Annotated in this window: 100 protein-coding genes (2 of these 100 running past the window's edge); 49 read left to right on the forward strand and 51 right to left on the reverse strand. The window is 48.9% G+C overall.

Annotated features, from left to right (window positions below; genetic code table 11):
- From ACINK7_RS21865 to ACINK7_RS21880, 4 genes are all read right to left on the reverse strand, one after another.
- Positions 1-66: the start of a hypothetical protein gene (locus tag ACINK7_RS21865; RefSeq protein WP_404358689.1), read on the reverse strand. It extends 318 nt beyond the left edge of the window; the window shows 66 of its 384 coding nt (coding positions 1-66); its start codon is at positions 64-66; its stop codon lies beyond the left edge, outside the window.
- A gap of 215 nt (positions 67-281) precedes the next feature.
- Positions 282-968: a response regulator gene (locus tag ACINK7_RS21870; protein ID WP_404358691.1), complete on the reverse strand. Its 687-nt coding sequence runs from the start codon at positions 966-968 to the stop codon at positions 282-284.
- Positions 969-1,034: 66 nt separating this feature from the next.
- The gene (locus tag ACINK7_RS21875; protein WP_404358692.1) at positions 1,035-2,483 is read right to left on the reverse strand and encodes an ATP-binding protein; all 1,449 of its coding nucleotides are present in this window, start codon (positions 2,481-2,483) and stop codon (positions 1,035-1,037) included.
- Between the two features lie 219 nt (positions 2,484-2,702).
- Positions 2,703-3,506, reverse strand: coding sequence for a response regulator (locus ACINK7_RS21880; protein ID WP_404358694.1), 804 nt, complete (start codon positions 3,504-3,506; stop codon positions 2,703-2,705).
- A 513-nt stretch (positions 3,507-4,019) separates the two neighbouring features.
- Between ACINK7_RS21880 and ACINK7_RS21885 the strand changes: the two genes are divergently transcribed.
- Positions 4,020-4,772: a DUF5765 domain-containing protein gene (locus tag ACINK7_RS21885; protein ID WP_014150254.1), complete on the forward strand. Its 753-nt coding sequence runs from the start codon at positions 4,020-4,022 to the stop codon at positions 4,770-4,772.
- A 215-nt stretch (positions 4,773-4,987) separates the two neighbouring features.
- Positions 4,988-5,827, forward strand: coding sequence for a 23S rRNA (adenine(2030)-N(6))-methyltransferase RlmJ (locus ACINK7_RS21890; protein ID WP_404358696.1), 840 nt, complete (start codon positions 4,988-4,990; stop codon positions 5,825-5,827).
- A 22-nt stretch (positions 5,828-5,849) separates the two neighbouring features.
- Here the strand turns inward: ACINK7_RS21890 and ACINK7_RS21895 are convergent, their stop codons facing one another.
- The 4 genes from ACINK7_RS21895 to ACINK7_RS21910 form a co-directional block, all read right to left on the reverse strand.
- A complete protein-coding gene (locus ACINK7_RS21895) occupies positions 5,850-6,518 on the reverse strand; it encodes an ABC transporter ATP-binding protein (protein ID WP_404358698.1) in 669 nt (222 codons plus the stop codon).
- Positions 6,515-7,651 (reverse strand): efflux RND transporter periplasmic adaptor subunit, encoded by a 1,137-nt coding sequence (locus tag ACINK7_RS21900; protein WP_404358699.1) that lies wholly within the window; start codon positions 7,649-7,651, stop codon positions 6,515-6,517. The genes ACINK7_RS21895 and ACINK7_RS21900 overlap by 4 nt, the downstream gene beginning before the upstream one ends.
- Positions 7,648-8,877: an NADP-dependent isocitrate dehydrogenase gene (locus ACINK7_RS21905; protein WP_404358701.1), complete on the reverse strand. Its 1,230-nt coding sequence runs from the start codon at positions 8,875-8,877 to the stop codon at positions 7,648-7,650. Before ACINK7_RS21905 ends, ACINK7_RS21900 begins: the two co-directional genes overlap by 4 nt.
- Before the next feature lie 68 nt (positions 8,878-8,945).
- The gene (locus ACINK7_RS21910) at positions 8,946-9,470 is read right to left on the reverse strand and encodes an ankyrin repeat domain-containing protein (protein WP_404358703.1); all 525 of its coding nucleotides are present in this window, start codon (positions 9,468-9,470) and stop codon (positions 8,946-8,948) included.
- An 80-nt stretch (positions 9,471-9,550) separates the two neighbouring features.
- Between ACINK7_RS21910 and apaG the strand changes: the two genes are divergently transcribed.
- The 4 genes from apaG to ACINK7_RS21930 all read left to right on the forward strand — a co-directional run bounded on the left by apaG (position 9,551) and on the right by ACINK7_RS21930 (position 11,955).
- The gene (apaG, locus tag ACINK7_RS21915) at positions 9,551-9,928 is read left to right on the forward strand and encodes a Co2+/Mg2+ efflux protein ApaG (protein WP_404358705.1); all 378 of its coding nucleotides are present in this window, start codon (positions 9,551-9,553) and stop codon (positions 9,926-9,928) included.
- Positions 9,929-9,930: 2 nt separating this feature from the next.
- Positions 9,931-10,764, forward strand: coding sequence for a symmetrical bis(5'-nucleosyl)-tetraphosphatase (locus ACINK7_RS21920; RefSeq protein ID WP_404358707.1), 834 nt, complete (start codon positions 9,931-9,933; stop codon positions 10,762-10,764).
- A 499-nt stretch (positions 10,765-11,263) separates the two neighbouring features.
- Positions 11,264-11,491, forward strand: a complete 228-nt coding sequence (locus ACINK7_RS21925; RefSeq protein WP_404358709.1) for a hypothetical protein — start codon at positions 11,264-11,266, stop codon at positions 11,489-11,491.
- 23 nt (positions 11,492-11,514) lie between these two features.
- Complete coding sequence (locus ACINK7_RS21930; protein ID WP_404358711.1) at positions 11,515-11,955, forward strand: hypothetical protein; 441 nt, start codon at positions 11,515-11,517, stop codon at positions 11,953-11,955.
- Positions 11,956-12,173: 218 nt separating this feature from the next.
- Here ACINK7_RS21930 and ACINK7_RS21935 read toward each other — a convergent pair whose 3' ends face one another.
- The 3 genes from ACINK7_RS21935 to ACINK7_RS21945 all read right to left on the reverse strand — a co-directional run bounded on the left by ACINK7_RS21935 (position 12,174) and on the right by ACINK7_RS21945 (position 15,792).
- Positions 12,174-12,995 carry a helix-turn-helix domain-containing protein gene (locus tag ACINK7_RS21935; RefSeq protein WP_404358713.1) on the reverse strand — a complete coding sequence of 274 codons (822 nt, stop codon included), beginning with the start codon at positions 12,993-12,995 and terminating at the stop codon, positions 12,174-12,176.
- A 179-nt stretch (positions 12,996-13,174) separates the two neighbouring features.
- A complete protein-coding gene (locus ACINK7_RS21940; RefSeq protein ID WP_404358716.1) occupies positions 13,175-15,166 on the reverse strand; it encodes a multicopper oxidase family protein in 1,992 nt (663 codons plus the stop codon).
- Positions 15,167-15,300: 134 nt separating this feature from the next.
- The gene (locus tag ACINK7_RS21945; protein ID WP_404358718.1) at positions 15,301-15,792 is read right to left on the reverse strand and encodes a dihydrofolate reductase; all 492 of its coding nucleotides are present in this window, start codon (positions 15,790-15,792) and stop codon (positions 15,301-15,303) included.
- 58 nt (positions 15,793-15,850) lie between these two features.
- Here ACINK7_RS21945 and ACINK7_RS21950 point away from each other — a divergent pair, with 58 nt between their 5' ends.
- The 12 genes from ACINK7_RS21950 (at position 15,851) to ACINK7_RS22005 (ending at position 31,795) form a co-directional block, all read left to right on the forward strand.
- The gene (locus ACINK7_RS21950) at positions 15,851-16,888 is read left to right on the forward strand and encodes an asparaginase (protein ID WP_404358720.1); all 1,038 of its coding nucleotides are present in this window, start codon (positions 15,851-15,853) and stop codon (positions 16,886-16,888) included.
- Positions 16,889-17,198: 310 nt separating this feature from the next.
- A complete protein-coding gene (locus ACINK7_RS21955; protein ID WP_404358721.1) occupies positions 17,199-20,474 on the forward strand; it encodes a chemotaxis protein CheB in 3,276 nt (1,091 codons plus the stop codon).
- Positions 20,458-22,746, forward strand: a complete 2,289-nt coding sequence (locus tag ACINK7_RS21960) for an EAL domain-containing protein (RefSeq protein ID WP_404358723.1) — start codon at positions 20,458-20,460, stop codon at positions 22,744-22,746. Before ACINK7_RS21955 ends, ACINK7_RS21960 begins: the two co-directional genes overlap by 17 nt.
- A 91-nt stretch (positions 22,747-22,837) precedes the next feature.
- Positions 22,838-24,052 (forward strand): cytochrome-c peroxidase, encoded by a 1,215-nt coding sequence (locus ACINK7_RS21965; RefSeq protein ID WP_404358725.1) that lies wholly within the window; start codon positions 22,838-22,840, stop codon positions 24,050-24,052.
- Between the two features lie 14 nt (positions 24,053-24,066).
- Positions 24,067-25,143 carry a metallophosphoesterase gene (locus ACINK7_RS21970; protein ID WP_404358727.1) on the forward strand — a complete coding sequence of 359 codons (1,077 nt, stop codon included), beginning with the start codon at positions 24,067-24,069 and terminating at the stop codon, positions 25,141-25,143.
- A gap of 21 nt (positions 25,144-25,164) precedes the next feature.
- Positions 25,165-25,575 carry a cytochrome C gene (locus ACINK7_RS21975; RefSeq protein ID WP_404358729.1) on the forward strand — a complete coding sequence of 137 codons (411 nt, stop codon included), beginning with the start codon at positions 25,165-25,167 and terminating at the stop codon, positions 25,573-25,575.
- A gap of 525 nt (positions 25,576-26,100) precedes the next feature.
- Positions 26,101-27,246: an MlaE family ABC transporter permease gene (locus ACINK7_RS21980; protein WP_404358731.1), complete on the forward strand. Its 1,146-nt coding sequence runs from the start codon at positions 26,101-26,103 to the stop codon at positions 27,244-27,246.
- 19 nt (positions 27,247-27,265) lie between these two features.
- Complete coding sequence (locus tag ACINK7_RS21985; protein ID WP_404358733.1) at positions 27,266-28,033, forward strand: ABC transporter ATP-binding protein; 768 nt, start codon at positions 27,266-27,268, stop codon at positions 28,031-28,033.
- An 18-nt stretch (positions 28,034-28,051) separates the two neighbouring features.
- Positions 28,052-29,065, forward strand: a complete 1,014-nt coding sequence (locus ACINK7_RS21990; RefSeq protein ID WP_404358734.1) for an MlaD family protein — start codon at positions 28,052-28,054, stop codon at positions 29,063-29,065.
- Between the two features lie 55 nt (positions 29,066-29,120).
- Positions 29,121-29,693, forward strand: coding sequence for a membrane integrity-associated transporter subunit PqiC (locus tag ACINK7_RS21995; protein WP_404358736.1), 573 nt, complete (start codon positions 29,121-29,123; stop codon positions 29,691-29,693).
- Positions 29,694-30,131: 438 nt separating this feature from the next.
- Positions 30,132-31,520, forward strand: a complete 1,389-nt coding sequence (locus ACINK7_RS22000; RefSeq protein WP_404358738.1) for a sodium:solute symporter family protein — start codon at positions 30,132-30,134, stop codon at positions 31,518-31,520.
- A 158-nt stretch (positions 31,521-31,678) separates the two neighbouring features.
- Positions 31,679-31,795, forward strand: a complete 117-nt coding sequence (locus ACINK7_RS22005) for a bacterioferritin-associated ferredoxin (RefSeq protein WP_404361494.1) — start codon at positions 31,679-31,681, stop codon at positions 31,793-31,795.
- Between the two features lie 692 nt (positions 31,796-32,487).
- Here the strand turns inward: ACINK7_RS22005 and ACINK7_RS22010 are convergent.
- On the reverse strand, positions 32,488-33,051 hold the full coding sequence (locus ACINK7_RS22010; protein WP_404358740.1) for a DUF2780 domain-containing protein: 564 nt from the start codon (positions 33,049-33,051) through the stop codon (positions 32,488-32,490).
- A 317-nt stretch (positions 33,052-33,368) separates the two neighbouring features.
- Here ACINK7_RS22010 and ACINK7_RS22015 point away from each other — a divergent pair, with 317 nt between their 5' ends.
- On the forward strand, positions 33,369-33,644 hold the full coding sequence (locus ACINK7_RS22015) for a cupin domain-containing protein (RefSeq protein WP_404358742.1): 276 nt from the start codon (positions 33,369-33,371) through the stop codon (positions 33,642-33,644).
- A gap of 45 nt (positions 33,645-33,689) precedes the next feature.
- On the opposite strand, the gene ACINK7_RS22020 is transcribed toward ACINK7_RS22015, so the two are convergent.
- The 12 genes from ACINK7_RS22020 to hxlA (ACINK7_RS22075) all read right to left on the reverse strand — a co-directional run bounded on the left by ACINK7_RS22020 (position 33,690) and on the right by hxlA (ACINK7_RS22075) (position 50,537).
- Positions 33,690-36,179 carry a heavy metal translocating P-type ATPase gene (locus tag ACINK7_RS22020; protein WP_404358744.1) on the reverse strand — a complete coding sequence of 830 codons (2,490 nt, stop codon included), beginning with the start codon at positions 36,177-36,179 and terminating at the stop codon, positions 33,690-33,692.
- A 121-nt stretch (positions 36,180-36,300) separates the two neighbouring features.
- Positions 36,301-38,043, reverse strand: coding sequence for an FAD-dependent oxidoreductase (locus ACINK7_RS22025; RefSeq protein WP_404358746.1), 1,743 nt, complete (start codon positions 38,041-38,043; stop codon positions 36,301-36,303).
- Positions 38,044-38,367: 324 nt separating this feature from the next.
- A complete protein-coding gene (fbaA, locus tag ACINK7_RS22030) occupies positions 38,368-39,447 on the reverse strand; it encodes a class II fructose-bisphosphate aldolase (protein ID WP_404358748.1) in 1,080 nt (359 codons plus the stop codon).
- A gap of 129 nt (positions 39,448-39,576) precedes the next feature.
- Entirely contained in the window at positions 39,577-40,563 is a 987-nt protein-coding gene (locus ACINK7_RS22035; RefSeq protein ID WP_404358750.1) for a transaldolase, read from the reverse strand.
- A 645-nt stretch (positions 40,564-41,208) separates the two neighbouring features.
- On the reverse strand, positions 41,209-41,883 hold the full coding sequence (locus tag ACINK7_RS22040) for a hypothetical protein (RefSeq protein WP_404358751.1): 675 nt from the start codon (positions 41,881-41,883) through the stop codon (positions 41,209-41,211).
- 101 nt (positions 41,884-41,984) lie between these two features.
- Entirely contained in the window at positions 41,985-43,997 is a 2,013-nt protein-coding gene (gene tkt, locus ACINK7_RS22045) for a transketolase (protein WP_404358752.1), read from the reverse strand.
- Between the two features lie 170 nt (positions 43,998-44,167).
- Positions 44,168-44,701: a 6-phospho-3-hexuloisomerase gene (gene hxlB, locus ACINK7_RS22050; RefSeq protein ID WP_404358754.1), complete on the reverse strand. Its 534-nt coding sequence runs from the start codon at positions 44,699-44,701 to the stop codon at positions 44,168-44,170.
- Positions 44,702-44,704: 3 nt separating this feature from the next.
- On the reverse strand, positions 44,705-45,352 hold the full coding sequence (hxlA, locus tag ACINK7_RS22055; protein WP_404358756.1) for a 3-hexulose-6-phosphate synthase: 648 nt from the start codon (positions 45,350-45,352) through the stop codon (positions 44,705-44,707).
- Positions 45,353-45,656: 304 nt separating this feature from the next.
- Positions 45,657-47,012: a hypothetical protein gene (locus tag ACINK7_RS22060; RefSeq protein WP_404358758.1), complete on the reverse strand. Its 1,356-nt coding sequence runs from the start codon at positions 47,010-47,012 to the stop codon at positions 45,657-45,659.
- A gap of 157 nt (positions 47,013-47,169) precedes the next feature.
- Entirely contained in the window at positions 47,170-49,182 is a 2,013-nt protein-coding gene (tkt, locus tag ACINK7_RS22065; protein ID WP_404358752.1) for a transketolase, read from the reverse strand.
- A gap of 170 nt (positions 49,183-49,352) precedes the next feature.
- Complete coding sequence (gene hxlB, locus ACINK7_RS22070; RefSeq protein WP_404358754.1) at positions 49,353-49,886, reverse strand: 6-phospho-3-hexuloisomerase; 534 nt, start codon at positions 49,884-49,886, stop codon at positions 49,353-49,355.
- A gap of 3 nt (positions 49,887-49,889) precedes the next feature.
- The gene (hxlA, locus tag ACINK7_RS22075) at positions 49,890-50,537 is read right to left on the reverse strand and encodes a 3-hexulose-6-phosphate synthase (RefSeq protein ID WP_404358756.1); all 648 of its coding nucleotides are present in this window, start codon (positions 50,535-50,537) and stop codon (positions 49,890-49,892) included.
- Between the two features lie 565 nt (positions 50,538-51,102).
- On the opposite strand from hxlA (ACINK7_RS22075), the gene ACINK7_RS22080 reads away from it, so the two are divergent.
- Together ACINK7_RS22080 and dhaK are read left to right on the forward strand one after the other, a co-directional pair.
- A complete protein-coding gene (locus ACINK7_RS22080) occupies positions 51,103-51,921 on the forward strand; it encodes an HAD-IIA family hydrolase (protein ID WP_404358760.1) in 819 nt (272 codons plus the stop codon).
- Between the two features lie 76 nt (positions 51,922-51,997).
- The gene (dhaK, locus tag ACINK7_RS22085) at positions 51,998-52,987 is read left to right on the forward strand and encodes a dihydroxyacetone kinase subunit DhaK (protein WP_404358762.1); all 990 of its coding nucleotides are present in this window, start codon (positions 51,998-52,000) and stop codon (positions 52,985-52,987) included.
- A 3-nt stretch (positions 52,988-52,990) separates the two neighbouring features.
- Here dhaK and dhaL read toward each other — a convergent pair whose 3' ends face one another.
- The 3 genes from dhaL to nudE all read right to left on the reverse strand — a co-directional run bounded on the left by dhaL (position 52,991) and on the right by nudE (position 54,871).
- Positions 52,991-53,620 carry a dihydroxyacetone kinase subunit DhaL gene (gene dhaL / locus ACINK7_RS22090; RefSeq protein WP_404358764.1) on the reverse strand — a complete coding sequence of 210 codons (630 nt, stop codon included), beginning with the start codon at positions 53,618-53,620 and terminating at the stop codon, positions 52,991-52,993.
- Between the two features lie 73 nt (positions 53,621-53,693).
- Positions 53,694-54,107 carry a hypothetical protein gene (locus tag ACINK7_RS22095; protein WP_404358765.1) on the reverse strand — a complete coding sequence of 138 codons (414 nt, stop codon included), beginning with the start codon at positions 54,105-54,107 and terminating at the stop codon, positions 53,694-53,696.
- Positions 54,108-54,322: 215 nt separating this feature from the next.
- Entirely contained in the window at positions 54,323-54,871 is a 549-nt protein-coding gene (gene nudE / locus ACINK7_RS22100; protein ID WP_404358767.1) for an ADP compounds hydrolase NudE, read from the reverse strand.
- Positions 54,872-55,038: 167 nt separating this feature from the next.
- Between nudE and yrfG the strand changes: the two genes are divergently transcribed.
- Complete coding sequence (gene yrfG, locus ACINK7_RS22105) at positions 55,039-55,695, forward strand: GMP/IMP nucleotidase (protein WP_404358769.1); 657 nt, start codon at positions 55,039-55,041, stop codon at positions 55,693-55,695.
- On the opposite strand, the gene ACINK7_RS22110 is transcribed toward yrfG, so the two are convergent.
- On the reverse strand, positions 55,658-56,974 hold the full coding sequence (locus tag ACINK7_RS22110) for a DEAD/DEAH box helicase (protein WP_404358770.1): 1,317 nt from the start codon (positions 56,972-56,974) through the stop codon (positions 55,658-55,660). The genes yrfG and ACINK7_RS22110 overlap by 38 nt on opposite strands.
- A gap of 93 nt (positions 56,975-57,067) precedes the next feature.
- Here ACINK7_RS22110 and trxA point away from each other — a divergent pair, with 93 nt between their 5' ends.
- The 3 genes from trxA to ACINK7_RS22125 all read left to right on the forward strand — a co-directional run bounded on the left by trxA (position 57,068) and on the right by ACINK7_RS22125 (position 59,804).
- A complete protein-coding gene (gene trxA / locus ACINK7_RS22115) occupies positions 57,068-57,394 on the forward strand; it encodes a thioredoxin TrxA (RefSeq protein WP_341326885.1) in 327 nt (108 codons plus the stop codon).
- A gap of 385 nt (positions 57,395-57,779) precedes the next feature.
- A complete protein-coding gene (gene rho, locus ACINK7_RS22120; protein ID WP_125217712.1) occupies positions 57,780-59,036 on the forward strand; it encodes a transcription termination factor Rho in 1,257 nt (418 codons plus the stop codon).
- 177 nt (positions 59,037-59,213) lie between these two features.
- Positions 59,214-59,804: an NAD(P)H-dependent oxidoreductase gene (locus ACINK7_RS22125; protein ID WP_404358773.1), complete on the forward strand. Its 591-nt coding sequence runs from the start codon at positions 59,214-59,216 to the stop codon at positions 59,802-59,804.
- 275 nt (positions 59,805-60,079) lie between these two features.
- On the opposite strand, the gene ACINK7_RS22130 is transcribed toward ACINK7_RS22125, so the two are convergent.
- The 4 genes from ACINK7_RS22130 to ACINK7_RS22145 all read right to left on the reverse strand — a co-directional run bounded on the left by ACINK7_RS22130 (position 60,080) and on the right by ACINK7_RS22145 (position 64,589).
- On the reverse strand, positions 60,080-60,352 hold the full coding sequence (locus tag ACINK7_RS22130) for an oxidative damage protection protein (protein ID WP_014150368.1): 273 nt from the start codon (positions 60,350-60,352) through the stop codon (positions 60,080-60,082).
- A gap of 2 nt (positions 60,353-60,354) precedes the next feature.
- Positions 60,355-61,398 (reverse strand): A/G-specific adenine glycosylase, encoded by a 1,044-nt coding sequence (gene mutY / locus ACINK7_RS22135; RefSeq protein ID WP_404358775.1) that lies wholly within the window; start codon positions 61,396-61,398, stop codon positions 60,355-60,357.
- A 545-nt stretch (positions 61,399-61,943) separates the two neighbouring features.
- Positions 61,944-62,114: a rubredoxin gene (locus ACINK7_RS22140; protein WP_404358777.1), complete on the reverse strand. Its 171-nt coding sequence runs from the start codon at positions 62,112-62,114 to the stop codon at positions 61,944-61,946.
- Between the two features lie 333 nt (positions 62,115-62,447).
- Positions 62,448-64,589, reverse strand: a complete 2,142-nt coding sequence (locus ACINK7_RS22145) for an AsmA family protein (RefSeq protein ID WP_404358779.1) — start codon at positions 64,587-64,589, stop codon at positions 62,448-62,450.
- Between the two features lie 267 nt (positions 64,590-64,856).
- On the opposite strand from ACINK7_RS22145, the gene ACINK7_RS22150 reads away from it, so the two are divergent.
- Positions 64,857-65,153, forward strand: coding sequence for a hypothetical protein (locus ACINK7_RS22150; RefSeq protein ID WP_404358781.1), 297 nt, complete (start codon positions 64,857-64,859; stop codon positions 65,151-65,153).
- A 79-nt stretch (positions 65,154-65,232) separates the two neighbouring features.
- Here the strand turns inward: ACINK7_RS22150 and ACINK7_RS22155 are convergent, their stop codons facing one another.
- Positions 65,233-65,838, reverse strand: a complete 606-nt coding sequence (locus ACINK7_RS22155; protein WP_014150373.1) for a peroxiredoxin — start codon at positions 65,836-65,838, stop codon at positions 65,233-65,235.
- A gap of 286 nt (positions 65,839-66,124) precedes the next feature.
- On the opposite strand from ACINK7_RS22155, the gene ACINK7_RS22160 reads away from it, so the two are divergent.
- On the forward strand, positions 66,125-66,634 hold the full coding sequence (locus ACINK7_RS22160; protein WP_017841557.1) for a hypothetical protein: 510 nt from the start codon (positions 66,125-66,127) through the stop codon (positions 66,632-66,634).
- A 63-nt stretch (positions 66,635-66,697) separates the two neighbouring features.
- On the opposite strand, the gene ACINK7_RS22165 is transcribed toward ACINK7_RS22160, so the two are convergent.
- From ACINK7_RS22165 to ACINK7_RS22195, 7 genes are all read right to left on the reverse strand, one after another.
- Entirely contained in the window at positions 66,698-67,912 is a 1,215-nt protein-coding gene (locus ACINK7_RS22165) for a tetratricopeptide repeat protein (protein ID WP_404358784.1), read from the reverse strand.
- Positions 67,909-68,583, reverse strand: a complete 675-nt coding sequence (locus tag ACINK7_RS22170) for an energy transducer TonB (RefSeq protein ID WP_404358786.1) — start codon at positions 68,581-68,583, stop codon at positions 67,909-67,911. Before ACINK7_RS22170 ends, ACINK7_RS22165 begins: the two co-directional genes overlap by 4 nt.
- Entirely contained in the window at positions 68,580-68,993 is a 414-nt protein-coding gene (locus ACINK7_RS22175) for an ExbD/TolR family protein (RefSeq protein WP_404358787.1), read from the reverse strand. The genes ACINK7_RS22170 and ACINK7_RS22175 overlap by 4 nt, the downstream gene beginning before the upstream one ends.
- A 13-nt stretch (positions 68,994-69,006) precedes the next feature.
- Positions 69,007-69,531, reverse strand: a complete 525-nt coding sequence (locus ACINK7_RS22180) for a MotA/TolQ/ExbB proton channel family protein (protein WP_404358789.1) — start codon at positions 69,529-69,531, stop codon at positions 69,007-69,009.
- Positions 69,531-70,859 carry a DUF3450 family protein gene (locus ACINK7_RS22185; RefSeq protein ID WP_404358790.1) on the reverse strand — a complete coding sequence of 443 codons (1,329 nt, stop codon included), beginning with the start codon at positions 70,857-70,859 and terminating at the stop codon, positions 69,531-69,533. The genes ACINK7_RS22180 and ACINK7_RS22185 overlap by 1 nt, the downstream gene beginning before the upstream one ends.
- Entirely contained in the window at positions 70,856-71,629 is a 774-nt protein-coding gene (locus ACINK7_RS22190; protein WP_404358791.1) for a DUF3450 domain-containing protein, read from the reverse strand. Before ACINK7_RS22190 ends, ACINK7_RS22185 begins: the two co-directional genes overlap by 4 nt.
- Positions 71,630-72,099: 470 nt before the next feature.
- On the reverse strand, positions 72,100-72,483 hold the full coding sequence (locus ACINK7_RS22195; protein ID WP_404358793.1) for a hypothetical protein: 384 nt from the start codon (positions 72,481-72,483) through the stop codon (positions 72,100-72,102).
- Positions 72,484-72,960: 477 nt separating this feature from the next.
- Here ACINK7_RS22195 and doeB2 point away from each other — a divergent pair, with 477 nt between their 5' ends.
- From doeB2 to ACINK7_RS22215, 4 genes are all read left to right on the forward strand, one after another.
- Complete coding sequence (doeB2, locus tag ACINK7_RS22200; RefSeq protein ID WP_404358795.1) at positions 72,961-74,208, forward strand: N(2)-acetyl-L-2,4-diaminobutanoate deacetylase DoeB2; 1,248 nt, start codon at positions 72,961-72,963, stop codon at positions 74,206-74,208.
- A gap of 327 nt (positions 74,209-74,535) precedes the next feature.
- Positions 74,536-75,813, forward strand: a complete 1,278-nt coding sequence (locus ACINK7_RS22205; RefSeq protein WP_404358797.1) for an aspartate aminotransferase family protein — start codon at positions 74,536-74,538, stop codon at positions 75,811-75,813.
- Complete coding sequence (doeA, locus tag ACINK7_RS22210; protein WP_404358799.1) at positions 75,810-76,985, forward strand: ectoine hydrolase; 1,176 nt, start codon at positions 75,810-75,812, stop codon at positions 76,983-76,985. The genes ACINK7_RS22205 and doeA overlap by 4 nt, the downstream gene beginning before the upstream one ends.
- A 682-nt stretch (positions 76,986-77,667) precedes the next feature.
- The gene (locus ACINK7_RS22215; protein WP_404358801.1) at positions 77,668-79,029 is read left to right on the forward strand and encodes an NAD-dependent succinate-semialdehyde dehydrogenase; all 1,362 of its coding nucleotides are present in this window, start codon (positions 77,668-77,670) and stop codon (positions 79,027-79,029) included.
- A 558-nt stretch (positions 79,030-79,587) separates the two neighbouring features.
- On the opposite strand, the gene ACINK7_RS22220 is transcribed toward ACINK7_RS22215, so the two are convergent.
- From ACINK7_RS22220 to ACINK7_RS22240, 5 genes are read right to left on the reverse strand one after another with little or no spacing between them, the layout of a single operon-like run.
- Entirely contained in the window at positions 79,588-80,484 is an 897-nt protein-coding gene (locus tag ACINK7_RS22220) for a hypothetical protein (RefSeq protein ID WP_404358803.1), read from the reverse strand.
- 4 nt (positions 80,485-80,488) lie between these two features.
- Positions 80,489-81,715, reverse strand: a complete 1,227-nt coding sequence (locus tag ACINK7_RS22225) for a hypothetical protein (RefSeq protein ID WP_404358805.1) — start codon at positions 81,713-81,715, stop codon at positions 80,489-80,491.
- Positions 81,712-82,344 carry a condensin complex protein MksE gene (locus tag ACINK7_RS22230; protein WP_404358807.1) on the reverse strand — a complete coding sequence of 211 codons (633 nt, stop codon included), beginning with the start codon at positions 82,342-82,344 and terminating at the stop codon, positions 81,712-81,714. The genes ACINK7_RS22225 and ACINK7_RS22230 overlap by 4 nt, the downstream gene beginning before the upstream one ends.
- A complete protein-coding gene (locus ACINK7_RS22235; RefSeq protein WP_404358808.1) occupies positions 82,337-86,011 on the reverse strand; it encodes an ATP-binding protein in 3,675 nt (1,224 codons plus the stop codon). The genes ACINK7_RS22230 and ACINK7_RS22235 overlap by 8 nt, the downstream gene beginning before the upstream one ends.
- 17 nt (positions 86,012-86,028) lie before the next feature.
- On the reverse strand, positions 86,029-86,733 hold the full coding sequence (locus tag ACINK7_RS22240) for a transposase (RefSeq protein WP_404358810.1): 705 nt from the start codon (positions 86,731-86,733) through the stop codon (positions 86,029-86,031).
- Positions 86,734-87,457: 724 nt separating this feature from the next.
- On the opposite strand from ACINK7_RS22240, the gene ACINK7_RS22245 reads away from it, so the two are divergent.
- From ACINK7_RS22245 to ACINK7_RS22300, 12 genes are all read left to right on the forward strand, one after another.
- Positions 87,458-88,915, forward strand: coding sequence for a mechanosensitive ion channel (locus ACINK7_RS22245; RefSeq protein WP_404358812.1), 1,458 nt, complete (start codon positions 87,458-87,460; stop codon positions 88,913-88,915).
- Between the two features lie 569 nt (positions 88,916-89,484).
- On the forward strand, positions 89,485-90,306 hold the full coding sequence (locus ACINK7_RS22250) for a DODA-type extradiol aromatic ring-opening family dioxygenase (RefSeq protein ID WP_404358814.1): 822 nt from the start codon (positions 89,485-89,487) through the stop codon (positions 90,304-90,306).
- A 294-nt stretch (positions 90,307-90,600) separates the two neighbouring features.
- On the forward strand, positions 90,601-92,592 hold the full coding sequence (locus tag ACINK7_RS22255) for an N-6 DNA methylase (protein WP_404358816.1): 1,992 nt from the start codon (positions 90,601-90,603) through the stop codon (positions 92,590-92,592).
- A complete protein-coding gene (locus ACINK7_RS22260) occupies positions 92,589-93,848 on the forward strand; it encodes a restriction endonuclease subunit S (protein ID WP_404358817.1) in 1,260 nt (419 codons plus the stop codon). The genes ACINK7_RS22255 and ACINK7_RS22260 overlap by 4 nt, the downstream gene beginning before the upstream one ends.
- Positions 93,849-93,883: 35 nt before the next feature.
- Positions 93,884-94,084: a hypothetical protein gene (locus ACINK7_RS22265; protein ID WP_404358818.1), complete on the forward strand. Its 201-nt coding sequence runs from the start codon at positions 93,884-93,886 to the stop codon at positions 94,082-94,084.
- Positions 94,081-94,332 carry a type II toxin-antitoxin system VapC family toxin gene (locus ACINK7_RS22270; RefSeq protein WP_404358820.1) on the forward strand — a complete coding sequence of 84 codons (252 nt, stop codon included), beginning with the start codon at positions 94,081-94,083 and terminating at the stop codon, positions 94,330-94,332. Before ACINK7_RS22265 ends, ACINK7_RS22270 begins: the two co-directional genes overlap by 4 nt.
- Complete coding sequence (locus tag ACINK7_RS22275; protein WP_404358822.1) at positions 94,290-94,475, forward strand: type II toxin-antitoxin system VapC family toxin; 186 nt, start codon at positions 94,290-94,292, stop codon at positions 94,473-94,475. Before ACINK7_RS22270 ends, ACINK7_RS22275 begins: the two co-directional genes overlap by 43 nt.
- Before the next feature lie 551 nt (positions 94,476-95,026).
- Complete coding sequence (locus tag ACINK7_RS22280; RefSeq protein ID WP_404358824.1) at positions 95,027-95,290, forward strand: type II toxin-antitoxin system HicA family toxin; 264 nt, start codon at positions 95,027-95,029, stop codon at positions 95,288-95,290.
- The gene (locus ACINK7_RS22285) at positions 95,287-95,754 is read left to right on the forward strand and encodes a type II toxin-antitoxin system HicB family antitoxin (protein WP_404358826.1); all 468 of its coding nucleotides are present in this window, start codon (positions 95,287-95,289) and stop codon (positions 95,752-95,754) included. Before ACINK7_RS22280 ends, ACINK7_RS22285 begins: the two co-directional genes overlap by 4 nt.
- Entirely contained in the window at positions 95,741-96,049 is a 309-nt protein-coding gene (locus tag ACINK7_RS22290; protein ID WP_404358828.1) for a hypothetical protein, read from the forward strand. The genes ACINK7_RS22285 and ACINK7_RS22290 overlap by 14 nt, the downstream gene beginning before the upstream one ends.
- Positions 96,050-96,542: 493 nt before the next feature.
- Positions 96,543-96,971 carry a type I restriction endonuclease gene (locus ACINK7_RS22295; RefSeq protein ID WP_404358830.1) on the forward strand — a complete coding sequence of 143 codons (429 nt, stop codon included), beginning with the start codon at positions 96,543-96,545 and terminating at the stop codon, positions 96,969-96,971.
- Between the two features lie 4 nt (positions 96,972-96,975).
- On the forward strand, positions 96,976-99,744 hold the full coding sequence (locus tag ACINK7_RS22300; RefSeq protein ID WP_404358832.1) for a type I restriction endonuclease subunit R: 2,769 nt from the start codon (positions 96,976-96,978) through the stop codon (positions 99,742-99,744).
- A gap of 45 nt (positions 99,745-99,789) precedes the next feature.
- On the opposite strand, the gene ACINK7_RS22305 is transcribed toward ACINK7_RS22300, so the two are convergent.
- Together ACINK7_RS22305 and ACINK7_RS22310 are read right to left on the reverse strand one after the other, a co-directional pair.
- Positions 99,790-100,410, reverse strand: coding sequence for a hypothetical protein (locus ACINK7_RS22305; protein WP_404358834.1), 621 nt, complete (start codon positions 100,408-100,410; stop codon positions 99,790-99,792).
- Between the two features lie 597 nt (positions 100,411-101,007).
- Complete coding sequence (locus ACINK7_RS22310) at positions 101,008-101,520, reverse strand: PepSY domain-containing protein (RefSeq protein ID WP_404358836.1); 513 nt, start codon at positions 101,518-101,520, stop codon at positions 101,008-101,010.
- Between the two features lie 217 nt (positions 101,521-101,737).
- Here ACINK7_RS22310 and rpe point away from each other — a divergent pair, with 217 nt between their 5' ends.
- A complete protein-coding gene (gene rpe / locus ACINK7_RS22315; protein WP_404358837.1) occupies positions 101,738-102,409 on the forward strand; it encodes a ribulose-phosphate 3-epimerase in 672 nt (223 codons plus the stop codon).
- A gap of 116 nt (positions 102,410-102,525) precedes the next feature.
- On the opposite strand, the gene glgP is transcribed toward rpe, so the two are convergent.
- The 3 genes from glgP to ACINK7_RS22330 all read right to left on the reverse strand — a co-directional run bounded on the left by glgP (position 102,526) and on the right by ACINK7_RS22330 (position 107,981).
- Entirely contained in the window at positions 102,526-105,057 is a 2,532-nt protein-coding gene (gene glgP, locus ACINK7_RS22320; RefSeq protein WP_404358839.1) for an alpha-glucan family phosphorylase, read from the reverse strand.
- Positions 105,058-105,258: 201 nt separating this feature from the next.
- Positions 105,259-106,596: a magnesium transporter gene (gene mgtE / locus ACINK7_RS22325; protein ID WP_404358841.1), complete on the reverse strand. Its 1,338-nt coding sequence runs from the start codon at positions 106,594-106,596 to the stop codon at positions 105,259-105,261.
- A 470-nt stretch (positions 106,597-107,066) separates the two neighbouring features.
- Positions 107,067-107,981, reverse strand: coding sequence for a MerR family transcriptional regulator (locus tag ACINK7_RS22330; RefSeq protein WP_404358843.1), 915 nt, complete (start codon positions 107,979-107,981; stop codon positions 107,067-107,069).
- Positions 107,982-108,118: 137 nt separating this feature from the next.
- Here ACINK7_RS22330 and ACINK7_RS22335 point away from each other — a divergent pair, with 137 nt between their 5' ends.
- The 5 genes from ACINK7_RS22335 to ACINK7_RS22355 all read left to right on the forward strand — a co-directional run bounded on the left by ACINK7_RS22335 (position 108,119) and on the right by ACINK7_RS22355 (position 114,001).
- On the forward strand, positions 108,119-109,564 hold the full coding sequence (locus ACINK7_RS22335; protein WP_404358844.1) for an RNA polymerase sigma factor RpoD/SigA: 1,446 nt from the start codon (positions 108,119-108,121) through the stop codon (positions 109,562-109,564).
- Positions 109,565-109,815: 251 nt separating this feature from the next.
- Complete coding sequence (locus ACINK7_RS22340) at positions 109,816-110,028, forward strand: hypothetical protein (RefSeq protein ID WP_404358846.1); 213 nt, start codon at positions 109,816-109,818, stop codon at positions 110,026-110,028.
- 35 nt (positions 110,029-110,063) lie between these two features.
- A complete protein-coding gene (gene ftsH, locus ACINK7_RS22345; protein ID WP_404358848.1) occupies positions 110,064-111,962 on the forward strand; it encodes an ATP-dependent zinc metalloprotease FtsH in 1,899 nt (632 codons plus the stop codon).
- Positions 111,963-112,435: 473 nt separating this feature from the next.
- Positions 112,436-112,879, forward strand: a complete 444-nt coding sequence (locus ACINK7_RS22350) for a hypothetical protein (protein ID WP_404358850.1) — start codon at positions 112,436-112,438, stop codon at positions 112,877-112,879.
- Positions 112,880-113,080: 201 nt separating this feature from the next.
- Positions 113,081-114,001 carry a TIGR01777 family oxidoreductase gene (locus ACINK7_RS22355; protein ID WP_404358852.1) on the forward strand — a complete coding sequence of 307 codons (921 nt, stop codon included), beginning with the start codon at positions 113,081-113,083 and terminating at the stop codon, positions 113,999-114,001.
- Positions 114,002-114,484: 483 nt separating this feature from the next.
- Here the strand turns inward: ACINK7_RS22355 and metG are convergent, their stop codons facing one another.
- Positions 114,485-115,343, reverse strand: partial view of a methionine--tRNA ligase gene (gene metG, locus ACINK7_RS22360; protein ID WP_404358854.1) — the 3' portion only. It continues 1,160 nt past the right edge of the window; only the last 859 of its 2,019 coding nucleotides appear in the window; its start codon lies off the right edge, out of view — the gene reads right to left on this strand; it ends in the stop codon at positions 114,485-114,487.

The raw sequence follows: 115,343 nt of genomic DNA on the forward strand, positions 1-115,343 counted from the left end.
AGGAAATGCGGCTGCAGTCAACGGAAGTGCCAATGCGATTGCGATTGCGATGATTTTTTTGTTCATGATCTTATCCTCTTGGGGTTAGTAATAAAAGAACGGTTTATCTCCGTTCTTGATGATTAATATAAACGCCAAATGCGTAAACAATTTGCAGCAATTATGGAAACATTGTGAAAGTGCATGACAACGGCAAAAACTCAAAACTCTCTTTTGCCGGTAACGCCGAGATAAAAATAGAGATTTACCCTATACCCTTTATTGCTATTACTACTAACCGCTTACTGCTCACCGTTAACTTGTGGTTCGTAACGGTAGCCGGCGCCATAAACCGAGTGGACTAACTCCTGTCCCGGTAACAAGTCCGATAATTTCTTACGCAACTTTTTAATATGACTATCGATCGTGCGATCGGAAACGATTCGCTGATCTTGATAAATCAAGTCCATTAATTTCGACCGCGAAAAAATCCGTCCGGGCTGATCGTATAAGGCCTGCAACAATTGAAATTCCACCGCAGTCAATTCGGTTTCCTTATGCCCCGCCCGGACCCGAAAACTTTCCGGAACGAGCGATATCGGACCTTCGGTGCCGCTTACCTCTTGCGGCTTCAACCTGCGTAAGACCGCCTTGACGCGCGCGACCATTTCGCGCGGACTAAATGGTTTACAAATATAATCATCCGCGCCTAATTCTAAGCCCAACAACCTGTCGACTTCTTCGATACGTGCGGTCACGATGATAATCGGCACGGTACTGAAAGCCCGTATTTCTCGGCAAATCTCCAGCCCATCCTTACCCGGCAGCATTAAATCCAATAAAATCAAATCGACCGGATTTTGCTTAAACCAGGGTACCACTTTAAGACCGTCATCGAGGCATTCGGTTGCATAACCGGCATTGTTTAAATAATCCGCCTCTAGCCGTGCCAGCTTGAGTTCGTCTTCTACGATCAAAATACGGCTCATAAAAATATTCCTCAGATCAAATGCCTCCCATTGTCAATCGCCATAGCTATCATGAATGCTGCTTTTCTAGGATATTGACGGTAACGCAATACGGATGTTAAGCCCGCCCAATTTTGATTTCCCGGCTGTAATCGTACCGTTGTGCGCATGGGCGATATTCGCGCAAATGGCAAGGCCTAGCCCAGCGCCGCCATGATGTCGGCTGCGAGAACTTTCGACTCGATAAAAGCGATCGAATAAATGCCTTATTTCCTGTTCGGGAACGCCGGGTGCGCTGTCGGCGAATTCGATAAGCAACAAACCGCTTTTTTGCATGACGACGATCTTTAAACAACCGCCGGCATCGGTGTATTTGGCGCTGTTGCTCAATAGATTGCGGAATAGTTGCGACAATCGGTCCGGGTCGGCATGAATGCGCACGGTTTTGGTCAGACGATTCAGCAACTGCAAGCGGATTTGCCGGTTATCGAATTCCGGCGATAAGGCGGCGATATCCTCCTGCAGCACTGGAATCGGGTCGAGCGTTTGCTTGCGATAGCTAAGCGCGCCTTGATCTGAAAGCGCCAATTGATAAAGATCCTCCGTCAAACGATTCAGTCTCATGACATCGCCAAGCAGCGAATCGACCGCTTCGGCTGTCAGCGGACGGATTCCGTCTTGCAAGGCCTCCAATTCTCCATGCAGCACCGCCAAAGGTGTACGCAATTCATGGGAAATATCGGCGACCCAGCGCCGTCTCGATTGTTCGGACCGTTCCAACGCCGTTGCCAATTCGTTAAAATCGCGCGCTAAATGCCCGAGTTCGTCGGACGATTCGACAGGAAGCCTTACATCGTATCGGCCGATGGCAAGCGCTTTCGCCGCCGTGGTTATCCGTTTTAGCGGCCTTCCCAGCATATAAGCCAATAGCCAGGCCAGAAAGGCGGAAAGCAATATCATCAATAAGGCAATCCAGACAAAGGCCTTAGCCTGACCCTCGATAAATCGCAATTCGCCGGGTTGGCTGGGCGTTTGACCCGGCAAAATTCCCAAATACCCGACAATACCGTTCTGGTAATGGATAGGCTCCAGTTCCTCTAACTGCTCGATGGCATCGACGCGTCCATATATGATCTTTCGATCGGCGCGCAACAGCATGACGCGCAGCTGCAAAGGTGTATAACGCCGGCTCATCGAATTTTCCGGCATAGCTGGAGGCCAATAACCGGACGGTTCGCTTTGCGCCTGCTCTATCAAAATAGGCGGCGGACGATGACGACGATGATCGGACTGCCATAACAAATCAATCCACAACTGTTTATTAGCCGCCAATTTTTCCCAATCGGGATCATGGCCATAATAATCGCTGAGCGTTTCGATAAGCGTCGACACGCGCTCCTGCTGTCTTGATTTGATGAATTCGTTAAACCCCCGATCCAAAGACCAGCGCATAAACGCATACATCCCCGAAACCAAAAGCAGCGTGGTGAGCAGGAAAGTCAGGAATAATTTGATACGTATACTTCGAGCGGTCATGTTTGCGGCTTTTATGGCAATGCTATTTTGTTCGAGAGCAAAGCGCGAAAACAGGTGCATAGCAAGCTATGTAACTGTTTTCGCAACGCCGCTATCGAACAAAATAGCGAGTTAGAAAACAGCAAATGTGGACGCGCGAAGTATATAGATTGGCGCACAAGCTTTACCCATTAAGCGATAGCTCATTGTTGCCGGTAATTGTGCAAAAATTAAGGAACGTTAGCCGTTCAACACCCGGAATAAAATTTCCTTAACGTTTTGCGGCTCGAACGGCTTGTCGCAAATCGCCGATACGCCGGCTTGCTGAACTTGATCCAAGCGGGTTTCGTTCGATTCGCTGGTGACCATGAGAATCGGTATGAAGGTATTTTGCCGGTCGTTTCGGATATGACTGACCAGTTCCCGTCCGTCCATTTCCGGCATGTTGTAATCGGTCACGATTAAATCGAAGGCTTCGCCAGTCTCTTGAAATAGCTCGGCCGCCGCCTTGCCGTCATTGGCCGTGGTAATCTGAGTGATGCCCATGTTATTCAACACCCGAACGATATGCTTACGCGCCATCGAACTGTCGTCGACCACCAAGACGCGCAAGGCTTCGATCGCATAATTATCCAGCGCGAGTTCTTCCGGTTCGATGAATTCGATCGTCGATCGTAAGGCTCTTCGCAAATTGTCATGATCGAAGGGCTTGGGTAATATAGCCACGACACCGGCCTGCCGGATCGGGTCCAAGGCTGAAATCCGCGTCTCGCTGGATATCAACATAAACGGAACGTCGCTCAGCTCGTCATTAGCTTTGATTTTAAAAATCATCTCGGCAGCCGTCATGTCCGGCAAATACATACTGCTGATGATTAAATCGGGCTTATAATCGGACAATATCGTCAAAGCCGAATCACCCGAGTCCGCCCCTTCAATATTGGCAATCCCTTCTTCTTTAAGATGTTTGATGATGACTTTAAGCTGCGTCGATGAAGGTTCGACCAGTAAAATCGATAGGTCTTCTATTTTTAAAGATCTCATAAGCGGTTGATTGATACGTTCCCGTTGCGGTTAGCGGTTAGCGGTTAGCGGTTAGCGGTTAGCGGTTAGCGGTTAGCGGTTAGCGGAATTTTGAAAGCCATTGTATCCTTAGTCAAATAAAGTCTACTCCCTGCTAACGGCTAACCGTTCACCACTGACTCAATATTTCTAAAGTTTAGACGTATTCCTTGCCTTTTGTAGTCTCGTGCCCGGTTTTAATCGCGATAATTTTTTTTCGAATGAAATCAATAAACCGGAACCTTTGTAATATAATCACGCGCACGGTTTTAGCTTCGTATTTATGAAGATTTGGCCAAAACAATGTCAAAAAGCAGCGGAAGAAGAAACAATTGCAGGAAAACTGGTCGTAGTTGAAAACCATTTGAGTTGTAATTCGTTAACTAACTCTAAAACAACTCCCTGCTTTTTCGTTGTCTTTATGATTAATTGTTCATAATAGAGAATGCCTCTAAACCGGGGCTCCGTATAACTATAACAAATGAGGATAGGAATATGTGTTGGAGTGGAGAAGCATCGACCGTTTTGGCGGCCGCAGGGCTGTCGACGGCGGTTTATGTCGCCAGGAAAGGCGAATCGAACGAATTGTGGATTCCATTGGTGTATTTTGCACTGATGGAACTCCTGCAAGCGGCAACCTACGTTTACATCAATCTATGCGACAATCCGAATAATCAGATATTGACGCTTTTCGGTTATGTTCACATCGCTTTTCAGCCATTTTTCGTCAATATGGTCGCGATGTATTTCATTCCGGAAAGCGTCAAATTAAAAATTCGTACGACTGTTTATACGATTTGCGCGATGGGATCGTTGGCGATGTTGGTTAAGATGTTTCCTTTCGATTGGGCCGGTTCGTGTCAAATCGGTGTCGAAGGTTTTTGCGGACCGGCAACCTGCTCGGTATCCGGCGATTGGCATATCGCTTGGCAAATGCCATTGAACGGCTTAATGTCCGAACCGCAAAGCTGGCTATTCGGTTTCGATTGGGGTTTGCATGCCTTTACTTACATATTGGTGTCTTTCTATCTGCCGCTACTTTACGGATCTTGGCGTTTTGTCGGATTCCATTATTTAATCGGTCCGTTCGTTTCCGATCTGACCACAACCGATCCGAACGAATATGCCGCTGTTTGGTGTCTGTTTTCGATCGCCTTATGCGTATCGGTTATCAAAACGCCAATCCGCAAGCATTTGCATGTCAAAACATGGCCTTATTATCATCGCCAAGTGTCGGACGCTTTATAAAGGCCTAAAACGGCGCGCTGTCCGGCTCATTGACGTAGCTGTCAACAGGGGGCGCGTCAGTCCGGTAAGGATCGCCGGAATCCGGCTGCCAGGGATGGCGCCGAATCTATTTTTCTGGCTCCCACGGTCCTCCGTGGGAACCCATACCTTGGCTGCCGAGGCAAGATCGGCATGCATTCCCGCCTCATTAAAACTTCTAGTGCGAAGCCAAAATCATGCTCAGCTACCGTCACGGATTTCATGCCGGCAATTTCGCCGATGTACTCAAACACAGCCTGCTTTGTTTGACGATCATCGAACTCAAGAAAAAAGACAAACCCTTCGTTTATATCGACACACATGCCGGCGCCGGGGCCTATTCTTTGCAGTCGCCCTTTGCCGAAAAAACCGGCGAATACCGTCAAGGCATCGGCTGCCTGTATTCCAGTCAAACCGCTCATCCTTTGCTCGATAGTTATTTTGCTGGAGTTCGCTCGCTAAACACCGATAATAAACTAAGCCATTATCCAGGTTCGCCGGAATTTGTCCGAGCGATGATGCGTTCTCAGGACAGGATGCAACTTAGCGAACTGCACGGTAGCGATTTTGCGGTCTTGCAAGAACGCTACCGTAACGACCGTCAAATAAGCGTGGCTCAAGAGGACGGCTTAAAAAATCTAATGAAAAAACTTCCGCCGGTACAGAAAAGAGGATTGATTTTTATCGACCCGAGTTATGAAGTGAAGGAGGATTACAGCCGTGTGGTTGAAACGCTCGCTAAAGCGTACCGGCGTTTCGCTACCGGCGTGTATTGTCTTTGGTATCCCGTGATTCGCCGGGAAACGGTCGATAATTTAATGGCGGAACTTGCCGAGACCGGCATTAGGAAACAATTGCGGATCGAACACTGTGTGCTTCCGGACAGCGAGGAATTGGGCATGACCGGATCGGGCTTGTTGTTCATTAATCCGCCTTGGCAATTGGAAAGCCAGGCCCATGAATTACTGCCTTGGTTGAACGATAGACTTACGGATGGAACGGGGACTTGGTCTGTCGATTGGCTGGTTCCGGAATGATATGACCCGATAATGTCACGATTCACGTTTCGGCTTCAATTTTGCCGTCCACGATACGAATCTTGCGCTTAGCCCGCTCACCGATCGCTTGATCGTGCGTGATCACCACCAAAGTCACGCCTTGTTCGTTAAGGCGCTCCAATAGATCGATGATTTCGGCGCCCGATTTACTGTCGAGATTGCCGGTCGGCTCGTCGGCCAGAAGAATACCGGGGTTCATGATCATCGCTCGGGCGATCGCGACGCGCTGCAACTGGCCGCCGGATAATTGATCGGGCCGATGGCCGGCTCGATCGGACAAACCGACTTGCTTCAAGGCTGTTTCGATTCGCTGTTGCCGTTCCTTTCGGTCGATTCCGGCCAGCATCATCGGCATTTCGACATTTTCGGCGGCGGTCAGGCGTGGGATCAAATGAAAAAATTGGAATACGAAGCCGATATTTTCGCGACGCACCTTGGCCAATTCGTCATCGCTATACTGTGTAATATCGCGGTCGTTTAAAAAATAGCGACCGGAACTAGGCTGATCCAGCAGCGCAATCACATTCAATAAGGTCGACTTCCCGGAACCCGACGGCCCCATCACCGATAGGTATTCGCCGTGCTCAATGGTCAAATCGATACCGTCGAGCGCATGCACCGTCTGTTCCCCGACTTGAAAGTACCGATGAATGTTTTCCAGGCGAATCATTGCTTTTCGCGTACTGCAACGCCTTGTTCGATGCCTTCCTGGCCTACCGAGTACACGACCCGATCGCCCTTGTCGAGCCCCGACACGACTTCGGTAAAATTCCAATTCGCCAAGCCCGGTTCGAAGCGGCGCTCTTCAAGAATGCCGTCGGCTCCTATCAGCAAAACCCGCTCGGTACCTAAAATCGCTTCGGCGGGTAGTCTCAAGGCATTGTCCTTACGCGCCAACAGCACTTCGACATCGGCGCTGTAACCGGGCATCAAACCTTCAAGATCCTTCGGGTCGGTTAATATGACTTCGATTTCGACAGTGCGCGCCTGCTTTTCCTTTTCCAAGACATAAGGCGCGATGCGCGATACCTTGCCGGAACAACGCTCGCCGCTAAAGGCATCGAGCGACACGCAAGCCTGCATTCCGGTTCTGATCTGTGCGGCATCGACTTCATCGATAGGCGCCGAGACGAATAAACAACTCAGATCCAGCAAATCGATCGGCGGCAACGTGAGAATACCGGGCGGCGACGGTGTGACGAATTCGCCTACTTCGGCGTTGACTTCGGCGACGACACCGTCGAACGGCGCGCGTATTATCGTGCGTTCGACGGCGGCCTTGGCGACATTCAAATTCGCAATACCGACCTCGACGTTAATGCGGGCAGACCGACAATTGGCTTGTTGCGCCTTGGCCTGAGTCACGGCCTTGTCGACCATGTCGACCGAAACGAATTGTTTGCTGCGTTGCAACTTAACCAGCCGATCGGCCTCGCGGCCCGCGCCGTCGGCTAGTTCGCAAATTTGTTCAGCATTGGCCCGATTGACTTTAATTTGTGCCGATTGAAGCTCGACTTGTGCCTTCAAATCGTCGTTCCAGATTTCGAGCAACAATTGATTTCGTTTAACGCCATCGCCTTCCGCGGCATGCAATACCGCCACCTGACCGCCGGTAGCAGGAGCCAAATAGGATCTACGGCAAGCCTTGACGGTGCCGACGCGGGTATTCGACACGGTCGCCTTGACCTCGCCTTCAGTCAAGACATAGACCTCGACTTCGACCGGTTTGGGCCGTTTCGCGTAATAATAAGCGCCGACGATGACTCCTATCACCGCAAGGCTAATCAGTGCAGACCGACTCATGTTGTCAGGCGCTGTTCCAGATTCGTTCGCAACACATTTAAAAAGTCTTCGGTAGTCAAATAATGCGAGTCATTCAGGTCGTCTCCGTGAATACACAGCGCCAGGTCTTTGGTCATTTGCCCGGCTTCGACGGTTTCGACGCAAACTTTCTCAAGCGTGTCGCAAAAATCGATCAAGGCCTGATTGCCGTCCAACTTGCCTCGAAATGCAAGGCCCCGCGTCCAGGCGAAAATCGATGCTATGGGGTTGGTTGAGGTCTTTTTGCCTTGTTGGTGCATGCGGTAATGCCGCGTTACTGTGCCGTGCGCGGCTTCGGCCTCCATGATTTGACCGTCCGGCGTTACTAGGGTCGAAGTCATTAGTCCCAACGAACCGAAACCTTGCGCGACTGTATCGGATTGCACGTCGCCGTCGTAATTCTTGCAGGCCCAAACGAATGCGCCGTTCCATTTCAATGCCGATGCGACCATGTCGTCGATCAGCTTATGTTCATAAGTTATGCCTATCTCGGCGAAACTATCCTTGTATTCGGCCTGATAGACCGCTTCGAAAATATCCTTGAAGCGCCCGTCGTATTTTTTCAGAATCGTGTTCTTGGTCGACAGGTACAACGGCCAGCCGCGATCCAATGCAACATTGAAGCAACTGCGTGCAAAACCTGATATCGATTCATCGGTGTTGTACATCGCCAAGGCCACGCCGTCGCCCTCGAAATGATAGACTTCGAAATCCTGAACTTCGCCGCCGTCATCCGGCGTAAAGCTGATACGCAGCGTGCCCTTGCCTTTCGTTATAAAATCAGTCGCGCGGTATTGATCGCCGAAAGCATGACGTCCGATGCAGATAGGTTGCGTCCAATTCGGCACCAACCGGGGAACATTTCGGCAAATGATCGGTTCTCGAAATACGGTGCCGTCGAGAATATTTCGTATCGTGCCGTTCGGCGATTTATACATTTTCTTCAGATTGAATTCTTCGACACGTCCTTCGTCCGGCGTAATCGTCGCGCATTTGATGCCGACGCCGTGTTTTTTGATCGCATGTGCAGCATCGATCGTAATTTGATCTTCGGTCGCATCGCGCTGTTGAATGCTCAAATCGTAATAGTCGATCGTCAGGTCCAGATAGGGCAGAATTAATTCCTGCTTGATGAAATGCCAAATGATTCGGGTCATTTCGTCGCCGTCCAGTTCGACAACCGGCGATTTAACGGGGATTTTGGTCATGCCGCGCTCCTTTAGATTTTGGGATAGATAAAGTATAGCTTTAAATACGAATATCTCGATTGCTCTCCCTATTCTTCAGGCTTTTCTTGTTCTTCTGCAGGGGTTTCGCCTTCTTCATCCGCAGGTTCCGTTTCTTCGACTTCTTCCGGCGCTTCCTGAGCGTCTGCTTGCTCGAGGATTTTGATGATGCGCTCATTACCGACTTTTTTCGCTCGGCCCAATACCGTTATATTTTGATTGTCTTTGGCATTGACATCGGCGCCTGCCGTTATCAACAAGTTAACGATATTTTCATGACTGAAAATCAATGCATCCATCAACGCTGTCGTTCCGGTATTATCGGCCATATTCACATCGGCACCGTAAGCCAAAAGAGTTTGCACAATCCGCGCATTACCGCCGAAACTCGCCCCCATCAATGCCGTGCGCCCGCCGGGAGCTGCGCTATTAACATCGAGACCTTGAGCCAGAAGCGCTTCGACTCGGGCTTGATTACCGCCGACCGCGGCGGAAAACAAATCAGTAGCGCTTGCCGCATAGGCATTCAAAGGCAACAAAAGCAATAGAATTGGAAACGCTCTGTTGATTCTCATTTTGAATAGTTGCTTGCGTTTAAAACCGAGTTAAGTTGAAATACTAATCAATTTAGCATTCATAATTTATACCATCGTCGATGAGCACAAAAAATAAAATCATTATCGAGGCTATCCCTCATTTCATCGAAACGCAATCATACCCGGAAGAAGGACGTTACGTCTTCGCCTATACGATTACGATCACCAATGCCGGCATGATTCCGGCGAAATTATTGACTCGGCATTGGTTGATTACCGATGCCAACGGCAAAGTACAAGAAGTTACGGGCGAAGGCGTCATCGGCGAACAACCCTATCTCAAACCCGGCGAATCATTTCGTTATACCAGCGGCGCAATGATCGAAACGCCGGTAGGCGTGATGCAAGGCAAATATTCGATGTGCTCCGATGACGGCGAGGATTTTGAAGCTTATATCCCTAAGTTCACGCTGTCGATTCCTAGAACCTTACATTAACCATGTCCATTTATGCGATTGGTGATATTCAAGGTTGCTACGACGATTTGCTCAGGCTATTGGATGCGCTTCGATTCAATGAAAACACCGATCAAATCTGGTTTGCGGGCGACTTGGTCAACCGCGGGCCTAAATCGCTGGAAACCCTACGTTTCGTAAGATCGCTTGGTTCCTCGGCCGTGACCGTACTGGGCAATCATGATTTACACTTGCTCGCCACGGCTTGTTCGATTAGATCCGAGCGCAAAAAAGACTCGCTGAGCGAAATCCTCGAGGCGTCGGACCGAGACGAACTGCTCGATTGGCTCAGACATCGGCCGCTGTTTCATTACAATGACGACTTTTGTCTCGTGCATGCCGGCCTGCCCCCGCAATGGGACTTCGACACGACCCGCGAAATGGCCGCTCTGGCGGAAAATGCGCTGCAAGATTCCAATTATGCCGATTTTCTCAAAGACATGTACGGCAACAAGCCGAACGTATGGTCGCCTCAATTGAAAGGCGTCGAGCGATTGCGTTTTATTATCAATTGTTTTACGCGCATGCGCTATTGCGATGATAACGGTAAGCTCGATTTTATTCATAACGGACCGCCAGGAACTCAGCCCAAGAGTTTAAAACCCTGGTTTGAAATACCCAACCGTAAAAACGCCGATTTGCGCATCGTATTCGGACATTGGTCCTCGCTCGGTTACTATCGGGGCAACAATTGTTATTGCATCGATACTGGCTGTCTCTGGGGTGGTGCTTTAACCGCGTTACATCTAGGAGAGAATGTGTTCCGGGTCAGTATCGATTGCGAAGGCGTTATGAAACCTAGGCAGAAAAAGAGCTGATTTATTGGTATTTCAATATTTGGATATTCGAAATCAGGTGTTGACAAGCAAAGTACCATCGCTGGTATTACATCCTTATTCGCGTGTCTTTTGACGCCATAGAGTGGAATATCGGGATAGATCTTGATCCTGAGTTTGTTTACAGCAAGCGCCAGCTTTCAACCGCACAACAAGGCGCTACAGACTGCGCTTGGCCGTGACTGTGAATTCGCCACTCTTGATAGCTGACGTTGTGTTTTTTACCAGGCCAAAGGCGCTAATTGGATAACCTTTCCAGATCAGTTTGACCGTTCAGCTATCGATAAGATAAGGAAGAAAGTTTAGCTCCGGTGATTTTAGGATTTCGTGATATACCCATCGGAGATCAAAATTCGGCACCGGGGTGCCCGTCAAAGGACGCCGTGAAACCATCCGTGTAGGCTTGACGGCGGCGACTGATTGCCATGGATGGCATGAATGCAGATTTTGCATTACGCCATGGATGGCGTGTATTAGGGCAATGCAGGGCAGAAAAATGCTCCTGCATTTTCTGCATTCATTACATCCATGTAACTCAGCAATTGCCGAGGAGCAAAAATCTGCAAACGCCAAGGATGGCGTGAATGCAGATTTTGCAGGAGCAAAAATCTGCCCTGCCGCCGACACCTGCCAATCGAGCAACCGAACCCTCCATAAAATAGGGAAGTTATTTTCGACCAAATCCTTAGCACTTACATTTCCGTTTTAAATTTACAAATTAGCAGATATTTTATGACCAAGCTTCCCGACGTCTCCATGCTATCCCTGCATGAAAAAATCCAACTTTTCGATTTGCTGAAAAATGAACTTCAAGAATATCTAAATGAAAGCGAAACAGCGCTGAGCTTTTATAATTTGAAAGTCACTTATGAAAATGTTCTTTGCCTAGCATTGGACAAGCATGAAGCGCTTGAAATTCTCGAGGAAAACATACAAAGCCTGTGCAAAGATTTCCAGGTTAATGAAGTAACTCTGATCGATTTAGTTAATTCCAGGTACAACGTGATAGCCGACGATAAAAGAGTCGCCGAGGAAATTAAGGACGATTTAAAAGCCTTGTGGGAATTAGATGCGGACGACCTGCGGGACAAGGAAAAGTTACTTACCTACTTTGACTTGATAAAGTCCGACCATGTAAAAAAACTGTTGCAACAGCATATAGACCAGTTTTGAAGTCGGCGAAAAAATTTCGTACAGCTAACCAATCCGAATACCCTATTTTTTAGGCGTGGATTCAACTAATAAGTGCAATTCATTTTGATTATAAAGGGATTAAGAGTCGAACACACCAAAGCCCGCACCTTCTGAAAAATCGTGAAAGCCCTTTTCCGCATAAGTCTTCGAGAGTAACGGTTATTGGAAAACGGGATTTTGGGAACCCGGTATAACGGCTATTTATGCCAGCGGGCCTTCATGTAGTCCATTGCTTCCTGCACATTGAGCTCTCGGGTACCGCCGCCGGTTCTTAAATAAAGCTTCGGGTTGTTTCCTTGTTGAATGAAAACCGGGCGTGTAGACGGCAGCACGATCAGGCGGCAAATATCCAAACCGTCGAGATCATGAAAAACGACCCGGACGAATTGACAGATATCGGCGCCCATATTTGTCGCGATCATGGTCATGATCAGTTGTTCATATCCGTCGCGTCCGGGTTTTTTCAACGTTTGATAATCCTTGTCTAAACCCAGAATTTCACCCTCGTCGGATAAACCGATCAATAATGTGCCGCCTTGTCCGTTCATAAAGCCGGCCAAGGTCTTGATCACGACGCCTTCGAGCGCGCGATTAACTCGATTTTCAACGATATCCCAGCGCAGTGACGACTTAAATTCCAAATACGGATTTTCTCCCTGCTTGATCAGCGCCTCTAAATCTTTGTCCAGCTCATGCGTTAGCTGTTGAATTTGCAGCCAGCGCCGATGCATGACATTGTAAAGCAACGCGGTAATGCAGCCTAAACTAGCGCCGACGAATGCATAAAACGTTGTTTTCATCGGTGTCTTGCCTCCCAGCGAATCCATCATTTCACCGGTCACATATCGAATCACGCTCGCTGCATCGGGTCGGTAGCGTTCGTGTTCGAAGTAATAAACGAATTCGTTGATCGGGTATAAAAAGAAAAAGCCGATCAAGGCACCGAGCAAGGCGGCCGTAAAATATAAAACAACCCAATGCCGGGTACGAAATAAAACTAAACTGGTCAAAAACTGCATAGTGGAATTAAATTAGCCTGATATGAATTCGTTAAACTCATCGAGTTAATACTCCATCTCGACTGCCAGTTCCCGACGCAGTCTAGTCTACCGCTTACATCCATATAAGCGTCTTCGAGAAGGGAAAAATGAATACCAAAAAATCATGCCGAATCTTAGTTAAACCCGGCATGACTCGTCTATTCAACCAAGAACTGCCGCATCATACCTAAGTTTTCATGCTCCAGATTATGACAGTGGTATAAGAACAGGCCTTTAAAATCCTGGAAGGGTTTGGCGATTTCGACTTCTTCTCCAGGCATCACCAACACCGTATCTTTCCAGCCGCTGTCGATAAAGCCATCCTTAACGGTTTCATAGCCTTTCGAGCCCATCGGGCCGATTTTTCGGGATAGAACTTGATATTGCTGACCGTGTAAATGAATCGGATGCGCCATCGATAGATTCATGCCCCCCATCATACCCATGCCTTCTCCCTCTTGCATATCACCGCCCATTTGCATGCCGGTATCGCCACCGTGACGCATGCCACGCATACCACTGCGATCGCGCATGCCGCGACCCATGCCCATTCCGCCTTCATCATCGGCTTGTTGCGCATCGCCGTCATGTTGCATACCGCTCATCATGTCCATGCCGCCGCCATGCCGCATGCCGCCCATTTTACCCATGCCGCCTCGGCCATGACCGTCTTGCATCGATTCATCGTCTTGTTTATCGGCGTCATGCTCCATCTGCATAGCCGAATCGTCTTTCGGTTTAGCGCCGTGATCCATTTTTGCGTCGCCGTGCTGACCTCCTCCGGGGCCATGATCATGAAAAATTTTGATTTTTTTGATTGACCCTAGTTTAACCTTTTCAAAATCGAACACATGATCCAACGTAAACGATTTACCGTTCAGTTGCGGTCGCATCGGTTTTTCGGAAATCCCGATCGGAATCGGTTTAGCGGCATTGTCGACGCTTGCCTCGGTCAGACGATCGAAGGCGACCAATTTCGCCGGTAGTTTGGGCGAGTCTTCGGCTGCTGCGGTAACATTGAAAGTAGCGACTGCAAATTTAGCGCCCTGCGCTAAGCCGCCCGACATCATTCCGCCGCCCATCATCCCCATACCCATGCCGCGGGTTTCATTTGCCGGGTCATCATCCATACCGTCATGATCGCTTTGCATGCCGCGCATGCGTTCGTACATCGGAGGCATCGCGCCAGTATAAGGCAAACTATACAAAACGAGCTTCGACCCGACTTCGCGTCCGCTAAAGTCGAGCCAAAGATCGATCCTCTCGCCGGGCGCCAGCATAATATAGGGGCGGGTTTCCGGCTTTTCCAGTAAATGGGCATCGGTGCCGATCGCGGTCAACGGCGTACCGTCATCCCAACCCAATTTATAGATTCTGGAATTGGAACCGTTCAAGGCCCTAAACCGGTAGGCGCGTGTCTTGACAGAGAATTCGGCATCCTCTTTGCCGTTGACGATGATTTTATCGCCGAGAAAGCCCATCATTTTGTCATGCATGCCGCGCACATAACGCAATTGGTTTTTAGCATCGAAGCGCCTGTCTTGCAGCACCAGAGGAACATCGTATTCGCCGCTCGGCAATCCCAAGGCTTTTTCGGCCTCGTCGGTGACTTGAATCAAACCCGCCAGACCGAAATACACTTGATCGCCGGTGACTTCATGTGCATGTGAATGATAAAAACTGGTGCCGGCCGGATTCATCACTTCAAATTCATATACATATTGCTCGCCGGGGCCTATCGTATACATCGGATGCCCGTCGCTCGCTTGCGGCACATGCAATCCGTGCCAGTGGATGATCGACGGTTCGTTTAACCGATTTTTATAATAAACCCTGACTTTTTGGCCTTTGACCAGATTCATAACCGGTCCCAAAAAATTATCGCCGAGGTCTTGCAGAGTATTCTCAGGTCCTTTCAATAGCTTGCCATAATACTTTTGTACTTTAGACTTCTCCCCATTGCTTAAAATCGGCATGAAAGCGTTACGCGAGGTAAATTCAATTTCGACATCGGGATGGAAGTCGGGGGAGGGTTCGCTCTTGATTTGTTTCATCGCCGCGGCGCTGATGCCGGGCAGGGATGCGGCGGCCACGCCGAAAAACGAATATTGTAAAAATTGACGCCGTTGTGGATTGATGATACTTGACATTATTCCTTCCTCATTTGTAATTATAATTTTCGAACGGATGCGCGATAACAACACCTCTTAACCGCGTGGTCTTGCTTCCACCGTTTTGTTCATCTTGGTTATTACGATGTACTAGGAAACTGGGATTAATCTACTTATTTTTTTATTCGTTCCAACTTTACAAAACTGTACCCGAAAGAAACGTCCGGGTCATCGTGAATATCTTCACGATGCGTCTCCAACCAATGATCAGCCTCGATTTCCGGAAAAAAAGTATCGCCTTCGAACGTCCGCCTAACCTCGGTTAGGTATAGGCTATCGGCAATCGGAAGCATCGCCTCGTAAAATGTCGCACCGCCGATCACGAAAATTTCGTTATGATTGCGGCAGCTTTCCATCGCGCTTTCAATATCGTTATACACCTCGCAGCCTGATGGCCGGTAATCGGGATTACGCGTAATAACGATATTGGTCCGTCCCGGCAACGGCCTGCCGATCGACTCGTACGTTTTACGGCCCATCAATATCGGCGATCCCATCGTGATGGACTTGAATTTTTTCAGGTCCGCAGATAAATGCCACGGCAAGCTGTTATCGATACCGATCACACGATTACTGGACATGGCGACGATTAGAGATATTTTCATTTTTTTAAAAAAGGGTCTTTGCTATTCTTGGACGATTTGTTTTGGAATTCATCATACTATGAAAAACGTTTTGCTTGTATTTACCGGCGGCACGATCGGCTCGGAGGCTTCCTGCGGCACGATCGCAACTTCCGCCAACGCGCCTTACCGTTTACTACAGCTATTTGAACGACAGTATCCGGAGCACTCACAAATCGACTTCACGACGATAAGACCGGTTCAAATTTTAAGCGAAAATATTACGCCGGGCTTTTGGGAAACATTGATCAAAGCTATCGAGGCAGAGCAACCGGAACGCTACGACGGCCTCATCGTCACGCACGGCACCGATACCTTAGCCTATACCGCCGCTGCGCTAAGCCTTTATTTCCATGCATTAAACAAACCAATGCTGCTGGTGTCGAGCGACCGTCCTCTTGATCACCCCGAGGCCAACGGCTTGAAAAATTTTATCGCCGCGGTCGAATTTATTAGGCAACGCCGCGAAACGGGCGTTTTCGTCCCTTATCAAAACCGGGGCGAATGCACGCAAATCCATTTGGGCAGCCGCCTGGCTTCTTCGCTGCAACTCAGCGGCGATTTTATCAGTGTGCAAAACAAATGTTATTGCCGTTTCGAAAACGGCGTTTTTTCCGAACCGCTCATCACGCTTAAAAACAAAGCCGACTTGGCTTTCGATTTAAAACCGGATTTCGCGAAACGCATCGCATTAATCAGGCCTTATCCAGGTTTAAATTACACGCTGTTTAATTTGGATGGCATCGATGCGGTATTGCACGATCTCTATCATTCCGGCACCGCCTGCGCCTCGATGCAGTGGGGTGCTGATTGGTCATTGCTGCCGTTCATCGAACGTTGCCGGAAACAGGGCATTCCGGTTTATCTAGCGCCGTCGATACACTCCGATAGCGCCTACGAAAGTACGCGCGAATTACTCGAACAAGGCGCCGAAATGCTCTGGAATCTGTCGCTCGAATGCGCCTATGTGAAACTGCTGCTGGCATACGGTAATTTTAGCGAAGGCGGAATTACGAGTTTTATCGAACGGAATATTGCCGGAGAGCACGTTGCCTGTGCAAAAAGCAATTCCATATGACCTTATTTATCAAATTAAAATTCAATGTCGTAAAACCTTAAACCTAAAAAGATATTTTGAACCCGAAGAAGGTAATTATTGACATCCCCCTATCGTTCTCAAGCTCCAGCGTGAGAATGTCGGGGTTGGATAATCACCCAAAAAACTGTGCCGTAATCGTTTTTTGGATTGCAAAGATTCCCATATAGATTCAAACATTATTTTTAGGCTGCTCTAAAGCAAGTAAAAATCCGTATTTTTATTTCCACATTTGTATGTTTAAAATGTTAGTCTTAGCCGACCGATTAACCCTAACAACAATAATACAATAATGGAAAACGGCACTTCCTTCGAATCTACGGCGCCTTATATCGTTGGCATCGGCGCTTCGGCCGGCGGCCTTGAGGCGATCGAGTCATTCTTCAAGAAAATGCCGATCAATTCCGGACTCGCATTTGTCGTCGTCCAACATCTCTCTCCCGATTATAAAAGCCTGATGGCTGAATTACTGTCCAAGCATACCGAAATGCCCGTACATCGGATCGAGGATGGCATGGCAGTCAATCAGAACCACATTTACCTGATACCCCCGCGTCAAAACCTAACCATTTTTCACGGCAAGCTGTTGCTCAAGGAACAAGTTCGAACAGAAGGACTCAATCTACCGGTCGATATCTTCTTGCGGTCTCTAGCCGAAGACGCGGGCAGCCAAGCGATTGCGATTATTTTGTCCGGAACAGGCAGCGACGGCACTCGCGGCATTCGTGCGATCAAGGAACACGGCGGCATGGTGATGGTGCAAGACGAAGAATCCGCCAAATTCACCGGCATGCCGAACAATGCAACCGGAACCGGACTCGCCGATTTTATTCTGGCGCCGGACGAAATGCCGACGCAATTATCATCCTTCATCAAACATCCTTATTCCGGCAGCTTGGAAACGGACATCATTCCACAAGGCGGAACCAGCATTACCCGCATCTTCGCGTTGCTTCGCGAAAAATGCAAAATCGATTTTACCTATTACAAACCCAGTACCGTAATGCGCCGTATCGAGAGGCGGGTCAGCATCAATCAACTTGCCGACTTGACCGACTATGTCCGGTTCATGGAAACGAACCAGCAAGAAATCAATACTCTTTATCAAGAGCTTTTGATCGGCGTGACCTGTTTTTTCCGAGACGAATTCGTTTTTCAAGAGTTCAATGAAAAATGGCTGCCTGAATCGATCGGGCGACTGCAAGGTGAAGACTTGCGTTTGTGGGTAACCGCTTGCTCGACTGGCGAAGAGGCTTATTCGCTAGCAATGTTACTCGCCGAATATCGAGAGCAATCCAATCATTATTTCCGCATCAAAATATTCGCGACCGATATCGATCACAGCGCTATCGAGAAAGCGAGCGCCGGTTTGTATCCTGAAAGCATTGCCGCCGATGTGCCGCCGGAACTGTTGAGCAAATACTTTTCACGCAAGGAAGACAATTTTCAAGTCACGCAAAAAATTAGGGAAATGGTGGTTTTCGCCCAACATAACCTGATCAAGGACCCACCATTCACCAATATCCATATGATCAGTTGTAGAAACGTACTGATTTATCTGCAACCGGTTCTACAAAAAAAAATCCTGGAGTTATTCAATTTTTCGCTGACCAAGGACGGTTTGCTACTACTCGGCACCAGCGAAACGATCGGCGATATGGTCGATTATTTCGACTTTGTCAGTCCCAAAACCAAACTATACCGCTCCAAAGGTAAATACAAAGCAACCGGGCTGACACCTTTGGAGCCACGCCCAATTTCAGGCTCTATCTTTCAGCCTTCTTTCACAACGACTTTCAACCGTCCATCCATCAATCGTTTTTCCGAAGATCGAACGTTGGAGCGTTTCGTCAACGGCATTGCAGGGGATATTTTGCCGTTCACTATGTTGGTCAACGAAAACATGGAAATCTCGCATACCTTCGGTGAAGCCAGAGACTATTTATCCTATCCTAGCGGTAAGATCAGCAGCGAAATCACTAAAATCGTCATAAAGGATCTGGCAATACCCATTGCAACCGGTATCAATAAAGCGTTAAAAGGCACTAATGAAATCGTCTTATCCAATATACGCATTCACGGCCATGATCAATTAAGAACGGTTACGCTGACCGTCAAAAACTTGCCCGGCAAGAAAAGCCAGGAAAAATTGCTCGCGGTCATGATCAGTGAAACAACCGAGCCCAATAAACCAAACTCGACCGAACTACTCACCTACGACGCCGACATGGATGCCCGGCAACGCATCAACGATTTAGAGCAGGAATTACAATTCACGAGAGAAAACCTGCAAACGACGGTAGAGGAACTGGAAACATCGAACGAAGAGCTGCAAGCAACCAATGAAGAATTACTAGCCAGCAACGAAGAACTGCAAAGTACCAACGAGGAACTGCAATCGGTCAATGAAGAGTTGTACACCGTCAACGCCGAGTATCAAGGCAAGATCACCGAATTAACGCTGCTCAATAACGATTTGGATAATTTGTTCAATAGCACCAATATCGCGACGCTTTTTCTCGACGAAAATCTCGAAGTCAGACGCTTTACCCACCGACTCGAATCGATATTCCATATCCGAGACAACGATCTCGGCCGGCCTTTTTTTCATTTGTCGCATTCGGTTCTCGACTTCAACCTCGATGCAATCGTCAACGAGGTGTCCGAAAATCAAACACCGTTCGAACAAGAATTGCAAACCGCCAACGGCGATTGGTATCTATTGCGCGTATTGCCCTATGCCATATCCGACAATGCCTATGCCGGCATCATTCTGACCTTCATCGATATCGACCGGCTAAAACGCACCGAAACCGAGCTTAAGATACGCGAAAAAATGGAACGCGAACGCTTGGCCAATTTCGCGCTTTATTCTGACGACGCGATCACGCTGCAAGACTTGGAAGGTAACATCGTCACCTGGAACCGCGGCGCCGAAAAACTGTACGGGTGGACTGAACGGGAAGCCCTGGGAATGAAGTTTCAATCGCTGATGCCGTCTGCCGACATCTCGATCGCAGCTAAGCTGCAACAAAAAAATCATCTAGGCGAAGCCGTGTCACAATTCGAAGCTCGGCGTATTACCAAAAGCGGCAAATTGATCGATGTTTCCGTCACGGCTTCGCTGCTCTATTCCGAAAGCCAAGGCAACGAATTGATCGCCTTGACCGAACGTGATATCAGCGCACATCTGACGGCGGTTAAAAACGATTGCGTCAGTTGCCTTCAACGCCTTGCTTCGCTCGTGATGGATACCGAAGAAGCATTGCTTCTACTGGACCCTCAAGGAAAAATAACCGCCTGGAACAATGGCGCCGAGAATTTATACGGTTGGCAAAAACAAGAAGCCATAGGCCGTAATATCGCAGACCTAACGCCCGAATCCGGCAGAACACAAGTACTGCACTTTATCGCCGGATTGACTCTGGGTTGCTCGGCCCCGCAGACCTTATTGACCCGAAGAGTCACGAAAGATCATCAAGAATTAGCCGTCAAAATAAGCGCATCGGTTCTCGGAGATCACGCCGGAGAGGCGCTTTTGATTGCATTCAGTGAACAACGACACTAAACCGGTACGCACGATGAAGAACAATTCAGGGGATATCGACGATCTAAGGCACGAAGCGGAATCCTTAATCAATTTAGAGTCGGTCAATATCGATGCGGTTTCGCCGCATGATCTACAGACGCTATTTCACGAACTGAATGTGCATCAAATCGAACTGCGCATGCAAAACGAACAGCTTGTAGAAGCGCAGCAACAACTCATTGCGTCGAGAAACGACTTCATTACACTTTTTGACCTAGCACCGGTAGGTTATTTAAGACTGGATGAAAAAGGACGCATTTTACAGTCGAATCGGACCGTGCAAGAAATGCTCGGCAAAAACCATAGCGAATTACGCGATAAATTTCTAGCGGCTTTTATTCATACCGACGACCTGAGTATTTTTAACGCACGTTACAGCGCGTTTTATAAAAAACCGGACGGAAAGCACATCGAGTTGAGATTGCTCGATAGACACAAGAAACCCATTTACATAGAACTCAGCGGACGCCTGATAAAAAATCAAGCAGGCGCGAGTGTCGATTTCAACCAAGATTGTTTACTAGTCAATATCATTGCTATCGGCGAACGCAAAAAAATGGAAGCGCAATTAGAACTTGCCGCGAAAGTGTTCGAGCATAGCCAGGAAGGCATCATGATTACCGCACCCGATACGACCATTCTCAAGATAAATCTCGCTTTTACCGCGGTAACGGGCTATAAACCGGCCGAAGTCATCGGCCGAACGCCCAAAACCCTCTCCTCGGGACGACAAGGCCCGGCGTTTTACCGCGATATGTGGCAAAAAATCAACAAGGAAGGCTGCTGGCAAGGCGAAATCTGGAACCGTAGAAAAAATGGGGATTTATACGCCGAATGGCTCAGCATTTGTCGTATCAACGATAAATTCGGTCGCGTCAGTCATTATATCGGTATCTTCTCCGACATCACGCTGCGCAAACTCAATGAAAAACAAATCGAACAATTAGCTTATTTCGATACGTTGACCGAACTGCCGAATCGCGCTTTATTAAACGACCGGCTCAAGCAAGGCATCGTTCAAGCGGTACGCCATAAATTATGGCTTTCGGTGTTTTTTCTCGACCTGGATCGTTTCAAAATACTCAACGATACCCTCGGTCATTTTGCCGGCGACTTATTACTGCAAAATGTGGCCAAACGCCTCAGGGGCTGCGTGCGAGAAAGCGACACGGTCGCACGTTTCGGCGGCGACGAATTCGTTATTTTATTGACCGATTTCGTCGACGAACAGAGTGCGGCACAGCACAGCGCCGAAATTGCCAAAAAAATACTCGACGTGTTATCGCAACCTTTCGATTTATCCGGCAACCAGTTTATTACATCTACTAGTATTGGTGTTACGCTGTTTCCGAAGGATGGCTCCTCGGTCGGTGAATTGATCAAGAATGCCGATGCTGCGATGTATTACGCAAAAGCTTCCGGACGAAATAATTACCAACTCTTCTCCGATAGCATGCGCTCCGAGGCCCTCACTCGCAGTACACTGGAAAATGATCTGCATCATGCCCTGCCTAACCAAGAATTGGTCGTATACTATCAACCTTTGATCGACTTACAAACAACACCGAATCAAATTATCGGTTTCGAAGCGTTATTACGCTGGAATCATCCGATAAAAGGACCAATTTCACCCGATGACTTCATTCCGATTGCCGAAGAAACCGGTATGATCGTTGCCATCGGCGAATGGGTTTTAAAGACCGCTTGTAAGCAATTCAAGATTTGGCGCGATCAAGATCAGCCGCAATTAACAAAAATTTGCGTCAATCTATCCGCCCGGCAATTTTTGCAAAATGATTTGGTCCATTCGATTAGGCAATGCCTGGAGAACGCGGAGCTTGACCCCGAGTTTTTGGAGATCGAAATCACTGAAACCGTCATGATGCAACATATGTCCGCCGTGATACATATTTTGCAACAATTGATGCAAATAGGCGTAACCGTATCGTTGGACGATTTCGGAACCGGTTACTCTTCGCTGACATATCTAAAAAAATTTCCTATCAATTCGATCAAGATCGACCGGTCCTTTGTCCGGGACATTTTGAACGACCCCGACGATAAAGTAATCGTCCATTCCATCATTTCGATTGCCCGTCACATGCGTTTGAATATTATTGCCGAAGGCATTGAAAATGCCGAACAAGCCGATTACTTAATGCAAGCGGGTTGCCGTCTCGGACAAGGCTTTTTGTATTCCAAAGCGCTTCCCGCCGAACAATTAGACGCCTTGTTTCCGCCAACTGATTAACCCTACCCTCTAAAATCAATTGTCTTGTGACAATAAGATTTCAGAACTACAATGCAAGCTAGCTCTTCTCTCTCTTTGTAGGAGGATCGTAATGCGCAATTCATTCGTATTAACGCTCGGCATTGCCGTTTTGTTCGGTTGCGAACAATCGACCGAGACACCAAAAACCGACCCGCTCGAGCCTTCTGCATCCCCCCCTCCGCAGACTCAAGTCGCACCGTCAAGCCCCTATTCCGAAGAAGACAAACTACTCGGTTTACCCCCGGTGCCCATCCCCGAAAACAATCCGCAAACGCCGGCCAAGATTGCGCTCGGCGATAAACTCTTTCACGACCAACGCTTTTCGATCGACGGTACGGTCAGTTGCGCAAATTGTCATGACGACGGCAAGGCCTTCACCGACAATCTACCCGTTTCGGTCGGTCACAGCGGCAAGACCGGCACACGCAATGCTCCGACAGTGCTGAACGCGGCGTTTTATCATTCCCAATTTTGGGACGGTCGCGAAACCGATCTTGAAAGTCAAGCGAAACAGCCGTTCATCAACCCGGTCGAACACGGCCTGCCCAACCACGACCCGATTCTCGACATCGTCCGTAGCGACCCGGATTATCAACAGTCTTTTCAAGAAGTCTTCGAAGTTTCAGACGATGCGCTAACGATCGACCATGTCGTACAAGCGATCGCCAGTTTCGAACGCACCCTTGTAACCGGCAACTCGCCGTTCGACCGTTTCTATTTCAAAGGCGAAACCGATGCGATGAACGATGCGCAAATTCGCGGCTTCAACTTATTCATTGGACAAGGCCGGTGCGTATCTTGTCATGTGATCGAACAGGATAATGCGACCTTCACCGACAGCCGATTTCATAATATCGGTATCGGCATCGATTCTATCGAATCTGACATTCCGGCCTTGACGCAAGCCTTCCTCGAAGCAAAAAATCAAGATAAGGACGTCGATATCATGGTGTTGACCGATCCGAAATCGTCGGAACTCGGCCGCTTCGCGGTCACCGACGAATTGAACAAGATCGGCGCATTCAAGACACCGACGCTACGCAATGTCGAATTGACCGCGCCTTACATGCATGACGGCAGTCTGAAAACCTTGCGCGAAGTCATCGTGCATTACAACAACGGCGGCGTCGCGGAGGCTAGCGCACACGTCAACGATTTCTTGAGCGGCGGCATACGCCCGCTCAACTTAACCGGCGCGCAAATCGACGATCTGGTCGAGTTTATGAAAGCATTGACCAGCCCTAAAAAACCGGCCGAAACCGAATCGGCTCAAGCGGTTAATTGAAGGAGACTTGAACGATGAATACGATCCATAAAAGCCGCCGGAATTTTTTGAAGACAGCGGGAGCAGCGGCCATCGGCAGCACGTTACCGATTAGCCTGGTTGAATTAGCCTTTGCCGACACGGCCGAAAATTTTACGTTCGCCTATATTTCCGACGCCCATATTCAACATATCGAAGGCACGCGCTTCGTCCGTAATTGGGATCGGGGACTGATTCGGGCGGTGGCCGAAACCAATCTACTGGTACCGAAGCCCGATTTCGTGTTTTTCGGAGGAGATTTGGCCCAACTCGGCACGAAAGCCGAATTGGATCACGGCGCCGAAATCATGTCGGCACTGCGCTATAAAGTCCATTATGTAATGGGCGAGCACGACTATTATCTCGATCTCGGCGACTATTGGGAGCAACTGTTCGGCGCGCAATATTACAGCTTCAATCATAAGGGCGTGCATTTCGTCGTTTTGAACAGCATCCGGACTTACGACGACTGGACTTTCAACCGCTGGCCGAGCAACGAACAGCGCATGCTGGAAATGGCCGGACTCGACAATCCGAACGGATCGCCGTTCATGGTCGGCGAGGAACAAAGAAACTGGCTCAAATCCGATTTGTCCAAAGTCGCCAAAACTACGCCGATCGTCGTGTTATCCCATTCGCCGCTGCAAAAAATCTTCAAAGGCTGGAATTTCTGGACCGAAGACGCCGAAGAAATCCAGGCTTTATTGAAACCTTTCGATAAGGTATCGGTGATTTACGGCCATGTGCATCAAATCCAATACAACCAGATCGGCAACATCACTTTCAACTCGGTTATGGCCACTGCATGGCCGTGGCCCTATCCGCAGTCTTATGCCCAGGCCGAGCAATATCTGCCGAAATTGACCGTGCCGATGAACCGCGCCGATCCTTTTTTCGAGCGCGACGCGACCGGCTGGCAGCTTATCAACACGAGCAACGGCAATATCGATATGCATTACACGCTGTATAACAATACCGCGCGCTCGGTGATCTATAACACTAAGACCAAGCAACCGGAAGACAGCGCTTATCAAAGCGAAGACGCACGCATTCCGCCGCAAACGCATTTCTAGGATTCCGACCCGGAGAACCGCATGAACCTCAAACTTATTAAAGCTATTCTATTGCTTCCGTCGGTGCTGGCATTCGCAATACCCACCGCTTCCGCCGACGAATTTACCGATGCCGATCTTGAGCGCTGGCAACAGCAATTCATGGACGTCGTCCAACAAGGCCGCGACCTATGGACTAGCCCGGAATTAGGCACCAACGGCGTCGCTTGCGCACAGTGTCATCCGAATGCCGCGAACACGCATCCCGAAACTTATCCGAAATTTCAAAAACAGCTAGGTAAAATCGTGCCGATGTGGGAAATGATCAATTGGTGTTTGAAAAACCCGCTCGAAGGCCAACCGCTTGCCGCCGACGATCCGAAAATGACCGCCATTCAGGCTTATGTAACGCACGAACGGCGCGGCGTGAAGCTGGAGCCGGGCAAGCATTGATCTTCTTTCACCTAGAAAAACATTTCGCCATGAAGAATATGAAGTTAATTCAATAACTTGCTATGAACTTGTATAGAATACTCGCTCACCCAAGAGGTTAACGAGAACGCTTAGGTATACCTATCGGAGATCAAAATTCGGCACCGGGGTGCCCGTCAAAGGACGCCGTGAACCCAGCACCTAAATTCCATAGGTCATTGGCAATAATTTAATATGATGGCTAATTTAGGTGCTGGGTGAATACGTCCATGTAGGCTCTATGCCAGCTCCATGCTGGCAAAGCCTTTGCCGAGCACCCCGGCGCCTCCTAAGACACTGCCGAAATTTGAAGTGCGAAAGGTATAACATCTTCTCTTCTCGCGGGCTGGGTTATTCAACCCGTCCTACATTTCGATTTGCTTTACCATGGCAGGAACGTTTAGGGTTTCACGATTAATAACTTCCGGGAGTTATTTGTCATGAAGTCCTTATATTTTTTCGGCCAAAAAATTTGTGGATACATTTTTGATGAAAGCAACTACCGGCATGACTGACATAAAAGATATCTCGGGCGATATCAAGCTTGAGCAAATCGATGCGGATACCTGGTCAATTCGCTTGGCCGGCAATTGGACTCAAGGCGCTAATATAAAACCTGTCGAACAAGTGTTGGCGCAACTTGCCGCCGCAACATCCTTTGCGCGATTAACGCTGCAAGCCGGCGATCTTGACCGTTGGGACAGCCGCTTGCCGACGTATCTGCTCGCAATCCTGGACTATTGCCATACCAAGCGCATTCAGCCCGATTTATCGGGCCTGCCGGAAGGCGTTCAAGGCCTACTCAAACTGGCTCGTGCAGTACCGGAACGAGCCGGCGATCGCCGTTCGGCGCAACAAACACCGGCCTTGGCTAAAATTGGCAAGATGGTGTTAAGCGGACTCGCCGACACCAAAGGGCTCGTTATATTTATCGGCGAAACGGTGCTGGCTGGCATTTCGCTGATGCGAGGAAAGGCCCGATTTCGCGCAGTCGATTTATTTTTGTGCATACAAGAAGCGGGACCCGGGGCGTTGGCGATTGTAACGCTGATCAGTTTATTGGTCGGCCTGATTCTGGCTTTCGTCGGCGCGGTGCAACTGGCGATGTTCGGCGCGCAAATTTTCATTGCCGACCTGGTTGGCTTGGGAACGGTACGCGAAATGGGCGCGTTGATGACGGCGGTCATTATGTCCGGTCGCACGGGAGCAGCCTATGCCGCGCAGCTGGGCACGATGAATGTCAACAGCGAAATAGACGCGCTCAAGACCATGGGCATCTCACCGATGGAGTTTCTGGTGTTGCCGAGAATGTTGGCGTTAATCTTAATGCTCCCGCTGTTGTGTATCTATGCCGACTTTATGGGTATACTCGGTGGAGGCATCGTTACCACCAGCGCCTTCGATGTCTCCTTGACCCAATATTTTAATCAACTCAGCAAGGCCGTCGATCTCACCGACTTCAGCATAGGTTTATTCAAAAGCTTGGTGTTTGCGGTACTGATCGCCACGGCCGGCTGCATGCGCGGCATGCAATGCGGACGCAGCGCGTCGGCGGTCGGCGATGCCGCGACGGCCGCAGTCGTCAACAGCATCGTCTATATCGTCGTGGCCGACTCGATCATCACATTGATCTGCAATCGGCTGGGCATTTGAAGACATCTCGAAAGTCAACATGAACAAACCTCATATCACGGTAAAGGATTTGACGATGGCTTACGGCGACTTCGTGATTCAGCGCGATTTGAATTTTACGATTAACCGCGGCGATGTTTTCGTTATCATGGGCGGCAGCGGTTGCGGCAAAAGCACACTGCTCAAACACTTAATCGGCCTACAGCGACCGGCACGAGGCGATATCATTTACGATCGGCAAAATTTTTGGCGCGCAAGCGATGCGGAACGCATTCGAATCCTGCGGCGCATAGGCGTGCTGTATCAAAGCGGTGCCCTATTCAGCTCGCTAACTTTGGCCGAAAATATTGCCTTGCCGCTCGGCGAATTTACCAATTTCAGCCGCATGGAACTCACCGATATCGTTTCTTACAAACTCGCATTGGTAGGCCTTGCAGGTTTCGAAGACTATTATCCTTCCGAAATCAGCGGCGGCATGCAAAAACGAGCGGGTCTGGCCAGAGCGATGGCGCTCGACCCGGAAATACTGTTTTTCGATGAACCATCGGCCGGGCTTGATCCTGTCAGCGCAAGGCTTTTGGACGATCTGATCATCAATTTGAGCAATGCCTTAGGCACGACGATTGTCGTTGTTACGCACGAACTAGCCAGTATCTTTGCCATTGGCACGAACGCGGTGTTTCTCGACCCCGAAACCAAAACCATGCTGGCCACCGGTTCACCCAAACGCTTGCTGGCCGAATCCAAAGATTCCAAAATCATTCAATTCTTGACTCGAGGCGAGGGCAATGTCGAGACAGCGCGTTAATAGGGGGCTAGCAGTCTTATGAGTAAACCGATAAACCCATTGGCGATAGGTAGTTTTACGGTCGGCGCAGTCGCACTGGTCATCGTAGCCTTGTTTATATTTGGCGGCGGCCAGTTTTTTAAATCGGATAAAGTTTACTTCGTGGTATTCTTCGACTCTTCTCTCAACGGGCTGAATGTTGGAGCCCCGGTAAAAATGCAGGGCGTGCAAATCGGCGAAGTCACCGATATCGCATTACAATTCGATAAAACCTCAATTAAGGTTTATAAACCCGTCGTGGTAGCGATCGATCGCCAAAAGATGATGGGCACGAGTGGTAAGACTTTCAATATAGCCATGACGAAAGAAGAGCGATTAGCTCTTCGGGACAGATTGGTTGATGCTGGATTTCGTGCTCGCTTGGAAACACAAAGCTTATTGACAGGCCTTCTCTATGTCGATGTAGATAAGCACCCCAATAAGCCTCCCGTGTTTGCTAAGCTGGATTATAAGGGGATTCCGGAGTTTCCGGGCATCCTAACAACCAGCGACGAAATCCTGCATTCGGCGGAAGAATTTGTCAATCAATTACGCGCATTGCCGCTGGAACAAATCGTCACTGACTTTGCCGACAGCTTAAGAGAAATGAAAGACCTGCTAGCATCCGATGAACTCAAGAAATCCCAAGTTTCTCTCGCTCAGGCCATGGAAGGAATGGAACAGGCGGTCGGCACGCTCAACCGCAATCTTGAACCGATGCTAAAAACTACGCATACGGCTATCGATAATGCCAATTTATTGGTCCTAGATTCCAGATCGATGGTTTCGGATATCAAGCCTATTTTAGCTTCCGCTAACAGCGCCTTGACTGCCGCGACCGCCGCCTTGAATAAGGCACAGGACTCTGTAGCCATGGTCGGCGATACCTTTGGCCCGGAATCGGTTTTAATCGAAACGCTGGAATCGGTTAACGATGCATCGCGGTCGCTCAAAGATCTGACCGATTATTTGGAACGGCATCCGGAATCGTTGATTTCCGGTAAACATAACTAGAGAATATTGAATTATGAATGCAGTCCGGCCTTTTTGTTTACCAGTCTTAACCTGTTTGTTCTTATCCTTAACAGGGTGCGTGGGCGGGACAACTTCGCCTTCGCAATTCTATCTTCTCGAACCGATCAACGAAAGCGAAACCAGCCCTACCGGAATGAGAGCAAAACCTGTCATTGCTCTTGGCCGAGTGCGCATTCCTCGTTATGTCGATAGGCCGCAAATTGTCGTCGGAACCGGAGGGAATACTTACCATTTGAACGAATTCAACCGTTGGGCAGAATCGCTCGATGCCAATATTAGCCGCGTACTGATGCAAAATCTTTCAATGCTCGTCCCGGCTGAGGTCGTAGAAGCTAGATCTTCAAGCTTAGCCAGGCAGGCTAAGCTCCGCGTCTCGTTGACTATTTTGGAGTTTCATGTCAATCAGCATGGACAAGCCGGTTTAACGGCGCAATGGTTTATCCGTCGCGGTCAGGATGTCATACAAAACCGTCAAGTCTCTTATCGTTTGCCGGGATCAACCGATGATTATTCGACCATCGTGGCAGCGCTCAATGAATGCCTGAATCGAATGAGCCGTGATTTGTCGGCATCGCTTCAACAAGTGCTTCAAGAAATGAGAAGCTAGCCAAATCAATCGATGTGTTTCCAAGCTCCTGCGTTGGCGGCTTAGAATTCCGGAGCTATGAGCATTATCCTAACGCTCATGAAGGCCAGGTAATCGCCCCAGCAAATGAAAGTTCGAAATAGAGCGGATTGCAGTCACTCGCCCGTCAGGACGCCATAAATCCAGTACCTAAATTCCATAACCCATTGGCCATGATTGATTACATAGTTAATTTAGGTGCTGGGTAAATACGCCCCCCGTAGGCTTGACGTCGACTCGCCCCCCAAGGATGGCGTGCCGCCGACATCCTCGCCAAGCATGCTCCACACCCTTTTATCCTCAAACTTGGAATTGCTGCATCTTTAAGCATCGCCGAAATTTGAAGTGCGAAAGTTATATAATATCCCGCAAATTTTTCACTTGGTATTTTTTCGACTCTACCGTCACCTCTTTGCGCCCATGAATACAGTCCTAACCGGCATTCTGGTTTATATATCGGCACAGCTTTTGATCGGCGTTTTCGTTTCGAAAAAAATCAAAACGGAAGACGATTATTTATTGGCCGGACGCAGTCTCGGCGTAGGCCTTGCAACGTTGAGCGTGTTCGCAACTTGGTTCGGTGCCGAAGCCTGTATCGGCGCGGCTGGTGCTGTTTATGAGGAAGGCCTGTCCGGCGCAACGCTCGATCCTTTCGGTTATTCGCTCTGTCTGGTTTTGATGGGCTTAGTGTTTTCGATTCCATTGTGGCGCCGGCAATTGACCACATTGGCTGATTTGTTCAGGCAACGCTATTCGCCGCAGGTTGAAAAACTTGCGGTATTGATCATGGTGCCCGGTACGATCATGTGGGCCGCCGCTCAAATTCGGGCATTCGGACAGGTGTTATCGGCTACGTCCGGCTTCGAAGTCGAACTGACGATCGCCTGCGCGGCGCTGGTTGTAATAGCCTATACGATGTACGGCGGTTTGATGGCCGATGTCATCACCGATGCGGTGCAAGGTGTCGCTCTGATCATAGGCCTTTCGATTTTATTGGCGATTGTGTTGACCGCCGGAGGAGGCTGGCAGCCTTCGGTTGCCTCGATAGAACCGGAGCGATTGGTTTTATTCAAAACCGCCGAGAACGAAAATTGGCTGGATATTCTGGAACAATGGATGATTCCAATCGGTGGATCGGTAATCGCTCAAGAACTGGTATCTCGGGTACTGGCTTGCCGTTCGCCGCAAATCGCGCGTCAAGCTTGTTTGGCCGGCGGTCTGTTATATCTTTCGATCGGCTTGATTCCGGTCTTGATCGGCTTACTCGGTTATCGCTTGTTACCGGGCCTAGCACAACCCGAACAAATCTTGCCGCAATTGGCACAGCATTATTTACCAACGTTTTTATATATCATTTTTGCCGGTGCGCTGATTTCGGCGATCTTGTCCACCGTCGACAGCGCACTTATGGCTGCCTCGGCGCTTCTGTCGCATAACCTAATCGTGCCGTTGCTGGATACGATCGACGAAAGCCGAAAAGTTTGTATTGCGCGGCTGACCGTTCTGTTCGGCGGCATGGTCGCTTACTGGCTTGCCTTGCAAACCGACCGCGTTCACAGCCTGGTCGAGCAAGCTTCAGCATTCGGCAGCGCTGGAATCGTGACCGTAGTCGTATTCGGCTTATTCACGCGCTTCGGCGGTGCTTACAGCGCTGCCGGGTCGCTTTTAGCCGGAACCGTCATTTGGAATGCCGGAAACTATGCATTCGATATGAAAACACCCTATCTAATCGCACTCTGCGGCGCAATTGCGGTTTATTCGGCGATTGCGATTTTAGAACACAAACTCCACAAAATTACCCATTTATGATTTCGATATCGTCTCGATTCGGAAATCATAGGCCAAACTCAAATTGATAAACGCGACTCAACATTCATGAATCAAGTAAGACCCGACAAAAAAATGACGTACTCTGCGTCTGCAGCGGCACAACCGACCGGCAAATTCGCCGACTCATCGATGAGGGCATTACGGACCCTGAAAAACTGTCGAGAATTACTGGCGCTTGCTCGGGTTGCGGTTCTTGTGAACCAACGCTTATGGCTTTGTTAAACATCGCTAGCTTGAAAGAACCGCTCGTTTGAGATCCTCTTTTCAGAGGCATTGGCTGGACCGAGTTTGCAACCGAGTCCTAAACATTTCAAGCGCAGCCAAAGCAAGCCGAAAACTTAAGGTATAACAAAATTTTGGGGATGAGTTAAATAAGGCTATGTTCGCGTTAGCAGTTGAAGCGGATCTCTTACCTGCTAAAAAGGCATTTAGGAAATAGGCAAAATGATTTCTTTCTACTCCCTTACTGTGAAAGTTCGCATTTTTGCATTCCTTATCTAATTTTTCGATATGAAAAAACAATGTCGTTTCCGAAGAGGGTGCGGTTGCTCGACCGACAGGCGTCGGCGGCAAGGACAGCCGCCGTCGAGCCTACAGGGACGTATTCACCCAGCACCTAAATTCCATAGCCCATTGGCTATAGTTAACTATCTTGGATAATTTAGGTGCTGGGTTCACGGCGTCCTGTCGGGCGAGTGACCGCACCCTCCACCACCAGAGAACTTTCATTTGCCGGGGCGATGGCCAAGCCTTCATGAACGTTACTGTGAAAGTATGCGAACCGAAGCGGGTGCGGCTGCTCGATCGACAGGCGTCGGCGGCAGGGATCGCTGCCGTCAAGCCCCCATAGATGGGTTCACGGCGGTCCTCGATAGAAACATCCCTTACCTTTTATTCTTAGACGGTTTTTCGATCAAAAGGGAGTAAATTTTTAGGTTTATCCGCCCTAAGGAATCAAAGCCGAACGAAGCAGATTCGATGTCGCCTGCCCGCTAGTGCTGCTGACATAGTCGACAACCACGGGAATAAACTGATTAACCATTCCCGGCGATAAATTCAGTTGCCTAAACGATGAATACAGTGACTGCATGGTACCGATAGTTCCACCAGCGCCTCCTAGCATTGCAGCACCACCGACCTGCGGTGCAGCAGCGAGCATTTCCGACATACCCGGAACGGATTGCGACATGCCGGCGAATGCTTGTTGCGTCATATTCGTTTTAGCGGCTTGAAATATTGCGCCGGCCCCGCCCAGTGCTTGCTGCTGAGTAACGCCCAATTGACCGACTAACGCTTCGGTTAAAGCGGTTTGTGTCGCGGGCACGTTACCGGCCATAGCCGTTCCGGCCTCGATCGTTTGCCGTCCTGTTTGTGCAGCCTGACCAATCGTCGCCAGACCGGTATCAACCTTACCGATAGCGCTCTGACCGTTCCCTGAAGTGCCGGCACAACCGGCGGTCAGAATTGAAATGAATAAGGGTGTGATATATTTGTAATTTTTTTTTCTCATAGTGTCCTCTCAACGGTAGAGTCGTGTCTTTCGGTATAGCCTGCCGATGTCTCAACTAATGTTCGGCCTTATTCATAACGGCCGGATTACAATTCTTACGAAAAGCGATGCTTATGCAAGATTTCTCTAGTTATGCCGTTCATGTTAAACGTACAAAATCCGAAAACCAAATTTAATTCCTAATTCGATGACATTTTATTTCGGTTGATATAACGCCAATTAGGAATCCCTATTTAAAAAAGCGCCTCGATAACATCAGTGCCTTTTCAACGGAAGGTGCTAAAATCACCGCTCCTTACTACTTATCAAGGTTTTTTATGACGCAAATCAAGATTGAACATCAACCGAGCGAAGCCCGTTTAGAAGAATTAGGCGTTTCGGACTGGGACATTTGGGAGAAAGAAGTTTCCAAGTTTTCGATCGACTTCGATGAAACCGAAACAGCCTATATTCTCGAAGGTGAAATCATTGTAACGCCCGAAGACGGTGAACCGTTACGAATCCTACCCGGCGACTTGGTCGTTTTCCCCGAAGGTTTAAACAGCGACTGGGAAATCGTTAAGCCATTGCGCAAACATTACAGCTACGATTAAACGTGCTTGCTATTTAGCAAGCCTCAAAATTAATGATCAATTGACTCATTTTTTCCGATTCAGGCGCAGCGAATTAACGATGACCGACACCGAACTGAGAGCCATCGCTGCCGAGGCGATGGCCGGATTGAGCTTACCGGCTACTGCAAACGGTATCGCAATCGCGTTATAACCAAATGCCCAAGTCAGATTTTGTTTGATAATACTTAGCGTATTCTCGCTCAATTCGATGGCATCGGCGATTTTGCCGATATCGCCGTCCAACAGCACCAAGTCGGCCGCTTCGATGGCGATATCGGTTCCTTTATCGATCACTAGGCTGACATTAGCGGCCGCTAACGCCGGCGCGTCGTTAATGCCGTCGCCGATCATCGCGACTTTGTGCCCGCTTTCGCGTAATTGACGAATTAACGCTAATTTTTTGGCGGGATCCGCCTCGGAATACACGGTAACGATTCCTACCTGCTCGGAAATATGTCGGGCCGCCAGTTCGGTATCGCCGGTCACCATCCAGGTATCGATCCCGGCTTGATGCAAATGTTCGACGACTTGACGGGCGTTCGGCCGTATCGTATCGGTAGCGGCAAACAACGCCGCCGCGCGCCGATCGATTGCAAGATAAACCAAGGTCTTGCCTTGCTGAGCCAGTTTTTTTGAGGTCGCTTTAAGCGGTGTTAGATCGATCTGGTGTTGTTTCATCCAGAGATCGCTGCCAAGCAATAATTGGCTGTCACCAATTTGAGCGCGAATGCCCCGATCCGGCGCATTATGAAATTGCGAGGATTCTTCTATTTCCATGCCACGCTCTTTGGCGTAGCGTACAATCGCTTGACCTAAAAAATGTTCCGAATTGAACTCCGCTGACGCGGCAAGCTGCAACAGACGCTCGTCGTCGAAATCCGATATATTGAACAAGTCGGTTATTTCGGCAATACCTTCAGTGATCGTCCCGGTTTTGTCGAATAAAACGGTATCGATGGATGCCGCCGTTTCCAGGACTTCGCCGTTCCTAATATAAATGCCGCGCCTGGCCGCCTGACCGGTTCCCACCATCGTTGCCGCCGGTGTTGCCAAACCGAGCGCGCAAGGGCATGAAATCAACAATACGGCAATCGCATTGGACAAAGCATGCGCTACCCGCTCACCAGCCAACAGCCAGCCTCCGAAAGTCGCACCCGACAATACGATCACCGACGGCACGAACACCGATGCAACACTATCGACAGTTTTTTGGATTTTCAATTTTGACGCCTGAGCCTGGTCGACCATATGGATCAAACCCGACAAAAAGGTATCCTTACCGGTTGCGGTGGCGCGCATTTGCAGTACGCCGCTACCGTTGATACTACCGTCGTAAAGTTTATGGCCGGGCTCCTTGATCGCTGGCATCGCCGAACCGGTTACCATTGCTTCGTTGACGCTGGATAACCCTTTGATTACTTCGCCGTCTGCCGGAATGCGCTCGCCCGGCCTGATCAGAAGGATATCGTCGATCTCGATTTGTTCGGCCATGATTTTTAATTCTTTGCCGTCTTTGAGCAATGTCGCTTGATGAGGCTGTAGATTCACCAATTTGCGTATATCCTGAACCGCCCGGTTTTTGGCTAGTTCTTCCAGATAGCGGCCTACCGTCACAAAATCGATAATCGCAGTCGCCGCATCGAAATAGACATGCCGGGAGGGACGAAATAATGCCGGAATGCTGTAGATATAAGCCGCACCAACCCCTAGCGCAACCAAACTATCCATCTCGGCAGCGCCTCGCTTGGCTTGATTAAACGCTTTTTTGAAAATGTCTCGGCCGCCGCCGATAATAGCGGCACCGGCTAAAACGGCTTGTATCAATAATAGGGTGCGCGATTTTGAGCCTATCGCACTCAGCAACCAAACCGGCACGCTCAATTTGCTTAACGTCAGTATTTGCCGTTTCGCTTTATGTAAATGTTTTCGCTCAAGATCGAATAATAATTTTCGTTCGGCCAAGGAATCGATCGAAAAGCCCTGATAGCCATTATCCGCGATAATTTTAAATAACTTATCTTTCGGCAAGTAAGTTTTGATCCGCGCGGTTTCGGAAATGTAATTGACACTGGCGTGAAGCACATCAGGCTGCCGCTGCAAGATCATTTCCAAATATAATGCGCAGGATGCGCAGCTCATATCACCGACACCGATGACAAAGTCTTGGGCAGATTTGTCGGAATAATTTTTATCGCGCTTAAGGCTTTTCAGCGCTTCGCGCGGTTGTACACCGATATTGGCGATTACGGCATCAAGAAGATGCAATAGATTTACGAACGGCAATTTTTCCGGATCGAATACTATTGTTAACGACCCAATCTGCGGCGTGATATTGACCGACTTAACGCCTTCGCGTTTTAACAATAGAATTTGCAAGATATAAGCACGCTCTCGATCTTTTCGCAAACTCGGAACGATGATGCGGAGCCGTTTGTTTAAGCGGTGTGCAATCGAAAAATGCTTGGTCGTTTGAATCGTATCCATATTGCCCATTTTTATGTTTCCGTCGGCCATTTAACTATCCGCTTCAGCATAACCGCTTATCAATAAATTACAAGCCCCTTCTATTAGTATGGTTTAAAGCCGGAGCCGACGCCCATTCACCATTCACCATTCACCTTTCACTGCTCACTGCTCACTGCTCACTGCCACCATTATAAGTCTCATAAGTTTGCATACCACCCGATAAATTTCTAACCCGAAATCCGTTTTGCTGCAGAATCCGGGTGGCATTGTATGCTCTTTGCCCAACGCCGCAAACGACCCAAATTTCCCGTTCGCGGGATAATTCATTTAACCGATCGCGTAAATTATCCAACGGAATGTTTATCGCATTCGGAATATGTTTCTGCAGAAATTCCGCTTCGGTTCGCACGTCGACAAGCTGAGCCTGTGTAAAAGGATCGTTCAATATAAACGCGAGTAATTGCGCCGCTTCGTCTTGATCTTCCGATACTTGTACATGCGTTTCGAGTAACTCCTCCCATTTCGCAAGCGGATGCATTCCGCGCAACTGATTGGCCGCGATCATGCCGGCTAAATTTACTGGATCCTTGGTGGCTCCGAATTGCGGGGCGTAACACAATTCAGCTTCCTCTAAATCGTAAACGCTACCGTCCATTTGTATGAATGCCGAAATGATATCGATACGCCGCGCTACACCGGACTCGCCGAGCGCTTGAGCGCCGAGAATTTTGCCGTTGCTAGTATCGTACAACAATTTCATGTGAATCGGCTTCGCTCCCGGGTAATAGCCGACATGATTACCCGGATGCAGATAAACCTTTTCATAATTTTCATAACCGATCTTCTTTAAGGTCTTTTCATTGACGCCCGTACTAGCGATTGTCAAATCGAAAAGCCCACACACCGATGTCCCTTGAACGCCTCGGTAGGTCGACGGAATATCTTGCTGATCTTCATTGCTTAATATTGCCGCGGCCGCCAATCGACCTTGCCGGTTCGCAGGACCGGCCAAGGGTAATAATTGCCATTCTCCGGTTATGACATTCCGTACTTCGACTACATCACCGACTGCCCAAATATAAGAGTCGCTGGTTTGCATGGTTTCATCGACTCGGATTCCGCCTAAATCTCCGATGGACAAACCGGCTTGTCGGGCTAATTGAGTTCTGGGTTTTACGCCAACGGAGACCATGACCGCATCGCTGACTATCGATTCGCCGTCTTGCCGATGCACGGTTAGCGTCTGATCTTGATTTAGCTCAAACCGGTTAACTTGGCAGTTAAGCTGCAAATCAATATCGTTTTTTTGCAAATACTGTGCGACAAATCTAGCCATTTCCTTATCTAATGACGGCATGACTTGATCGGTCGATTGCAACACGGTTACCGTTAAACCCCGTTTTTTAAGATTCTCCGCTAACTCTAAGCCTAAAAATCCCGCCCCCAAAACCACTGCGCTTTTCATATTCGCCAAATTGCCGCGTATTTTTCGGCTATCCGGAATCGTTCTTAACACATATATGCCGGGTAAATCGATGCCGTCGATATCCGGCCATAAGGCCTCTGACCCGGTCGAAAGCACTAAGGCATCGTACGACTCTATCCGCTTCCTGCCGGTTTTTAAATCGCACACTTCGATGCTTTTATTCGTTCTATCGATCGCCAGAACTTCGCTATCGGTACAAACACGAATATTGAATCTTTGTTCGAACAACTCCGGTGTCGCGACGAGCAATTTTTGTTCGTCGACAATCACGTCGCCAATAAAATAAGGTAATCCGCAATTGGCAAAGCTGACATAGGAGCCCATTTCGAAAATGACGATTTCACAATGTTCACATAATCGGCGAAGCCTTGCAGCGCAGCTTGCACCCCCTGCGACGCCGCCGATAATTAATATTCTTTTTTTCATTCCCAATTACTCCCTTTTGATCGAAAAACCGTCTAAGAATAAAAGGTATGGGATGTGTCTATCGAGGACCGCCGTGAAACCATCCATGGAGGCTTGACGCCAGCAATCCCTGCTGCCGACATCCTCGCTAGCCAAACCCTATACCTTCGTAAAGTTAACCATTTTTTGAGTATAAAGGGAGTAAGGTTCCTGCATGACTGCTTACGCCCATGTTAAGCCGACAACAATCCGAGTTTTTAGATTTTTTATGACTCGAAATACGACCTATTTCAGGCAAATAAAAAGCCGATAATGTCATTATCGGCTTTTTGGAATACGCGGTTATTACAACGTATTGTTTGCGTTTAAGTCTTGGAAGGCTTGCTGCAAACGATTGACCATTCCGGCTTGGCCGGCACGTTGCCACACGCGAGGATCATAATATTTTTTATTCGGCTTGTCTTCGCCGTCAGGGTTACCGATTTGGCCTTGTAAATAACCTTCGTTTTTCTTATAAAATTCCATTACGCCAGCCCAGGTGGCCCATTGAGTATCGGTGTCGATATTCATTTTAACGACGCCGTAGCTGATCGACTCTTTGATTTCCTCTGGAGAGGAACCCGATCCGCCATGGAAAACGAAAGTCAGGCTATTTTCCGGCAAGCTAAATTTGTCTGAAACATATTTTTGCGAGTCTCGCAAAATTGTCGGAGTCAATTTGACATTGCCCGGTTTGTACACGCCGTGCACGTTTCCGAATGATGCGGCAATCGTAAAACGGTGACTGATTTTATTTAAATGCTCATAAGCATAAGCGACGTCTTCCGGCTGAGTATATAGCAGTGAGTGATCCATATCCGTATTGTCAACGCCATCTTCTTCGCCACCGGTTACACCCAATTCTATTTCCAGAGTCATATCCATTTTGGACATGCGCTCCAAATATTTACCGCATATTTCAATGTTCTCTTCCAGACTTTCTTCGGAAAGATCTAACATGTGCGAGCTGAATAAAGGCTTGCCTGTTTTTTCGAAATGCTTTTCGCCTGCATCCAATAAGCCATCGATCCATGGTAAAAGCTTTTTCGCGGCATGGTCGGTATGCAGAATGACCGGTACACCATAATGTTCCGCCATCAGATGAACATGCTGGGCACCGGAAATAGCGCCTAAAATCGAAGGCATTTGACCTTCTAAGTTAACGCCTTTACCGGCGAAAAAAGCCGCACCGCCGTTGGAAAACTGAATGATAACGGGAGATTTCGCTTTAGCTGCGCCTTCAAGTACCGCGTTAATCGTATCGGTACTGATAACATTGACTGCGGGAAGCGCGAATTTCTGTTCCTTACAAAACGCAAAGACTTTTTGTACATCTTCACCGGTCACGACACCCGGTTTAACTATATCTAAAATTTTTTGTGCCATTTTGGGTTCCTATATTAAAAAACAAACCCGTTTTCGCGACAACTGCACAAAAACGGGAAAATGTATTTACGGATAAAATTATATCATTTCATGCGGTTCATCCCCTGTACCGCAGTGTCGAAACGTATCTTATCCTTCTAAGGATGCCAAACGCTCAGCCAACAGTTTTTCCAAGGTTTCGAGCGCTTTAGTGAATCCATCGATACCTTCGGATAATTTATCCGTCGCCATTCTGTTATCTGCATGCATACTTTCGAAAGTTGCTTTATCGATAGTGATTTTTTCAATCGATTGTTCCGCAGCTTTTGCAGGGTCGAGTTTGCGAGGCAAATCGCCTTCGGTTGATTGCAGTTCACCCAGCAGCGAAGGCGAGATGGTTAATAAATCGCAGCCCGCCAATTCGGTGATTTCCCCGATATTACGGAAACTCGCGCCCATAACTTCAGTTTTATAACCAAATTTTTTGTAGTAGTTGTAAACGTTCGTAACCGAAACAACACCCGGATCTTCTGCTGGCGGATAAGAGTCGCGTCCAGTATCTTTTTTATACCAGTCCAGAATACGTCCGACGAATGGAGAAATCAGTGTAATGCCCGCTTCAGCGCAAGCGATCGCTTGATGTAATCCAAATAATAAAGTCAGGTTACAATGAATTCCTTCTTTTTCGAGAACTTCCGCTGCTTTAATGCCTTCCCAAGTCGACGCGATTTTGATCAGGATTCGCTCTTTTGAAATGCCTTTGGCTTCGTATTGCGCAATGATTTCACGACCCTTGGCAATCGTTGCTTCGGTATCGTAAGACAGTCTGGCATCGACTTCTGTCGATACGCGGCCAGGGATGATATCGAGAATTTTCAACCCGAATGACACGGCCAATCGGTCGAACGCTAAAGTCACGACTTCGGCAGCGGAAGCGCCTGCTCCTAATGTGGCTCTTGCGCCTTTCAGCGTATCGTCGACAATGTCCTGATATTGAGGCATTTGCGATGCGGCCGTAATCAACGAAGGGTTGGTTGTCGCATCCCTTGGTTTGTAAGTTTCAATTGCTTGAAGGTCGCCGGTATCCGCGACAACGACGGTCATTTCCCGAAGTTGTTCAAGTAAATTTTTTGCCATTTTGTGCACCTTTATTTGCTGTTGTATTAATCTTTATGCTTCCAGGGTATCTTACCGTGTCGATTCATTTATCGGTAACTCATACCGGGAAGTGAAATGCCAATTAATGCGATATACCCATCGTAAGATCAAAATTCGGCTCTGAGACCCATTCAAAGGCCTAGCGCTAAAATTATCCAAAACGATTAACCAAGGCCAATGGCCTATGGCCTATGGAATTTAGGTAGCGGGTGAATGCGTCCCTGAAGGCCTTATGCCAAGCACCCCGCCGCCGCCTTAAGCATCACCGAAAATTGCAATGCTAAAGATATATGCGAACCGCTTTAATTGAGTTGTTTGGATTCGGTTCCTAACTCGTCAAACGATCGAGCAAGATTTTGATGTTTTATGTAATCATTCGATAGTATCTCATAATCACCCACATACCCATATTGGTTCTTCGTGATTCGAAATAGCAACCGATCAATCATACCGGCCTGCGTCAACATAAAGTTATCTAGCAAGCCGGTAATCTCTCTAGAGGTATTAAATGCCGGGTAATTATTTCATCCGTGTCGATGAAACAGTTGTCTCAAACATTCTGTATTTATCCGGCAGGCAAACATCGATTGTTTACTCTTTATCATCCGCTAGCGCTCTTCGATTTCAGCCCTTAGTACGAAGATATTTTGACACGCCGGTTTCCGATTCCAGTTCTTTCTTTTCCAAATATTTATCGACGCCAGTAGCCCCAACTTTTTCTTGAACCGAAGCCGCTTGTTTTTCCAAATATTTAGCGACGCCAGTTACAGCAGAACCTTCAAGTTTGCTCAGGTATCTTGCAACACCGGTTGTTCCACTGTTATCTTGATAATAAGCTGAAGAGCTAGCACTTGACTTGGCAACGCCCGAGCTTCTTCTAAATACAACAAAACCGATAGCCGCCAATACTGCGACTAAAATCACTAACGTATTATCGGATTTCGCTTCTTGAGTTGTCGATTCGGCGCTCGCGACTTCAGCACTTGAGCTCGCCGCAGAAGAGGAGCTTGATTTTGCAATTGGAGCCGCTACTTTTGGCGTTGTATGCTTATACTCACTATCTTGATAAACCACTTTCGGTTCGAAATTGGTTGCCGGATAACGTGGGTCGGACTCTGTCTTTTTGGCAACGGCTTCTGCCTTGGCAGGCTGTTTCGCAGTATTGGCGATATAGTCGGCATCCTGATATTGGACCTGTGGTTTAAAATCAGATGCCGGATATTTATCTTCAGCACCTGCTATCGGGCTGGATAATAGCAAGGATGCCAATGCACCCATGGTAATAGTATTCACTTTCACGTTGTTCCCCTTTCTGCTGTAGGAAGCGGAAAAGCCATTCGATATTAACGCATTTCCGAATGACTTTTCGCTCTGTGTATGTTAATTGTTAAAGTTAATAATTAAAGCAGAGCTTCGACGTGTTTGACGACATTGTCAACGGTGAAGCCGAACTCTTTGAACAGCGCGCCGGCCGGTGCCGATTCGCCGAAACGATCCATTCCGATGACGCAACCTTGTGTGCCCGCGTATTTCCACCAGCTGTCGGTCACGCCCGCTTCAATTACGACGCGTTTTGTCACCGATGACGGCAGCACCGATTCACGGTAGGCTTCGTCTTGCGCATCAAATACGTTGGTCGATGGCATCGAGACGACACGTACTTTTTTGCCTTTGCCGCTCAACTCGTCCGCCGCTTTCACCGCCAATTCAACTTCCGAGCCCGTCGCAATCAGGATCACGTCCGGCTGACCTTCGCTGTCTTTCAGGATGTAGCCGCCTTTACCGATGGCTTCGATTTGTGCCGACGTCCGCGCAATGTGCGCTAGATTTTGCCGTGAGAAAATCAGACAGCTCGGTCCATCGTTTCGTTCAATCGCCGCTTTCCACGACACCGCCGATTCCACGGCATCGCACGGACGCCAGACTTGCATGTTCGGAATCATCCGCAAGGTCGCGGTTTGTTCGATCGGTTGGTGGGTCGGGCCGTCTTCGCCGAGTCCGATCGAGTCGTGCGTGTATACGAAGATGGTCGGGATTTTCATCAACGACGCCATCCGCAAGGCATTCCGCGCATATTCGGAGAACATCAGGAAGGTCGCGCCGTACGGTTTGAGCCCACCATGCAGGGTGATGCCGTTCATGATCGCCGACATGCCGAATTCACGGACGCCGTAGTAGACGTAGTTGCCGTCATGTCCCGGGGCGTTGACGTCTTTGCAACCCGACCACAGGGTCAAGTTGGAGCCTGCCAAGTCCGCCGAGCCGCCCATCAGTTCGGGCAGTAACGGTCCAAATCCGTTCAGGGTGTTTTGCGAGGCTTTGCGGCTAGCGATGGTTTCGCCTTTCGCGTCGACCGCGGCAATGAAGGCGTTCGCTTTTTCCGACCAGTCGCTCGGTAGTTGTCCGTTCATGCGACGTTCGAATTCGGCCGCCAGTTCTGGATGCGCGGCTTGGTATTTCGCGAATTTGTCGTTCCAGTCCGCTTCTTGACGCGCGCCTTTGTCTTTCGCATCCCAACCCGCGTAAATGTCCGCCGGGATTTCGAAAGGTGCATGCGGCCAACCGATGCGTTCGCGAGTTGCCATGATTTCGGCTTCGCCTAATGCCGCTCCATGACATTCTTCTTTGCCTTCTTTGTTCGGCGAGCCCCAGCCAATGATGGTTTGGCAGCAGATCAATGTCGGCCGGTCGGTGACGCTACGCGCTTCTTCCAAGGCTTTTTTCACGGCTTCCGGATTATGACCGTCTACTTTCGGGATGACGTGCCAACCGTAAGCTTCGAAGCGTTTCGGCGTGTCGTCCAGGAACCAGCCCGGCGTGTCGCCGTGACCGCGGACTTCGCCGTCGATCGAGATGTTGTTGTCGTCGTAGACGGCAATCAGTTTGCCCAGTTTCATTGAGCCGGCCAATGAGCAGGCTTCATGCGAGATGCCTTCCATTAAACAGCCGTCGCCCAGGAAGGCGTAGGTGTAATGGTCGACGATTTCGTGCCCAGGACGGTTAAATTGACCCGCTAGTGCGCGTTCGGCTATCGCAAAGCCCACGGCATTGGTGACGCCTTGACCTAATGGTCCGGTCGTCGTTTCGACGCCCGGCGCATAGCCGTATTCCGGATGACCCGGGGTTTTTGAATGCAGTTGACGGAATTGTTTCAGTTCGTCGATCGGCAGCTGGTAACCGGTCAGATGCAGTAACGAGTACAGCAGCATCGAGCCGTGTCCGTTGGATAGTACAAAACGGTCTCGATTGGCCCAGTTCGGGTTAGTCGGGTTATGCTGCAGAAAGTCGTTCCATAACACCTCGGCGATATCCGCCATCCCCATCGGTGCGCCCGGGTGTCCGGAGTTGGCTTTTTGGACGGCATCCATGCTCAAAGCGCGTATGGCGTTCGCTAAGTCTCGGCGCGAAGGCATATTCTTCTCCTTTGTCAATTCGGTAAGTTACAACGGTGACTCGTTTCGGTAAAGCCTTGCGGCTCGGTCACTTCTTTTGTTGTGTTGGAATTCGGTTGGAACGAGTGACAGGTCGCCACTCGTTCGGTTCGGCTTTCGGTTTGTTCCGGCGCGGATCGCTCCGCCTCGGATCATTCCAGGTTCGCGTGCCGCGATCTCATTTCTTCTTCCGGAATGCCTTTCTCATGAATGATATGTGAGATGATCGCTTCCAGGAAGAACAGCGTTGATAGTTCGAACACGGTGCCCATCGGCATGCCTTTCACTTTGCCATACAGCTCCGATGTCCCAACTTGGAACACCGCATCCGCAAGGTCGCCTATCGTCGAATCGCTTTTCGCCGAGATCAACAGGATTTTAGCGCCGATTTCTTTCGCTTTCTTGGTGAACGCGATCAATTGTTCGGTTTCGCCAGAGCCTGAAATAATGACCAGCAGGTCCCCCGCCTTGATGCTCGGCGTGACGATTTCGCCAACCACGCTGACATCGTAGCCGCTATGCATCAAGCGCATCGCAAAAAACCGACCGATCAAGCCCGACCGACCCGCGCCCGATACGAACACGCGTTTCGCTTGGTCGAGTAGGGTGGTCAGTTTTTGATCATAGCTGTCGTCGGTCGCCGCCAGAATGCCGGATATTTTGTCAATGATCAGTTGCTGATGCATGACTTATGCACTCGCTGCATCAACCAGTTGGCGGATTTCGCGTGCCGCTTCCGCCGGGGATGGCGCGCCATAAATCGCCGCACCGACCACGATGATGCTCGCGCCGCTGGCAACCACTTGTTGTACAGTCGCTTGTTTGATACCGCCGGCTACCGATACGCGTACGTTCAGGCCCAGATCGGCAATCGCTTGCAGGTCGGCAAATGGCGTTTGGCCCGCTGCTTGTGCGTCCAAGCCCGTGTGTACACCGACGATTTGTGCGCCCAGTTTCGCAGATTCGCGTGCGCATTCAACTTTGTCAGGCACGTTGATCAGGTCGACTTGCACTTCGGCATTGTGCGCGCGTGCCGCTTTGATCACACCACCGATAGTGGCCAGACCCGATACGCCCAACACGGTGCAGATGTCCGCGCCCGCTGCGTAGAATGGCGCCGCTTCGTATTCGCCGGCATCCATCGTTTTCAGGTCAACCAACAACAGTTGGTCTGGGAAACGTTGTCTCAGTTCTTTCACTAAGCCAACCCCGTTGTATTTGATGCATGGGGTGCCAATCTCAAAAATATCTACGTACGGTGCCACTTGCTCGGCAAGCGCAACGGTTTGATCGAAATCCAATGAGTCCAACGCCATTTGTATTAATGGTCTTGCCATGTTTCTTCTCCGATAGGTTATTATTTTTTGTTACATATTCGTTATGCGGAGGTAACTGTAAAGTAGAAAGGACTGAAATGTCAATGCCCAATACCTTTTAGAGACTTTGGGCCGAAAAAGCGAGAAGCAGCGCTTAAATGCTTGGAACGAGCCAATTCTATTTAGCGCTGTTAGGGTTCGCAAGATTTGGCTTGCGGCTAGAGAAGAAGTTTAGCCGATTATTCGGCCTCGAGGGCCGGACTATGCTCTTTCGAACTAACCCGACCACCCGTATACGATTGATATCAATGCATTTTTAGAAATATTAACCGGCATTCCTTAAATATTTTTCGACACCGGTTAGCTCGATGGCGGGCTCGGCGACGGTTGGCGTTACGATTTGCTTGATCATATATCTTGCAACACCGGTTATGTTACGCACTTTATTATCAGTTAAGGCGTGTTTTTTCACATATTTGGACACACCGGAAACTTTTACCGTTTCTTTACGAGATAACAAAGATTTAGCAAGATATTTATCTACGCTGGTCGTCGCCGGCGCTTTCAATGCTGCCAACTCTCTTTTTGTTATATATTTTTCAACCTTGGTCACTTTAGGCGCATTCAACGAAGCCAAATATTGTTTTACGAGATATCTGGCAACACCGGTTTTAACCGGCTCACCATGTTCCTTGGCTAATTTTTTAGCGGCATATTTTGCCACGCCGGTAACCGGCGGTTGCAGGCTAATTAAAATACTCCGTCTAGCGACGTATTTATCTACACCAGTTCCGTCCATTTCTCTGATAGCCGCTAATTTACTTTCAATCGACTCCTCTGCCGTTTCAGTCGCAGTAGATTCAGCTGCTTTTTTTTCCGCTGCTAATCGAGCTTCTTCAATATATCTTGCGACAATTTTTTCCGCTTCCAGTTTTTTCTCTGCTTTGTTCTGTTCATCAATGAACTTTTCAACGCCGGTTAACTGCGCGGATTTTTTTGCCAACTCTACTTGCTTGGTGAGGTATTTTGCGACACTGGTCAGTGCCGGTATTTGACGAGCAGCTTGTTCTTGCTGCGTCATATATTTAGAAACTTTAGTTGTTTGCGGCAAGTGACTTGCTTCAACTTGCTGGCGCAATAAATATTTGGCGACTCCTGTTGCCGGCGCCTCTGCATTTTCCATAAAACCTTGCTTAGCGACATATTTTTCGACGCCGGTTCTAACCGGCACCTTTTTTTCTTCAAACCCTTGTTTAGTTAGGTATTTTGCCACCCCTGTTACAACTTCCCGGGGTTTATCCAGTATCTCATGCCTCATTTGGTACTTAGCCACGCCGGTAACTGCCGGCTCAACCTTGGCACGTTCGTTCATTTTCGTTAAATATCGAGATACTCCGGATTCGATTTCTTCAGGCAATGTCTCCGGCTCTAATTTCTCGACAACAATTTCTTGAGGTTCATCAGCTTCCGGTTTTACATCGTACTTTTCAAGATATTTTGCAACACCCGTTACAGAAACCGTTTTTTCCGGAGTAATTTTATTCAAATATCGCTCTACTCCAGTCGGCCCTTCGGAATTTCTGTCAGACACTACAACATCGCTACTCAGCTCGACCGAGTCGTCGGAAGAAGAGGTCGGCAGTATCCCTAATAAACTATTTAGCCAATTATTATTTTTCATTTGTGGACACCACATCAATACGTTGTTTTTAAGAAGCTGTACAGCAAAACCCGCCGACGAAACCTAATCGGTTCGCGGCTACCGAGAGATTAAATAAACTCATAGCGCCGCAAACCATTTTGTTATCCAGACTCTGCAGATACTAGCTAGGGATGGATCATAGCAGAGCTTCGACGTGTTTGACGACATTGTCAACGGTGAAGCCGAACTCTTTGAACAGCGCGCCGGCCGGTGCCGATTCGCCGAAACGATCCATTCCGATGACGCAACCTTGTGTGCCCGCGTATTTCCACCAGCTGTCGGTCACGCCCGCTTCAATTACGACGCGTTTTGTCACCGATGACGGCAGCACCGATTCACGGTAGGCTTCGTCTTGCGCATCAAATACGTTGGTCGATGGCATCGAGACGACACGTACTTTTTTGCCTTTGCCGCTCAACTCGTCCGCCGCTTTCACCGCCAATTCAACTTCCGAGCCCGTCGCAATCAGGATCACGTCCGGCTGACCTTCGCTGTCTTTCAGGATGTAGCCGCCTTTACCGATGGCTTCGATTTGTGCCGACGTCCGCGCAATGTGCGCTAGATTTTGCCGTGAGAAAATCAGACAGCTCGGTCCATCGTTTCGTTCAATCGCCGCTTTCCACGACACCGCCGATTCCACGGCATCGCACGGACGCCAGACTTGCATGTTCGGAATCATCCGCAAGGTCGCGGTTTGTTCGATCGGTTGGTGGGTCGGGCCGTCTTCGCCGAGTCCGATCGAGTCGTGCGTGTATACGAAGATGGTCGGGATTTTCATCAACGACGCCATCCGCAAGGCATTCCGCGCATATTCGGAGAACATCAGGAAGGTCGCGCCGTACGGTTTGAGCCCACCATGCAGGGTGATGCCGTTCATGATCGCCGACATGCCGAATTCACGGACGCCGTAGTAGACGTAGTTGCCGTCATGTCCCGGGGCGTTGACGTCTTTGCAACCCGACCACAGGGTCAAGTTGGAGCCTGCCAAGTCCGCCGAGCCGCCCATCAGTTCGGGCAGTAACGGTCCAAATCCGTTCAGGGTGTTTTGCGAGGCTTTGCGGCTAGCGATGGTTTCGCCTTTCGCGTCGACCGCGGCAATGAAGGCGTTCGCTTTTTCCGACCAGTCGCTCGGTAGTTGTCCGTTCATGCGACGTTCGAATTCGGCCGCCAGTTCTGGATGCGCGGCTTGGTATTTCGCGAATTTGTCGTTCCAGTCCGCTTCTTGACGCGCGCCTTTGTCTTTCGCATCCCAACCCGCGTAAATGTCCGCCGGGATTTCGAAAGGTGCATGCGGCCAACCGATGCGTTCGCGAGTTGCCATGATTTCGGCTTCGCCTAATGCCGCTCCATGACATTCTTCTTTGCCTTCTTTGTTCGGCGAGCCCCAGCCAATGATGGTTTGGCAGCAGATCAATGTCGGCCGGTCGGTGACGCTACGCGCTTCTTCCAAGGCTTTTTTCACGGCTTCCGGATTATGACCGTCTACTTTCGGGATGACGTGCCAACCGTAAGCTTCGAAGCGTTTCGGCGTGTCGTCCAGGAACCAGCCCGGCGTGTCGCCGTGACCGCGGACTTCGCCGTCGATCGAGATGTTGTTGTCGTCGTAGACGGCAATCAGTTTGCCCAGTTTCATTGAGCCGGCCAATGAGCAGGCTTCATGCGAGATGCCTTCCATTAAACAGCCGTCGCCCAGGAAGGCGTAGGTGTAATGGTCGACGATTTCGTGCCCAGGACGGTTAAATTGACCCGCTAGTGCGCGTTCGGCTATCGCAAAGCCCACGGCATTGGTGACGCCTTGACCTAATGGTCCGGTCGTCGTTTCGACGCCCGGCGCATAGCCGTATTCCGGATGACCCGGGGTTTTTGAATGCAGTTGACGGAATTGTTTCAGTTCGTCGATCGGCAGCTGGTAACCGGTCAGATGCAGTAACGAGTACAGCAGCATCGAGCCGTGTCCGTTGGATAGTACAAAACGGTCTCGATTGGCCCAGTTCGGGTTAGTCGGGTTATGCTGCAGAAAGTCGTTCCATAACACCTCGGCGATATCCGCCATCCCCATCGGTGCGCCCGGGTGTCCGGAGTTGGCTTTTTGGACGGCATCCATGCTCAAAGCGCGTATGGCGTTCGCTAAGTCTCGGCGCGAAGGCATATTCTTCTCCTTTGTCAATTCGGTAAGTTACAACGGTGACTCGTTTCGGTAAAGCCTTGCGGCTCGGTCACTTCTTTTGTTGTGTTGGAATTCGGTTGGAACGAGTGACAGGTCGCCACTCGTTCGGTTCGGCTTTCGGTTTGTTCCGGCGCGGATCGCTCCGCCTCGGATCATTCCAGGTTCGCGTGCCGCGATCTCATTTCTTCTTCCGGAATGCCTTTCTCATGAATGATATGTGAGATGATCGCTTCCAGGAAGAACAGCGTTGATAGTTCGAACACGGTGCCCATCGGCATGCCTTTCACTTTGCCATACAGCTCCGATGTCCCAACTTGGAACACCGCATCCGCAAGGTCGCCTATCGTCGAATCGCTTTTCGCCGAGATCAACAGGATTTTAGCGCCGATTTCTTTCGCTTTCTTGGTGAACGCGATCAATTGTTCGGTTTCGCCAGAGCCTGAAATAATGACCAGCAGGTCCCCCGCCTTGATGCTCGGCGTGACGATTTCGCCAACCACGCTGACATCGTAGCCGCTATGCATCAAGCGCATCGCAAAAAACCGACCGATCAAGCCCGACCGACCCGCGCCCGATACGAACACGCGTTTCGCTTGGTCGAGTAGGGTGGTCAGTTTTTGATCATAGCTGTCGTCGGTCGCCGCCAGAATGCCGGATATTTTGTCAATGATCAGTTGCTGATGCATGACTTATGCACTCGCTGCATCAACCAGTTGGCGGATTTCGCGTGCCGCTTCCGCCGGGGATGGCGCGCCATAAATCGCCGCACCGACCACGATGATGCTCGCGCCGCTGGCAACCACTTGTTGTACAGTCGCTTGTTTGATACCGCCGGCTACCGATACGCGTACGTTCAGGCCCAGATCGGCAATCGCTTGCAGGTCGGCAAATGGCGTTTGGCCCGCTGCTTGTGCGTCCAAGCCCGTGTGTACACCGACGATTTGTGCGCCCAGTTTCGCAGATTCGCGTGCGCATTCAACTTTGTCAGGCACGTTGATCAGGTCGACTTGCACTTCGGCATTGTGCGCGCGTGCCGCTTTGATCACACCACCGATAGTGGCCAGACCCGATACGCCCAACACGGTGCAGATGTCCGCGCCCGCTGCGTAGAATGGCGCCGCTTCGTATTCGCCGGCATCCATCGTTTTCAGGTCAACCAACAACAGTTGGTCTGGGAAACGTTGCCTCAGTTCTTTCACTAAGCCAACCCCGTTGTATTTGATGCATGGGGTGCCAATCTCAAAAATATCTACATACGGTGCCACTTGCTCGGCAAGCGCAACGGTTTGATCGAAATCCAATGAGTCCAACGCCATTTGTATTAATGGTCTTGCCATGTTTCTTCTCCGATAGTTACGGTTTATTGTTGTTTAATGAAAAAATCATAATTAACGATCAGGCCCTAAACCACCATAATTCCCTTTAATAAAGCGGAAAATTGGTGCCTAAATCGATTTTAATCGAGTCTATTTTTTACCCTGAACGGGGAACTCTAACCAGAATGCGAGCTGTTGTCAATTTCGCGAAGTCAAAGCAGCAATTCCCAGTTTGGAAATCAATAAAGGTGAGAAGTGTGCTTGGCGAGGATGTCGGCAGCAGGGAGCACTGCCGTCAAGCCCCCCATGGATGGGTACACGGCGTTTCTCGACAGGCATACTTCTCAACCTAAATCCGTCGATAAATGATCAAACTGGGAATTACTAGAGTCAAAGATCGCCTACTCAACACGACTAGCGGATGCTAAAAGTTATGCACGAAACAATTACTTGAATCAAACTTGCTCTTTGCTAATGCCTCAATGTACCTTACGATTTCGCGATAAATAACTTCCGTGAGTTATGAGCTTTGTCGAAGGATTGGCCTCCTTCTTTTCTATTCATCAACCCTAAAAACAACTAACTTATGACACCTTTTTCCGATATTCAGGCGCTGATCATCGATATGGATGGCGTTTTATGGCATGGCTCCCAACCGCTTCCGGGGCTTATTGATTTTTTTGAGACATTGCGCGCCAAACATTTACGCTTCATTTTAGCGACTAACAACGCAACACTCACTGCCGAACAATATGTCATTAAATTAGCCGGAATGGGGGTATTCATAAACGCCGATCAAATACTGACATCGGCAATGGCTACTGCCTCCTATTTATCGCGTGAGGTAGACCCGACTACCAGTCGCGTTTTCGTAATTGGGGAAGAAGGGGCGCGCGCACCGCTTCTCGAACAGGGATTCACTTTAACCGACACTTTCGATCCGGTTAATACTCAAACAAACGCCGACATCGTGGTCTGCGGACTGGATCGAACACTCACCTGGCAAAAATTGGCCACCGCTACTTACACACTCCATGCCGGCGCGAAATTCATCGGCACCAATGCCGATACTTCATTACCGACCGAACAGGGTATGACGATCGGCAATGGCGCCATTTTAGCGGCCTTACAAGCCGCCACCGGAGTTAAGCCGATTACTATCGGCAAACCCGAGCCGATCATGTACCGACAAGCCATGGCCTTGCTTGGCACCGATACAAACAAAACCATTGCAATAGGCGACCGGCTCGATACCGATATTCTCGGTGCCGTAAGAGCCGATATCCGCAGTTTAATGGTTTTGACCGGCGTGTCTTCCGAAAAAGATTTAAAAGTTTCCGATTTCCAGCCTACTTGGGTCATGCAGGATATTCGGGCGATTACCCAGGCCTTACAAATAACTTGATCATCCGATCGACAACCGATTTGCCAGGCAGCCTGCCAAGGTCTACCCTTAATATCATCACATAGGAGTTCCGAACATGAAAAAATTTATCAATAGCGTCGATACTCTGCTCGACGAAAGCTTGTCCGGCTTTGCCATGGCTCATGCTGATATCGTCCGTTTTAATAAAGAACCCCATTTCATCAGCCGATTGGCACCGACACAATCCGGTAAAGTCGCACTCATCTCCGGCGGCGGCTCCGGTCACGAACCTTTGCATTCGGGCTTTGTCGGTCACGGCATGCTCGATGCGGCTTGTCCCGGGCAAATATTCACTTCGCCGACACCGGATCAAATGATGGCAGCGGCGCAAGCGGTCGAAAACGGAGGCGGTGTATTATTCATTGTTAAAAACTATGCGGGTGATGTGATGAATTTCGAAATGGCCGCCGAAATGATCGATTGCTCGAATGCGACTGTCTTAGTGAATGATGACGTTTCCCTGCCGAAAAATCACAGCACCGGACGACGGGGCGTCGCCGGAACACTGATTGTCGAAAAAATTGTCGGCGCGGCTGCCGAAAACGGCAAAGACTTAGCCGCCTGCAAAGCCTTGGGTGAAAGAGTGAACGAAGCAACCGCGTCGATGGGTGTGGCAATGACGAGCTGCACCGTGCCGGCGCTTGGTAAACCGACTTTTACTATCAACGATGATGAAATTGAAATGGGCGTCGGTATTCACGGCGAAAGAGGGCACGAAACGATTCCGATCAAATCCGCCACGGAGATCGTCGAACAGCTCTCGACAGCGATTGAAGAGGAGCTGAAACCCAAAAAAAATCAACCGGTACTGTTGCATATCAACGGCTTTGGAGCCACGCCGCTGATCGAGCTACATTTAATTTACAACTCAGCGGCCCAGTTTTGGCAAAAACGCGGCGTGGATATCCGGCGCTCACTGGTCGGCAACTATACGACTTCACTTGATATGGCCGGCTGTTCCATCACCTTAACCTTGCTTGATGAGGAACTATTGAAGCTATGGGATGCGCCTATCCATACCGCGGCATTACGCTGGGCCATGTAAAGGTTACTTGGGTAACACGGAAGCAATCGCGCAAATCATGAGTTCCGCGGTTTTTGCACCGGCGTCGATATGCCCTCGCGAGCGCTCGCCTAAAAACGATGCTCGGCCCTTGGTCGCCACCATATCGCGAGTCGCCTCCATACCCTGATTAGCGGTAGCACAAACCTGTTCTAAAATTTCCGACCATGGGGTCGAATTGGCTTCCGCTTGTTTCAGGTAATCGGCCACCGGTATATAAACATCGAGCATCGTTTTCTCGCCGGCATCGGCCTTGCCTCTCCGTTTAACCGCATCGACACCTTGCGCGAAAGCTTCGGCGAAAGTCGATACGCTCAACTCTTGCCCCTTAGCCGCTTTACTCATTGCGATGAATAGCGTTCCATAAAGAGACCCCGACGCACCTCCGATCGCCGACATCGATACCATGCCTATGCTCTGCAAGGCATCGGCCCAATCGAGCGCCGATATTTCCTCTTCTTTTGCTTTTAAGGCCTTAATACCACGTTGTAAATTCGTGACATGATCGCCGTCGCCAATTGCTTGATCCAATTCGGTGACTGATTCTGAGTTTTGCTTGATGATGGCATCCACGGCATCGATCATTGCCGGGAATAATTTAGGAAATAAGGACATGGCAAACTCCTTGACACAGTGTTGAAGGCTCGAGCATAGCCTTCAACAAGCCGATCTGTCCAGTACCGTTTAATCAGCCCAATGTCAACATTACCGCAAATGAACCGCCCAAAGCGATACTGCATACCACTTTCGATTTTTTAATCATGGGTGATGTTTGCCAAGTATTTTGCAATTGAGCTTTTTGTTCGAAGCACCAAGTAGGAACGGTTTCTTTGGCCTGGCGCCACAAATCGACGATATAGCTAAAAATGACCACAGCCATGATTGCACCAATGCCCAACATCAAATAAAACACGATAATCTCGGTGGTTCTTGGATCGGTATCAAATGTCAATGAAATGATTTCATCCAACATAAATTCTATGAAAACATAGATGTGTTTAACGACCCATACGACCGCATGGATCAATTCCAACGGCATTTTAACGCTCAACAACATTATAGAAAAAAAGATCAACAAGTTGATTGTGCTGAATGCTTTCATATCGATTTTCTCCTGATTCAACGTAATAGACTTCGGCCAAAACCGTCTAAAAGCCTTGCGACCCGACAGAATAGGATGATTGATAAACTTGGGAAATTCCTTTTGTAATTGACTATATCAACAGTAGCTTTCAATAAGCTTGCATTGATAACTTTTGCTAATCTAAATTCGGCGCCGCGGTGTCATGCGCGTCAAAAAGCTTGGTTACTTGTCTATTACGAACCCTTAAGATGATTCAATGTCATAAACAACGCCGCAATCGACCGGGCTTCGGTACACTCGCCGGTTGCAATCAACCCTCCAATATCTTCAATTTTCCAGGGCACGACTTCGAGTTCCTCGGGTTCGTCGCCCTGCAATTTTTCCTCATAAAGATCCGTGGCAATAATAATCTCGGTCATGTGCTCGAGATAAGCGGGCGCGATTGAAAACGAACTCAAATGATAGAGGGTTCTAGCCCCAAAACCGACTTCCTCCTTGAGCTCACGGTTTGCGGCTTCGATAAAGGTTTCTCCGGCGTCGGTTTTACCTTTAGGCAAACCCAACTCGTAACGATGAACGCCGGCAGCATATTCCCGAACCAATAACACCGTTTCGTTATCCAAAAGCGGTACAATTAACACCGCACCTCCAGGCCTTCCTCGGGCCAAGCGTTCGAAATTACGTTGTTCGCCATTGCTAAACTCGATGTCGAGCGATTCGATACGGAATAACCGGCTTTCGGCGATCACGGTTTTATTGAGAAGTGTCGGTTTTTCGCGCATTATTGGCTATATTTTTAACTGATGATTATAGTGTTTGCACATCAAATTTCGGTTTTTTATCCCCTCATCCTCGCCGTCTCCCGGAGGGAGAAGGTATTGAAGCGCCGAAATTTGATGTGCGATAGGCATAATAAATATAACCCACTTCTTTTGATTAATTGAAAAAAATGATCGATTGGAAAAAAATTGATACTGTCTTACTGGACATGGACGGCACGTTGTTGGATTTGAATTTCGACAATCATTTCTGGCTGGAATTCGTGCCGTTGAAATTCGCCGAAAAAACCGGCATCTCGGTTGAAACGGCCAAATATCAATTGGAACCCCGCTTCAAAAGTATGGAAGGCAAGTTGGAATGGTATTGCCTGGATTATTGGAGCGAAGTCTTGGAATTGGATATTGCCGGCCTCAAAGCCGAAATAGCGGGATTGATCGCGGTCTTGCCGCATGTCACCGAATTTCTCGAAAAAGTTAGGCAATCATCGAAAAATCTTTTTTTGGTGACCAACGCGCACAGGAGCAGCTTGGACCTTAAAATGGAAAAAACCTGTTTGCAGCCGTTTTTCGACGCCATTATCTGCTCACATGATCTCGGCTTTCCGAAGGAACAGCCGGGATTCTGGCGTTTACTGGAAAACCATCAATCGTTCGACAAGCAACGCACGCTATTGGTCGATGACAGCCTGGCGGTCTTGAATTCGGCCAGGCAATACGGCATCAATTATTTGATATCGGTTAGTAAACCGGACAGCACTCGTTCGAAAAGACTGATATACGAGTTTCCGGCTATTGAGGACTTTCGGGAGCTGATGCAGGGTTTGTAGCGGCTTGAGCAGACTTACTTCGCCGCGCCGGCTTTTTTTTCGGTTTTTCCGAACGCTTGCCTTGGCCATGACGAGTGGCATTCTCCGCCCGAGGTTTACGCTCAGGCTTGACGACTTCAGGCAGCAAATCGGCCGTTATCGGTTGAATCGGCACTTTTTGACCGATATACGTTTCGATGTCCGGCATCGAATAGGCGTATTCCTCGCAAATAAAACTGATCGCTTCGCCGCTGGCACCGAAACGTGCGGTTCTGCCGATTCGATGGACATAATCCTCGACTTCCTGAGGCAGGTCGTAATTGATCACATGCGACACGTCGGCGATATGCAACCCGCGCGCCGCGACATCGGTCGCGATCATGAGCCTAATTTTGTTTTCCTGGAAATCGGTCAATAGCCGCTGACGTTTTTCCTGAGGGACATCGCCGCTCAAAACAGCGGTGACGAAACCATTGACATTCAGATAGTCGTTAAGCCGTTCGGCACAACGCTTGGTGTTGACGAAAATAATGCTGCGTTGCGGCTCATATTTTTTCAGTACACCCAACAATAGCGGAATTTTCTGTTCGTTGGACGGACAAAACGCACTTTGCCGAATGGCCTTGGAAGTGACTTCTTCCGTTTCGATTTTGATGAGTACCGGTTGATTCATATGCTCATAAGCCAACTCAGTTACTTTGTAAGATAAAGTTGCCGAAAACAGCATATTCAATCGCTTATCGGCCGGCGGCATCCTTCTTAACAGAAATCGAATATCCTTGATGAACCCTAAATCGAACATCCGATCGGCTTCATCGAGCACCATTACTTGCACGTTATCCAAGGTAAAAGTTCCTTGTCGATAAAAGTCGATAATACGACCCGGTGTGCCGATGACAATATCGACATTGGACTTGATCGTGTCCATTTGTTTTTTATAATCGGTGCCGCCGTATATCAGCGCTAGCTTAAGATTTAAATATTTGCCCAACAATAAGGCATCTTTATGAATCTGAATAGCAAGCTCCCGGGTTGGCGCTAAAATAACCGCCCTGGGATTTTTGATCTTTTCGCTTTCGTCGTTGATTAAGCGCTGAAAAGTAGCCAGTAAAAAGGTTGCTGTTTTGCCGGTCCCGGTTTGAGCTTGCCCGGCGATATCCTTGTCTCTTAACGACAAAGGCAACGAACGATCCTGAATTGGAGTACAATGCGTAAAGCCGGCCTCGGTCAGTCCGCGCAATATCGAATCGGATAGCTCCAAATTGCTGAATCGGGTTTGAGTAAGATGCGTTGTATTCATAGCCCTATAGCATAACTTAAAAAAGCTGAAAGTGATTGACAAAATAACGCCGGCACTCCTATAGTCACAATTTTAGCAATTTTGGAGAATAGCGTGAGTGAGTCAGTCCTTCATGTAACTGATGGTGAATTTAACGAAACCGTACTAAAAGCAGGCGGTCCTGTGCTAGTTGACTATTGGGCTGAATGGTGCGGACCTTGCCGGATGATCGCACCGGTTCTAGATGAAATCGCCAAGGAATATGCCGGTCGCTTGACTGTCGTCAAACTCAATATCGATGAAAACCCGCAAACGCCACAGCATTACGGCGTTCGCGGCATACCGACTCTAATGCTGTTTAAAGACGGCGAAGTGGAGGCGACTAAAGTTGGCGCCTTGACTAAATCGCAACTAGCCGATTTCATCGATAACAATATTTAGGAACGTGAATTTTATTAAGTAATTCAACCGACAGGTCTTTTTGTCCGTCTTCTGCGTCAGCTACATGGATGTAGGCAAAGAGCGTCAGCAGGAGCGGAAGCTTTGCGCAAACAGTTACATAGATTAACGCCTGTTTACGCGCCTTGAATACGAACAAAAATCCTGCGTCAGTTGTCTAATTTATTTTATACCCGTTCATTAATATTCCAGCGAACTCGGGGTTGTCGTAATTTATTTGGACGACCCCGACTATTTTGATATATAATCGCGCTGCTTTTTTCGGCATCTTCCTTACCCGTCTATGGGTAAAATCCAAAAATTTTACCATTCCTTTGTTTTACGGCCGTTCGCCGTGCTTATCATTCCTTCGAGTTCCCGTTAATCTATGAATCTAACCGAGTTAAAACTAAAACAAGTCAGCGAACTTATTGATATTGCGGAGTCATTGGGGCTCGAAAATGTCGCCAGAACACGCAAACAAGATCTCATCTTCGCCATTTTAAAAAAACAAGCCAAAAGCGGCGAGGACATTTACGGCGATGGTGTATTGGAAATTTTACAAGACGGTTTCGGCTTTCTTCGCACACCCGGCTGCTCTTATTTAGCCGGCCCCGACGATATTTACGTTTCACCCAGCCAAATAAGACGCTTTAACCTCCGCACCGGCGACACGGTCAGCGGCAAAATTCGTCCACCGAAGGAATCGGAACGTTACTTCGCGATGCTCAAAGTTCAAAACATTAACTTCGAAGCGCCCGAAAATACCAAAAACAAGATTCTCTTTACCAACCTCACCCCCCTGTTTCCGAACGTACGCTTCACATTAGAAAAGGGCAACGGCACCAGCGAGGACTTAACGGGCCGCATTATCGATCTAATAGCACCGATCGGCAAAGGACAACGCGGCTTGATCGTTTCACCGCCGAAAGCCGGTAAAACGATGATCATGCAAAGCTTGGCCCATTCCATCGCCGAAAAAAACCCCGAATGTTATTTGATCGTGTTATTGATCGACGAGCGCCCTGAAGAGGTAACCGAAATGGAACGTTGCGTACGCGGCGAGGTTATTTCCAGCACCTTCGACGAACCCGCAACGAGGCATGTGCAAGTGGCCGATATGGTAATCGAAAAAGCGCGAAGACTAGTCGAGCATAAACACGATGTAGTCATCCTGTTAGATTCGATTACTCGATTAGCCCGCGCATACAATACCGTAGTACCTTCTTCCGGTAAGGTATTAACCGGCGGTGTCGACGCAAATGCCTTGGAAAAACCCAAGCGCTTCTTTGGTGCCGCAAGAAATATCGAGGAAGGAGGGAGCCTCACGATCATTGCAACGGCATTGATCGATACCGGTTCGAGAATGGATGATGTAATTTACGAAGAATTCAAAGGCACCGGCAACATGGAATTGCACCTAGACCGCAAATTGGCTGAAAAACGGATTTATCCGGCGATCAATATCAATCGCTCCGGAACGCGTCGTGAAGAATACCTGGTCGACTCTGAAGAACTGCAAAAAACTTGGATATTGCGGAAAATTCTACAACCGATGGATGAAATGGCGGCTTCCGAGTTCTTATTGGGCAAGCTCAAGGACTTCAAAACTAATTCCGAATTTTTCGATTCGATGAAGCGTTAATTTTTAGCGCAATAGCACGCAAATAACACGTTTATGACGGATCGCGGCACCGCTTGATGGATTGGCTCCTAGTTAACCCCCACATTATCAATGTCGAACAGGCCCTTTGTTTTATCAAGCGACGAGACCCCATAGCTTAGAAGTGCGGTCGAAATCCGATTAATTTGGAAATACGTTATGACGGCAAAATGCATTGCGATCATTCAAGGACATCCCGATCCGGACGAGCAACGATTTTGCCGAGCCCTTGCTAACGCCTATGCCGACGGAGCCCGTTCGGAAGGGCATCAAATCAAAATGATCGACATTGCCCGAATCGAATTTCCGATTCTCCGTACACAACATGAATTCGAACATGGCACCATAAGCGAATCGATTCGACAAGCCCAGGACATCATTCAATGGGCGGATCATCTCGTCATCATCTACCCATTATGGCTCGGCAGCATGCCCGCCTATCTGAAAGCGTTTCTCGAACAAGTATTCAGACCCGGATTCGCCGCCGCCAAATCTGCAGAAGGTAAGCCATGGAAAAAATGTCTATCAGGAAGAAGCGCGCGAATAGTCGTTACCATGGGCATGCCGGCTTTCGTATACCGCTTCATTTATTTAGCTCATAGCTTGAAAAGTCTGGAGAGAAATATACTGGGTTTCTGCGGTATCGGTCCAACCAAAGACACGCTGATCGGCATGGTAGAAGCCATCGGTCACGATAAAAGGCGGAAGTGGCTGCGCCGACTCGAAAAGCTGGGACAGGAAGGAAGATAAAGGTGGAATCCGTTTAATCTCGCCGATTTAACGGACTTAGGAACGAGCATGAAATAAGTTAGACAACTGTTGAAAGGGGGGTTTAGTGGCTCCATTGACAGGTGTCGGCGGCAGGGATAGCAGCCGACAAGGACGTATTCACGGCCTCTTCTGGAAGAGATGCCTGATATTGGCTGTTTCCTAAACCGAACTCAGGTTTGGCAAAATGTGATGCAGCCCTTTTGACTTCAGCTTTGCGAGACACCAACGGACTACAACACATATACGCTTTCGATTTATTTTGTTGGAGGCACGTATCCTTCGGGCATTTCAGCCCCGCCACCGAATAAAAATTTATTCCGTTCTTCCTCAAGAAATTTTTTAGCTTTAGGATCGAAACTGGCCAAACGATGCTCATTGATCAGCATGGTTTGCAAACTAAGCCAATCCTGCCAAGCTTGTTTTGAAATCGTATCGAATATTTGCTGTCCTTTAGGCCCCGGAAACGGAGGCGCATCAAGGCCTTCGGCGTCGATACCTAATTTTGCACAGCGAATGATTCTGGTCATAGTCAGTCCTTATAAATTTGTTGCAACAGCCGCTTGATCGGCGCAGCCAAAGCAAGTGAAGAAAATTGCTCAGGTTTATACCAGAGCATACGGTTTGCTTCCATCACAAAATGATTAGGGTTATTGGTTTGGAAGTGCAGAGGCGTAAAATCCAAATGATAATGCGAAAAAGTATGACGCACTTCAGGTAGCGTGTATTCATTAATGATGTCGATATGACGAATCATACACCACGAGCGCGCCGATTCTACCGTATCGAATTCCGGGAGGCTCCATAACCCTCCCCAGATTCCGGCACTCGGTCTTTGCTCCAGCAAAATACTGTTCTCGTTTGCGATCAAACATAAAAAATAAACCTGCTTTACCGGTTGCTTACGCGCAGGTTTCGGAGCCGGTATAGTCCCCGTTTTATTTTCAATATGAGCCCTGCAAGCCGAAACGAGCGGACAAACAGTACAATTAGGCTTGCCACGGGTACAAATTGTAGCGCCTAGATCCATAATCGCCTGAGTATAGTCTTCGACACGAAGGACCGGCGTATACAACGCGCTCAGTTTCCAGAGCGACTTACTGGCTTCTGTCGAGCCGGCCCATTCGCTAATACCAGCGAAGCGGGTCAGCACTCTTTTGACATTCCCATCCAGAATCGGATGGCTTTTCTTGAAAGCGATGCTCAATATCGCGCCAGCAGTCGAGCGTCCTATTCCGGGCAAATCGAGCAGTTCGTCCAAGCTATCAGGAAACGAATCGCGCCCCGCAATGATTTGCGCGCATTTGTGCAAGTTGCGTCCCCTAGCATAATAACCAAGACCCGCCCAATACTGCAAAACCGTATCAACCGAAGCCTCTGCGAGAGATTGAATATCGGGAAAGCGAGTGATAAATGCATTGAAATAAGGAATTACGGTTGCCACTTGCGTTTGCTGCAACATGACTTCGGAAACCCAAACTTTGTAAGGTGACGCCGGATTTTGCCAAGGCAAGTCATGGCGTCCGTGCTTATCGAACCATGCCAATAGCCGGTCTTGAAATTCGCTCGGTGTCATTGGAATCAGAAAATAGTAAAATCGCGAAGTATAACCTAACGGAACTTGACAGCTATGTTCTCGTTAATAGTTAATACTTTTGAATTTAAAGCCAACATGAAACCCAAGGATACAATTCTGAATAGCTTTACTTTTTTCAATATCGCGCCAATGGTTGAAAGGAGGGTACGGTTGCTCGATTGACAGGTGTCGGCGGCAGGGCAGATTTTTGCTCCTCGGCAATTGCTCCTGCATTGCCCTAATACACGCCATCCATGGCGTAATGCAAAATCTGCATTCATGCCATCCATGGCAATCAGATTCCGCCGTCAAGCCTACATGGACGTATTCACCCAGCACCTAAATTCCATAATCGATTGGCTATGGTTAGTTCTCTTGGATAATTTAGGTGCTGGGTTCACGGCGTCCTGTCAGGCGAGCAACCGTACCCTCTATCGCACTCAGTGCATTGAATAGCAATCATTGACTCTTTCCTAAATGGCTTATTCAACAATAAAGGGAATTATTTCAACTGCTAACGCAAACATAGCCTAATTTAAGGACGTTTATTCCAACAACTTGAAAAAGCTTTTCGGTGCCCCACAAATAGGGCAAACCCAGTCGTCGGGAATATCTTCCCAGCGGGTACCGGGAGCGATGCCGCTGTCCGGATCGCCTTTTGCTTCGTCGTAAATGTGCTCGCATTCCATACAGTGGTATTTTCTATATTCGGACATCGTGACTGCCTCCTTTAGTAATGGTCGGGTTCAATGACCCTAATGATTATGGATTTAACGCATTATATACTCATCGTAGATGAAAATTCGGCTTCGGGGTGCCCGTCAAAGGACGCCGTGAACCCAGCACCTAAATTATCCAAGAGAACTAACCATAGCCAATCGATTATGGAATTTAGGTGCTGGGTGAATACGTCCATGTAGGCTCTATGCCAGCTCCATGCTGGCAAAGCCTTTACCGAGCACCCCGAGGCCTCCTCCGACACTGCCGAAATTTGAAGTGCGAAAGGTATACCTTTCACGGCTCAATCTTCGGCATTGCCCTACACGTCGTCAAAAAAACTTTTTCAATATATCAGAGACGCCGGGGCCGACTTTTTTGTCGAGCTTGTCCAGTAACTTGTCTTTTTTGCGCTCGAGCTTTTCAAGTTGCTGGTCTTTGAGCATGGATGCAATATCGAGTTTATATTGCGGATCTTTGAAATTACCGGTGATGTTAATGACGATTGGCAATTCCTTGATTTTGTCGAGCGTACTTTCAGCCGCTTTGCTACGTACCAGTTTCGCATTGACCTGATAATCGACCCGTTCGGATTTCAAATCAGCGGTACCTTTCCCGGTGGCTTCGATCTTGGAAGCCGTAGCAATAAGATCGTTATTGCTAATAACGCCATTGACGATTCGCGCACTACCCTTGATTTCGGAAAAAGCGGTTTGATCTTTGGGATTGTCTCGGAGAACCGGCGTGCCTTTTAACAACGATTTAGCATCGTCGATCATTTGTTGCAGATTAAAACCGCGAATAATGCTGTCCTTGAAAAAAAAATCAACCTGACCGTTCAACGAAGATTTAAGCGCTTTGCTATCATTGCCGCTTGCTTGTAATTTAGTCGATGCGGTTAATGTACCGGCAATTTTCGCACTGCCGGCATAATCGTTCAACAAGGGTTCAATTTGTATCCCGCTGAATTTTTCGTTGAGCCTCCATTGCGGCAACACGCCGGTCACATCCAGATTCATCGCGCCCTCATAAGAGCCTTGATACAATGCTTTTACACCTTGTTCAGTATTGACCTTACCGTCTTTGGCAGCCAACTTGAGATCGACTCCGTGCAGTAATAGATTACTAATCGTGAGCCGGCCGATCGATAACAAACCGTTGATATTCAAATCTCTCAAGGTTTCAACCGGAATCATCGAAGCGCCCGCAGCGGCGGCCGCCGCAGGTCCTGCAATCGGTTGCGCTGTCTTATCCGATTCGTCTTCAGGCGCTAAATATCGATCGGCATTCAAGCTATCGACGTTTAAGTTGAATGAGATTGCCGGATCGTCGAAATTATCGACGCGAACGTTACCTTTAATCGCGCTATCGTCGAGTTGAATGCTAATGCTTTGTATATCCGCCGCCTCGGAAGATAACTGTAATCTGAAATCCGCGCCAAATGACGTCAATGCTTGCGCATCACGCATAACAGGAGGGTCGATGCCGGCGTGCTTTAACCATGCCGATGGATTAAAGCGGGCAATACTCACCGGGCCCTCGAACACGGGTGCGTCGACGATATTCGTGCCGGTTAGCGTTGCGGTCGCATGCAATTGCCCGGATTCGGCATCGAGTTTGGTTAATTCCAGCGTTTGTGCATTTAAGTTCAGCTCGGCTAGAGCCGCCATTTTTGCCGACAGTGAGCCGCCCGGAATGTCTTTTCCTCGAATCTCGCTGGACAAATCGAATCGAGTTACATGAAAATGATCAAAATTTTCGTTAAGCGACACGGCAGAGGACAATTGGTAATGACTGGTTCTTTCTTGTTCAGGCTGATCCAATATAAATCGAAGTTTAAAATCGATGGGCTTGCCAAAAGCCAGGTCGCCCGAAGTAAGATTCAGCTCCTTGATCGAAAAGCGCTTATCGTTTTGCCTGTCGTGCCAATTCAACCGAGCGTTTTCAAGCGAAACGCCGGCAACCGCTAGGCCTGCAACCGTCTTAAACTCTTCGGCGTCTTTGTCTGTGTCGGCAGTATCGGCATCTTCCCACTCGGTCGATGTTGCTGCGGTATGCGCCTCGGGTTTTGTTCGCTTTAAGTCATCCCAATTGTTTACGCCAGCATCGTTTTTTTCTAGATTTAACATCAAGCCTTTCAAGACGACGCGATCCACTTCAAACTTTTTCGAAAATAAGGGCAGTAATTTGGCTCTGATTTGCGCGTTTTCGATTTCAGCGAACGGAATTTCTTGAAAACCCTCGGCATTGCTTAAAGACAGTTTTTCGGCAGTAACGCCAATCCATGGAAAGATCGATAATTCGATATCGCCCCCGATAGTCAAATCACGGCCGGTTTTGTCTTTAACCGCCGAAGCAATTTGCGGCTTGAAATCATTAGGACTGAACAATAACGGCAAAGCCGCTGCTGCAATCACAATGAGCAAAATAATAGCCGCAAAAACCGATAAAACTATTTTCAGGGTTTTTAACACAGCCAGTCTCCTTTGTGAATAAAGATGTGATTAGCGATTCAATTTGAATTATTATGATAGACCATTCGTTACGTTAAGCGCTTATGCGGCTTAAATCAATCGAAATATTGCGCAAGGCCGCCGGATGCCTAAGTTCCGAATGGGTTAACGAAATCAGATCGTGATGGATCGATTGCATTATTAAAATAAACGCCGTGTCATCATGAATCCCTCAAAGGGATTTCATTCAGGCACACGATTTAATAAAAAAAGAGGGAGGGTAACTCAATGTTGTTTGCTCAAATTGCCGGAATCGTTATGCTGGTATGGTTTTACCAAACTGCGAAAAAGTTAGGTGAAAACCCGATGAACTGGGCGGTAACCGGTTTAGTCGGCTACTGGTTGACTTGGTGGATCGCCAAATTAACGATTAAAAGTTTACATTTGGATACGCTTGCAGGAAATTCGGGTATCTTGAAGTTCGTGATCATTTTAACACCTGCATTACTTGCGATACTTGCCACACTGTTCATTCGAAAGAAATATCTGGTCGATGCGGCCGAATCGAAACAAAACAATCAGTAAATTGCGGATTATTAAAATAAAAAAAGGCGCATTGCCGTTTGGCAATGCGCCTTTTTTTTAAGCCTATCGAATCATTCGATTAGAGCTTGTCGGCATTTTTCTCCAGATAATCCGCAACGCCTTCAGGGCTTGCATTCATACCCGAATCGCCTTTGTTCCAGCCCGCTGGGCAGACTTCGCCATTTTCCTCAAAGAATTGCAGGGCGTCGATCATACGAATCAATTCATCCATGTTACGGCCCAGAGGCAGATCATTAACGACTTGATGACGAACCACGCCGTCCTTGTCGATCAAGAAAGTTCCGCGATAAGCAACGGCCGGTGCTGCAGCTTCAACATCGTAATCTTTACAGATACCGTGTGAAATATCAGCCGCCATTGTATAACGGACCGGGCCGATACCGCCTTTGTTGACCGGTGTATTACGCCATGCATTATGTGTAAAGTGGGAATCGATTGAAACGGCAATCACTTCGACGCCACGGCTTTTGAACTCGTCAATGCGATGATCGAGAGCGATCAATTCGCTAGGGCAAACAAAGGTAAAGTCCAGCGGGTAAAAGAAGACTACCGCATATTTTCCTTTTGTCGCTTCGGAAAAATTAAAAGCATCGACTATTTCGCCATTGCCCAATACGGCAGGAACAGTAAAGTCGGGGGCTTGTTTACCTACTAATACGCTCATCGAATGTCTCCAAGTGTTTAAAAATAGAAGGTTATGAGTTGAGGACAACCACCAAGAGGTGGCATAGCCGCATTCTACATCAAAATACTAGGGAATTGTCACAATTACCTAACTTTTAACTTGCTTTTATTTTGGGAATGAGGATAATTTGTAAGCATAGGCTTACATTAGTAGGCTTTCATAAATTTGTAATATTTTTCTGCTTCACGCGGAATAACCTCGATGTATTAGCGGCAAATATTCTCTGTTCAACAAATGGTGAAAACCGTTAGTAGGTTCAAATGCTATGGTAAAACATAAACAAATCACAGAACCCGATGTATTCGGGTATCAGGTCCGAATCGTTCGGCGAGGCAAGGAAACCAGTCGTTATTTTTCTCATAAGCTTTGGGGAAACAAAAATAAATCCTTAAAAGCCGCTATCGCTTGGCGCGATCAAATGTTGGTGGCTTTGAAAGGGAGTAAGACGCGCTTTCTCAAGCCCCCGAAAAATAAAACGACTACGGGACTGACCGGCGTTTCTAGGACAATCAAGTACGACCATCGCAAGGATAAGAGTTACTTATGCTATACGGTGTTTTGGGTCAAGGACGGGAAGTCCAGAAACAAAACCTTTCAAGTCGGCAATGTCGAAAAAGTCACTGCCGATGATGAATTGCACGCGTTTCGTACCGCGCGCTTATTCCGTAGTTGCTATGAATATGCGATAGACAATGACCTGGAATTCGACGATAGCCAATTTGCCGGCTGGAAAAAACGTCGATTGTACGACGACCCCAATCTCAGAGTTGTTTAAACCAATCTCCTTGTAGCAGAGCCCATAGTTTTTGTGCTCTGCTATCGAGTGGCTTTGCCGCTATCAAGAAGTCTCGTTGTTTTTACTTAGATAACTGAGCCATTGCTCTGCGTTTTTTCTATTTTTCGGAAAACTTTTCGCCTTGGCAAAAGATTGGCGGGCCTGTTTGGTGTTATTGCTTTCATAATAACTCATCCCAAGAATCATATAAGCTTGGCCGGGCTGTTTCAATCCTCCCTTCGCCAATGCCTTATTCATCGCGGCAATGGCTGCCTTCCAGTTCTCTTGTTCATAATAGATTTGTCCGAGCTGTTGATAAAGACTGCCTTTGTCATCGAGTTTAGAGGCCATCTCGAAAGCTTGAATTGCTTTTTCCAGCTCCCTTGCCTGCTTCCAGGCGTTAGCTAGTAATTCCCAATTTTTTACCGTACTCGTAACTTTTTTCGCATCAAGCTCGGACCGCAACACTGAGCCGGCTTTATATGGCAGCCCGGCATATAGAAATAAATTAACCAAATCCAAAATCTCCTTTTCCGAATTCAATAGGCCTTTTTTGTATGCCAGATGCTTGACCGTGGCCGCTTGCGTAAACTGGTTCAATTGCTGATAAACCGAAACTAACTGCGTCCAATAGTCTTTTTTTGCCGGATTAGCGGCCATCAGCTTGCGCAATAACGGTATCGCAGATTGATAGTCTTTCAATTCATAAAACAACGCAAGTTGCAGCTGATACCATGAATCCTCGGGCTTGGCCGTTAATTGAATGGCCTTAGAAATATGCGGCAAGGCATTGCGGTATTGTTTCAACTGAGTATAAGCATTCGCCAACAACACATGAGTTTGTGCATCCGGCACCGGATTTTTTGCCAGCCATGGCTTTAAAGTCTCAATCGCCTTGGCATATTGATTGGAAGCCAAATACAGCTGCCCCAGGTTTAAAAGCGCATCTTGCTGTTGTTTGTCAGGCAGGGCATTTAATGCAACGGCTTTTGACAGCCATTGGGCAGCCTTAGCATATTGTTCCTTGAGCGCATAAACCGAAGCCAGGCTCCGCAACGCGACGGCCTGATCCAAGCCGCCGACCTTGACTTCGCCAACCATCGCCAGCAACTGCTGTTCGGCTTTACCGTAAGCCTTATCGGCGATAAGTCGCTCTGTAGACTGAATTTTTTGATACAGCGCCGGAGAAATTGTCGCTTGCTTGGAATCAGCCAAGGAAGTAAGCGGCGCGTTCAATAATGAAACAAGCAGTAAGTTAAATAAGTGCGTTCGCTTCATTTGGACAGTTTAAACTCCAAGGTTTGTTGAGCCCTTTGTTCGTAAGCCTGGCCGTCAACCACTTTCGCTTTGAATTTCCAGCGCTTAACGGCGGCCAGCGCTTCGCGGTTAAAAATATTGCTGGGGTGCGATTCGACAACAACAGCATCGCTGACTTCACCGGTTTTCGTAATTGTGAATTCCACCTTTACCCAACCTTCGATACGCCGGCTCGCCGCACGCATCGGATAACGAGGCGGAATGCGTACCAAAGGCGTAACGTCTGTCGTGATCGTCCCGGTACCGACCGCTGCGCTCGGCGCGGCAGGCGAAGGCGCTGCCGCGCCCTGAGTCAAGCCCTCCAGAGCCGAACCACCGAAACGAGCGCTCGGTAACGGCACGCTAAGGTTCGGAATCGCTAAATTCGGCTGAGCGGCAGCCATCGGTTGAGTGTGCTGCGTTTGCATAGGCGGTGGCGGCGGGCGTTTTTCCGGAGGCGGCGGCGGTTTGACGGTCTTTTTTTCCTTGATCTGCGGTTTGCTCTCTCGTTTCAAGCGAACGAATTCGACCATTTGCAAGTTATCGGTTTTCTTAAAACCGCTCCCTCTATTCATCACCATCGCTTGCATGAGCCAAAACAAAGCCAGCGTAACGCCTAGCCCGGCCAATAAAGAAATCGCAAGACGCTTCACTTCGATTCCGTTTCCGTCGCAATCGCCGCATTGGTGATACCGGCCAATCGAATTTGATCCATAACTTGAACTAGAACGTGGGTCTTGGTGTCTCGGTCGGCGGCAATGATGACCGAACCGAGCGGATTTTCGGCCTGCAAGCGCGCGACATTGGCTCTAACCGCCCGAACATCGACCGCGCGTTTATCGATCCATATTTCACCGTTAGCCTTGATCGACACAATAATATGGGCCTGTTCTTTTTTCTCGGCAGTCTGTGCAGTAGGTCGATTAACATCGATACCGGATTCTTTGACGAAAGATGTCGTTACGATAAAAAAAATCAGCATAATGAACACGATGTCGAGCATCGGCGTCATATCGATATCGGAAATTTGATCGGATGTCGAACGGCTAGTAGTACGTCGCATAAAAACAATCTCGTTATTGGAATTTCAATAAATCGGCTAAATGATGGGTTTCGTCGCTGACGCGCTCTTCGATCGTTTTACTGAAATAGAGCCCGGCGATCGCAATCACCATACCCGACATGGTCGGAATCGTCGCCAGAGAAATACCGGAGGCCATGGCCCGCGCATTACCGGTACCGGTAACCGCCATTACATCGAAGACGTGGATCATGCCGGTCACGGTACCTAAAAGCCCGAGAAGCGGACATAAAGCGATCAGCATTTTGATGATAGTCAACGATTTACCCATCGTCAGCTTCGCTTCGGAAATAATAAAATTTCGAATGTTATGCGCATCGTAAGAACTTTTATCGACACGGCTTTCCCATTGTTCTCGCCAGGCTTGCCGGTCCTTTGGATAATTAAACCGAAAATACAACAAACGTTCGACTATCAGGCACCACAAGATGATAGAAACGAACAGAATAACCTTCAAAACGATGCCGCCGCTATCGAGAAAATGGCCGACCGAATCGAAAATAGAAAACACTCCGTTCATTACTTTCCGGCCCGGCGACTGATGATACCGGCACTTTGTTCATCGAGAATTTGAATCAGCGCACGGCTTCGGTAAGCCAACAAACTATGCAAAAACAATAACGGAACGGCTGCGCACAAACCCAGCATCGTCGTAACCAAGGCTTGCGAGATGCCGCTCGCCATCAATTTCGGATCGCCGGTACCGAAAAGACTGATCGACTGGAAGGTCGCGATCATACCGGTAACGGTACCGAGCAAGCCCAATAGCGGTGCGACTGCGGCCAGTAGTTTGATCATCGACAAGCCTTTTTCCAAGACCGGCACTTCGCGGGTAATCGCTTCGTCGAGAATCAATTCCAGCGTTTCGGTGTTTTGTGTATGATTTTCTTCAACCGCAGCAATGATACGGCCTAGAGGATTGGCTTCGGAAACTTCTGTCGAGGAAATTTGCTCGCTAACCCGCTTATGAGTTTGCGTCAACATCAACAAACGATACAGTCCGTAAATAAGACCGAAGCCGCCCAACAGCAAGATAATGTAGCCGATCCCTCCGCCTTGTTGAATTCGTTCAATAGAATCGGGCGCTTGGATGAGCATGCTTAAAATCACTCCGCGTGTCGGATCGACGCCTAAATCAACGGTCCCGGATGATGCCGAGGCAAATTTCTCGGCAAGACTGTTATAATTGCTGCCCGGTTGCCGCGCCAATTCGGCCAATTTTCCGGTTTCTGATAAATAGCGGAGATACTGCCCGTCGGCAATCGCATTGAAAGTGCCGATGCGCACGACTTCGGCCTGGCGCGGCTCGCCCGAAGCCGTCAAAATATCGCTATTAAATTTGACGACCTTGCCGGATTCGGTCATTTCCTGAAGCAGATAGAACCAAAGCGATTCAAGCTCCTCCAAGGTTGGCAATGCCTTGCTTTGAGTCATCGCGGCCAATTTTCCGGAACGTTCCGGAAACTGCGCTGAAACGATCGAGTTTTCCAGATCGGCTTTCAAATCGCCGGCGGCTTGTTTCGCGACGCCGGTCAATTCGCGCAGGATACCGCTACGGTTATCGAGCTCGGTTTGCAAACGATCGAGCTCTTGCTCGTTCGCCTCCATTTGATCCTTCAATTGCTTGCTCAAACGTTCTTGAGCCGCCAATTCGTTTTTAGCCGACTGCAGCAATTCCTGCTGCTTGGCATGATCGGCAACAAAGCGGGCCTCGCGCTCGCGATTGATTTTGCCTTCGATGCCTTGGGATTTTTGAATTTCCTTTAGCAATTGATCGAGCGAAAGTCGGTCGGCGATCGCATTGCCGGACAATAACAATCCGGCCAACAGTAAAATCATTAGTCTCATTGGCTTGCCTCCGGCGCCGGCAGCGGTAACGTCAATAAATCGGGCGCGGCTTCCTTACGGGCGATTCTTAGCCCGTCGCGTATCGCATTACGATAGCTCGAAGGTAAGGTTTCCCAAGATTGCGTCTCTTTATTCCAGTAACCGGTTTCACTACCATCGAGACGTTGAAAATACAACGCTACACGGCCCAAGCGCAAAAAATCGACCGAACTGACAGACCCGCCCAATTCGAGATCTGCCCGATAGGCTTCGATAGTATTGCCGTATTCATTTTCAACTTGAAACGCTTCGATGATGCGGCGAAATTTTTCGGCAGGGGTGACGTCGGCGCGGTTGATCATGTCTTTCAACTGACTCAAGCGCTCCTGACGCTCTTCAGGCAAAAACGGCACATCCAACGCGATGAATTGCTCGAGACTGTCGAGCATGCGCAGAATCAACGGCACGATTTCGCGTTGCGTGTCCTCAATCTGATCGAGCTGACGTTCGAGAGAGGTTTTCTCCTGATGCTGAGAAGCAAGCAAATCTTTTAGATGTTGGTTGTAAGTCTTCAAGGTATCCGCATGACGGCTTGCCGTGCGGTATTCCTCGAGCATTTTTTGAGTTTGATCGCTGAGCCGGTCGATGGTTTTTTGCGAATCGACGGCTGCTTTATTGGTCGACAGACCGGTGTCGATTGCTTGATTCAAAGGGTCCGAATAAGCGCCGGCTGACAAAAATAATAAGGTAACGCCGGCCAGAGCCTTGGGAAATCGGCGCGTTAAAAACATAAATTAAATCCGAATAACGTTAAAACGAAAGTAACTTTATCACAGTTGTAAATGCAAACAAGAGTCATTTAGCTATGTCATGAAGTAAATTACGGTTTCTCTCTATCTTCCCGAAGAATCAATTATACCTTTCGCACTTCAAATTTCGGCAGTGCCTTAGGAGGCACCGGGGTGTTCGGCAAAGGCTTTGCCAGCATGGAGCTGGCATAGAGCCTACATGGATGGATTCACGGCGTCCTTTGACGGGCACCCCGGTGCCGAATTTTGATCTCCGATGGGTATATCTATTGTTAGGCTATGCCACAAACACTATCGAGCAGGGTTAACAGAGTTAAATAATTTATTTGCAAATAGAAATCATTCTCATTACCATAATAACAAAAGCTCATTGCTTCCCGGAAACCACCACATAAAGCCATATATGAACGTTTTAAAATTAAATCCACTATCGCTATCTGTTGAATTAGCCATCAAACAATTGTTGGAATTATTTTATTCTCAAATCGCACAAGGCCGCTGGTTGTTTGCAAAAATGTCGGCAATTCGTTTCCGACGCCAGAAAGCTTCTTTCGCGGCAAACAACCTAATGCAAGAAAAGTCGGATTTCTATGAAAAACCATGCCCGATACGCATCGAGATCGATCCGGAGAAAATTCAGTTACTTCTAGCAAACCGACAACTCTGTGCGGCTGATTTTCATTGCCTGGACCAAGCATCGCATCGTTGTATTCGCGAACTGTGTTTAAAAACCTGCCTGCAGCCACTGGGTCATAGTTAAAGTTTTCGGCATCTTTTCGCCTAAACCTGATAAAAGTCATTAAGCTTTGACTTTTAAATCCGTAATTATTCAGCATAAGTCATGTACGAAAAGGTGTCGGGCACCAACCAACCTCCATGTACTGAATAGTTACTTAAAACCTTGCCTTTCTTTCCTTGTTTTATATTCCAAATAACTGCCTTTTTAGCAGCAATTCCCAATTTGAGCAGTTTCGCCGATCTTAGTATGTGGGATGTGCCTATCGAGGATCGCCGCAAACCCAGTAACTAAATTAACCATGATGTTAAATCATTACCAATGGCCTATGGAATTTAGGTGCTGGGCTTAACTACAGCTCGAACGCCAAGCACACCCACACCCTTTTTGACCCCCAAATTGGGAAATGCTGGTCTTTTATAGCCTTTCTTGTTCTGCTTAGCCAAAAAGGGTATGGTGTTACCTATAGTCCACTCAGGCTACCTATGATGAAAGTCTGCTGGTTTCTTGTTTAGGTAATAGCAATCTTTAACATCCTAGCAATCCGGAAGAAAAGCCCAAACGGGAGTATTGAAATATGGCCGTACAATGGGATCAGCTAATTCAAGATTCAGTGACATTTCGCCATACGCTACATCGGAAACCTGAACTAAGCTGGCAGGAGCAAGAAACCGCGAAGCGAATTCGCAATGAACTTTCCCGTTTAGGCATCGCTTGGCGCGTCTGCGCCGAAACCGGCACCGTGGCCCGATTGGCGCGTAATAAAAGCGGTCGTCACATCGCCTTGCGTGCCGACATCGACGCGCTTCCTATCCATGAAAACAGCGGCATGGCTTGGTCCTCGCAAACGGCAGGCTGCATGCACGCCTGCGGACATGACGGCCACACGGCCACGTTGATCGCGACCGCACACTGGCTCAAAATCCACGAAGACCGCTTGCCGGGCCCGGTAAGCCTGTTGTTTCAACCGGCCGAAGAAGGCGGTCATGGCGCCAAACGTATGATCGAAGACGGCGCGCTCGAAGGTGTCGACGTCATATTCGGATGGCACAATTGGCCGGCGATTCCATTCGGTCAGGCAGTCTGTCCCGACGGCACGGTCATGGCAGGTAACGGAACCTTTGAAATCGAAGTACACGGACAAGGCGGTCATGCGAGTCAACCGGAAGCTTGCCGTGACCCGGTACTTGCGGCGGCGGCTATCGTCATGGCCCTACAACAGGCGCTATCGCGTCGGCTGCCGCCTCAGGAAGCCGCCGTACTGAGTGTCACCTCGATCGAAGCCTCCAGCTCGCCCACCGTGATTCCCGACAAGGCTCTGATCGGCGGCAGCTTCCGCATTGCCCACGAATTCACACGCGACCGATTGACGCAATGCATTCAGGACATTTCAAAGGCTACCGCCGCCGCTTATGGGGTCGATTGCCACGTTACGATCTTCCCAAGATATGGAGCGACCATCAATCACTCCGAACCTGCGGCTTTTTATCGCCGGGCATTGCTGCAGGAATTAGGAGAGGGTGGACTGAGCCAAAATACGCCTGTTCCGATCATGGCCTCTGAGGATTTCCATTATTACCTGAACGCGATTCCGGGCGCTTTCGCGTTAATCGGCTCCGATGACGGCATAGCGACACATCAACGCTCCTGCCACAACCCCGAATACGATTTCAATGACAAATTGATCGATCGCGTCGCACGCATTTACGCCCGTTTGGCCGGCGCACCCTTGCCGGAAGAAATTATACCCATCGGAGATCAAAATTCGGCGCCGGGGTGCCCGTCAAAGGACGCCGTAAACCCAGCACCTAAATCCAGCACCTAAATACCATAGGTCATTAGCAATGATTCAAAACATGGCTTATTTAGATGCTGGATGAATTATCCAAGACAATTAACCATGGCCAATGGGTTATGGAATTTAGGTGCTGGGTAAATACGTCCATGTAGGCTCTATACCAGCTCCATGCTGGCAAAGCCTTTGTCGAGCACCCCGGCGCCTCCTAAGGCACTGCCGAAACTTGAAATGCGAAAGGTATAACTCGCTTCGCACTCGGACCTAACTCAAGAAAAAGCGTTATCCGGCAACGATATTGCAGGATAAGCATTAATCGGGCGATTTGTTGCCCTGTCAACCGTAAGGAGAGTATTCATGAAAGTCTTTGAACAATGGGAATCTGAAATTCGCGGCTACTGTCGTGTGTATCCGACCGTTTTCAAATCGGCCTCCAATGCCCGTCAAGTGGATGAGTCGGGAAAATCCTATATCGACTTCTTCGCAGGCGCCGGTGTACTCAATTTCGGCCACAACAACCCGTTGATGAAAAAAGCCTTGATCGATTTTATCGAGGCGGATGGCGTAGCACACAGCCTGGACACCTACACCACGGCGAAACGCGATTTTATCGAAGCCTTCGCCAATTCCGTGCTAAAACCGCGAAACATGAATTACAAAATGCAATTCATGGGACCGACCGGTACTAACGCGGTCGAAACCGCGCTTAAATTGGCGCGCAAGGTCACCGGACGCCGTACGATCATTGCGTTCAATCACGGTTTTCACGGCATGACGCTAGGCTCGTTGGCCTGCACGGCTAATCAATATTTCCGCAATGCCGCAGGCGTACCCTTGGAATATGTCCGTCATGAACCCTTCGGCTGCGAAAAGCCTTGTATCGGTTGTCAATTAGGCTGCGGCCTGGAATCGCTTGAGCAATTACGCGCGCAATTTTCCGATTCGTCGAGCGGCTTGGAACCGCCGGCGGCGTTTTTAGTCGAACCGATTCAAGCCGAAGGCGGTGTCAATGTGGCCAGTCGAGAATGGTTGCACGCCGTGCAAAAACTGGCGCACGATCTGGGCGCGCTATTGATTTTTGACGACATCCAGGCAGGTTGCGGGCGCACCGGTCAATATTTCAGTTTTGACGGCATGGATTTGGAACCGGACATTATCACGTTAGCCAAAGGCATCGGCGGCTACGGCACGCCGCTGGCGATGAATTTGGTCAAGCCGGAACACGACCAACATTGGCAACCTGGCGAACATACCGGCACGTTTCGAGGCCAAGGCTTCTCCTTCGTCGCGGGCAAAGTCGCGCTGTCCTATTTCGACAATGACGCATTGATGAACGATGTCACGCTCAAAGGCGCTAAGATGCAACAGCATCTCGAAGACTTGGCGGAGCGCTTCGGTCAAGGGCGGTTTCAAGTGCGCGGCAAAGGCATGCTGCAAGGACTCGACATCGCCGACGGCGCCTTGGCGAAAAACATCGTCAATCTTTGCTTCGAACGCGGACTGTTGCTCAGCGCCTGCGGAACTGGCGGCAAGGTCATCAAAATGATTCCGCCGCTAACGATTCCGGAAGCCGATCTAGTCGAAGGTTTAACGATTTTCTCGGGCGTCTTAGCGGATGCTTTGGAGGCCTTATGATTGAACGCGACGACATGACTTTTCCGTTCGCGGAATACCAACGCCGAATCGACGAACTGCGTGGGCGGATGCAAAAACGGCTGCTCGACGCTGTCGTAATTAGCGATCCGGAAAACCTGATGTATCTGACCGACTATCAAACGACAGGCTATTCGTTTTTTCAGGCCCTGGTCATCCCGCTCGACAACGAGCCGTTCATGATCACTCGAAAACTCGAAGAATCCAATGTTTATGCGCGGACCTGGGTGGAAATCACGCGGCCTTATCCCGATACCGGCGACGCGATTCAAATGCTCGTGGAATCGCTTCGAGAATTCGGCTTGAATGGCAAACATATCGGTTACGAACGCAACAGCTACTTCTTTCCGGCCTATCATCAAGACTCGATTCATACGACCTTTACCGACGGGCGTTTATTAGATTGTTTCGGCATCGTTGAACAAGGACGCATCACGAAATCTCCTGTAGAAATCGAAATTATGCGCAAGGCAGCCCATGCGACTGAAGCCGGTATGAAGGCCGGATTCGAGGCTTGCGTTGCCGGTGCGACCGAAAACGAAATCGGAGCCGCGATCAGTGCCGGTATGTTTCGGGCGGGCGGCGAGACTCCCGCAGTAATGCCTTATGTCACCAGCGGCCCACGCACGATGATCGGCCACGCAACTTGGGAAGGACGCGTCGTGCAACCGGGCGAGCACATCTTCCTAGAAGTCGGCGGCTGTTATCGACGCTACCATACCGCGATGATGCGCACCGTCGTTCTGGGCGATATGACGGATACCTTCTATAAGGCTCAGGAAAAAATGAAATTTGCGCTGCAACGGCTGAAAGAAATCATGCGTCCCGGCCTAACGGTCTCGGACGCCGATAATCTGGTGCGCGCGATCATCACCGACAACGACATCGGCGGCAGGCTGATCACGCGTTCGGGCTATTCGATCGGCATCGCGTTTCCGCCAAGCTGGGACGAAGGTTACATCATCAGCCTAAAGCAAGGCATTTCGACGGTGCTGGAAGAAGGCATGACATTTCACATCATCCCGTGGATGTGGGGCGTCGAAGGCGATAAAACCATGGGCATATCGGACACGCTTTATGTGACAGAAAATGGCTGCGAATCCTTTTTCACGCTGGATCAGGATTTTGTCGTAAAGCCCGAATACGGGGCTTAGGCAAGGCAGGTTATTCATGGCTCCCACGCTTCAGAAACGGTAAATGGATTCAAGATTATGAAATATACCTTTCGCACTTCAAATTTCAGCAGTGTCTTAGGAGGCGCCGGGGTGCTCGGCAAAGGCTTTGCCAGCATGGAGCTGGCATAGAGCCTACATGGACGTATTCACGGCGTCCTTTGACGGGCACCCCGGTGCCGAATTTTGATCTCCGATAGGTATAACCATGAAGTTACATGCAGAATTAGATTGTTGACTTTATAGACTTTTTCTTCATTTCCTTCATGCTCTTCATGGTAAGGAATATGCACAAAATAACTCTTACAATTTGTAGGCTTTATGGAGGTTCGGTGACTCGCTTGACAGGACGCCGTAAATACGTCCATGTAGGCTTGACGGCAGCTAAGCGCCAAGGATGGTGTGAATGCAGATTTTGCATTACGCCATGGATGGCGTGTATTAGGGCAATGCAGGAGCAATTGCCGAGGAGCAAAAATCTGCCCCTGCTGCCGACACCTGTCAATCGAGACACCGAACCCCCTTCCCTCGTTTGTCGACGTTATTTCATGCTCGTTCCTAAATAAATGTTTTATGATGAATTCACTAACTTAAGGCCTCAACAACGTGGGAGCGATGACTAATGCTGTTCCTAATTTAGCTTATTCAACGGAGAACGAAACTAATGAGCATACAAGTTATTAATCCATCCACCGGTGAATTATTGGGCGTAAGCCCGGAACTCGACACCCCCGATCGCGATGCTGCGCTCGATCGCGCGCAAACAGCCTATTCCGATTGGAAAAAACAATCCTTTGCGCAACGCGCGCAAGTGTTGCGTAACATAGCTCAGCACTTACGCGATGATGTAGAATCGTTGGCGCCGCTGATGACCCTGGAGATGGGCAAACCTATCAAGGAGGCCCGCGCCGAAGTGATAAAGGCAGCGCTCTGCGCCGAACATTACGCCGAACATGGCGAAGCATACCTTGCCCCGGATACATTGGCATCTGACGCCAGTCTTAGCTATGTGCAATATCTGCCTTTGGGCGTCGTACTGGGCATTTTGCCTTGGAACGCACCTTTTTGGCTGGCTTTTCGCTTTTGCGCCCCGGCATTGATGGCCGGAAACACCTGCCTGATGAAGCACGACTCGCATGTTCCGGCCTGCGCCGAAGCAATCGCGAGGCTATTTGAGCAGAGCGGAGTCCCGGCCGGTCTATTGCAAAATCTACCCTTGTCGAACACCGATGTAGAAGCGGTCATTCGCGATCCACGCGTACAAGCCGTCTCGTTGACCGGTTCGGATAGAGCCGGCACTGTCGTGGCCGCTATCGCCGGCGCTGAAATCAAACCGGTCGTCCTGGAATTGGGCGGTTCCGACCCCTGCATCGTACTGGCCGATGCCGATCTGGACAAAGCCGCCGATGTGATTACGCTGTCGCGCATCATCAATGCCGGCCAATCTTGTATCGCCGCCAAACGCATCATTGTCGAAGCCGGCATTCATGATGAACTCGTGACACGACTTGAAGAACGTCTAAGCAAGTTGAAACTGGGCGACCCGAATGAGGAAAGCACCGACATCGGCCCCTTGGCGCGAGAAGACCTGCGGCTAAACCTGCATCGCCAGGTTCAAGAAACGATTGCCGCCGGAGCGCAATGCCGACTCGGCGGTGAGATACCGGACGGGCCGGGCTATTTTTATCCGGTCACTTTACTGACCGACGTCACGAACGATATGACCGCCGCCCGAGAAGAAACTTTCGGCCCGGTCGCCGTCGTTATCAAGGCCGAAGATCAAGACGAAGCGATGCGTATAGCCAACGACAGTCGATATGGTCTGGCTGCAAGCATCTGGACGGAACGGTCGCGAGGCGAAGCGCTGGCTCGGCAATTGGAAACCGGCCAAGTCGCGGTCAACGGCATCGTTAAAACCGACCCCAGACTACCCAGCGGCGGCGTCAAGCGCTCAGGACTCGGCCGCGAACTGGGGCCGCACGGCATGCACGAATTTGTCAACGCGCAGCAAGTTTGGCTGGGTTAAGATTCTTGGAGTTTATCATTCGTACTTTTACAAATTCTGACCTAACCGCGGGCGCGTGGTGAAGGACGCGGCTTGCAAGCCCTGCGCGTCAAGCTAAAACGGCCACCCCACATCACGCTCTTTCCCAAGCTCCCCCTTCGACAAGGCTCTCCTGAGCGCAGCCGAAGGGCTCAGGGCAAGAGCTTCCTGAACGTAACTATTCAGTCCCCCGGCAATTATCGTTCCCACGCTCTGCGTGGGAACGCCTGAGTACCGCTCCAGCGGTACGAGACGCTAGAGCGTGGGAACGATAGGGGGGTGTGAATAATTACTCCTGAACAGGTTACCCAAGCAGGAGCTTGGGTAACAGCATAAGCCGGAAAGTCATAAGAGCCATTGCAACAAATCGCGGATTTGGCTAATGGCGGCGTTATCGCAACCGTACCTGCACTCAAACAAAGCGATGGGTTTCCACTTCGCTTCTACCCATCCTACGGTGCTATACAAACGCGCAACAAGTCATTGAATTAAATTCTTACTCGTCATGGTGAATTCTTTTTCTAGGATCAAGGCCTTCCTCTAGCGTATCGGCAATAAGCCCAACTCGATTTTGTGGCTGTACATGTGCTCTTGCCGGCAACTGCTGCGTTCGTTTTGCAGACATTCTATTAAGGCACTCATCGGCTTGGACAGTTTACCGTCTCTGGAAAGACGTTTCAGATAAGCCATCGACCTCGCCTGAGTATCGTAGCCTTCGTGATTTCCCACTTCTTGTTTTTTCAACCATGTTTGCCAAGATTCCGGCACCGGGCCGAGCCAGTAATTTGCATGCGGTATCGTCAACGCAATTTCCAAACCTTTCGGATCCATGTCACTGAACACGATGATCGTTTTGTTCGCACCGAAACGGTCAACGAAATCGCGGCTGACATTAGTTTTCGAGCCGGTCTTCGGATCGCCGCGATAAACCCATAATGCCCGCCGCGCTATAGACGGCAATTCGAACGAAGCGCATAAAGACATGATAGCCAGGTTCTCGACCACCACGAGCACATCGTGATCGACCTTTGCGATGCCAGAACTCGAACAAAACACGCCAGCAGCCATGATCGAAGCAGGCTGTAGCGTGATTTGCTCGCCGTTGATGCGGACAAAACCGTCGGGGCTGTTCAGCAGCAAATAATCTTCACTGACAGGCTTCCCGGCCAGTTTTTCGTTCGCGTGATGTTTAGCGACTGTCAGCCTGTCGTCCGGCAGCCGTTCGTTCAGGAACGGATCGAAGCCGGTTTCCTCGCGAACCCGCCGGCGCAGTTCGAGCTTGTCCTGCGCAGTGAAGACCAGCTTGCCTTTATTCAAATGACCGCACCCATAACGTTCGATCACTTCGCGGCCCAACGCACTGGCGTGACGAGTCGTGCTTCGGTCCGATAGGTTAGCGACGAGTTCGCTGATCCAGTTGAACAGTTTTCGGTTCATTGATTTACACCCGGCGCAGCGAAATCTCGTGAATCACTTGATTGCCGTTGAAATCGGACAGATTTTCACCCTGCATCTCCAGCGCGACGACGCTTCTCATGCGCTGCGGCAAGCAGCAATATTGCGCAAATACCATGTCCAGCCACAATTCGGCCTTGATTTCGAGCCCTTCGCCCTGCCAATACTGCAGCGCCGATGTCTTGCGGCCTTGCCGCTCGAGCGCCGACGCAAATAGGCTTTCGATATGGGCCTCGTAAAGGTCTCGATGATATTCGATGCGCTCCGGCATCTGCGTATCGAGCGGCGCCGAGGCATTGTCTCGGGGCGGCGGCGCGAGTGGTTTGGTTTGCCGCCTCAATTCCTGCACGATCTCGACAAGATCGGCTTGGAGAACTGGATTGGCCGTATCGATGCCGGGCGGCAAGTTCAGGCCGGAACCACGCCTAAGCAGTTCCGGAACGGGCTCCTCAATGCTCCAGTCCAACGGTTCCCATTCCGGGTGTTGCCTCAGAAATTGAGCCATTGCGCGGGTTCGGTTCGCGGTCTGTTCCTGCAGACGCAGCGTGAACAGCAAGGTCTTCATGCGAGCGACGATGCTAGTCAGCCGCTCGACGATGCTCTTGTATTGATCTATGAAACGGATGATCTTACGGCTCAGCTCGGGCGGAATCGCGACCCAGCTCAACCAGTCGTAGCAATCGTTCAAATCGACCTGGTTGAGTTCCTGCACCAGCCGCTGCGCATAGGCTAACGCGCGCCGGTTTTGACGTATCTTGCTGTTCAGCGACGAGACGAAACCGAACTGGCTCGTGATCGCCGCGAACATCACGGACAGGCTCGTTTCCAGCGATTCGATCGCCTCGTACAGCATGTCGTCGATCTGTTCCAGATGATAACGCGCCTCGTCCTGATCGTTTCGCTCGAGCGCGCGCCGGTAGTCCTCAATGTCTTCCTCGACGGTCAGTATCATCTTGCCCAGGTCGATCGCCTGTTGATAACGCTGATTGCGCAACAGCAAGCGATCGATCAGGCGTTTGACGTCGCCGGTCAAGCGGTATTCGTCGCTGACGTCTGCGGTGCGCAAGATACCGGCCTTTTTCAGACTGTCGATCGCGGTGCGGCTGTCGTCGTCGACGAAGACCGTTCCGTCGATATAGGTTTGCGCCAGTAACCGGTCGGCGCCGGCCAGCTTGCGGATCAAGCCGGCGATCTGTTCCCGGTCGAAACTCATAGAAACAATTCTTGCTGCTCGACGTCTTCGGCATTGGCCGCGTGCTTGTCGAGCTCCAAGGCTTCGGCGTCGTTCAGAAACGCGATGATGCGGTGCAGATAATCGATCTTGCCGGTTGCGAGATACAGCGATGCCTGCGGATTCGGCTTGACCAGATAGCCGCTCTGTTCCAGTTTTTGCAAGACCCACGACAATTGTTCGGAGATCGCGGTCTTGCTGGTCTTGAACAGCGTCAACTGGGTCAGCCGGTTCAATTGCTCGGACAGCGCCGGTTCATGCTCGATCGCGTTCAAGAGGTGCGTCATGCGAATTTCGTCGCGCGCCCGAATCGGCATGTCCTGTCCGAGCGCGGTCATGACCATGTCCATCCATTCGACGACCGGGCGCAATTGCGAGCGGACTTCTGCGAAGGCTTCGCGAATCGGGCCACGGTTGCTGTCGTCGACGACCGTGTAGGCGGCGTAATAGACCTCGCCGTCCAACGACAACAAGGTTCTGTCCAAGGGTTTCAGAAAGGCATCGATCTTGTCCGCATTGGCCTGCTGCGACAAATAATCGTAGGCATCGGGATAGGCGGTCGGGCAAATGAAATGACCACTCAACAGCGCCTCGGCGACCTGCTTAAACATCGGCGTTCTCCCGTTGCATTGCATTCAACAACTGATCGAGCTTACTGGCCGGCAGTTCGACCTCATGCAGTCTCTGTTTGTTCAGCAAATACCGCCGGCTAAACAGGGCGAGCACATGCCGGTCGGCGGTCGGCGTCGCCGACAAAATCTGTATGTTCTGTTTCGCGAGCAGATTCATCATCGCCTCGATGTTCTCGGGCGCCAAATCACCCAGCTCGTCGATCGGCCAGCAGACGACGGTCGGATTCTGCTTGCGCAGCATCGCCGTCACGCCGGTAAAGAACGTGATCAAGGCTAGATAGGACAGACCGGTGGAGCTGACGTCCTTCAGTTCCTTAGCATTTCGGGCGTGCTTGAGCTGACCGTTCTCGTAGATGCTGAATTCGATGTCGAACAGCGACACATGCTTGATCTTGAAACCCGACGAAGGCAGCAGCGCGGTCAGCTCGCTCATCGCCTGAATCAGCTCGTCGGGAATGTCCCGATGACCGATCAACTCGGCGTTGTCGCGGTATTGACCGTAATTGTCGCCGAATTTTTTCAGCGCCTGCCAATATTCCAAATCGTTCATCTTCGAGCGGACATTGACGGTGATCTCGCCCAGCGCGGCGAAATACCGTTCTTCGCTGATGTATTTGGACAGCTCCGAGCCGGTGTGCTTGATCGCGCGGTCGAAGTTGTAGAGATGCTGATAAAAGGCATTGACGCCGGTCGCATGCAGCTCGATCTGTTGCGCGGTGGCTTGCCTGACGTGTTCGACCATTTGCAGCACATCGATCAACGGCTGTTCGATCTCCAAGGCCTCGTTCTGAAAAAACGAACCGCCCTGCGCGGGTGCGGCCAGCGCCTGCTGCCAGGCTTCGGCCAACTGGCTACGGTGATGCTTGCCGAACAATTGCACGAGGATCTGCTTGCCGCTGTGGATCGCATGCTCCTGGCGCTTGCGCTCCTTGACCGTCTCCTGGGTCAGACGCGGCAGCGTGTCGGCAGCGAATGTATGCAGCTCTTCCGCATAAATCGGCGGACTGCTTCTCAACAGCTCCATGCATTGCTCCAGATGACTCAACAAACCGACACGCTTTTTCAGTTGGTCCTGCTGCGCGGCGATCTGTTGATTCAACTGCGTCCGCCGGCGCTTGAACTCCTGCTTGAGCTGCTCGATCGCATCGTTCAGCTGCCGGATTTTGCTCTCGCAATCGCCGCGCCGACGGCACAGCTCGGGATGCTCCTTCCAACGTTGCTGCAGCCAGTTTTGGTATTCATCGTGTTTACGCTGATAGTCTCTCGCTTCTTTTTCGAGACGCTTCGCCTCGTTGAGCTGTTCCGACAGTTTCACGATCGTGTCGTCGGCGCCGCTGTCCTTCAGCTCGCTTTTCAATTGCTGCTGTACGCGGCGTTTTTCCTGTTCGAAGTGTTCGGTATCGGCGGCGATTTGTTCTCTGATCGTCGTAATCAGGCGTTGACCGTCCGACTCGATGACGCCTTTTCGGCCCAGATGTTCCTCATGCAGTGCATGCATCGCCTGTTCGTGTTCCGCTTCGATCGCGGCGATGGTTTGATTACTGCCTTCGATGTCGGAAGACAAACGCTGCATGTTCAATTCGATGTCGCGGCGCGCTTTTTCCGTTTCGACCTTGATCCGATCCGCCAACGCATTCGCTTCGTCTTGCAGATGCGCTTCGTTTTTTTCGACGCGCTTGATCCGTTGCTGTACTTTGTCGAGCTCGGTCTTGGCATGCTCGCGCTGCCTGTTCGCGGCATTCAGACTCGCATCGAGATTTTCGATTTCTTCGCCGAGCGCGTTCAGTTTGTCGAACAGATTTTTTTCTTCCTGCTCCAGACGCAGTTTGTCGGCGGTCGGATAGCTTCGTTCGGCTAGCACATCGAGCGCGATCCGCAGTCCGTAGAAGTCGTCACTGCCGTTTTCGCTCCAGTGCGGATCGAGGCCGCTATGATCGAGAAGTTCCGGCGCGATCACGCGGCCGATGGTGTTTTGCCAACCTTCGACTTCATTGTCGAGATAATGTTGCAGCGTGCCGGGATCCGGTCTCAGGCGTTTCTGGCACTGCACACGGCGCTCGCGCAGATTTCTGCGTTCGGTATTTTTGTCCTTGAGCTTTTGTTCGAACTGCCGGAATTGATCGAGCTTGCTCTGGTAGTCATTTTGCGCGTCATGCCGGGCCTGATAGGCGAGCCGGTTTTCCTTGACGGCCGCTTCGAGCGCCTGCCGGTTATTGATTTGCTGTTCGGCCAAAGCTTCCGGTATCGACGGATTCCTCAAGCGGCTCTTTTCGACTTCAAATTCCGTCAGCCATTGCGTTTGCTGCCCCTTGACCGGGTGCAACCGGCTTTCCTTAGCCTGCCGCAATTCTTCCTTGCGTTGCTGAAACGCCTCATCGGTCTCGCGCAGACTCTTTTCTTGCGATAACTGCGCTTCTGCGCATTGCCGCTCGAAAGTCTGGGTCTGGCTGTCGTGAGTGTGCCGTAATTCGTCGAGTTGTTTCTCGTAGTAAGCCTTGATTTCCTGCGTCTTGCTTTCCAGCGCTTCGATCTCGCTCTTGATTTTCATCTGTCTTTCGACATGCTGTTCGAGTAGCGAAGCCTTGAACGCAAAGCTTTCGGCATCCTGCCTTTCATAATCGAGTTTCTGCGTTTCGAGCGCATCGATCTGATAATTCAGTTCTTTCAGCCGCTCGTTACATTCGATCAGCGCGTCGGTTTTCGGGTCCAACTGCTTATCGTGTTCTTGCTGTAATCGGTCGCGCTGTTCGTTCAGTTCGCTCAGGCTTTGTTCGAGCGCGTCTTTTTCCTTCAGGCAGGTTTTATGACTGTCGAGCGCGAGCGCATGAATATGCGACAGCGTCTTGAGCGTTTCCTTGTACTCGCCTATCGTCTGCAACAATTCGTCGAAATCGCCGCGCTTGGCCCCGATTTCCCGCGCTGCGGTCAAGTCGGACAGCCACGCGTCGATGTGTTGTTTGTTCAGTTGAAAGGGTTGCTGCTCGTCTTCGTTCTGCAGGAAGGTCTGGCTGAGCTTGTTGCGCGAGATATCGATCAACATTTGTTTGATCACGTCGAAATCGCCGATTTTTTCGATGACCGAACCGATGACCTTCTCGATATGCGTCATCGGTGCAAAACCCATCGCAAAGCGTTGTTGCAGCGGGCGCAACCAGCGCTTGCCGCTACTGACCTGATGGCACTGGATGATGCTGCAATAATCGTCGACCGCGACGAAGCGGGAAGCCTCGGCGTTCAGCGTCTTGTAGAAGCGCTCGATGCTGTGGCTGTCGCGCGGCAGGCCGTTTTCGCCGATATAATAATCCTGCCGATAAGGGGCGTCGATGAACTTGTATTTGGCGCCGCGCCCGTCGCTCTGCACCATGACATGACAAACTTGACCGTGCGGGCGTTGGTATTCATAGACCAGACAGCTGCTGCCGCGCGGCAGGTAATAATCCAGAAAACCTTTCTTGCTGCCGCTGCCGCCAACGATATTGCTCGGCCGCTCGCCCCAAAACAACTGCATCAAGCGTAGAAAAGTAGTCTTGCCGGCACCGTTCGTGCCGCTCAGATTGGTGTGACCGTCCAGCTTCAGCAAAACCGTTTTGCCGGGCCAAAAGCTGTCGATCAGGATGATTTTTTGCAGTCGAAAACTATCAGACATTTCTAAAAGGGGTCAGGTTACTTTTTATTGCCATCTCTGGCTTTTTTGGGGCGGCCTTGCGGCGCAATTTTGACGCGTCGACCTAAAACAGTCTCGATTTCATGCTGAAACTTGTCCGAGCCCAGCGCGCAGTCTTTGTTCAAGTGGGCGCGTATCGCTCGAATGTCATTGTCGGCCAAAGCTTGCTTGCAGAGTTCGCGGTAGGCCATTACTCGGGTCTCGGGATTCGCAGCCAGCAGACGATATTCCGGCGGCTCCTCCAACCATTCCATGCCGCTTCCGGTCACATGATGCCGGCAACTGGACCACCGGTAATCCCATGGATAGTCCACCATGCCGGCCCGTACCGGATTCAATTCAATATAACGCATGCACGTCAACAAGTAACGCTCGCTGTCGATCAAACTCGATTTGAAACGCCCTTCGAAGAGCGTTCCGGTGCGCTGGTAGGTCTTATTGATGTAACGGACATATCGCCGGCCGACCGATTGCATCAAAGCGGAAATCCCGCCCGGCGCCTCGCTCATTGCCAATAAATGAACATGATTCGTCATCTGCACGAATGCGTAAAGCTTGCAATGGTTCTTCACCAAGGCTTCACGCAGATATTCGAGATAGATCGTGTAATCATTTTCATCAAAGAAAATAGGCTGGCGATTATTGCCGCGTTGCACAATGTGCTGCGGAACATTCGGCAAGTCGAGGCGCGGGAGACGAGGCATGGCTTTGGTATGTTTAAAGGACTAACGAAATAATAGCACAAGAATGTAACCTGACCCCTTTTCTCATGTGGTATTCGAGTTGCCGGATAATTTATTGGAACACGCTCAGGCGCTCTTAGTTGATTATTTCAGAGCTCTGGAAAAGATGTAATTTGTGGGGATACCTCAGAACCCTACCCCTTTTCCACTTTTCCAGCCCCTTTTTTTCGGTTTTTGTGATGAGCTTAATAGTTTTGCTTGAAATCTAGCGCGGATGGTGCTGTTATAGCCGTGTAACCACATAATTTATCCAGGATATCCTACCTCTTGTGATGAGTGCGTGTGGTTACATTTTCGTCAATCAAGGGGCACGACTTTTTGCCACGTTAGTGGTTTCGTGCAACATTTCTCATACCCTCATTCCAACGATGTATTGACATAATCGGGCGTTGATTGGAAGCAAGGAGTGGCTAAACTTTAAAATGTGAAGAATATATCATTTACTATCAACGGGTTTGTTGAATCCGGTATTTTTCACGCCAATTAGGTTATTACCAATCTTCGAGCGATAGTTTTATTGCAACTTTTTATTTTAATATTATCGCTCAAACACTAACCATTATAGGTATTTAAATCTATAGCAATTTATCCTAAATCATTGGATGTATTGGGGTATTAGGTTATATGCCTTTATTATTTCAAATCATCGTATATTTTAACTGAATATGCTCGAAGGAGAATAATAATGGAAATAACAAATTTGATGAATTCACTCCAAGATACGCTGGGGCAGCATCTTCCTAAGGTCGCTGGCGCGCTCGCCATTCTTGTTATCGGTTGGCTAGTGGCTGTTTTGTTTAGAGCCGGTGTCCGCAAAGCTCTTTCACTGCTCAAGCTGAATCAAAAGATAGCTAAAGGCGGCGAGGTCACGATAAATCTTGAATCAGGAATTGCCAAGGGGGTTTACTGGACCATACTACTGATGGTTTTTATCGCCGTGTTCAATGTTCTTGACCTTGAATTGGTCTCGAAACCTTTGGATGCCTTGGTTACCCAAGTCTTTAAATATATTCCACGAATTGTGGCGGGTGGCGTTTTGTTGTTAGTCGCCTGGCTGTTGGCAACGATAGTTCGCATGATGGTTATCAAGGCTTTGGACGCCACTGATCTGGATGAGAGGCTGGGCGTGACCGAAGGCGGCGTTTCGACCAGTAAAAATATCGGTAACGTTGTCTACTGGTTTATTTTCTTACTTTTTCTTCCTGCGATTCTCGGCGCATTTCAACTCGAGGGGTTACTGATTCCCGTGGAAAACATGGTGAATTCGATTTTAGCCATGCTGCCGAATATTATTGCCGCGGGCGTTATCGGATTGATCGGCTGGTTTGTCGCTAAAATACTCCGTGACATCGTTACCAACCTTCTCTCCGCCGCCGGAGCGGACCGTATTGGGGTACGCGTGGGTTTGGAAGAAGGCAAGGGTATATCCCATCTCATAGGCACCGTAGTATTTTTCTTCGTGTTCGTGCCCGCCCTGGTAGCGGCGTTGGATGCCTTGCAAATGCAATCGATATCCGCGCCGGCGACGAATATGCTCAATGTTATCATGCAGGCGATACCGGACATTTTAGCGGCAGTGATGATTTTGGTCATTGCTTTCTATGTCGCGCGGTTTGTCGCGAACCTGGTGACAACGCTGTTGCAGGGGATGAATTTCGATAAGATTCCGTCGGCACTCGGTTTGGAAGAGATGTTTGCCCAAGGTGTCACGCCTTCGGTTCTGATCGGAAGATTGCTGATTTTCTTTACCATGTTGTTTGCGGCGATCGAGGCATCGGATCAACTGGGGATGACTCAAATCGGTGGCTTGATCACTACTTTCGTGGAGTTTGGCGGAAAAATTTTGTTGGGCTCGGTCATTTTGGCGGTAGGATTTTGGCTTGCCAATATCATTTACAAGGTCATCATCAGCGGCGGGCAAGGCAAATTAGCGGCGGGCATCGCAAGATTTGCGATTCTCGGTCTGGTCACGGCAATGGGATTGCATGCCATGGGATTGGCTGACGATATCGTCAACATGGCCTTCGGCTTAACCTTGGGTGCGATCGCCATTGCGGTGGCGCTGTCATTCGGATTGGGCGGCAGAGAAGCTGCAGGCAAGCAAATGGAATATTGGTTCAAACAAATGCGAGGAGAGCCATAGACATTGCTCAGTCCTATAGGTCGGGTTGCGATAGCGTACCCGACTTTTTTTACGCGGAGACAGACTCGATGATTATCAGATTCGTTGGATTACAATAGACGTTCTAAAGCTTAGCAGGTCGAGCAGCGCTTTTTATGCTCGACGTTTGGATGCTTCAATTGGGCGTCGCTCCATCGGAGCATAATCGTACAGGCTGTTCTGAAAATTGTATGATGCCCATGATAGCGGTAACTATCCGGACAATTCACCGCTGCTGGAATACTGCCGGAACTATCGGAAAAAAAGCATTGCCCGACCTGCAATTTCATTGGAAATTTAGGCATCGTTTGGCTTCGATCCTCTGAGCGGGCCGAGGGTTGCAATCCCTGCCAAAACGTTTCAAATTCAAGTGATGCATGACAAACGTTACGGACGGTTTTATAAAACCGTCCGGCGGCGTTCATGATATGAAATAGCTATGCTTTTCAAGATGGTTGCTTTCTTGGTGAATCAGGTATTTCACAAGTTACTGACTTCTTTCGTATATTTCCTGATTTTAGTGGATCATCAGCCGAATTGAGGATAATCACATGCCTATTCCTTCTGGAGAGCCGATGAAACAAACGCCTAAAGCTCTGTTTATTTCCCATGGCGGAGGCCCTCTGCCCTTGCTGGGAGATCCGGCGCATCAAGAAATGGTTTCATGTCTGACAAACATTGCGCTAAGCTTTCCAAAACCCGACGCCCTCGTAGTGGTCAGCGCACACTGGGAAGAAAAAATTCCCACAATCACTTCTGGGCAGAGCCCTTCGTTGATATATGACTACTATGGATTCCCGGTAGAGTCCTACGAAATCCAGTATCCCTGCCTCGGCAAACCCTCCTTGGCTGCCGAAATCCAGAGGTTGCTGGCCACTGCCGGGATTGATTCCAGACTGGATACATCGAGAGGGTTTGATCACGGTGTTTTTGTGCCGCTTAAAATCATGTATCCGGAGGCGAATATCCCGTGTGTTCAATTGTCTCTTGTTGACACACTCGATCCTTCTCTTCACATCGAGATAGGACGTGCGCTCAAGGAGTTGAGTCGGCAGAACGTCTTGGTCATCGGCTCAGGCTTTTCGTTCCATAACCTGAAGGCATTTTTTGCGCCTGACGATGAAGAATCCAAGCGGCTTAATCACTCGTTTGAGGGCTGGTTGGAGAAAGTATGTTCCGGTCGTGAATACCGGGAAGAAGATCGAGCCGAGATGTTGATTCGTTGGGACGTGGCGCCTGGCGCGCGCTTCTGTCATCCGAGGGAAGAGCATCTGTTACCGCTTCACGTTTGTTATGGAGTGGCTCAAAGTCCGAGTTCAGAACAGTTCCGGATCGACATCATGAACAAAGAATCGAGTTTTTATGTGTGGTGAGAGGAGTACCGGCAAGGCGTTACACGTTTTGTCAACGCCGAATCAGAAGAGGCCGAGTCAAATTATTACCGTTAAAAGGGGGCAGTTTCTTTATTATTACTGCTATCTCGCTTTTTTGGGACACCCTCGTACCTGTGATCCCTAAATTAGGAATTGCTGGGATACCTGCGGGGATTAAATAAATCGAAACGTCCATGATAGGATAATTCGTATCAATTAGATCCCGACCTAGGGTTAAGCGGCTCATGCCGCATTCCCGACGCCAAAAAATAATGGAAGCTCGTCAACAACTCGATGAATCAGCAACAAATCAAACAACTCGAAACCGAACTCTGGGCTAGCGCCGACAATCTGCGGGCCAATTCCAAACTGACGGCGGCGGAATACAAAGACCCTGTGCTGGGGCTGATCTTGCTGCGCTATGCGCAAAACCGCTACGAGCAAGCCAAGGTTGCCATTGAAGCCGCCATGCCGGAAACTCCGCGCGGCAAACTAAAGCCAACCAAAGAACACTTCTTGGCGGCGGGAGCCATGCTGGTGCCCGAGCAATCGCAATACGACTATCTGGCCAATCTGCCGGAAGGCGTCGGCATTTGCGAAGCCTTGAATACGGCGATGCGACTGATCGAGGAGGAATACCCCGATCTGGCCGGCATTTTGCCGAAAAATTATCAGGAGCTGGACCCGGATTTACTGCGCGAACTCATTCGGGTATTCAACAAGGATTCGGTCAAAAACCTTAGCGGGGACGTATTCGGCCGCATCTACGAATATTTTTTGATGAAGTTCTCGATGAGCGGGGCCGGCGCGCAGGAAGGCGGCGAATTCTTCACGCCGCCGTCGTTGGTGCAATTGATCGTCAACCTGATTCAACCCGACCACGGGATCATTCACGATCCGGCCTGCGGTTCCGGCGGCATGTTCGTGCAAACCGGCCATTTTATCGAAGAGCACGGCGGCAAAAGCGTCAACGAAACCATCAAATGCTACGGCACCGAGTTAAAGTCCAACAATGCCAAATTGGCGAAAATGAACTTGGCGATCCACGGCATCGAAGGCAAGGTCATCGAAAGCAACAGCTTTTACTCCGACCCGCACGACCTGATCGGCCAATGCGACTTCGTGATGGCCAATCCGCCGTTCAACGTCAACAAGGTCGACAAAGACAAGGACTACGTCAAGACCGACCCTCGCCTGTTTAAAGAGGTCGGTATTCCCAAGGCCGACAACGGCAACTACCTGTGGATACAGTATTTTTACCACTATCTCAACGCCACGGGCCGCGCCGGCTTTGTCATGGCCAGCTCGGCCACCGACGCCGGCAACACCGAAAAAGCCATCCGCCAAAGACTGATAGCAACCGGCGCGGTGGATTGCATCGTTTCGGTGGGCAATAATTTTTTCTATACCCGCTCGCTGCCTTGTCATGTCTGGTTTCTGGATCGCGGCAAACGCGAACAAAACCGCGACAAAATCCTGATGATCGATGCGCGCAACACCTTCCGCAAAGTCACGACCACGATCAACGACTATTCGCCCGGCCAGTTGCTGACCTTTGCCGCGATCATGAACGCCTATCGCGGCGATTCAGATGCAATAAGCAACGCGGTCATGCAACTGCAAGTCCAGGCGATTGCACAAGCCGCTAATCTGATAGAGGCCGTCAACGAGTTACGGCAACAGTGTGCCGGCACCATTTTTAATAATACCGCGCTGAACTTTAAGGCCGCACAGCTTGAATTAGCGCAATGCGTCATTCTGGCTAAGGATGCCGATTACCCCGCTTGCCATGCCCTATTGCAAACCTTTGAAAACCCTGTGCCACGGCTGGCGGCTTTGCTGGAAAACTATAAAACCCAACTGGATACGGCCAAAAAGGCGCTGGATAAAAAAGACAGCGCCGGTAAAAAGCAACTGGATGAGCAAGGCAAACTGCTGCGCGAATTGAACGCCGCGATCAACGCCTACCAAAATCAATATTGCAAAAGCCAGGTCGGCGAACCGTTGCACGATTACAAGCAAGCCTTGAAAGACTGGCATCATTTGACCCAATATTTTCCCGACGGCCGTTATGCCGATGTCGAAGGCTTGTGCAAGATCGTCGATTTGGCGGAGGTTGAGGAAAACGATTACAGCCTGACGCCGGGGCGTTATGTGGGGTATAACATAGAAGTGGATGAGGATTTTGATTATCAAAGCAGATTGAGTAAGATTCGGTCGGAATTAGCTGTGTTGAATCAAGAGGCTAGTGGGTTGATGTCACTCATTCAGGCGACCAATCTATGAAAGCCAAACCCTTGAAGCAAAAGCTTGAAGCATATTGTGAGTTCATTAATGGTGGAGCGTGGAATGAACATGAATATACAGACTCCGGCATTCCAGTACTAAAGGTTTCAAATATTAAAAATCAAGCATTTTCACTTGAAGATATTGATTATTTGTCTATCGAAGGAGCTAAGAAATATGCCAAAAACCTTTTAAACGAATATGATCTTATTGTTGCTACAGTTGGTTCTCATCCTAATTTAATAAATTCTGCTGCCGGCCGAACAATAGCTGTGTCCAAAGCATTGCAAGGATATTTGCTAAACCAGAATGCTGTCTGTATTCGAACCAAGGATAATAAGGTTCTTTATCAACCCTATTTGCGTTATATCGGAGAAACCGGTTTTTTTAGAGCCTACATCCAAGCCAGAGGAAAAGGTGCTGCCAATCAAATGCGGATTGCTATTGGTGAAATAAAAAATTTTCCTATCAGTATGCCGAAGTTGGCTATTCAGAAAAAAATCGCAGCCATCCTGTCCGCCTACGACGACCTGATTGAAAACAACTTAAAACGCATCAAGCTGCTGGAAGAAATGGCGCAAATCACCTACGAAGAATGGTTTGTGCGCCTGAAATTCCCCGGCCACGAAACCACACCGGTGGATTCGGAAACGGGGTTGCCGGAGGGGTGGTTGATGAATAAAGTTGGTAATCTTTTAGCAAAAATAGCAACTACCACAAAAATAAAATCTTCTGAATATTGCACCGAAGGCAAATTTCCCATTATTGATCAGAGCCGAGAATACATTGCTGGTTATACCAACGATGAAGACTCGATAATTGATATAAGGAAGCCAATAATTGTTTTCGGCGACCATACACGAATTTTGAAACTTGTTAATTTCCCTTTTGCAAGAGGTGCAGATGGTACCCAGATTTTGCTGTCGAAAGATGAACGTATGCCACAATACTTGTTCTATTTTTCTTTGTTAGCTATCGACTTGTCTAATTATCATTATGCAAGGCATTTTAAATTTCTAAAAGACTGCGAACTCATACTTCCCGATTTAAATACGGCATTGGCATTTGAAAACTTGGCCGCTAAAAACTTTAGGCTTATTAAAAATCTCAGAAATCAAAACCAACTCCTCAAAGAAGCCCGCAACATCTTGTTACCTCGTCTTATGACCGGCATGATCGATGTCGAGCAGTTGGTTTTACCTGAGTCTTTAGGCGAGTTATCATCAAATCTGACACAAGAGTCACAAGCCGCATGAGCATTTTATTTATCACTTAGTACGGAGATACAGCCATGCTACAAGAACAAATCATGCAGGAATTGCAGGATATTCCTGAGGATAAATTAGCGGAGATTTATGACTTGATTCATTACTTCAGGTTGGGTTTGAAGAAAGAGCCCCCGCAAAGACGCCAACCGGGATTATTGCCCGGAAAACTAGGCGATGCCTTTTTTGAGCCGCTACCTTATGCCGAATTGGACGCATGGGAATGAGCTATCTGATCGATACCCATGTATTGCTGTGGTGGGTATTTAACGATCTCAAGCTTTATGCCGTGAGCCGCGATATTATCAGCGACCCCGCGCATAGAATTTTGGTAAGCAGCGCATCGGCCTGGGAAATTGCGACGAAATATCGTATAGGCATTTACCCGAAGCCGAATCGTTATTGTCTGATTATCAGGGTTTTCTTCGGAAAATGGGCTTTGCGGAATTGGCTATTACGTCGCGTCATGCACTAAAAGCAGGAAGCTTGGCGATTGCGCATCGAGACCCGTTTGATCGAATGTTAATGGCTCAAGCCGAGCTAGAGTCTGTTCCGATCATTACTTATGACAAAGCTTTTTTGATAGGCAATGTACAGGTTATTCCAAGCGTTAAATGATGGTATCAATTGATAGTCTTTATTTAGAGCTCGGAGCCACGCCATTCCCGTATTCCGCTACGCTGCATACGGGCTACGCGCTTTAATAGCAAATAAGAAAGGGCTGGAGCATTATTATCATCGTAGATGAAAATTCGGCCTCGGGGTGCCCGTCAAAGGACGCCGTGAATACGTCCATGTAGGCTCTATGCCAGCTCCATGCTGGCAAAGCCTTTACCGAGCACCCCGAGGCCTCCTCCGGCACTGCCGAAATTTGAAGTGCGGTAAAATCGGTTCACTTGGCGCATAAAACCATTGAAGAAAGCTTTATCCGTAGAGGGGCGTCAGTATGTCGCGGCCTTGAGCCCACGCAAACCAATGCCTTGGGACATGGATTTCTGCAAAAAGCCGCTGACTGTACTTCAACCTGGGCAAAGAGGTATAAAAGACTCTTGCCATCATCCACTAGTGATGATCTTTAAGTTTTGAATGTGAAATTGACGGGAAGAACAATACAAATGATAATGTGTAACCGTTTTTTAGTTACAAAAAGAACTTTCTAGTCTAAAGTTATGTCGAAACAGCAGAAAGCGCTAGAAAGATTGACCACACAACCCACTCCTGCCGACATCACATGGGGTGAGTTAAAAAAGGTTCTAGAAGGATTTGGCTATAAAGAACTAAAAAACGATGGGTCAAGACGAAAGTTTTTTAACAAAGAATTAGAAGCGGTGATCAATCTTCACAAGCCACATCCAGGCAACATTGTTAAAAAGATCTACATTGGACAAGTCATTGACCACCTAACATCAAAGGGGCTGATAGATAAGAAATGAAAACACTAAAGTACAAAGATTACGAAGGAACTTGCGAAATCGATGCCGAGGAAGAAATTTGTTACGGAAAGTTGTTGTTTATTGATGATCTAATTACCTACGAAGCCGAGACACCAAAACAGTTGAGGCAAGAGTTTGAAGCGGCGGTGGACGACTATATTGAAACCTGTGCAGAGCTTGGGATCGAAGCTAAAAAGCCTTTGAAGGGACAATTCAATGTCAGGGTTACGCCGGAATTGCATAAAGAGGCCATTCTAAGATCCTACAATGACGACGTATCTTTGAATGAAATTGTTAAACGTGCATTAGAGGCTTATCTGCACGCAAGCCATGATGTGACCAACCACTTCAATATATCGATAGCCGGCCAACAAAACCCAGTGATCAACTCGATTCCATCTTCGGAACCCCAGTGGTTTAACATGCCTATCAAGCCTGCCGATGCTCCTTATGCAAGACACTAACGAAATTATTCAATCACCAAAGGCTGTAGCTCCCGTTTTGTCGCTCCGCGACTTAACGGAATTATTAATTAAACATTATGGAATTCACGAAGGAAAATACGATTTATTGATGGAATTCCAGATTGGGACCGGTATGTTTGGTCCTACGCCTGAGGCTACGTTACCGAGTGCCTTAGTAGGGATTTCTAAAATTGGTCTGATGCCTACCCGCGTTGAATCAGCTACAACCGTCGATGCGGCTATCGTTAATCCTGGTAAGCCGAAAAAAACGAGGAAGAAAAAGGTCGAAGATTAAGCGTTTTAAAGATGGTTAACCCAATCAACTCCGCTCCGTATCTGCTATACCTTTCGCACTTCAAATTTCGGCAGTGCCTTAGGAGGCACCGGGGTGTTCGGCCCCTCACCTAGCGTTAGGTGAGGGGCCAGCATGGAGCTGGCATAGAGCCTACATGGATGTATTCACGGCGTCCTTTGACGGGCACCCCGGTGCCGAATTTTGATCTCCGATGGGTATAAATGGGCCATGCTACCGCGCAACCTGTTCCGGATTTTCCCAGCTAATGGCTAATACTGATACAACCTTAGAGCATTCGGTCATTGCAGTTTTATTTAACTGTAATTCGGAAATTCGGCAATAGTTATTAAAAATCAGATACTTGCTATTTATCTATTAAAGTCGGAAATTAAGGCGGCGAAATAGCCTTAAAACTCATCGCTTAACACAATTAACCAAGACTCAAAAAATTTAGCTAATCTTATATTTTTTAAAGAGATAACTATTTTCAGCAATGAGCTACGAATATTCGGAAGACGGCCTGATTGAAGCCGCGACACAAGAGGTGCTGGAGGATCTAGGCTGGACGGTGGTTACGGCCTGGCAAAATGAGTCTTTGGCAACTCAAGCCGACCGTAGCGACGGTTTGCTGGGGCGGCTGAATAAATCCGAAGTGATTCTGGAGCGCTATCTGTTACAGGCGCTACGAACATCGAATCCCGATGTGCCGGAAGCCGCTTATCAACAAGCGGTGAATGTGCTGAAGGAATCAGCGGCGGACAAGCATCCGGCAGCGATTAATAAGGATAAACATGATCTGCTGGTCAAAGGCGTTCCTATCAGTTATCAGGACGATAAAGGGGTATTGCAGAAAAAATGCTTGAAAGTCTTTGATTTTGACAACCCGGCGAACAATCATTTTTCTAGCCGTCAGGCAATTTGAGGTAGTGGGTAAATTGTATAACCGCCGCCCCGATGTCGTGGGGTTTGTGAACGGCATTCCTCTGGTGTTTTTTGAGTTGAAAGCCCATCACACCGATTTGCGCCATGCATTTGACAATAATCTCTCCGACTATAAAGACACCATCCCCGAAATCCTGCATTGTAACGCGTTTATCATTCTGAGTAATGGCGCCGATAGCCGGGTCGGTACGCTGACCAGTCCGTATAAGTTTTTTATGGAATGGAAGCGCATCGAGGAGGACGACGAAGGCGTGGTGAGTCTCGATACGTTGTTGCGCGGCACTTGTGCGCCGCATCGCTTGCTGGATTTGGTCGAGAATTTTTTATTGTTCGATGGCGAAGGGTCCGAAGTCACCAAGATCATGGCCAAAAACCATCAGTTCATCGGCGTCAACAAGGTCATCGATCGATCGGCCCATATTGAAGCGCTAAAAGGCAAGTTGGGCGTGTTTTGGCATACTCAGGGTTCCGGCAAGTCCTATTCGATGGTGTTTCTGTGTCAAAAAATTCTGCGTAAGTTGGGCGGCAGTTATACGTTTTTGTTGGTTGTCGATAGAACCGAGCTTGAAAATCAGCTTTACGACACCTTCAGTAGCGTGGGCGCGGTCACCGAGGATAATGTACGCGCCAAGAGCCGCGACCATTTGCGTGATTTATTGACTGAAAATCATCGTTACGTGTTCACGTTGATTCACAAGTTCTCGATCGATCCCAAGAAGGAAACGGACTACCCTCTGATTACCGATCGCCCCAATATCATTGTGATTTCCGACGAGGCGCACCGGACTCAAGGCGGCGCTTTTGCCGGCAATATGCGTTTCAAAGGAATTCCCAATGCCTCTTATCTGGGCTTTACCGGTACGCCGATCATTAAAAACGAACTGGAACTGACCCGGAATATTTTCGGCGAGTATGTTTCGGTGTATGACTTTAAGCGGGCGATCGTCGATGGCGCAACGCTACCGCTGCGTTATTTGAATCGCGGCGAAAAGCTGGGTATCGAAAACCCCGATCTGGACGAACGCATGTCCGATATCATCGATGATGCCGAGTTGAATGACGATCAGCGGCGAAAACTGGAACGGGAGTTTAAACGGGATTATCCGATTTTAACGTCCGAGCGTCGATTGGATGCGATCGCCAGGGATTTGGTATGGCATTTCAATGACCGCGGCTATCAAGGTAAAGCGATGTTTGTGGCGTTGGATAAACCGACTGCCGTGCGGATGTACGACTTGGTTATGAAATATTGGCCGGAATATGTCGCCGAACTGAAACAGCGCATTGCCGATGCCGACGATCAGCAAGAAGAGCTGAAACTCAAGCATCATTTGAAACGGGTTGAAGCGACCGAAGTGTGCGTGGTGGTTAGCCCCGAACAAAATGAAGTTCGGAAATTCGCCGAATTGGGCCTGGATATCGAGCCGCACCGCAAAAAAATGGTCGAGCGCGATTTGGAAACCGAATTCAAGGATGACGATAATCCTTTTCGATTAGTGATCGTTTGCGCGATGTGGATTACCGGGTTTGATGTGCCGAGTGTCTCAACGGTGTATCTGGACAAGCCGATCAAAGGGCATACGCTGATGCAAACCATCACGCGCGCCAATCGAGTCTATGACGATGAAAAGGAAAACGGTTTGATTGTCGATTACGGCAATGTATACAAACAACTGGAAAAAGCCTATTCGGTCTATGGCGAGGGCGGCGATAGGGGTAAACACAAAAACGGCGATGAGGAAGTCCGGCCTGTGGAAAAGCTGGTGGCAATGGCCGACGAGTTGGCCGATGCCATTTTGACGGTACGTCAATTCTTGCAGAACGCAGCGTTCGACTTGGATAAATTGTTGCTTGCCGGAACCGCCATGGAGAGGTTGAGCCAATTAAAACAAGCAACCAATGCCGTGTGTTTGAATGCAACCACGCGGACTCAATTCGAGGTTGCGGCGCGCGATGTTTTCAGAAAATACAAGGCGTTGTACCCGGAACCCGAAGTCAAACCTTTTGTTCAGGCTTTTAACGCGATTGAAGCGATCTATCAGCAGTTGAATCAGAAAACCAAGCTGGCCGATATTTCCGATGTCATCCGCAGGCTGCAACAGGAAGTCGATATTAGCGTCAACGTTCGAGACAACGAAATCCGCGATAACGATTTTGTCGATTTGAGCCGCTTGGATTTCGATAAGCTTCGGTCGGCGTTTGCCAAATCGAAGCAAAAAAATGCGGTGGTGTTCGATCTGCAAGCAGCGATTCAAAAAAAACTGGAACAAATGGTTCAGCAGAATCCGCTTCGTCTGGAGTTTTACGAAAAATATAAAGCCATCATTACCGAATATAACCAAGGCAAGGACATTCAAGCCGTTCAAAAAGCATTCGACGATCTAAATGATTTCATGCAAAACGGGCTGATTCCGGAAACGGAAAGAGCGATACGCGAGGGTTTGGATGAAGAAACTTTGGCGATTTTCGATTTACTGAAAAAGCCTGAGTTGACCGGAGCGGAAGAGCAAAAAGTCAAAGAAGTCGCCAAAACGACGTTGGCGACCTTGAAAGCGGAAAAATTAAAAATCGAGCGTTGGCGCGAAAGCACTCAAGTCGCCGCGCAAGTAAAAACCCTGATCGATCACAGTCTACAGTGGTTGCCGCAAGAGACTTACCCGGATGAGGAAGTGGATATGAAAAGTTTACTGGTTTATCAGCATATTTACGCTAATTATCAAGGTGCGGGCGAGAGTCGCTACGGCCATTTTTAAGGAATCCCAAGCGGCTTCGTACCGAAGTCGCAGTACAGTTTCGTTTTACGACGGTTTGCCGTCAATACGCCATTGCGTTTGATCGCGGCTCGGCAAGTGCCGGTCTCGATCGTAAGGAGGTTCTTCATGCGGAGGCATGATATCTTCCGGCCAATCTTGCGCCCAGCGGTGTCGTTCTTCTTCATCCGCATAATAACGCAGGTATAGCTCAATATCCGTTTCGCTGCCGCTGCCCAATATGTCGATATGAAAGGCCGAGTCGTTGTCTAACGGCATGACCGGACCTTCCTCGCGCAACACGTCATGCCAAAGTATTTCGTAGAGTTCGCGGTCGTTAAGGTGATCCGTGCTGTAAAGAAACATGCGCAGCATCGCTAAACCATTAATGACCTCCCACAATTTGGCGCTGAGTTGCGTATCGTCCAACTCTTCCGGGTTCGGTAAGGTCATGCCGCATTGCAACAATAAGTCGAAGGTCGCTACCCATTTCGTATCCTCGTACGCATCGATATAGCCCATAAACTTCTTATTCAAGGCTTCGGACCACTCGTCCATTTCACCGGATATGAACCCTTCATTGATGAATTCATCGGCCCGGCGTTGCAAATCCTGCCGCGTTTCTTGATTTTCGTCGTTTTTTTGCTTCTTCGCGGTTTTTTTAGGCATCGCGGTCTCCTTAAAATAAATCGGTCAAAAATGTTTTCATGACGCGGATGTGTTTCGCCATGTCTCTTGTTTCATTATTTCAGCAGAAACTTATGCCGTGACATTATGTATGCCCCTCTTCAGGTTATGCAACCTTGCGGCATTTGCCAACTTTACTCCCTTTATAATCAAAAATTAGTTAATTTTATAAGGGTATGGGGGGTGGCTAGCGAGGATGTCGGCAGCAGGGCAGATTTTTGCCGTCAAGCCCCCATGGAAGTGTTTACCCAGCACCTAAATTCCATAGTCCATTGGCTATGGTTAACTATCTGGAATAATTTAGGTGCTGGGTGAACGGCGGTCCTCGATAGACGCATCCCATACCTTATATTTTTAGACGGTTTTTCAATCAAAAAGAAATAGTATGCATTTCCAGGCTGGATCAGTGGGAACGAAGAATTTATATCCGTCGTAGATCAAAATTCGGCGCCTGAGTGTCCGCTAAAGGACTATGGAATTTAGGTGCTAGGTTTACAGCGTCCTTTGACGGGCCCCCGGCTCCGAATTTTGATCTACGGGTATAACGACAATAGTATCCGAGATTTAAGACTCGCTTTATCAATCCAAGCCGATTTGATAGACCACTTCTTCCGGATCGCTGAGCTTACCGTTGATCGCATCGACTTCAACTTCAAGCAGCTTGCCGTCGGCGGTTTTGATATCGAACTCATAGGCAACGCCGTCGTCCGCTTCTATTTCGTATTCGATTTTCATGAGGCTGCCCGGATATTTATCCAAAGCCGTTTTTAATGCCGCATCCAATCTGACTTTAGCCTTAGAAGTAAATTCCGGATCGTGGACCGCGACTTCGCGCTCGGTTTCGATTATTTTACCGCTTGCGGCATCGCATTCGACTTCCCAGTGCTTACCGTCCTTGCCGTGAATATCCAATTCATATTGAGGCTTACCATCTTCGATTTCGGCCCTCATCGTGATTATATCGCCAGGATGGGCATTGAGCGCCGATTTCACGCAACTATCGATAGGTCCTTTGTGATGTTCGAATTGCGCATAAGCGGCTGGAGCAACGAACAACGGTGCCAGCAACGCAATTATCATTTTCTTGTTCATAATCATTCTCCTTGCTATATGATCGAGTTCTATAAACATACAGAACTTCAACTCGATTATAGTCCTCGTCTATCTGACTCTACAATAGTTCCAGAGTTGTTTTTTGAACTTAAACTTGATATCGCTTGCGTCACTGAATACACTAAATAAATCAATGCGGATCAATTAATAAAAAAAGACTATAATTGTTTGTTTTGTTTTAATCGAGGATAAAAAAATGGCCCAAAACTGGATAGCTCCTTCCATTCTCTCTGCCGATTTCGCCCGCTTAGGCGAAGAAGTCGATAACGTTTTAGCGGCCGGTGCCGATGTTGTCCATTTTGATGTCATGGACAATCATTTCGTACCCAATTTAACGATCGGCCCATTGGTTTGCGAAGCATTAAGAAATCATGGCGTTACCGCTCCGATCGACGTGCATTTGATGATCGATCCGGTCGATCGAATCATCCCGGACTTCGCTAAAGCCGGCGCCAGCTATATTACCTTCCATCCTGAGGCTTCGGTTCATCTGGATAGAACCTTGCAATTGATCAAAGACCAAGGTTGTAAAGCCGGCTTGGTATTCAACCCGTCGACTTCGCTGCATTATCTGGATCATGTGATGGATAAACTCGACATGATTTTATTGATGTCGGTCAACCCGGGCTTCGGCGGACAATCGTTTCTGCCGTCGGCATTAACCAAACTGCGCGATGCAAGAAAACGAATCGATGAAAGTGGCTTCGATATTCGTTTGGAAATCGACGGCGGCGTCAAAGTCGACAATATCCGTGATATCAAAGCGGCAGGCGCCGATACCTTCGTTGCCGGTTCGGCGATTTTTGGCAAACCGGACTACAAAGCAGTCATCGATCAATTGCGCGCCGAAATTGCAAAAGCCGAGTAAAAACGACTTTTTCTATACCAATCGTCGTAGATCAAAATTCGGCGCCGGGGCACTACCGAAATTTGAAGTGCGAAAGGTATCTGCCCCTACTCAAGCCAAGCGCGGCAAGATTTAATTTACTCTTGTCGCGCTTGTACCCAGTAAATCTGATTGGCTTCCAACGGCAAATTGCAATCCGGATTGCTAGGTCTAATTCTCGGCGTATAATCGCTTATCGGCCTGGTTTTCGGTATCGTCGCACTGTAGATATAACCGTTTATCGCGCCAGCCAACACTTGTTCTATCGCCATCGAATGAATCTCAAATCGCCCTTCGCCTGAAGATTCCGCGAATAATTCCACACAAACATCTTCCTCGCTAAGCTCCCCAAGATAAACCTGCATACTGAACGCATAGTCGTTCTCCCGGGTTTCCGCCGCCACATTATCGACGTGGATTTTAGCCCAGAGATCATCGATGCGTTTCAACCATTCGACCAGCTGCTTACCCGGCTGCATATTTCCGTCCAACCTTTTGCAATAGCTTTCGGCTAGAGGTAAATAAAACTTGGACGTATACTCCCTGACCATGCGATTGGCCGAAAAATAAGGCGTCAGCGTCGCCATGCTTTCCCGCATGATAGCTAACCAGCGGCGCGGCAAGCCCTGTTGATCGCGCTCATAAAACATCGGCACAATTTCCTGTTCGAGCAGGCGGTAAAGTATCTCGGCTTGTTCATGATCGGCTTGCTCGACCTCTTGCCCGTTCAATGACCAGCCGACTTCGGGGCGATACGCTTCCGCCCACCAGCCGTCGAGTTCGGATAGATTCAAGCCGCCGTTAACCAGAATTTTCATGCCGCTGGTCCCGCAAGCCTCCCAAGGACGTCTTGGCGTGTTGATCCAAAGGTCGACCCCTTGAACCAAATATTCGGCGGTAATCATGTCGTAGTCGCTTAAAAAAATGGCTCGCTCCCTGATTTCAGGACGGCGGATAAATTCATGCCAAGCGCGGATCAAGACTTGCCCGGGCAAATCGGCCGGATGGGCTTTGCCCGAGATAACCAATTGCACCGGCCGAACGGGATTGGTTAGTATCGCGGCCAAACGATCGGGGTCTGTCAATAGCAGGTTAGGGCGCTTATAGGTTGCAAATCGCCGGGCAAAGCCGATAATCATGACATTAGGGTCGAACAAGCGTAGCACTTGATCTTTGCGCTCGGTTTTCGAGATATTGCCTTGAACATCGAGTTCTCGACTGTACTCATCCCGGACGAACTCGACCAAGCATTTCCGGTTTTGCGCACGCAGATTCCATAACCGCTCATCCGTGACCCGCTGGAATTGTTCCGGCAAATCGCCGTATTCGCATACCCAACGATTTTTACCGCACAAATCGGTCCATAGTTCGTCGGCTTCCTGCGAATCCCATGCAGGAACATAGACGCCATTGGTGATATGGTCGATCGGTGTTTCTTCCGTCGGCCAATTCGGAAACAAGGGGCTGAAAATACGTCGACTGACCTCGCCATGCAAGCGGCTCACGCCATTAACCGCAGCGCTGCCGTGAATAGCCAGATAGGCCATGTTGAACGATTTATCGTAGGTTTTTAAATCCGGATTGCGGCCGAGATTTAATAAAGTTTCGATATCAATATCGAGTTTTTGCGCATAATTGCCGAGCCGTTTCCCAATCAATTCCGGACTGAAACGGTCGAAGCCGGCTTCAACCGGCGTATGCGTGGTAAACAGATTACCGGCGCGCGTGATGGTCAGCGCGGTTTTAAAGTCCAGCCCGGTTTCTTTCATTAAATCGCGGGCTCTCTCCAGTACTAAAAATGCCGCGTGTCCCTCATTCAAATGGCAAACTTCAGGCTTAATACCTAAAGCCCTCAACACTCGCCAGCCACCGATGCCCAATAAAATTTCTTGTGCCAAACGGATTTCGAGCCCGCCGCCGTACAACTCGCTGGTAATGCAACGATCGACCGGATGATTGACCGGATCGTTACTGTCCAGTAGATAAAGCGTAATTCGACCGATTTGCGCTTGCCACACCCTAATCCACAATTTAGACGGCGTATTGAGTTTTATCCGCAACCATTCGCCGTTATCCTTGCGAACCGGACAAATCGGTAAATCACCGGTATCGGCATTAGGATATAGCGCGATTTGATTGCCGTCATCGTCGAAAGCTTGACGAAAATAGCCGTTTTGATACAACAAACCAACACCCACGAGGGGAATGCCCAAATCATTGGCGGCCTTTAAATGATCGCCGGCCAATAAACCCAGGCCGCCGGAATAAATGGGCAAAGCTTCGCTAAGGCCAAACTCCATACTGAAATAGGCGATTTGCGTTAGCTTGGCGTTTTGTTCGAGTTCGCTCTGGAACCAACGAGATTCGGCCCGCGAGGCGCGATGCTCTGCCACGATGCTCTGCAGTTTTTGGCAAAATTGTTCATTATTGGCAAGCTCCTGCAACAAACTCGCCGAACAGGCTTGCAACACTAGCCATGGATTACGGGATTGCTCCCATAAGGAGCTATTCAATCGATGCCATATTTCGTCGGCCCGGTGACTCCAGGAAAAATTACAATCCAAGGCCAATTCGGATAAGCCATCCAGTTTTTGACTCAATTCGGGCGTAAAAAAACGAGGTGCGGTCATCAGCCTTCTCCTGTAAAAATACGACTATGCCCTTAGCAAACCGAGTTTCGTAATGCGATGAGCATAAAGTAGCGGCACAATTTTTCTATTTTCGCTTTGAATTATGACAGCATTGAGGCCTCTCTATTCCTATCAAACTTCAACTTTCATCGTTGATTCGAGGGGGCATCATCATTTGATTAGCAAAGAGCCTAATGTTTATCACAATAAAAAAACGGTCCCCAAACCCAAAAAAGCAACAAAACCGACAACATCGGTCACGGTTGTTAGTATGACCGAACCGGATAAGGCCGGGTCGATATCGAGCTTATCCAAGACCAATGGAATTACGACGCCTGCAAAAGCTGCAATGATAATATTCACGACAATCGCGGCCGCAATCACCGAACCGATAGACAGGCTTCCGAACCAAATACCTGCAATAGCGCCGATCACTAAAGCCCATAACAGGCCATTGAGTATGCCGACGCTGACTTCTTTAATCAAAAGCGGCTTAAAATTCCCCTTACTGATTTGACCCAACGCGATGCCTCTGATGATCAATGTTAAGGTCTGACTGCCGGCAATCCCGCCCATCGATGCGACAATCGGCATCAACACCGCTAATGCAACGATTTGCTGTAAAGTACCTTCAAATAAGCCAATGAACCAAGAGGCCAGAAAAGCCGTTAACAAATTGATTCCTAACCAGGTGGCTCGGCGTTTGGAGCTACGAATCACAGGAGCGAATAAATCTTCGTCTTCATCCATACCCGCAGTTGCCATCAATTGGCTTTCATATTCTTCGCGAGTAATTTCCAAAGCCAAACGCATGGTGATTCTGCCTAATAACAATTGATTGGCATCGATGACCGGCAATGCAGTTAGCCCCGAATGTTCCATCTTTTCCGCAGCATCGGTTAAATAACTATCCGCCGACACAGTAACAGGATCGTCAATGCATAATTCGATCAATGGCGTAAGAGGGTCCGCAGCATACAATTTATGAACAAGAACGGTGCCGACGAAAGCACCATTACGCTGAATCAGATAAATACAATCGGTGTACTCGGGCAGATTTTTGCGGATCAAACGCATCGCCTGTCTAACCCTTGCCGTCCTTGGCAAAATCAATAACTCGTGATCGACATAGCGGCCGATTCGTTCATCGTCATATTGCGCCGACAACTGATAATGCTTGCGCTGATTGACATCCATATTGCCAAGCGCTGTATCGATCACCGACTCCGGCAATGTTTCCGCCAGTTCGATCAAATCCTCGGCATGTAAGCCGCTCAGCAAACTCTGCAATTCCGATTCTGCGAAGCTTTCGATGATCGTCTGTCTGGGCTCGGAACGCATGGCGACCAAAACATCGACACGATCTTCGACAGGAACCTGCTGCCAACGCTCCAAACGTTGGTGCACGGGCAGGGATTCCAACAATAATGCCAATTCGGTACTTTCCAATTCTTCTATGGCTTGTTCAAAAACAGTTTTTTGATCTTCATTTTCTGCTTCGTTAAGACGCTCGACCAAATGACTGATTTCTTCGTTCATTGCTGCCCTCCCTAATTGGGTCCCGCAAACGGGACTTTGTAAACGTTAAGCCAAAAAAAGGGCCCGTCAGGGCCCTTTTCACATTATTATTCGGCAACCCATTTTAAGCATATCGTTGATTATTAAACATATTTAATGCCATATATTTCATAAACCTAAATCTACACTCCGAAATAACCACGCACAGCCTCAAGCGATAAACCATCCGCTCGGACGTTATTCGGTCAAAACAACCATGCATTGGAATTGAGAAAGTAAAAAAGAATCTGAGCATCGAATCAACAATAACAGGCAATAGTCCTGTGTTAAATAAGCATTGAATTATGAAAGCCATTTGCTGTGAATGCAATAAAAACCTCGCCTTCATGTCATTTGAACGACTGAATTAAAAAAACCTACTGAATTCATAAGAAATTAAGAACTTTTTATGTATTGAAAAGTCAGAGCTTAAATCAATCGATCGAGAATCGCTAATACGGCCGAGAGAGCGGACGACTTTGAATCAAGCGACCGATTCGATGGTAAAAGTCGTCGAGACTAGCGGTGAAAACCGACCTTTCCGGCAGTTGATTCGACTTGAACAAATACTGTGCACCGGTACCGCCGACCCATAACTGGATATCTTTCGGCAACGCTTCGGACAGATTATTTAAGTTTTGAATCATAGCTTGTTCAGGTGGGGTATTAGCGAAACTCATCACGATAACAGAAGGCTTGAGCCGGTTTCCGGCGTTTAACAAGTCTTCCCATGGCAAATCGGGGCCGATGTAATAGCATTTACATCGCTGGCTAGCGGCTAACCAGCAGCTTAGCAATATTCCGAATTCGTGATGTTCTCCGGTCATGGTCGCAAACATCACACCGGGATTGGTTCCGGAAAATGGCTGTTCGTGATTCACCATGCTTAACACGATTCGTTTAACACAGGCGGAAAATAAATGCTCTTGAGCAATTGTCAATTTACCTTCATGCCAAAGATTACCGACTTTTTCCAGCGTCGGCAAAAGAACCTCCCGGGCATAGCAGAGGGGGTCCATTGCGATCAGCGCCCTCCTAAGCAAGTCTTCGCAAACATCCATGCGAAACTGCAGCAGAGCATCGACAATCCGCACAAAAAACAATTCCTGATTGGCATTAGGCGCATTTTGATTGGCGTTCAACAGATTCTGTAACTCATCGTTACTCAAATCTGCGATTTTGCTAATCGTAAAACCTTGCTGAGTGGCCGCTAGCAAGAGCGTCAAACGCTCGACATCTTGCTGGGTATAAAGACGCCGGCCTTTGCTGTCCCTAACGGGATTAACGGTTCCGTAGCGCCTTTCCCAAGCTCTAAGTGTTTCGGTGTTTATGCCTGTGAGTGAGGTCACGGTTTTTATTGTATACATTTATGCACAGGTTTTGTTTATGATTAATGTTTGACAAACATTGTACTCAGGAGTAATGTTTAATCCAAGCTTTAGTTGATTCAACAAAGTATTTACTCAGGGTATATAACCAGTTACTTGGTAAGGGGCAATCCACTATGACCCAAATGAACTATTCAATGCTAAACAATCAGTACCGTTCCGGCAGTTTTCGAGGCGTTTATAAGGAAGCTTCACTTGAAACCGATTTAATGCATTTAAGGCGACCGCAAATCGACACCCTAAACAACGATTCCGATGAAATCGAATCGGAACCTGCCGATGCCGAATTATTTGCGGAAACCGAAGCGCTGTCCTCATCGAATAATGCAATGACATTCATGCAGAATGGAGGCGACGAGTTATTGATCCATCAGCAAAATGCATCGGTTTTAACTGCCGAGGAATTAACCTCGCTAGCTCAACAGATGGAACAAAGTCGCTTGAAATTATCGCGTTTGATGATTTATTCGGATTCGGGACTGTCTGTTATCGCCGGCGAATTTGTTAGCGCTATTAGCGATGGCATCGACTTATCCGAGCTTATCAGAAAAAACAATCTCGAACCTGTACAAAAAGACAACGCTGCACAGGATACCGCTAAACAGCTCGCAAGCAAGTTATTAGAGTGTTTTCAGCAAGTAATCAACGCCAAAGGTAACCCGCATTCAAGTACCGTATTTACCGAATGCAGACACTTACTGGAAGATCTTCATCTTTTACCTAATTTCCTGCAACAAATCGTCAAGGTCTTAACTTACCGGCTCAAGGATCGAGCACTCAACGGTGATGATTTGGAGTTGCTGAAATCCGCGTCGATCGAGCAACAACGAATGATTTCCTCAAGACGTGCGATGATCAGCGGCAACCTTAGGCTAGTCACGTTCATTGCCCGTCAATATCATCATTCTTCGGTGCCGTTTACCGATTTAATACAAGACGGAACAGTAGGGTTGATTAAGGCGGTTGACCGTTACGATTGGCGACGCTCGGTGCGCTTTTCTACTTATGCGATTTATTGGATCAAGCAAAGCATCACTCGAGGCATGGTGAGACAGGAAAAAATGGTCCGCCTGCCTTACAACATCGCGGCAAAAGCGGCCGCGGTGTTCGAAACGATGAACGATTACCTGGTCAAACACAACCAATGGCCGACCAATAAAACACTTGCCGAAATCTGCGCCTTGCCCGAAGAGGAAATCAAAGCCATCGTCAATAATTATCAACCGACCATTTCGCTCGATAACAGTATCAATGATGATGAAGATTTACCGGCGATCGTCGATTCGATGGAGCAGAACCATTTTCCGCAACCGATCAATATATTGGCTAATACGGCATTGAAAAACTGTTTGAGGAAGGCTATCCAAACCCTGCCCGAACGCGAAGCCGACATCATCAATTGCCGCTTCGGACTCGATAGCGATACCGAAATGACGCTGCAAGACATTGCCGACCGGTTGTCGTTAACGCGGGAACGGGTCCGGCAAATCCAGAACAGTGCGCTATTGAAATTAAAAAATAAATTCAGCAGTGATCTAGTCGATTTTCTTGAGCCCGGTTAAACCAAATGATTTGTTTAGCAAGCAAGGGGGTCGCTAACGTAAACATAACCAAATTAAGACTGGTCGCTGAACAATACGGCATCGAGTTGGTCGATATAGGCATCTAGCAAAAGATCTGCCCGACGAAGTCAGCAGTTCGGTATTTCGCAGAATGGAAGCCGAACGTAAAAAGGCGCGAGGAAACCCGCTCACAAGGTGCGGAACTTGCAGAACAAATTAGCGAGCAGACCGATAAGGAACGCGAAATTATTTTGGCCAACGCTTATCGTGAAGCCGAACAAATACGAGGACGTGGCGATGTCAAGTCGGCCGAGATCTATGCGGTCAGCCATGGCAAAAATGAAGAGTTTTATGCATTCCAGCGAAGCTTGAACGACTATCAAAAATCGTTCGAAAATACTCAAGATACTCTGTTATTGGAACCGAAATCAGATTTCTTCAGGTATTTTTCGAAAGAAGAATGATATCCTCATACATCTCTAAAGAGGAGTAAATTTAAATGAAATCAAATGCACTTAAAATCGTCATCTGGATAGCGGTAGGGCTTACGCTATTCACGGCATTTAGCCGAATGGGCCCGCAAAACGACAGTAACTATGCCTTGTCATACTCTGACTTTATCGAAGACATACGGGCCGGAGTCGTTTCTGAAGTCACGATCAACGGCGAGGAAATCAATGGTCGCCGGCGTAACGGGGAAAGGTTTATGACCTATAACCCTAACGATGCCAAAATGATCGACGAATTGTTGGAATACGGCGTCAAAATCAAAGTCACATCACCGCCGAAACAATCGATGCTGATGCAGATATTTATCTCATGGGCACCCATGTTACTGTTGATCGCAGTCTGGGTTTATTTCTTCCGAAGACAGCAAGGCGGCGGTATGGGCGGCCAGATGAATTTCGGTAAAAGCAAGGCCAAGTTGCTTGAGGAAAACCAAATTAAGGTCAAATTCACTGATGTTGCCGGCGTTGAAGAAGCCAAGGAAGACGTCGTCGAAATGGTCGATTTTCTGAGAGACCCCGCCAAATACGAATTCCTCGGCGGTCAGATACCACGTGGCGTTTTGATGGTCGGTCCTCCGGGAACCGGTAAAACGCTGCTGGCTCGGGCTATTGCAGGTGAAGCTGGTGTGCCGTTTTTCTCGATATCCGGTTCGGATTTCGTTGAAATGTTTGTCGGTGTCGGCGCCTCTCGAGTTCGCGATATGTTCGAACAAGCCAAGAAACGCGCACCGTGCATCATCTTCATCGACGAGATCGATGCGGTCGGCCGTCATCGCGGCAACGGCATGGGCGGCGGCAATGACGAACGCGAACAAACCTTGAACCAATTGCTTGTGGAAATGGACGGCTTCAACGGCAACGAAGGCATCATCGTTATCGCCGCGACCAACCGCGCCGATGTACTCGATAAAGCCTTGCTGAGACCGGGACGATTCGACCGACAAGTCACGGTCAGTTTACCCGATATCAAAGGCCGCGAACAGATTCTCGGTGTACATATCAAAAAAGTACCGCAAGCCGCCGATGTCAACATCAACGACCTGGCCCGAGGCACGCCCGGCTTTTCCGGCGCGGAACTCGCGAATCTGATCAACGAAGCGGCTTTATTCGCGGCGCGTAAAAACAAACGCGAGGTGAACATGGAAGATCTCGACAAAGCCCGCGACAAGATGCTCATGGGTGCCGAAAGAAGAAGCATGATGATGCGCGAAGAAGATAAGTTGATGACAGCCTATCATGAAGCCGGTCATGCCATCGTCGGCCGTGTCGTTCCGGAGCACGATCCGGTTTATAAAGTTAGCATTATGCCCCGTGGCGGTGCATTAGGCATCACGATGTTCCTACCGGAACGGGATTCCTATAGCGCCAGCCGGGATAAGTTGGAAAGCCAAATAGCCAGCCTATTCGGCGGCCGCGTTGCCGAAGAAATCATTTACGGCAAGAACAAAGTAACCACCGGCGCTTCCAATGACATCGAGCGTGCCACTCAATTGGCCCGCAACATGGTAACTAAGTGGGGTCTCTCCGATCGCCTCGGACCGATGGATTATGGCCCGGATCAGAATCAAGGCTATTTCGGACCGCAAAATAAAGCGATGTCAGAACAAATGGCGCGATTAATCGACGACGAAATTCGATCGCTGGTCGACAAAAACTATGAGCGTGCCAAACAGATTCTCACCGATCGCATGGACATCCTTCATAACATGGCTGATGCATTAATGCAGTGGGAAACCATCGATAAGTTTCAAATCGATGATTTAATGAATGGCAAAAAAATTGCCCCTCCGGTACCGGAAGATGATGACAAGGACGAACAACCCCCTGTCACGGTGACGCCGGATACAACGGGCGGCAGCAATATCGGTCAAAGCGGCCTGGCAACCTAGCCGCTGACAATGTCCTCCTCTATAAAGTCCTCCTGCTCGGTTCTTTCAGGAGGACTTTTTTTTTAAGGATTTGGTGATAAATAATTTCCCTTTTTTATGGAAGGTTTGGTAACTCGATTGGCAGGTGTCGGCAGCAGGGCAGATTTTTGCTCCTCGGCAACTGCTGAGTTACAAGGATGTAACGAATGCAGAAAATGCAGGAGCATTTTTCTGCCCTGCGTTGCTCTAATACACGCCATCCATGGCGTAATGCAAAATCTGCATTCACCCAGCACCTAAATTTCATAATCCATTGTCTATGGTTAACTATCTTGGATAATTTAGGTGCTGGGTTCATGTCATCCATGGCAATCAGATTCCGCCGTCAAGCCTACATGGACGTATTCACGGCATCCTGCCAAGCGAGTTACCGAACCCTCGACAAAGCTATAACTCCAGGAAGTTATTGTTCACGAAATCCTAAGGATAATCTCATGAATAGTTTTGCAACAAAAAGCTTAACCAGCTTCAAATATGCGTTGGAAGCTAATTATTATGTCTCTCTGGCCGTCAGTATCGCAGCAGCAACCCTATCCTTTACGAGTAACCAAGCATTTTTCGAGCTCAACACCGACCTTTACGGCCCTTTGAGTAATAACATCAAAATCATGATGATTTATATTGTACTAGCGGAATTATCGATATTCGCCTATTGTTTCATGAAGCAAAGCTATAAAGAATTAACAGCCGCCGGTCTTTTTTTGATTTTGTTGAGTGGTGCTCTCGAGTTTTATGGTCGCGTCAATCACATTCCGATCGATCATACTTATCGCCTGTTTTTTCTCTATGCCGGCCTTTCACATATCGCTTATGGTTTATTATCATTCCTACCCGTAAAACAGGAACACGACGATCAACATGTCGAGGAATCTCGATAAACAAACCGGCTAAATTTGTTGTTGCCACTCTCACTACGGAGCCCGAGTCATGAATAAATACTTAGCACGGCCACATTTGCGGCTTTCTGACGCGTTCTTTTGTCCGATAGCTGCGTTGCGAAAACAGTTACATAGCTTGCTATGCGCCTGTTTTCGCGCCTTGCTACCGAACAAAATAACATTGCCATTAAAACCGCAAATATGACCATGCGAAGTATATTACTAACAGGCGGCACCGGTTTTATCGGAACTCTTTTGACCAGACAATTGAGCGGTCAGGGTCACCAACTTACGGTACTTAGCCGGAACCCCGAACGCGTTCCGTTAATTTGCGGCCCCGGCACAAAAGGCCTGGGCAAGCTCGAAGATATCACTCCGGACCAACGATTCGACGCAGTCATTAATCTGGCCGGCGCGCCAATTTTCGACAAACGATGGACCGAGGCGCAAAAACGTATTATCTGGGATAGCCGCGTCTTATTGACGGATCGTTTGTTTGAAACACTGGAACGATTGGCAATAAAACCGGAAGTCTTGATAAGCGGTTCGGCGATTGGCTATTACGGCAATCAAGGCGACACGGTTCTCGATGAAGAGACGCCCGCCAAAGACGATTTTTCACATCGATTATGCTCGGCCTGGGAAAACAGTGCGCTTCAAGCCGAGCAACTCGATATCAGAGTTTGTTTAATACGAACCGGATTGGTTCTAGGTCACGGGGGAGGGCTACTACAACGTATGCTCCTACCCTTCAAGTTTGGCCTGGGCGGCCGAATCGGCGCCGGCACCCAATGGATGTCTTGGATACACCGGCAAGACTGGATCAACATCGCATGCGCCATGTTGAACGACGACTCGATGCGCGGCCCATACAATGCTACGGCGCCTAACCCCGTCACCAATCGCGAGTTCACCGAAACGCTAGCCGCCTGCTTGAAACGTCCTGCCTTACTGCCGATTCCCGCTTGGGCTTTGAAGTTACTGCTTGGTGAAATGTCGGAACTAGTACTTGGCAGCCAACGCGTCATGCCATTAAGACTCATTAATGAACTAGGCTTCAGTTTTGAATATAACGACTTGCAATCGGCACTTACCGAGGCCTTGTTATCCCACCGTAGTTAATTACTCCCTTTTGATCGAGAAACCATCTAAGAATAACATGTTATTTCAATGACTTATTATTCCTACGCACATCACCAGCAATTCCCAATTTGGGGATCAAACAGGGTGTGGGGTAGTATGCTTGGCGAGGATATCGGCAGCAGGGGCAGATTTTTGCTCCTGCAGAAAATGCAGGAGCATTTTTCTGCCCTGCATCGCCTAAAGCGCCTACTGTTGGTGCCCTAATACACGCCATCCTTGGCGCTTAGTTGTCGTCAAGCCCCCATGGATGGGTTCACGGCGTTCCTCGACAGGGATACCCTAAATCCAGTGAGAATGCTCAAACTGGGAATTGCTGGCACATCACTAAGCAGGCCGGGGTTTGCAACTCCGTCCTAAACGTTTCGACGTACCCCACCGCTTGCTATTTCGCAAGCCTCCCAAGCCTAAAAATGGTACGTGAAGCGTACCCTACGAATCGTTTGAGTTTTTAACCTATTAGCCTTATTTAACGCGCATACCCGGCACAGCTCCTTGATCCGGACTCAGTAACCAAATGTCCTTGCCGCCGGGTCCGGCCGCCAACACCATGCCTTCGGATAAGCCAAAACGCATTTTTCTCGGTTTTAAATTGGCGACGACCAGTGTCAATTTGCCGACTAGGTCTTCCGGCGCATAGGCCGATTTGATTCCGGCAAAGATATTGCGCGTTTCATCGCCGATATCGACGGTTAATTGCAACAATTTGTCCGCGCCTTCGACATGTTCGGCTTTGACGATGCACGCGATGCGAAGATCCAGTTTGGCAAAATCATCAAACTCAATCGCCTCGGCGATCGGGTCGAAACGTTTCGGTTTCGGCTCCTCGAATTTTTGCAAGTTTTCCTTTGAGGCTTCAACTACCGCAGCGATCTTGTCAGAATCGACCCGAGTCATTAGCGGCCGGAACACGTCGATCTGATGATCAAGCAACGGCTCGGCCTTATCCGGCCAAGCCTCCGGTTCCAAGTTCAGAAAAATCTCGGCTTGATGCGCCATTGCCGGCACTACCGGTTTTAAATAGACGATCAATAATCTAAACAAGTTGATGCCCATCGAGCAAATTTCATGCAGCTCCTCGTCGCGGCCTTCCTCTTTCGCGATCAGCCAGGGTTTTTTCTCGTCGATATACTGATTGGCCCGATCTGCGAGCGCCATGATTTCGCGCATTGCCTTGCCGAATTCGCGCGCTTCATAACACCGTGCAATGCCTTCATTAGCCTCGATGAAATAATCGAAAAGGTCCGGCTCCACGCAATGTTTCGAGAGCAAACCGTCAAAACGTTTATGAATAAAACCGGCGCAACGGCTGGCGATATTGACG

Origin of the sequence: Methylotuvimicrobium sp. KM1 (assembly GCF_044788715.1) — a bacterium.
GTDB lineage: Bacteria > Pseudomonadota > Gammaproteobacteria > Methylococcales > Methylomonadaceae > Methylotuvimicrobium.

What these genes read in the sequence shown, in the direction of transcription:
- ACINK7_RS21870 (WP_404358691.1), bottom strand. Translation starts at nt 968, where the DNA reads ATGAGCCGTATTTTGATCGTAGAAGACGAACTCAAGCTGGCACGGCTA.
- ACINK7_RS21875 (WP_404358692.1), bottom strand. Translation starts at nt 2,483, where the DNA reads ATGACCGCTCGAAGTATACGTATCAAATTATTCCTGACTTTCCTGCTC.
- ACINK7_RS21880 (WP_404358694.1), bottom strand. Translation starts at nt 3,506, where the DNA reads ATGAGATCTTTAAAAATAGAAGACCTATCGATTTTACTGGTCGAACCT.
- ACINK7_RS21885 (WP_014150254.1), top strand. Translation starts at nt 4,020, where the DNA reads ATGTGTTGGAGTGGAGAAGCATCGACCGTTTTGGCGGCCGCAGGGCTG.
- ACINK7_RS21890 (WP_404358696.1), top strand. Translation starts at nt 4,988, where the DNA reads ATGCTCAGCTACCGTCACGGATTTCATGCCGGCAATTTCGCCGATGTA.
- ACINK7_RS21895 (WP_404358698.1), bottom strand. Translation starts at nt 6,518, where the DNA reads ATGATTCGCCTGGAAAACATTCATCGGTACTTTCAAGTCGGGGAACAG.
- ACINK7_RS21900 (WP_404358699.1), bottom strand. Translation starts at nt 7,651, where the DNA reads ATGAGTCGGTCTGCACTGATTAGCCTTGCGGTGATAGGAGTCATCGTC.
- ACINK7_RS21905 (WP_404358701.1), bottom strand. Translation starts at nt 8,877, where the DNA reads ATGACCAAAATCCCCGTTAAATCGCCGGTTGTCGAACTGGACGGCGAC.
- ACINK7_RS21910 (WP_404358703.1), bottom strand. Translation starts at nt 9,470, where the DNA reads ATGAGAATCAACAGAGCGTTTCCAATTCTATTGCTTTTGTTGCCTTTG.
- apaG (WP_404358705.1), top strand. Translation starts at nt 9,551, where the DNA reads ATGAGCACAAAAAATAAAATCATTATCGAGGCTATCCCTCATTTCATC.
- ACINK7_RS21920 (WP_404358707.1), top strand. Translation starts at nt 9,931, where the DNA reads ATGTCCATTTATGCGATTGGTGATATTCAAGGTTGCTACGACGATTTG.
- ACINK7_RS21925 (WP_404358709.1), top strand. Translation starts at nt 11,264, where the DNA reads ATGCAGGGCAGAAAAATGCTCCTGCATTTTCTGCATTCATTACATCCA.
- ACINK7_RS21930 (WP_404358711.1), top strand. Translation starts at nt 11,515, where the DNA reads ATGACCAAGCTTCCCGACGTCTCCATGCTATCCCTGCATGAAAAAATC.
- ACINK7_RS21935 (WP_404358713.1), bottom strand. Translation starts at nt 12,995, where the DNA reads ATGCAGTTTTTGACCAGTTTAGTTTTATTTCGTACCCGGCATTGGGTT.
- ACINK7_RS21940 (WP_404358716.1), bottom strand. Translation starts at nt 15,166, where the DNA reads ATGTCAAGTATCATCAATCCACAACGGCGTCAATTTTTACAATATTCG.
- ACINK7_RS21945 (WP_404358718.1), bottom strand. Translation starts at nt 15,792, where the DNA reads ATGAAAATATCTCTAATCGTCGCCATGTCCAGTAATCGTGTGATCGGT.
- ACINK7_RS21950 (WP_404358720.1), top strand. Translation starts at nt 15,851, where the DNA reads ATGAAAAACGTTTTGCTTGTATTTACCGGCGGCACGATCGGCTCGGAG.
- ACINK7_RS21955 (WP_404358721.1), top strand. Translation starts at nt 17,199, where the DNA reads ATGGAAAACGGCACTTCCTTCGAATCTACGGCGCCTTATATCGTTGGC.
- ACINK7_RS21965 (WP_404358725.1), top strand. Translation starts at nt 22,838, where the DNA reads ATGCGCAATTCATTCGTATTAACGCTCGGCATTGCCGTTTTGTTCGGT.
- ACINK7_RS21970 (WP_404358727.1), top strand. Translation starts at nt 24,067, where the DNA reads ATGAATACGATCCATAAAAGCCGCCGGAATTTTTTGAAGACAGCGGGA.
- ACINK7_RS21975 (WP_404358729.1), top strand. Translation starts at nt 25,165, where the DNA reads ATGAACCTCAAACTTATTAAAGCTATTCTATTGCTTCCGTCGGTGCTG.
- ACINK7_RS21980 (WP_404358731.1), top strand. Translation starts at nt 26,101, where the DNA reads ATGACTGACATAAAAGATATCTCGGGCGATATCAAGCTTGAGCAAATC.
- ACINK7_RS21985 (WP_404358733.1), top strand. Translation starts at nt 27,266, where the DNA reads ATGAACAAACCTCATATCACGGTAAAGGATTTGACGATGGCTTACGGC.
- ACINK7_RS21990 (WP_404358734.1), top strand. Translation starts at nt 28,052, where the DNA reads ATGAGTAAACCGATAAACCCATTGGCGATAGGTAGTTTTACGGTCGGC.
- ACINK7_RS22000 (WP_404358738.1), top strand. Translation starts at nt 30,132, where the DNA reads ATGAATACAGTCCTAACCGGCATTCTGGTTTATATATCGGCACAGCTT.
- ACINK7_RS22010 (WP_404358740.1), bottom strand. Translation starts at nt 33,051, where the DNA reads ATGAGAAAAAAAAATTACAAATATATCACACCCTTATTCATTTCAATT.
- ACINK7_RS22015 (WP_404358742.1), top strand. Translation starts at nt 33,369, where the DNA reads ATGACGCAAATCAAGATTGAACATCAACCGAGCGAAGCCCGTTTAGAA.
- ACINK7_RS22020 (WP_404358744.1), bottom strand. Translation starts at nt 36,179, where the DNA reads ATGGCCGACGGAAACATAAAAATGGGCAATATGGATACGATTCAAACG.
- ACINK7_RS22025 (WP_404358746.1), bottom strand. Translation starts at nt 38,043, where the DNA reads ATGAAAAAAAGAATATTAATTATCGGCGGCGTCGCAGGGGGTGCAAGC.
- fbaA (WP_404358748.1), bottom strand. Translation starts at nt 39,447, where the DNA reads ATGGCACAAAAAATTTTAGATATAGTTAAACCGGGTGTCGTGACCGGT.
- ACINK7_RS22035 (WP_404358750.1), bottom strand. Translation starts at nt 40,563, where the DNA reads ATGGCAAAAAATTTACTTGAACAACTTCGGGAAATGACCGTCGTTGTC.
- tkt (WP_404358752.1), bottom strand. Translation starts at nt 43,997, where the DNA reads ATGCCTTCGCGCCGAGACTTAGCGAACGCCATACGCGCTTTGAGCATG.
- hxlB (WP_404358754.1), bottom strand. Translation starts at nt 44,701, where the DNA reads ATGCATCAGCAACTGATCATTGACAAAATATCCGGCATTCTGGCGGCG.
- hxlA (WP_404358756.1), bottom strand. Translation starts at nt 45,352, where the DNA reads ATGGCAAGACCATTAATACAAATGGCGTTGGACTCATTGGATTTCGAT.
- ACINK7_RS22060 (WP_404358758.1), bottom strand. Translation starts at nt 47,012, where the DNA reads ATGAAAAATAATAATTGGCTAAATAGTTTATTAGGGATACTGCCGACC.
- tkt (WP_404358752.1), bottom strand. Translation starts at nt 49,182, where the DNA reads ATGCCTTCGCGCCGAGACTTAGCGAACGCCATACGCGCTTTGAGCATG.
- hxlB (WP_404358754.1), bottom strand. Translation starts at nt 49,886, where the DNA reads ATGCATCAGCAACTGATCATTGACAAAATATCCGGCATTCTGGCGGCG.
- hxlA (WP_404358756.1), bottom strand. Translation starts at nt 50,537, where the DNA reads ATGGCAAGACCATTAATACAAATGGCGTTGGACTCATTGGATTTCGAT.
- ACINK7_RS22080 (WP_404358760.1), top strand. Translation starts at nt 51,103, where the DNA reads ATGACACCTTTTTCCGATATTCAGGCGCTGATCATCGATATGGATGGC.
- dhaK (WP_404358762.1), top strand. Translation starts at nt 51,998, where the DNA reads ATGAAAAAATTTATCAATAGCGTCGATACTCTGCTCGACGAAAGCTTG.
- dhaL (WP_404358764.1), bottom strand. Translation starts at nt 53,620, where the DNA reads ATGTCCTTATTTCCTAAATTATTCCCGGCAATGATCGATGCCGTGGAT.
- ACINK7_RS22095 (WP_404358765.1), bottom strand. Translation starts at nt 54,107, where the DNA reads ATGAAAGCATTCAGCACAATCAACTTGTTGATCTTTTTTTCTATAATG.
- nudE (WP_404358767.1), bottom strand. Translation starts at nt 54,871, where the DNA reads ATGCGCGAAAAACCGACACTTCTCAATAAAACCGTGATCGCCGAAAGC.
- yrfG (WP_404358769.1), top strand. Translation starts at nt 55,039, where the DNA reads ATGATCGATTGGAAAAAAATTGATACTGTCTTACTGGACATGGACGGC.
- ACINK7_RS22110 (WP_404358770.1), bottom strand. Translation starts at nt 56,974, where the DNA reads ATGAATACAACGCATCTTACTCAAACCCGATTCAGCAATTTGGAGCTA.
- rho (WP_125217712.1), top strand. Translation starts at nt 57,780, where the DNA reads ATGAATCTAACCGAGTTAAAACTAAAACAAGTCAGCGAACTTATTGAT.
- ACINK7_RS22125 (WP_404358773.1), top strand. Translation starts at nt 59,214, where the DNA reads ATGACGGCAAAATGCATTGCGATCATTCAAGGACATCCCGATCCGGAC.
- ACINK7_RS22130 (WP_014150368.1), bottom strand. Translation starts at nt 60,352, where the DNA reads ATGACCAGAATCATTCGCTGTGCAAAATTAGGTATCGACGCCGAAGGC.
- mutY (WP_404358775.1), bottom strand. Translation starts at nt 61,398, where the DNA reads ATGACACCGAGCGAATTTCAAGACCGGCTATTGGCATGGTTCGATAAG.
- ACINK7_RS22140 (WP_404358777.1), bottom strand. Translation starts at nt 62,114, where the DNA reads ATGTCCGAATATAGAAAATACCACTGTATGGAATGCGAGCACATTTAC.
- ACINK7_RS22150 (WP_404358781.1), top strand. Translation starts at nt 64,857, where the DNA reads ATGTTGTTTGCTCAAATTGCCGGAATCGTTATGCTGGTATGGTTTTAC.
- ACINK7_RS22155 (WP_014150373.1), bottom strand. Translation starts at nt 65,838, where the DNA reads ATGAGCGTATTAGTAGGTAAACAAGCCCCCGACTTTACTGTTCCTGCC.
- ACINK7_RS22160 (WP_017841557.1), top strand. Translation starts at nt 66,125, where the DNA reads ATGGTAAAACATAAACAAATCACAGAACCCGATGTATTCGGGTATCAG.
- ACINK7_RS22165 (WP_404358784.1), bottom strand. Translation starts at nt 67,912, where the DNA reads ATGAAGCGAACGCACTTATTTAACTTACTGCTTGTTTCATTATTGAAC.
- ACINK7_RS22175 (WP_404358787.1), bottom strand. Translation starts at nt 68,993, where the DNA reads ATGCGACGTACTACTAGCCGTTCGACATCCGATCAAATTTCCGATATC.
- ACINK7_RS22180 (WP_404358789.1), bottom strand. Translation starts at nt 69,531, where the DNA reads ATGAACGGAGTGTTTTCTATTTTCGATTCGGTCGGCCATTTTCTCGAT.
- ACINK7_RS22185 (WP_404358790.1), bottom strand. Translation starts at nt 70,859, where the DNA reads ATGAGACTAATGATTTTACTGTTGGCCGGATTGTTATTGTCCGGCAAT.
- ACINK7_RS22190 (WP_404358791.1), bottom strand. Translation starts at nt 71,629, where the DNA reads ATGTTTTTAACGCGCCGATTTCCCAAGGCTCTGGCCGGCGTTACCTTA.
- ACINK7_RS22195 (WP_404358793.1), bottom strand. Translation starts at nt 72,483, where the DNA reads ATGCTGAATAATTACGGATTTAAAAGTCAAAGCTTAATGACTTTTATC.
- doeB2 (WP_404358795.1), top strand. Translation starts at nt 72,961, where the DNA reads ATGGCCGTACAATGGGATCAGCTAATTCAAGATTCAGTGACATTTCGC.
- ACINK7_RS22205 (WP_404358797.1), top strand. Translation starts at nt 74,536, where the DNA reads ATGAAAGTCTTTGAACAATGGGAATCTGAAATTCGCGGCTACTGTCGT.
- doeA (WP_404358799.1), top strand. Translation starts at nt 75,810, where the DNA reads ATGATTGAACGCGACGACATGACTTTTCCGTTCGCGGAATACCAACGC.
- ACINK7_RS22215 (WP_404358801.1), top strand. Translation starts at nt 77,668, where the DNA reads ATGAGCATACAAGTTATTAATCCATCCACCGGTGAATTATTGGGCGTA.
- ACINK7_RS22220 (WP_404358803.1), bottom strand. Translation starts at nt 80,484, where the DNA reads ATGAACCGAAAACTGTTCAACTGGATCAGCGAACTCGTCGCTAACCTA.
- ACINK7_RS22225 (WP_404358805.1), bottom strand. Translation starts at nt 81,715, where the DNA reads ATGAGTTTCGACCGGGAACAGATCGCCGGCTTGATCCGCAAGCTGGCC.
- ACINK7_RS22230 (WP_404358807.1), bottom strand. Translation starts at nt 82,344, where the DNA reads ATGTTTAAGCAGGTCGCCGAGGCGCTGTTGAGTGGTCATTTCATTTGC.
- ACINK7_RS22235 (WP_404358808.1), bottom strand. Translation starts at nt 86,011, where the DNA reads ATGTCTGATAGTTTTCGACTGCAAAAAATCATCCTGATCGACAGCTTT.
- ACINK7_RS22240 (WP_404358810.1), bottom strand. Translation starts at nt 86,733, where the DNA reads ATGCCTCGTCTCCCGCGCCTCGACTTGCCGAATGTTCCGCAGCACATT.
- ACINK7_RS22245 (WP_404358812.1), top strand. Translation starts at nt 87,458, where the DNA reads ATGGAAATAACAAATTTGATGAATTCACTCCAAGATACGCTGGGGCAG.
- ACINK7_RS22250 (WP_404358814.1), top strand. Translation starts at nt 89,485, where the DNA reads ATGCCTATTCCTTCTGGAGAGCCGATGAAACAAACGCCTAAAGCTCTG.
- ACINK7_RS22255 (WP_404358816.1), top strand. Translation starts at nt 90,601, where the DNA reads ATGAATCAGCAACAAATCAAACAACTCGAAACCGAACTCTGGGCTAGC.
- ACINK7_RS22260 (WP_404358817.1), top strand. Translation starts at nt 92,589, where the DNA reads ATGAAAGCCAAACCCTTGAAGCAAAAGCTTGAAGCATATTGTGAGTTC.
- ACINK7_RS22265 (WP_404358818.1), top strand. Translation starts at nt 93,884, where the DNA reads ATGCTACAAGAACAAATCATGCAGGAATTGCAGGATATTCCTGAGGAT.
- ACINK7_RS22270 (WP_404358820.1), top strand. Translation starts at nt 94,081, where the DNA reads ATGAGCTATCTGATCGATACCCATGTATTGCTGTGGTGGGTATTTAAC.
- ACINK7_RS22275 (WP_404358822.1), top strand. Translation starts at nt 94,290, where the DNA reads ATGGGCTTTGCGGAATTGGCTATTACGTCGCGTCATGCACTAAAAGCA.
- ACINK7_RS22280 (WP_404358824.1), top strand. Translation starts at nt 95,027, where the DNA reads ATGTCGAAACAGCAGAAAGCGCTAGAAAGATTGACCACACAACCCACT.
- ACINK7_RS22285 (WP_404358826.1), top strand. Translation starts at nt 95,287, where the DNA reads ATGAAAACACTAAAGTACAAAGATTACGAAGGAACTTGCGAAATCGAT.
- ACINK7_RS22290 (WP_404358828.1), top strand. Translation starts at nt 95,741, where the DNA reads ATGCAAGACACTAACGAAATTATTCAATCACCAAAGGCTGTAGCTCCC.
- ACINK7_RS22295 (WP_404358830.1), top strand. Translation starts at nt 96,543, where the DNA reads ATGAGCTACGAATATTCGGAAGACGGCCTGATTGAAGCCGCGACACAA.
- ACINK7_RS22305 (WP_404358834.1), bottom strand. Translation starts at nt 100,410, where the DNA reads ATGCCTAAAAAAACCGCGAAGAAGCAAAAAAACGACGAAAATCAAGAA.
- ACINK7_RS22310 (WP_404358836.1), bottom strand. Translation starts at nt 101,520, where the DNA reads ATGAACAAGAAAATGATAATTGCGTTGCTGGCACCGTTGTTCGTTGCT.
- rpe (WP_404358837.1), top strand. Translation starts at nt 101,738, where the DNA reads ATGGCCCAAAACTGGATAGCTCCTTCCATTCTCTCTGCCGATTTCGCC.
- glgP (WP_404358839.1), bottom strand. Translation starts at nt 105,057, where the DNA reads ATGACCGCACCTCGTTTTTTTACGCCCGAATTGAGTCAAAAACTGGAT.
- mgtE (WP_404358841.1), bottom strand. Translation starts at nt 106,596, where the DNA reads ATGAACGAAGAAATCAGTCATTTGGTCGAGCGTCTTAACGAAGCAGAA.
- ACINK7_RS22330 (WP_404358843.1), bottom strand. Translation starts at nt 107,981, where the DNA reads ATGTATACAATAAAAACCGTGACCTCACTCACAGGCATAAACACCGAA.
- ACINK7_RS22335 (WP_404358844.1), top strand. Translation starts at nt 108,119, where the DNA reads ATGACCCAAATGAACTATTCAATGCTAAACAATCAGTACCGTTCCGGC.
- ftsH (WP_404358848.1), top strand. Translation starts at nt 110,064, where the DNA reads ATGAAATCAAATGCACTTAAAATCGTCATCTGGATAGCGGTAGGGCTT.
- ACINK7_RS22350 (WP_404358850.1), top strand. Translation starts at nt 112,436, where the DNA reads ATGAATAGTTTTGCAACAAAAAGCTTAACCAGCTTCAAATATGCGTTG.
- ACINK7_RS22355 (WP_404358852.1), top strand. Translation starts at nt 113,081, where the DNA reads ATGACCATGCGAAGTATATTACTAACAGGCGGCACCGGTTTTATCGGA.